This window comes from Pseudarthrobacter sp. S9, from assembly GCF_050156545.1.
In the GTDB taxonomy this organism is placed as follows: Bacteria; Actinomycetota; Actinomycetes; order Actinomycetales; family Micrococcaceae; genus Arthrobacter.
In genome coordinates, this window is the sequence record NZ_CP189576.1 from 1,365,233 (window position 1) to 1,476,427 (window position 111,195).

Sequence of the window (111,195 nt, forward strand, 5' to 3'; positions counted from 1 at the left end):
GTCCGCCCTGGTCCGGCTCCGGAACCAGCTCAAGCTGCCGGAGCTAATCCCCATGCACCGCCTGGACCGTATGACGGCCGGCATCCTGCTGCTCTCCACCAACCCCGACACCCGGGGCAAGTACCAAGTGCTCTTCGAGAAGCGCCAGGTCCAGAAGGAATACGAGTGCGTGGCCGCCGCCGTCCCTGCCCCCGGCCACCCCGCCGTCGACTTCCCCGTCGTGGTGCGCAACCGGATGACCAAGTCCCGCAGCTACCTGCTGGCCGAGGTGATCGACGGCGAACCCAACGCGGAAACCCGGATCGAGCTGCTGAGGACGTTCGACGCCGACCGGTCTGCCGACGCCGCAGCCGACGAAAGCGGCCAGTCCGACGCCGGGACCCGAGGCCGGGCGCTGTACCGGCTTGAGCCGCACTCGGGAAAGACCCACCAGCTCCGCGTTCACATGGCATCGCTGGGACTGGGGATCGTCAACGATGCGTTCTACCCGGACCTGCTGGACAAAGCCCCGGACGACTACACCAAACCGCTCCAGCTCCTGGCCCGCGGCATCCGCTTCGTCGATCCCATCACCGGCAGGCCTGTCGAGTACCGCAGCGGGCTGCAGCTCAGCGAAGCCCTCTGACCCAGCCGCGGCCCCGTCACCGGGAGTCCGGCGCCAGAGCAGAAGTGCGGTACCTTGTGGCCATGGACTTGGGCAATGCGGACAGCTGGGGCGCCGCGATCTATTTCTGGATCATCCCGATCGTCATAGGCGACGCCATCTTCCCGCCTATCCCCTCCGAGATGCTGGTCATCACCGGCGGCGCGCTCTCCGCCGACGGGCGCGCCAACGGCTTCCTGGTGGTGCTCCTTGCCGCCCTGGCCTCTTGGCTCGGCGACCTCATGGTCTTCCAGCTCTTCAAGCGGCGCCTGAGCCATGTGCTCGACCGCTGGAAATGGGGGCGGAGCTTCCACACGGGCGTGCACGCTGCAATCGCCCGGGCGGGCCGGTCCTCCACCTACGGGGCGATCATCGGTATCCGGTTCATCCCCGGCGGGCGGCTCGCGACAACGGCCGCGGCGGGCATCGCGAACGTCTCCACCCGCGGCTTCAGCCTCTGCGCGGCCATCGGCGGCATCCTCTGGGCCACCTGGTCAGTCGCCTTGGGATATTTCACTGGCTCCGCCACGGGGCTTCCATTCTGGGCCAGCTCGCTGATCGGCGTCGGCGTCGGGTTGGTGATCGGCGCCGTCGTGGGTGTGATCGTCACGAGGCGCCGTGGCAGCCGTTCCCCCGTGGAGTCCCCGGTGAATGACCCGGACGAGGAGTTGGATTTCTGAGGTCAGACGGGCGCCCAGCGGCCGCGGCTGCGGCGGAGCACCGTCAGCGTTCCGGTCAGTGCAACGCGTTCGACGGCGTCGCGCATCATCGCGGCCGACTCCCTCGCTTGGCTGTTCTCGCCGCTGTAGGAGGTGGGGTCGACCAGGAAGCGCAGGTTCAGCTGCGGCACCCCGCCGGCCAGCTCCAGCTGGTTCGATTCCACATGGTGCCGCGTCTCGAGCGCCTCGACGGCCGCCGCCATCACGGCGTCCGGCGGGTTGCCCGGCTTGATCCCGGTGATCTTGAGTCTGGTCTGGAACGACGGCATAGGCTCAAGCCTAGACGCATCGGGTACCGCGGGCGCCTGCTTAACCTTCGCGGCCGGCGTCCGGGTTCCTGACCGGAGCCGACCACCGTTCCTCAATGTGGCCGAACCTCCACACCCCCATGGCCAGCACCCAGGTACCCAGGAACAGCGCGACGACCGTGTACCCCACCGAGTCCAGGTCGATACCGCCGATGGCGGACAGCGGGCCTGTGCTGATCCCGGCCCGTTCCACGAGGATGGGGATCAGCTCGATGGAGCCGATCCCCAGCGCCACGGCCACCGACAGCCCCGTGATGACGATGTTGTAGTAGATCCGGCGGACGGGCCGGGACACCGCCCAGCCGTAGGCGAAGTTCATCAGGCAACCGTCCAGGGAGTCCAGCAGGCTCATCCCCGCGGCAAAGATAACGGGCAGCGTCATGATCGCGTACCAGGGCAGTGCCGAAGCTGCGCTGGCGCATCAACGTGCTCTCCCTGGGTGACGAGGACGCCGCAGCGCTGGGCGTCAGACCGCGTCCGCTGCGCTGGGTGGTGCTGATTGCGGTGGCACTGATTGTGGCCGGCGCAGTCGCAGTCAGCGGCGCGGTCAGCTGGGTGGGCCTGGTGGTACCGCACCTGGCGCGGATGTGGGTGGGCCCGGACCACCGGGTGCTCCTGCCGGTGTCCTTCCTCCTGGGAGGCGCCTACATCGTCCTGGTGGACACGGTGGCCCGCACCGCGACCGCCGGCGAGATACCGCTGGGCGTCCTCACCGCCCTCATCGGGGCCCCTGTTTTCTTCCTGCTCCTGCGCCGCAACCGGGAAAGGATCTGGGAAAGTGCTTGAGCTGGACGGCGTGGGATTCGGCTACGCGCGGCAGGACTGGGTTTTCCGGGACGTCAGTTTCCGGGTGCCGCCCGGCACCGCCACCGCGGTGCTGGGGCCCAACGGCAGCGGCAAGACCACTCTGGTGCGCTGCGCTGCCGGGCTGCTGGAGCCGGCAGAAGGAACGGTCCGCCGGGCCGACGGCGCGGGGTACGTGCCGCAGGCGCACGGCAGCGTGTTTGGCTACAGCGCCCTTGACATGGTCCTGATGGGGAGGGCCCGGCAGGTGGGGATCTTCCGGACCCCGGGAGCCACGGACCGGGCCGCGGCCCTGGAAGCGATGGAGAAGGTGGGCGTGGCCGGGCTGCGGAACCGCCGCTTCCCCACCCTGAGCGGGGGCGAGCAACAACTGATCCTGATAACCCGGGCCATTGCTGCGGGCTGTCCCGTGCTGGTGCTGGACGAGCCTGCCACTGGCCTCGATCTCAAGAACCAGGTGCGTGTCCTGTCGCTCCTGCGCGAACTGATGGCCGATGGCATGGCCATGCTGCTGAGCACCCACCATCCCGACCATGCAATGTACCTGGCCGATCGGGCCGTCCTCCTGGGCAGTGGCGGCGCGCGGACAGGGCGGGCCGCCGACCTGCTCACGGACACCGCGCTTTCGGCGCTCTACGGGGTTCCCGTCAGGACCCTCGCCTATTCCGATGGCGGCCGCGCCCGCCGCACCATCGTGGTGCCGTACGGAGAGCTCCGGAACCCAGCGCCTTAGCCCGTGTTGCGCAGGCCTGCGGCGACGCCGTTGACCGTGATCAGCATGGCGCGCTGGAGCCGTTCGTCGATCTCGGCACCGGACATGCTCTCTCCTGCGGCGGCTTCGGCCCGCACGCGGCGCAGCAGTTCCACCTGCAGGTAGCTGATCGGGTCCAGGTACTGGTCCCGGATTTCCAGCGAGCGCTTCAGTGTGGGCTGGGCATCGAGGAGCAGGTCCTCGCCGGTGAGGTTCTGGATCTCGGCGACGGTGAGCTCGTATTCGGCCCGGATGGCGCGGAACAGGTGGTGCAGCCCTTCCGGGACCAGGGTGGACACGTAATAGCCGGCAATGTCCATGTCCGTCTTGGCCAGTGTCATTTCCACGTTGGAGAGCACCGAGCGGAAGAAGTGCCAGCCCTCCATCATCTCCGCGAGCTGGGCCGAGTGGCCGTCCTCGCGGGCGGCCTTGAGGCCGGAGCCGACGCCGAACCAGCCCGGCACGATCTGCCGGGACTGGGTCCAGCCAAACACCCACGGGATCGCCCGCAGGCCCTCCAGCCCGGCACCGGAATCGGGCCGCTTGGACGGCCGGGAGCCGATGTTCAGGGAGCCCAGCTGCTCCACCGGGGTGGAGGCCATGAAGTACGCGGGCAGGTCCGGGTCATCGATCAGCGTCCGGTAGCGGGCAAACGCGGCGTCGGAGATGGTCTCCATGACGTGGCCGTAGCGCACGCGCTGGTCCTCAGAGGTGCGCGGCGTGCGGTGCAGCGCGGAACCCTGCATCACGGCGGCCAGGGACAGCTCGAGGTTCTCGCGGGCCAGCTCGGGCAGTGAGTACTTGTCAGAGATGACTTCGCCCTGCTCGGTGAACTTGATTTCGCCTTCCAGCACGCCGTTGGGCTGGGCCATGATGGCGTCGTAGGTCGGCCCGCCGCCGCGGCCCACGGAGCCGCCGCGGCCGTGGAAGAGGCGCACCCGGACGCCGTGCTTGGCCGCAATGTCCCGGAGTTTGCGCTGGGTCTTGTGGATTTCCCACTGGCTGGTCATCACGCCGGATTCCTTGTTGGAGTCCGAGTAACCCAGCATGATTTCCTGCACATCCCCGCGCAGCCGGACTAGCTCCCGGTAGGACGAATCGGAGAGCAGCCGGTCCATGATCTCGGCCGAGGCACGCAGCTCCTCCACGGTCTCGAGCAGCGGCGCGAAACCGATCTTGGCGTAGGGCGCCTCGCCGAAAAGGCTGACCAGTCCGGCCTCGCGGGCCAGCACCGCCGCAGCCAGGACATCGTCCGCTCCGCGGGTCATGGAGATGATGTACGTCTCGATCACGTCGGGGCCGTAGGTGCGCAGGGCACGCCGGATCTCACGGAATACGTCGTACGTGCCGTCGGCGACGCCGTCGAGCTTGATCGGGTGGCCGGAGAGCGGACGGCGGGAGGCGAGCTCCGAGCCCAGCACTTCGAGGCGCTCGGCGCGGCTCAGCTCCGCGTACCGGACGCCCGGGCCGCCGAGGCGGTCCATAAGCTGCCCGACGGCGTCGTGGTGGTGGTCGGCATGTTCGCGGATGTCCAGGGTGGCCAGGTGCAGGCCGAAGGAGGCGATGGCCCGGCGGACGCGAGCCAAGGCACCGTCGGCGGCGAGCTCCCCATGGTGGTGCCGCAGCGACCGTTCCAGCAGGCCGAGCTCGGCGAGAAGCTCAGCGGTGGCGGTGTAGTCACGGCCGGGCTCGTGCGGGGAACCGGCGGCCACGCGCCGGGCCGTGTTCAGGAGTTTGGCCTTGATGCAGGTGAGTTTGAGCCGGTACGGCTCCTGCGCATTCAGCTCAAGGACCCTGCGGTCCAGGCCCGGGAGGTTCTTGAGGTCGACGTCGATCGAGTCCAGGAGCTCCGGTTCCGCCCCGGCCAGAGCCGTCGAGTTGGACAGGATGGAGATGAGTCCGTCGATCAGGCCGATACTGATCCGCACCGCGTGCTGGTTCTGGATCTGCAGGATCTCGCGGGTGACTGCAGCGGTGACGTTCGGATTGCCGTCCCGGTCGCCGCCGATCCATGAGCCGAACCTGATGGGCGCCTTCTCGGCGGGGAGGGTCACACCGTGTTCGCCGAGCAGCTCGGAGAGGTCCGAGAGCATCTCCGGCATGGCGTCGCTGAGGATGCCGGTGAGGTAGTAGATGGCGTTCCGGGCCTCGTCCACCGGGGTGGGCCGGACCTGGCGGAGCTCGTCCGTCTGCCACATCTGGTCGATCACTTCAGAGAGCTGGCGGTCTTGGCGGCGGCGCGCGGAGGTGCCTTCCGCGGTGGATTCGGCGAGGACGTCGGAGAGCCGGCGGATCTTGTCCAGCACGGAGCGGCGGGAGGCCTCGGTGGGGTGGGCTGTGAAAATGGGCCGGACGTCGAGCTCGTTCACGACCTCCTGCAGCACGGAAGCGCCGGCCTGCGCGGCGATGTCCGTGACGGCCTTGGCGAGCCAGCCGTCCTTTTCCTGGCGGGTGCGCAGCCCGCGGACCCGGTGGACCTGCTCGGCGGCGTTGGCCAGGTGGAAGTAGAACGCGAAGGCGCGGACCAGGTCGGTGGCCTGGTCCAGGGGCAGGGAGCCTAGCAGTTCGCGGACCTGTGCAACGACATCGTACGAGCTCCACGGACCGGTCGCATCGGCGCCGCCCCGGGCGGCTTCCTTCGATTCCTTGGTCAGCAGGCGCACCTGCTCGACCAAGTCCAGAAGTTCGGGCCCGTGCTGGCGAACCAAGGACTCGCCGAGGAGGGTGGACACCCGACGGACGTCGGCCCGCAGTTCTGCGGCGAGATCGGTGTCGGAATGCATTGCAGTGTCAGCCATGGAAACTTTTCTTTCGAGGGTTCGACTTGGCTCGTACACTGCGCTGGATACTGTGAGCCCGGTTACTTCTTCCTATCGGATGTTACCCGCAGCCCGGGCAGGCTGGGAATCCGTCTCAGATAGTGTCCTGCCCGCGCAACACAGCCCCCTGCACCCCAGTAGCTCGCAGCTCATGCCGTTTCTGCACCCCAGAACGGCACCTGCTGCCAGCCAGTTGGGCGGCAGCGGCCGGCGGCCGGCGGCGTTCAGCGGGCGATCTTGAAGTTGAACTCCCCGGTGCCCAGCGAGCCCCAGATCCGCAGCCAGACCGGCAGGATCATTTCGGCGCCGCGGGCGCTAGTGATGTCGCCAAGGTCGATGACGTCCCGGTGACCGAACCCCTGGAGGATCTCCGTCACGGCTTTCTTGGCGTCCTCGTCGTTTCCGGAGACGAACACCGAGTGCTCTCCCCCGGCCACGCGGGCCGGATTTACCATCACGCTGGCCGTCATGGTGTTCAGGGTCTTGACCACCCGGGCTTCCGGAAATGTGCGCTGGATCTGCTCGCCCAGGCTGTCGGTGTTCACGGGGTTCAGCGACGGCGGCATTCCCTGGGAGAAGTCCAGGGGGTTCGCGACGTCCATGATCACCTTGCCGCTCAGGTTCCCGGGACCGGCGGCGGCCAGCGCTTTGAGGGAGCCGCCGCCGTTGGTGGCGTTGACGATGAGCTCGCCGCCTGCAGCGGCGTCGGCGAAGGTGGCGACGCCGACCTGCTTGTGCGCCGCATGCCACTGGGCGAACGGCGCGGTACCCATCGCGTCCGGTTCCGTCCGGGCCAGCGTCGCCTGCGGATCGCGGGTCCCGATGACGACGTCGTGGCCCAGGCCCGCCAGCGCGCCGGCGATCGTGCGGCCGACGGTGCCAGTTCCCAGCACAGCAATCTTCATGGCGTCCTCATTCTGATTCGTTGGGGATAGACAGGTTCGTCTACTGTTGGGCACGACGCTATCAGACAGGCCTGTCTACCGCAATCATAGACAGACTTGTCTGTGTACCATTGAGTTATGACGCCGCCAGCAGCCACCGCCCCGCCGGCTGCCCGCACCCCCGCCGGGCATGCCAGGGAGAAGATCCTGACCACCGCCTTCCGGCTCTTCTACGCCCAGGGGCTCCGCGCGGCTGGCGTCGATACGATCATCGCCGAATCCGGCGTCGCCAAGGCCACGTTCTACAAGTATTTTCCGGCCAAGGACGACCTCATCCTGGCCTACCTGGAGAAGGTCGACGGCATCTGGACCGGACAGCTCCACGCCGCCGCCGAAGCAGCCGGCCCGGCCCCGGCCGACCAGCTCGTGGGCCTCTTCGACGCCCTGGGAACGGCCTCCCGACGCGACGGCTACCGCGGTTGCGCCTTCATCAACGCCGCGGCCGAGTCTGCCGCCGGCACCCGCGTCCATGACCGGACCGTGGCCCACAAACAGCACATCCGGGCCTGGATCCGGGACCTGGCCGCCCGTGCGGGAGCGACGGACCCGGAACAGCTCGCCCGCAGCCTCACGCTGCTGCTCGACGGCGGCCTGGCCAGCGGGGTGCTCGACGGCGACCCTGGAGCCGCCGCTGCCGCCCGCGCCACCGCAGCCCAGCTGGTGCAAGCCAGCCTCGGCAGCCCAGCCGCACGCACCCCGGCCGCACAGACCACCGCCCTGGAGGAACCCATGAACACCGTTGAGCCCGCGACTGATCCGCAGCTTGCCCGCTGGCAGCGCTTCCGCAACAGCCGCAACACGGCCTTGGCCGCCGAGCACGGCTGGCTGACGCTGACCTCGTTCCAGTGGCTCGATGACCGGCCGGCCGCCGTCGACCTCACCCCGGGCCTCTGGTCCACGGACGGCACCACGGCGTTCCTCACCGCCGCCGCGTCCGACGGGCTGACCCTTGTGGAGACCGGCGAACCCGCGGACGGGACGATCAGTGCAGTGCTCTCCGACGAGGAGTCGCTGATGTGGGTACAGCACGGCGGCGACGACGGCCGGCAGGTAATGGTGGAGCTCGCCATGCGGGCCGGCAAGTACGCCATCCGGACCCGGGATTCGAAGTCGCCCCTGTTCACCGAGTTTGACGGCGTGCCCACCTTCGATTTCCGGCCCGAGCTGGCGGTCGAGGCCAGGTTCGTGCCCTATCCGGAGCCCGTGGATGTCCCGAACGGCACCGCCAACCCGCTCGTGGACGGGGTCCACCGCTCCGTCGGCGAGCTCGTCTTCCGGCTGCCCGGCAAGGACCACGAGTTCCACCTGCACGCGGAGGAGGAAAAACTCGGCGCGCTCACGGTCACGTTCCACGACGAGACCAATGGAGAGAGCACGGACGAATGGCGGAAGGTTTCCACGGCGCGGCCGCGCCCCGACAACACGGTGATCCTGGATTTCAACCGTGCCATCAACTACCCGAGCGCCTTCACCCCCTATGGCACCTGCCCCATGCCGGTGAAGAACAACAGCCTGGATTACCGGATCGAGGCCGGAGAGAAAGAGCCCGCGCTCTTCTAGACGGACTGCTACACGATCGCGGACACCCCGGTCACGGCACGGCCCACGATCAGCGTGTTGATCTCGTAGGAGCCTTCGTAGGTGTAGATCGCCTCGGCGTCGGAGAAGATCTTGGCCATCCGGTAATCGGTGACGATCCCGTTGCCGCCCAGCAGGGACCGTCCCATCGCCACGGTTTCGCGCATCCTGGCGCTGACGTAGGACTTCGCGAGTGCCACCTGGGGCATGTCCGCGGCGCCCTGCTCCTGCAGCTGCGCAATCCGGACCATCATCCCCATGCTCGCCACGGCGTTGCCCAGCATGGTCACCAGCTGCTGCTGGACGAGCTGGAACTTCGCCAGCGGCCGCCCGAACTGCTGGCGTTCGACGGCGTACTGGCGGGCGACGTCGAACGCGGCCAGCTGCTGACCGACACCCTGCCAGGCCACCATGATCCGCGAGCCGCGCAGCAGCTCGTTCGTGTCCTCGAAGCTGTTGATGCCGGCGAAGCGGTCCGCCTCGGCCACCCGGACATCCTTGAAGACGATGTCCGCGTTCTGCACCGTGCGCAGGGCGATCTTGTTCTCGATCCTGCTCCGGCTCACGCCGGGCAAGGCGGCGTCGACGATGAAGCCGCGGACGCCGCCGTCGGCCTCATCCCGGGCCCACACGAGCATGTAGTCGCAGAACGTCCCGTTGCCGATCCAGCGCTTGGCGCCGTTGAGCACCCAGCAGTCCCCGCCGTCGGCCGCTCCGCCGGGGACGCGCCGGGCCCGGGTTTCCATGCCGCCGGCGACGTCGGAGCCGTGCTCCGGCTCGGTGAGCGCGAAGGCGCCGGTGGTCCGGAGGTTCGCGGCGTCCTCGAGCAGGCGGGCCTTCTGTTCCTCGGAGCCGAAGCCGTACAGCGACTCCACGAAGAGGTCGTGGTGGACCAGGAAGAACGTCGCGATCGAGGTGTCCACCCGGGTCATTTCGGCGATGACCAGCCCGGCGAACAGGTTGCTGTAGCCTCGCTGGGCCGGCGCGCTGAGCTCAAGTGCGGCCAGCTTGGGCAGGATGTGCGCGGGGAATTCCGCCTTGTTCCACCATTCGCCGGCAAAGGGCGCGACCTCCCGGGCCAGGAACTCGCGCAGCTCCTTCAGCTTCTCCTGCTCCGGAGCACTGAGCAGGGATTCGAAGTCGAAGAAATCAGCGCCCGGCAGGCCGGCCGTGGAGAGAGCGGAGTCGGGGGCAAGCCCTGGCTGCGTCACTTGGGTCCCATCCGGATGGCCCCATCGAGCCGGATGGTTTCGCCGTTGAGCATGGCGTTGTCCACGATGTGCGCGGCCAGGTTGGCGTACTCGGCGGGGCGGCCCAGCCGGGAGGGGTGCGGCACCTGGTGGCCCAGGGAGTCCTGCGCCTCCTGCGGCAGGCCGGCCATCATGGGGGTCTCGAAAATTCCCGGCGCGATGGTGACGACGCGGACCAGCGAGCGGGCCAGTTCACGTGCCAGCGGCAGTGTCATGGCGGCCACGGCACCCTTGGAGGCGGCATAGGCGGGCTGGCCGATCTGGCCGTCGAAGGCGGCGACGGAGGCGGTGTTGATGATGACTCCCCGTTCCGGACCGCCCAGCTCCGTCACGGCCGGCTCGGTGGCCACCATCGCCGCGGCGGCCAGGCGGATCACGTTGAAAGTGCCCACGAGGTTGATCTGGATAACGCGGTTGAAGTTTTCCAGCGGGAGCACGCCGTCGCGGCCCAGGACCTTGCCGGGGGTGGCGATGCCGGCGCAGTTCACCACGATGCGCAGCGGGCCCAGGGCGACGGCGGCGTCGACGGCGGCCTGTACCTGGGCCTCGTTGGTGACGTCAGCGGGGACAAAGACGGCCCTGTTCGCCGGTCCCGCCGCGGCGTCCGAACCCGCCGTGCCCCCGGCGTTCAGCTCGGCGGCGAACGCGTCTCCGGCCGAGGCCGGCAGGTCCACCAGCACCACGGACGCGCCGGCGCCGAACAGCCGCCTGGCCGTCGCCGCCCCCAGACCCGAGGCCCCGCCCGTAATGAGCGCGACAGTACCTTTGACGTCCATGCATCCTCCTTGATGTGGAACCCGAACCCGGCTGTGAAGCCGCGCCGCGAATGCGCCGCAGTCACCGGCTCGCAGGGAACATTAGTTAGTGAATGTTAACTGGAATGCGGACATTCCGCACCTTCGCCCGGAGATCCGCTGCTGCCGGCACCGCCTTCCGTCACGGGCTGCCACGGGCGCCGTCACGATCGCGGTCCGATCGCCGTCCGGATGTACTGCCGCCGCTAGGCTGGATCCATGACCGCAGCAGACGCCTCCGCCGCCCCCAACTGGTCCTTCCGTGCCGACGAGGCGGCCCGCGCGGTGACCAGGCTTTTCGGGCAGCGGCTGTTCTTCCTGCCCGGGACCCACATTGCCGCGGTCGCGCGGCCCTCGGGCCGGCTGAAGAACCTGGCCCGGCCCTGGCACTACTGGTGGCAGGCGCACTATCTGGACTGCCTGGTGGATACCGGCCGCCGGGAACTGGGCAGTGACACCCGCCCGGGAGACCGTCCGGGGGCGGGGTTCGACGGCGAGAACCGGCCCAGCGCCGGCCAGCTCGCGTCCCGGCTGGTCACGGGCATCCGGCTCCGCAACTTCCTCACGGTCGTTAACAACTACTACGACGACATGGCGTGGCTGGCCCTAGCCACCCTGCGGCTGGACAAGCTTGCCGAGGACACCCGCAGGCCGGCCGGCCGGGGGCGCAACGCCAAGGTCCTGCGGAGCCTCACGCTGCAGTTCGATTCCGCGTCCACGGAAGATCTGGGCGGCGGCACCTTCTGGAGCAAGAAACGGGACTTCAAGAACACCCCCGCCACCGCGCCGGTGGCCCTCTACTACGCCCGGACCGGCAATCCGGCCAAGGCGCAGGCCCTCCTCGACTGGCTGGACGCCCGGCTCTACGACCCGGAACAGGGCATGTACCGCGACGGTCTCCGCATTTCCAGCACCGGGGAGGCGGTCCTGGAAGGCGCCATCTACACCTATAACCAGGGGCCCGTACTGGGCGCCCTGCTGGAGCTCGGGGGCGAGGCGAACCTGGCGCGGGCGGCGGAGCTCGTGGCCTCCGTGGCGCGCAGCCTCACCCTCCCGGCTCCGCTGATGGGCCGCAGCGCGACGGTGCTGCGCTGCGAGGGAACCGGCGACGGCGGCCTCTTCACCGGGATCCTCGTCCGGTACCTGGCGCTGGCGGCCCGCGACGAACGGCTCCCTGCCGAGACCCGCGCCACTGCTGGGATGCTCGTGAACGACACCGCCGAGGCCTTCTGGGAGGGCCAGCGCGTCGTCCCGGCCCAGGAAGCGCTGGCGCGTGCGGGCGGCCGGCTGGTCTTCTCCACCCGCCCCGAACTGCCGGCGCGCCGCAGTTACCCGGGGGGCGCCGCCGTCGAACTTTCCACCCAGCTCCAGGCCTGGATGGTGCTGGAAGCGGCCGCGTCAATCGCGGCGTCTACGGCCGCGGCGAACCTCGCGGCGAACCCGGCGGCACCCGAGGCGCAGCCTGCGGACCGGCCACAATCAGACGTGTCAACCCCTGATAATTAAGTCACGCAATAGTTTCGTAATTCATGTGATCCTGATCACTTAAGGGCCTTTCGGGTTGGTTGCTTAGGTTTGGCTAACCTACAGTTTTTCCTAGTGAGCATGCCCTAACTTCCCCGCTCACGGGGGCTAGGGTTCCTGAGACCTTTTCCTTGCAGAAAGTAGCCCCATGAAGATCCGCAACAACGCGCTGGCCGGCATCGCACTCGCCGCCACCGCCGCTCTCGGCCTGGCCGCCTGTGGCTCCGGCACCTCATCCTCGGCCAGCAGCAGCGCCGCCGCAGACGGCAAAGTCTCCGGTGAAATCACGGTCTACAACGCCCAGCACGAGTCGCTGACCCAGGAATGGGTTGACGCGTTCACCAAGGAGACCGGCGTCAAGGTCACCCTGCGCAACGGCGAAGACCCCGAAATGGCCAACCAGATCATTCAGGAAGGCGCGGCGTCTCCCGCAGACGTTTTCCTGACCGAGAACTCCCCGGCAATGACCCAGGTGGAGAACGCAGGCCTCTTCGCGGACGTGGACAAGGCCACCACGGACCAGGTGCCTGCGGCATACCGCCCCAGCACGAACAAGTGGACGGGCATTGCCGCCCGGTCCACGGTCCTTGTCTATGACAAGACCAAACTGACTGAAGACAAGCTGCCCAAGTCCATGCTGGATCTGGCCAAGCCGGAGTGGAAGGGCAGGTGGGGCGCCTCGCCGTCCGGCGCCGACTTCCAGGCGATCGTCTCCGCCCTGCTGGAACTCAAGGGTGACGCCGCCACCGAGGAATGGCTCAAGGGCATGAAGGAGAACTACAAGTCCTACAAGGGCAACAGCACCGCGATGAAAGCCGTCGATGCCGGCGAGGTCGATGCTGCCCTGATTTACCACTACTACTACTTCGGTGACCAGGCAAAGACCGGCGAGAACTCCAAGAACGTCGCCCAGCACTACTTCAAGAACCAGGATCCGGGCGCGTTCGTCTCGGTCTCCGGCGGCGGTGTGCTGAAGTCCGCCAAGAACGCCGCGGCAGCCCAGGCTTTCCTGAAGTTCATCACCGGCAAGAAGGGCCAGGAGGTCCTGCAGACGGGTGACTCTTTCGAGTACGCCATCGGCTCCGACGTTCCGTCCAATGACAAGCTCGTCCCGATCAAGGATCTCCAGGCACCCACCGTTGATCCGGCCAAGCTCAACTCCGCCAAGGTCACGGATCTGATGACCAAGACGGGACTGCTGTAGATCATTGGCCACTGACCTAGCGGATCCCGGGCCATCCGGTATCACGACGACGGCGGGCAGGGGCAAGCGTCCCCGCCCGCCTTTCGGCGTTTCTACGGTTGCCGTCCTCGCGGTACTGATTGCGGTCTTTTCCCTGATTCCGCTGGGCTACGTCATCTACATGACTGCCGCCACGGGCTGGGACACCGCCGTCGCCCTCATCTTCCGGGCCCGGGTGGGGGAACTGCTCCTCAACACCGTGCTGCTCATCATCATCACCGTTCCTCTGTGCCTTGTTCTCGGCGTGGGCGGCGCATGGCTGGTGGAGCGCACCACACTCCGGGGCCACAAATGGTGGGCTGTGCTGCTGGCGGCACCGTTGGCCGTTCCGGCCTTCGTCAACAGCTATGCCTGGGTCTCCGCCGTACCGTCCCTCCAGGGCCTCTTGTCCGGTGTCCTGATCTCCACGCTGTCGTACTTCCCGCTCGTGTACATCCCGGCCGCCGCGACGCTCAGCCGCCTGGACCCGGCGATTGAACAGTCCGCGGCCTCCCTGGGCCTCGGTGCCTGGCGGGCTTTCTTCCGCGTGGTGCTGCCACAGCTGCGCATCGCGATGACCGGCGGCACGTTGCTGGTTTCGCTGCATCTGCTGGCCGAGTACGGCGCCTTCGCGATGATCCGCTTCGATACCTTCACGACGGCGATCATGGTGCAGTACCGCTCAACGTTCAACGGGACCGCCGGAAACATGCTTGCCAGCGTGCTGGTCTTCTTCTGCCTGATCCTGCTCGTCATGGAGGTCCGCAGCCGTGGTACCGCGAGGTACGCCAAGGTCGGCTCCGGTGCGCAGGCAAGGGCGCTGCGATTGCCCCTGCACGTCTACCAGATTCCGGCACAGCTCTCGCTGCTGGCCCTCACCGTGCTCGCCTTCGGCCTTCCGCTGACGTTCGTGCTGCGCTGGATTGTCGCCGGCGGACCGGGGATCTGGACGGCGGATGAGTTCCTGCCGGCACTGCTGCAGACGCTCGCCTACGGCCTGGCCGCAGCCGTGGCCACCACCGTCGTCGCGTTCCCCATGGCCTACCTCGCCGTGCGGCATCCGGGCTGGTTCAGCAAGGCCCTGGAGCTGTCCAACTACGTCACCAGCTCCATGCCCGGAATCGTTGTGGGCCTGGCCTTCGTGACCGTGAGTATCCGGCTGGTCCCCAGCGTGTACCAGACCGCGGGGCTGCTGATCGCCGCCTACGTGCTGCTGTTCCTGCCGCGGGCCCTGGTCAATATCCGGTCCGGCCTGTCCCAGGCGCCCAAGGAACTCGACGAGGCCGCGCAGGCGCTGGGCAAGCCGCCCCTGCTGTCCTTCCTCCGGGTGACGCTGCGCCTCACGGCCCCGGCTGCCGCGGGCGGAGCCGCGCTGGTGTTCCTCGGGATCGTCAACGAGCTCACGGCCACCCTGCTGCTCTCCCCCAACGGGACGCGGACCCTCGCGACCGAGTTCTGGAGCAAGAGCAGTGAAATCGACTACGCCGGCGCCGCCCCGTACGCACTGCTGATGATCGTGATCTCGGCGCCCATGACCTATCTTCTTTTCCAGCAGTCCAAGAAAGTAGCGGGACAGTGACCGATTCTTACCCTTCTTCTTACCCTTCGGGTGGTGCCCCTTCCCGGCTTCCGGAACCCCGGATCTCTCCGTCCGTGGTCTCGAGTACGAACACCCACATGGAGATCGAAGCGGTCACCAAGAACTTCGGTTCCCAGGCCGTACTCAAGGGCGTCAACCTCTCTGTGGCCAAGGGCGGAACGACGGCTATCGTGGGTCCGTCCGGCTCCGGCAAGACCACGCTCCTGCGGCTGATTGCCGGCTTTGAGCATCCCAACACCGGCACTATCTCCCTCAACGGCAGCAAGGTAGCGGGCGACGGCGTCTGGGTCCCGGCCCACAAGCGCCACGTCGGCTATGTCGCGCAGGACGGCGCCCTGTTCCCGCATCTGACGGTCGGGCAGAACATCTCCTTCGGCCTCGACTCCGCCAAACTCCCCGCCAGGCACCGCGGCGTCAAGGCCCGTGTCAGCGAACTGCTGGAAATGGTCTCCCTGGACGCGTCAATGGCCAAACGCCGGCCCCACCAGCTCTCCGGCGGACAACAGCAGCGCGTCGCCCTGGCCCGCGCCCTGGCCCGCGAGCCGGAGCTCATGCTGCTGGACGAGCCGTTCTCCGCGCTTGACGCCGGCCTGCGGGTGGCTACCCGCCGGGCCGTGGGCAAGGTCCTCCACGACGCCGGCGTGACCACGATCCTAGTGACGCACGACCAGGGCGAGGCGCTGTCCTTCGCGGACCAGGTGGCGGTGATGCGCGGCGGGAAGCTGGCGCAGATCGGCAACCCGTTCGTGGTCTACACCCGGCCGGCGGACCGCGCCACCGCGGAATTCCTCGGTGACGCCGTCATCCTCGACGCCTGGATGGAAGGCTCCCTGGCCACCTGCTCGCTCGGCGGCATCCCCGTGCGCCGGCCTCCGGCCCAGGGCCGGGTCCAGCTCATGCTGCGTCCCGAGCAGATCCGTATTGCCGAGGACGGGCCCATCCGCGGCACAGTGGTGGACACCGACTACTTCGGTCCGGAGACCACCGTGCGGCTCAAGCTTGCCGTCCCGCCGGTCCTCGCTCAGGGAGCCGTGGCCGACCACCGCTACCCCGGCGGTGGCGAAGTCATCACCATCCGGCACTGGAACGCCTCGATCGCCCGCCCGGGCGCCGAGCTGTGCCTGCGCGTGGTGGGTGAGGCCGTGGCCTTCCCGATCGAGGACTAAACTCCCGCACCTTTCGGCGATTGAGCCACAAGAGACCGATTCCGGCCCACCCGGCTGGCTGCAGCACGGACGCGTCAGCTGTCTGCGCTCGGCCGGTTTTGGTGGCGGCTGGTTGCGCGGGGCTCCGGTTCTTAATTACTGGCTGCCGTTGGTGGCTGGCTCAGATCCGGGCTCCGATGCGGCCGGTTCTGCCGAATCTACCGGACGTGGTTCCGGAATATGCCGGAACGCGCGCCGGAGAACGACAGCTGCGACGACGGCGGCCGCCAGCATGCAGGCGACAAGAGTGGCGATTCTGGTGGCTTTGGAGCCGTGCCGGAGCTGGATCCGCGTGGCTGCCCGCTTCAGAGCCGCCTCCGCCGCGGGCGTTCCTGGATGCTTGGGTGCCGGTATTTTAGCCATAGCTGCCTCCAGGTCACGGGCGTCTGGGACCAGAGTACGCCTCGCGTTAAGGGCCCGGTACCCATTCCCGGAGGGTCGGCACCGGCGCACCGGCCAACAGCACCGTAACGGGAGCCTGACCCTGAGGCGAGGGGAACCACAAGGAGCAAGAAGGTGAGGACCCGTCTACGCACCGGCGCGGCTGGCGCCGAACATCCCAAAGGCCGGGCCCTGTTCTTCCGAAGAGCGGAGACGTATCCTGATCTGGCCGTGTGAATACCCGGATCCGAACCAGCTACTTGGGGTGCCGTCAATGGCGATTCCACCCGTATGGCTTCGGTGCAGGACCGGCGGGCCGGAATGCCGGACCGTTTGGCGTCTTCGTGCGATATCCCGGCAGTAGCCTTTTCTAAGGGGAAGCGATGACTGGTTGGAACGCCGATACTTCCGCCGGATCAATCGGGGCCGGTGCTGTAACCCTCGTGGAGGGCTCGTCTTTTTGCATTTCTGCCGGCAACGGCGACATGCATTCCGGGCGGCCGCACGGAGCTTTCTTTAGTGACACCCGGATCCTCTCCCAGTGGAACCTGACGGTCAACGGAGAGCCTGTTCAGCCACTCGGTGCCACGACCCCGGAACCCTATCGTGCTGTGTTCGTCGGCCGTGCAGCAGGCTCGGGCGGTGCTGCCGACAATCCTCTGGTCGTGGAGCGGGAACGCGTGATCGGCTCGGGGATCCGTGAACAGATCACGGTGAGAAATTTCTCCCGGGAACCGGCCGAGTGCACTCTGGAACTGATCGTGGGCACGGATTTCGCGGACCTGTTCGAGGTCAAGGACGGCCGGTCTCCGCACCACCGGGACCAGTCGCTCCGGCAGGACGGCGAGAGCCTAATCCTGGACTGTCAGTGGAAAGGCAGCCAGCGAGGCCTCATTGTTCAGGCTCCGGGCGCGACGATCGACGGCGGATCCCTTTCGTACCGGGTTGTACTCGAAGCACACGGTACGTGGACCCGGGCAGTAGTCGTCATTCCCACAGTGAACGGGTCCGAAGCGTCTGCCGCGTTCTCTGCCGACCGGGCGACACACGAATCATTGCCGGCGCTCCGATTCGGCAGTTGGGGCGCCAAGTCTCCGGTGGTGCAGCTCCAGAACGCTGCCATTGAGAAGGTCCTCAATCAAAGCCAGGGGGATCTGGGTTCGCTGCGGATCTTCAACCCGGACCATCCGGACCGCGCCGTGCTGGCTGCTGGAGCGCCATGGTTTATGGCGTTGTTCGGACGGGACTCTCTCCTGTCCTCCCTGATGGCCCTGCCCGTCGACCCGACCCTGGCCTTGGGGACTCTGCAGACACTTGCCGAGTTCCAAGGCAAAGAGGTGAACCCGCTCAGCGAGGAAGAACCTGGCCGGATACTGCATGAGGTCCGGCTCGGCGTCAGCGCAGGCTTGTCGCTTGGTGGGGGGAGCATCTACTACGGCACTGCGGACGCGACTCCGCTCTTCGTCTCGCTGTTGGGCGAGCTGAGCCGCTGGGGCCTGGCAGGCGAGGCAATCGATGCCCTCCTTCCGCATGCGGACCGGGCACTGGAGTGGATCAGGAACTATGGGGACCGCGACGGCGACGGCTTTGTAGAATACGCGCGGGCAAACAAGCACGGGCTCATCAACCAGGGCTGGAAAGATTCTTGGGACGGCATCAACTTCGCCAACGGCGACCTCGCCGAAGCCCCCATCGCGCTCTGTGAAGTGCAAGGCTATGTGTACAGCGCTTACATTGGCCGTGCGCTGATGGCGGTAGACGCCGGAGACGCCGGGCTTGCCAGAGACTGGGGCACGCGTGCGGCAGCGCTGAAGAAGGCGTTCAACGAACGTTTTTGGCTGCCGGATCTGGGTTACTTCGCCATTGCCCTCGATAAGGACAAGCAGCCGGTGGACGCTTGCGCCTCCAACATGGGTCACTGCCTCTGGAGCGGAATCATCGACGACGATAAGGCCGCGGCAGTGGCGCACCGGCTGATGTCACCGGAGATGTTCACCGGCTGGGGTGTGAGAACGCTCGGATCGGACATGGGCGCCTACAATCCGGTCAGTTACCACAATGGCTCCGTTTGGCCCCACGACAACGCACTCATCGCCGGAGGACTGATGCGGTATGGCTTCGTCGAGGAGGCACAGAAGATCGCCCTCGGGCTCTTTGAGGCTGCCGATTTCTTCGGGGGCCGGCTGCCGGAACTGTTCTGCGGTTTTGACCGGGACAGCTACCCGTCACCGGTGTCCTACCCCACCTCCTGTTCCCCCCAGGCGTGGGCCGCCGCCACACCCATCCATCTGATCCGCACCCTGCTCAGATTCGACCCTTTCCTTCCCTACGACGGGCTGTGGCTGTCACCGGTATTTCCGGACAGTTTCGGGAACTTCAGAGAAGAGAACATGCCGCTCGCCGGCTCCCGGCTCACGGTCGAGGTATCGGACAACACGACCTCTGTGACCGGCCTCCCCGACCGTGTCCGGTTGCACCGCGGGACCAGGCCGCCACTCGCAGAACTGCTGCAGCTGAACGAGCTGCAGCGCAGCTAGCCGGACTTCGCGGCGCTTGGAATGACCCGCCGCCTTGGCTGCTTCCAGAATGGCCCCTTGCGGCACGCGACTTGATCGCCGTAACGTTTATGGCAGGTTGGGGGCCGGCCGGTGGAAACGTTCTAGGGGTGGGCCATGGACAGGCACAGCGTGCGCGTTCGCCACCACCATGCCTTGGGGCGAGGCGACTGACATGCGCATCGGCCTCATTGCGCCGCCGTGGTTCCAGGTTCCGCCGCCCTCCTATGGCGGCACGGAATCCGTAATCGACACGCTGGCGCGGGGCCTGGCCGACGCCGGCCATGAAGTCCTGCTCGCGGCGTCCGGCGACAGCACCTGCCCAGTCCCACGGGTACCCGGTCTGCCGTCCGCTGATACAACGACTCTCGGTTCCAGCCGCGAAGAAATCCGTCACGTTGTCCGGTCATACGCGGCCATGACCGACGTCGATATCCTCCACGACCACACGCTCATTGGGCCCCTCTACCGGCACCGGCCGCTGGGCGTCCCTCTGGTCACGACCACCCACGGACCGTTTGCGCCCGATCTGCGTGACCTCTACCAGGCCATCAGCGCAGATGCCGCCGTCGTCGCAATATCCCACCATCAAGCATCCACCGCCAGGAATTTCAAGGTCGCTCGCGTCATCCACCACGGTATTGACGTAGGTTCAGTGCCTACCGGATCGGGGTCCGGGCAGTATGCCTGTTTCCTCGGCCGCATGAATCCTTCCAAAGGAATACGCGAAGCAATCATGATCGCCCGCCGCGCACAAATGCCCCTGCGGATCGCCGCGAAGATGCACGATAAAGCCGAACACGAATACTTCACAACCGTCATCCAGCCGCTGCTGGGACCCGACGTCGAATACCTCGGCGAGTTGGACGCCGAAGCCAAATACCGGCTTCTCGGCGAAGCGGCGGCACTGCTCAGCCCCCTGCAGTGGCCAGAGCCCTTCGGCCTGGTGATGATAGAGGCCCTGGCAACCGGAACGCCCGTGGTCTCAACCCGAAGAGGCGCCGCGCCCGAAATAGTCACGGACGGGCTGACGGGGTTCTTACGGACCGGTGAACACGAACTTGCCTCCGCATTGCAAAACGCAGCATCTCTGGACCGTGGTGGCTGCCGCCGAAGCGTGGAGGAGAGATTCAGCTCCCTGCGCATGGTCCAACGCCACCTTCAACTCTATTCCGAGCTGACGGGGATCCCACTTACGAACCGGCCTGCCGTTACGGCGCACCGGAGGGGCATGGAGTCCGTGCTGCCGCCTGCCCTGACCGCTCACCTCGGCGTCAGCGGTGGTCATCGCTTCGGCGCCGGGCCGTGATCTCTGAGGCCGGCTGACCGGTTGAGACCCTCAAACCGTCCACCAGAATCACCACGCCCGTCACGGCGAAAGCCAGGCCCATCGAGGCGAGCACGTCCGTCAGCCAGTGATAGCCCAGGTAGAGCCGGCTGAGGGCGACCACCACGGCCCCGGCTGCCGCCGCCGCGAAGGCGAGCGCCGCCGTCGTCCGCTTCGCCCGGCCCGCCACCAGCAGATAGACGAGCACGGTCAGGAAGACGCCGGCGCCGAAGGTATGCCCCGAGGGGAATGAAAGGGCGTCGTCCGGGCCCAGCATGAAATCGCTGGCGGACGGCCTGGCCCGGTCCACCTGGTGTTTGATCAGGGTGGACACCGCGAAGGTTGCCGCCATGGCGCCGATCAGCAGGGCCGGCCGCCAGATTTCCCGCTTCCATGCCGCCCAGCCCAGGGCGAGCGCGAACCCGATCACGGTCATCCACAGCGGCGATGTCACGGTGGTCACGGCCGTCAGGACAGCGGTGGCCAGCGGGTTCCGGGACGCCACGAGGCCGTCATGCACCGGCCCGTCCAGGGCAGCCAGTCCGGTGTCCGACTGTACGGCTGCCAGCATGGTCCAGAAGATCGCGTCCCCTGCCACCAGCAGGCCTGCGGCGCCGAAGAAAATGCTGCGCTGGGATCGCAGCGGCGGACGGGCAGAGGTGCGCGGATCGCGCTGGGCAGAAAGCATCGCCCAAGTCTGCCATCCGCAGCTGCCGGTTGCCCGGACGGACGCTGGGAATCCGCTGGGACCTGCGGCGAGGCCCGCCGGCCGGGAGCGCGGGCTGAAACAGCCGGCGCGCGGCCGGCGGCCCACTACGGCTCCTGGGGCCTTTTGGCCTGCGCGTACGGCGTTTCGTACCGGGCCAGCATGTCCACGAATCCGGCGATCTTCCTTTCCCGGGTCGAGGCCTGCTTGACCGCGTTGGTCCGGTAGATCAAGGCGTACCGGTTCACGGAGCTCAGGACCTCGAACATCGCCTGCGCCCGCGGCTCGGCGGCAATCGCTGCGGCGAGATCCTCGGGAACTTCCGCCGTCGCCGCCCCGGAATAGGCCGCTTCCCAGCGGCCGTCCGTCTTGGCGCTCTCGACGGCGGCACGGCCGGCCGTAGTCATCTTACCGGCAGCCTCGAGGCGTTCTATGTGCCCCACGTTCCTTGCGGACCACGGGCTCCTGGGTCCGCGGCGGGTCATCCGCTGGAACGAACTTTCCTCGTCCCGGCGCCGGCCCTGGCCGTCGATCCAGCCGAAGCACAGCGCCTCGTCCAGGGCGGCGGCGTAGTCCAGTTCCGTCACCGAACCGCCTTTCTTATGCAGCACCAGCCACACGCCGGGGCTCTCCGCGTGATGCGCCTCCAGCCATGCGCGCCACGCAACGGCGTCCTTCACCAGGAGTTCCTCAAGTTCAGCTGCCATGGCACCATTCTGCTATGGGAGCCCGCATAATCAAGGCGTGGCATCATGGCCATGTCACGATCGATTCCATGTCACCGTCGATTCCAGGTCAGGGAGAAGCCAATGCTGCGTGTCCGTCCCATCCACTTCACTTCCCGCATGGATCAGTGGGAACGTCTCCTCACCGACCTGGGGCTGGTGAAAACCGTAGACGGGACCGAATGGCAGGAGTTCGACGCCGGCGCGGGCCGCCTGGCACTCCACCGCACCGCGGCTGGTTCCGCCGAGGACGGCACCACGTCCTTCGGCGTCGAGGTCGGCGACCTGGCGGAGTTCGCCCGCCGCACCAACCAGGCCGGTGCGGAAACGGGAAACACCCCGGCCGAGCTCATCCAGGCGGACCATGGCGATTCCTGCCGCATCACCGGCGAGGACGGCTTCAGCTTCCTGGCCGACAAGGCCGCCCACGGTGCGGGCGGTCAGCGGAAAGACTTCGCGGGCGCTGATCCGTCGCTCGCCGTCGTCGAAGTCTGGTTCACCGAGGATGCTGTCGCTGCCGCGGAAACGCTGCGGAGCATCGGCGCCCGGTTCCGTCCCGTCCCTGATGACGACGAGACGGCTGATTTCACCGTCAAGAATGGCGGGGTGCTCATGGTGCGCGCCGGTTCCGGCCCGGCCCGGTCCGGCCTGGGCTTTGAGTACGACGGCGACCTCGACGCCTTGCGGGACCGGCTGACCGCCGCGGGACACGCCGTGAGCCTGACCGAAGAGGCGTTCGGCCGTTCCCTGCACGTGGCCAACCCGGATGCGGCCGCCGGCGTCGAGGGACACCACCCGGCGCTATGGGTTTCAGCCCGGCGTCCGGCGTAAGCCGCGTCAGTCCTCCAGGGCGCCGTCGCACAGCCGGTTGACTACCTCGGTGAGCATGGTGAGGCCGGCCACGATGTCTTCATCCGTGGTGTATTCATGTTCGTTGTGGGAGATGCCGTCCACGCTCGGCACGAACAGCATCACGGTGGGCACGATGTCCTTCATGTTGGTGGAATCGTGCCCGGCCAAGGTCATCACGGGCTTGTTCGCCAGCCCAAGGTCGGCCGCCACCTTGGCCGCCAGTTCCACGCCCTCGGGCTGGTAGGGCGTGACCGGCCAGGAGTGGGACTGGTTGCGTTCCACTTGGACATTCGCCAGCCGCTCGATCCCGGGGATGCGGCGGTGCAGCAAGGCGTCGGCTTCGGCCAGGACGGACTCGTCGGCGCTGCGAAGGTCCAGCAGCAGGCTGACTCGGGACGCCACCACGACGGGCGAATTCGGGTAGACGGTCAGTTGCCCTACGGAAGTGTGGAGGACCCCCGGGAAGTGATCGGCCAGTTCGCGGGCCGCGACCACCATCATGGAGGCACCCAGCAGCGCGTCCTTCCGGTCCGCGATGACGGTGGATCCGGTGTGCGCCTGCCCGCCGTGGACCACGAACTCGTACTTGTTGGCCGCCCAGTTGGAGTGGACCAGACCGATGGTGATGCCTTCGCGCTCCATGCTGCGGCCCTGCTCAATGTGGATTTCCGCGCAATAGGCGGCCTCCGGGCCCCCGTAGTCGCCGCGGCAGCCGATCGCGTCCAAGGCGTCCCGGACGGATACGCCGGCAGCGTCTGTGGTGTCCAGGGCTGTCTCCAGCTCAAGCTTTCCCGTGTAGACGGATGATCCCATCATGGACGGCTTGAAGCGGGAGCCTTCTTCGTTGAACCAGTTGACCACCGCGATGTTGAATTTGGGCCGGCCGGCGGGTCCGGCGGCGGTCCATTTCTCCACGACGCGGAAGGCCGCATGGGCAGCGGCCAGAACGCCGTAGGCGCCGTCGTAGCGCCCCGCCGTCGGCTGTGAATCCATGTGGGAGCCCACCACGACATAGGGTGCACCCGCAACCGCCTCGTAGAGTCCCCATTGATTGCCGGCGCCGTCGAATTTCACCGTGAAGCCCTTAGCCACGAGCAGACCCGTGAGCCAGCGGCGCTGCTCGCCGTCGGGCGCGCTGGCCGCCTGGCGGTCCACGCCGCCGTTTTCCGTAGCGCCGAACTGGCTCATGACGTGCAAATCCCGGACGAACGCTGCATCGTGGGTGCTGAGGGTGGTTGTTGTAGTCACGGTGTGCCCCTATGAACGGTTTGCTGAGCTGTGCTGCAGAACGGTTGGGTGGCTGTTTAATGTCTGGTGTATGAATCGGCCTCCGACAGCGGTGGCCAGGACCTGGAGGTCCGCAATGCTTACCGCGGTGAGAGGGGAACCGGACAGGACCGTGAAGTCCGCCAGCTTCCCTGCGGTCAGGAGCCTTTCGTGTCGGCCGCCCCGGTGGCCGCGGCGGCTCCGGTGGTGTAGGCCGCAAGGGCTGCCAGCGGGCTCAACCGCTCGTCCGGGTTGCCGAAGACGCTGCCGGAGGAAGTCAGCCGGTCAACAAAGGCCTGCATGCCACGGAGCACATTGCCGTTCGCCACCGGACGGTCCGAACTTCCGGCAAGCGTCACGCCCGCAGCCAGGAACGATGCCGCACGGTAGGCCCAGTCGAGCCGTTCCGCGCCCAGCGAGGCAGTCATGCCGTCTCCGCCGTCGGCGAAAAAGCTGGCCTGCGGGGTGACGGCGATGCCCGCGGCTGCCAGCCGGTCAAGCTGCTCGGGCCGCGTCATCGAGGCGTGCTCGATCCGGTCGGGAACCGCGCGCGGTCCGTACTTCGCGGCGCAATCGGAAATGATGTCGATCGCCAGGTCCACCGCGCGGTCGCCGATGGCATGCGCGGCGATTGACCAGCCGGCCGCATAGGCCGTCTCGATCCCGCAGGGACTCGGGCTCGGCCTGGAAGTACCCGGTGTTGCCGGTGTTGTCAGTGCGCGGCACCTCGTGCCTGACCACAAAACGGATTTACGGAGACGGCTCCGCCGTCAACGTGCCCGTCGAGTGCGGCGGTGTCCGGGTCCATCCGGGCGACTGGGTGCTGGGGGACGCGAACGGGGTTATCGTCCTTGCACCGGCGGCAGCGGCCGAAGTACTGGAGCAGGCCCTGGCCTCCGACGCCGCCGAACCGGCGCTCCTGGCACGGATCGCGGCGGGAGAGCCACTGGAATCCATCCTGGCCCTTTGACTTTCCGGCGACGTTCCAGCGACGATCCAGCATCGTTCCGGCGAAGTTCCGGCACGGGGTTCGGGCAGGGATGGGGTAGAACTTAACCATGAACGTACGCACTCCTGACCCGAATCCCGGCTGGCTCTCCGACGACGACCTGTTTGAGGCGCGCGGCCGGCTGCCGATGGTCTATGTCGAGGCCGTTCCGGTCCGGCTGGATCCGCTCGGGTTCGTGAACGAGGTCGGCACCCTGCTGCAGGCCGACGAAGACGGCACCATGGTCCGCTCCCTGGTTTCCGGCCGGGTTCTCTACCGCGAGACCATCCGCGCCGCGCTGCTCCGCCACATGGAGAAGGACCTCGGCCCGCTGGCGTTCCCGCAGCTGCCCATCAGCCCGGTGCCGTTCACCGTGGCCGAATACTTCCCCGCCCCGTCCCAGACGGGCTTCACCGATGACCGCCAGCACGCCGTGGCCCTGGCCTACATCATCCCCGTCACCGGCGAATGCACCCCGCGGCAGGACGCCCTCGAGCTGACCTGGATGACGCCGCAGGAAGTCATGAGCTCGGACGTGCAGCTTGAATTCAGCGGAGGCCGCGGCGCCCTGATCCGGCAGGCGCTGGCCTTCGCGGGCGTCGGCAACTAGGTCCCGCCGGGGCGCCCGGGCCGCCACCGGCGAAGCCCCGGGCGAGGCCCCGGGACGCTCGAGGGTTCCGCTGCCTCCCCGACTTCGCGCGCCCGCCTTTGTAGACTGTTGGGCGGACAGCAAGAGAATTTAAGGACTCCAGATGACCCACCCCCCAGCCTCCCGGAACTACAGCGAACAGCAGGCTGGAACTCTGCAGGCCGGCGACCACCTGCTCCTGCCCGACGGAAACCGCTCCGCCGAAATCCAGCGGGTGGACGTCGAAACCGACGATTTCGGCACCCCCGCCATGGTCCTGGCGACCCTCACCGGCGGCGGCGTGCTCCGGATTGCCGCCGGCTCCACGGTCAGGATCACGGCGGCTGAGCCAGTCAGCGCTCCGTCCGATCCTGCCGCCCTTCCCGGCAACGCCCCCTCAGATGTCACCCCCGACGACGGCGAGGAGCCCGCACCGTCCGCTCCCGCCGTCGTCGTTCCTCCCCTGCCCGCTTCGCCGCCCGCCGCAAGCGGCCCCAGCGAAGAAGACCTGGCGCTCATCCCCTCCCCCGAAGGCACGCCGGAATCCGTGGTGGAAGCGGTGGCCGAGGCGCACCCGGGCGCCGTCGGTGTGCTGCTGCTCAGCGAGCGGCTGGCTAAGGGCATCAACACCAAATCCGGCAGCTGCCTCAAGGACCTCAGCGATCTGGCGCATGAGCTGTTCATCATCCTCAAGGACGCCGAGAACGCCCTCGCCGTCGCGGACCTGCTCAACGTCCTGCCTTTCGACGGCAACCCCGGCCGCTGGGCCTCGGTGGAGGCGTCCCTGGCGCTGTCCAGCTACATCTGCCGCCAGCTGGGGCAGGACGAACGCGCCGCCCTCTACGAGAAGTTCCTCCGCACGCCAGACGCCATGGAAACCGACCCGTTTAAGGCCAGGATCAACGCCAAGGTGCGCCAGCGTTCGCTCAACGAGCCGAACCTGTACGACAAGGAAATCTTCCGTTCGATCGACAACTCGAACCCGGACGCGGAACGCGATTGGCGGCTCCTGCGGCTCGAGGCGCTGCTGTTCCTGCGCGCCCACGGCGGCTCCGAAACCATCGGCGCGCTTGAGCTCGATCGCAGGATCGGCAACGAACTGGAATCCGTCCGCGCCTGAGAGTCCTCCGGGCCTACCCCGTCGCCGCCGGGCGTTGTAGATTCAGCCCATGACGAACAATCTGAGCGTTGTGATCAACTCCGACGCGCAGCAAGTTTGGACCATGCTGCGCGAACCCTCCAAAGTGGCCGAGTGGCACGGCTGGCAAGCCGATGACCAGGCGGCCGAGATCAATGAGATCTACTTCAGCCCCAATGTGGTCGAAGGCGCGGACCATACCTCGCTGGTGGTCGACGGCGGGGACGTCTTCAGCCTGAAACCGGTCCCCACGGGCACGGAAGTCAGCGTCACCCGGGCCGCCATCGACCACAATTCCGAGTGGGCCGCCTGGGACGAGGACATCACCCAGGGCTGGCTGACCTTCCTCCAGCAGCTCCGCTTCGCTCTGGAACGGCACCCCCACGGAAAGCGGCGGACCTACTTTTTCTCGGTGCCCGGCACCGACGGATCCGCGATCGAGAAGCTCGGGCTCAGCAGTATGCCGGCCCCCGGCGAACCGTACTCGCTCACCCTGGCCACCGGCGAGGAAATCTCCGGCAAGGTGTGGTTCCGCAGCAACCACCAGGTGGGCCTGACCGTCCACAGCTACGCCGAGCACGGGGAGGGCCTCGTGATCGTGGCCGACCAGCCCGCCATCCCGGACATCCGGCCCGAAGGCGGCTCCCTCGCCATCGTTTCCACCTACGATCTGGGCGCCCACACGCTGGAGTCGGTCCGCAGCTACTGGGACAAGTGGCGGGCTGAGAACTACCCCACATCGGATCCCCTGTACTAAGGCCCGGGCGGTGTTAGCTGGCACACTTGAACGGTGCCAGCCAATCCTGAACCACCAGCCTCACCCCGCCAGCCAGCCCTGCAGTCCGAGTTCTCCTTCCGTGTGGGCAAACGCCTGAGCGAAAGCTGCTCTCCGTCGGCCGGGCAGCTCGCCGCCAACGGCGGGGAGTTCCTGGGCCGCACCGGCACCATCACCACCCCGCACGGCGAGATCCAGACGCCGGCGTTCATCGCTGTCGGCACCAAGGCCACGGTCAAGTCCGTGCTGCCCGAATCCATCGCCGAGCTCGGCGCGCAGGCCGTACTGGCCAACGCCTACCACCTGTACCTGCAGCCCGGCGCGGAGATCCTGGACGAGGCCGGCGGCCTGGGCGCCTTCATGAACTGGCGCGGCCCCACCTTCACCGACTCCGGCGGATTCCAGGTGATGAGCCTGGGCTCAGGCTTCAAGAAGGTCATCGACATGAAATCCGTGGATCATTCCGGGCCGGATGACGCCGTCGCCCCCGGCAAGGAACGCCTGGCCCATGTGGACGAGGAAGGCGTGTGGTTCAAGAGCCACCTCAACGGCGACCGGCACCGGTTCAGCCCCGAGATCTCCATGAACGTCCAGCACCGGATCGGCGCGGACATCATGTTCGCCTTCGACGAGCTGACCACGCTGCAGAACTCCCGCGGCTACCAGGAGGAGGCCTTGGAACGCACCCGGCGCTGGGCCGAACGCTGCATCACCGAGCACTTCCGGCTGACGTCGGAGCGCGTCGGCAAGCCGTATCAGGCGCTGTTCGGGGTCATCCAGGGCGCCCAGTATGAGGACCTGCGCCGCAAGGCCTGCCGCGACCTCGGCGCCATGAACTTCGACGGCTTCGGGATCGGCGGGGCGCTGGAAAAGGAGAACCTGGGCACGATCGTGCGCTGGTGCAACGAGGAACTTCCGGAGAACAAGCCCCGGCACCTGCTGGGCATTTCCGAGCCGGACGACATCTTCACGGCGATCGAGAACGGCGCCGACACCTTCGACTGTGTCTCCCCCACCAGGGTGGCCCGCAACTCGGCGTTCTACACGCCCACCGGCCGTTACAACCTCTCCGGCGCCAAGTACAAGCGCGACTTCGGCCCGCTGCAGGAAGGCTGCGACTGCTACGCCTGCACCAACTACTCGCGGGCGTACATCCACCACCTGTTCAAGGCCAAGGAGATGGTCTCCGCCACACTGATCTCCATCCACAACGAGCGCTTTGTGGTGAAAATGGTGGACGATGCCCGGCTGGCCATCGAGGCCGGAAACTTCTTCGACTTCAAGGCCGAGACCCTGGCACAGTACTACTCCTAAGCCGGCTGCCGCCGATTCGATGGTTCACTGCGCCCTCGACGCTCAGCATCGTCTAGCGGGCCCGGAACCGTCGAAACGGCGTTGTCCACATGGGCGCGCGGGTCTCTGTGCGGCGGTGAGTGCGCGCCCAATGCTGGGGGCATGAACCCCCACGCCACTGAACTCCCCGCGTCCACTGATTTCTGGCGCACGGATCAGCTCCTGGAATCCGGGCTGAACCCACGGGCCATTCAACAGTTGGTGCAGGCCGGGACGCTCATCCGTCTGCGCCGTGGCTGCTACGCCCGCGGAAGCTGGTGGTCGGGCTTGAGCGCTGCCGCCCGCCATCGGCAGCTGATCTTCGCGCACGCCCTCGGAACGCTTACGACGTCGACAGGCGGCTCTGCCTACAGCCACACCTCGGGTGCCAGCCTGCATCGTCTCCACCTGTGGAACGTCGACGACCGTATCCATCTGACGCAAGTCAGCTGTCCGTCCCCGATCTCCCACGGGCGCGACGTCGTCGCCCACACCCGACGCTTGGGCAGCCGGGAGGTGTGTTTCGTGGAAGGCCTGCCCTGCACCTCACTGGAACGGACGGTGGTGGACTGCTGCCTGATGTTCACGATCCGGCAAGCCGTAATCCTGGTGGACCATGCATGCCGTTTGGGCGCCGACCTATCCGTTCTTCGGAACCGCTGCTCCACCTTGACAGGACGCAACGGTGTGGTGGCCCTGCGCCGCGCCTTGGAACTGGCGGATCCGCGCTCCGAGTCGGCCGGGGAGAGCCTAACGCGGGAGCTGTTGCACAGGCTCAAGATCGAGCCGCCCGAGCTCCAGTACGTCGTGCGCACCCCTCTGGGCGATCACCGGCTGGACTTTGCGTGGCCCGCGAGAAAGGTGGCCCTTGAGTTCGATGGCAAGACCAAGTACTTCGACTACCGGCCCACCAACGAGGTCCTGTTCGCCGAAAGGCGCCGCGAGAAGGCACTGATGGAGCAGGGTTGGACGTTCATCAGGATCGAGTGGAAGGACCTGTTCAACGAGGTCGACTTCAAGTACCGGGTCCTCCGAGCTCTAGGCCGCGGCTCCGGTGGCTGACGACTTGCGCCATTTCGACGGTTCCCTGCCGGCTCGACGCTGCGTAGCGTCGAGTGGGCACGGAACCGTCGAAACGGCGGGGGTCGACGTACTGGCCAGGAACCCTAGGCGTCGATGAGGTCCTTGTCGCCGTCCTTGCCGGATCCAGTCGCGGACGGCTCCCAGGCGTGGCCCTGTTCGTGGTCCAGGTGGGTGGACTTCTTGTTCTTCAGCGCGAAGATGTAGACCAGCAGCGAGACGCCAATGGCCGCTGTGACGTAGGTGAAGAACAGCTCCTCCTGGCCGGCCTTCTGCAGCGCCGCGCCGATCAGCGGAACGGTGCCGCCGAACAGCGAGTTGCCGATCGCGTAGCCGAGTCCGACGCCGAGGGCGCGGATGGAGGCCGGGAACAGCTCCGCCTTCACGAGGGCGTTGATGGAGGTGTAGCCGCCGACGATCAGGAGCCCGCCCATCATGAGCAGGAAGGCGGTGAACGGATCCTTGGTACCCGACAGGGTGGAGAGCAGCGGCCAGGTGAACAGGACACCGGTGATGCCGAACCAGAGCAGCAGCGGCTTGCGGCCCACCTTGTCCGAGATGATCCCGTAGACCGGCTGGAGCAGCATGAAGATGAACAGTGCCCAGAAGTTGATCACCGAGGTGTCCGTCTTGGCGATGCCGGACGTATCGTTCATGAACTTCAGGATGAAGTTGGTGTACGTGTAGAAGGCGACCGTGCCGCCGAGCGTGACGCCGATGCACATCATGAGGGCCTTGAAGTGTCTGGTGAACAGCAGCTTCATGGTGCCCGGCTGAGCTTCGCCGGCCACGGCCGCGGCAACGGCACCGTACCGCGCAACGATCTGGCTGGCTCTACACGCCGGTGAGACTGACTGGGAGCGACAGGCTGCTGCGATCGTTGGAACTTCTCTGATCCATTGGTTGATTCTTCTTCTCGCGGGGCCCACAGGTACTTTTTTCGGACTTCAAGGAATTCAAAGGAAATGGCAGCTCGCCGAGGTCATTTACCAAGCTGGGCGTCTTGAACAAGCATGGAGACACCGCTGGGGGCAACCGATTCACAGCCCAGCAGCGAACCGCTTTCTGCCTCTGCGAATCGCAGGCCACTGGTCATCGATCGTCGCCCTCGCCACGCTTTTTACGGTTTTCGCGACGCTGGTGGTGAATCCCGGTTACGAGTTCTGGTCCGATCCCCGATACGCTCGTTTCGCAATCGGATTGGGACTCTATGTTTTTGTTGTGGGACTGACCGGATTGGCCGCATCTGTCGGCTTGGCCCTGCTGGCCTTGAAAGTAGAGAACCAAGGACGCAAGGGAACATCACACGCATCCAAATCGCTAGCCCTCAGCGTTCCAATCCTGTTTGTAGCCGGCACTGCAGCGACACTCCGGACGCCTTACGTGCCGGCCTTGGTTACGGTTTTTCTTGTAGGCGGGGTTCAGTATGCTTGCGCGCGGGGAATTCTCCAGAAGCGCACCCTACTCCCCCAGGCTTGGAATCCGGTACGCCGACTTGTCCTGAATCTTAGACAGCTAAATCACGACCAAGCACACACACGCTGGGTGCTACTGCAGTCATCCTGGTCTTCCGGCGTAGAGAAATTACCGCGTCGTGAAGCCAAAAAGGCGATCAAAGAGGCCCGAGAATGGCGAACAAACCACGGGCTTGCCCTGGAATTCCTGAAATGACCTTGCCCGCCGCCGTGGAGCCGAACCCTCAGCTGCCCGAGTGCGCCTGCAGGAACGAGTAGACCTCGGTTTCGTCAACTCCGGGGAATGCGCCCGGCGGCATGGCGGCCAGCAGGTGCGAGTGCGCCCGGGCGGAGGGCCAGGCGTTGCCGGCCCACTCCGAGGCCAGGGCCGCCGGGGGCCGCTTGCAGCAGCTTTCGTCCGGACAGGTGGACTTGGACCGCTCCGTGGTGTCCCGGCCGCGGAACCACTTCACCTGCGCATAGGGGACGCCCACGGAGAGTGAAAATTCGCCGTTGGCCGATCGCTCCGTCCGGGCCGTGCACCAGTACGTCCCGGCCGGGGTGTCGGTGTACTGGTTGTACGCGCTGAACTTGTCCGCCACATCGAACACCACCCTGGATGTCCAGTTCCGGCACGAGAACTGGCCCTCGATGGCGCCCGTGTGGTCCTGGGGAAAGGTCACGCCGTCGTTCTCATAGGCCTTGTAGATGATGCCGCTCTTGTGCGTCTTCTGGAAGTGCGTGCGGATGTCCAGATGCTGGGTGGCCAGGTTGGTGAAGCGGTGCGCGGCGGTTTCATAGGACACGGCAAAGGCGTCCCGGATGTCCTCCACGGCGATTTCCTTCGCCTGCTTGGCCTTCTGCAGGAACTCCACGGTGGCCTGCTCCGGAAGCATGAGAGCTGCGGCGAAGTAGTTCGTGGCCACGCGCTGCATCAGGAAGTCCCCGTAGTTATGGGGAGTCTGGTGGCCCAGGACATAGTGCCCCAGAGCCTGCAGCAACACCGAGCGGGGGTCATGGTCGCTCCGCACATTCTGGGTGAGATAAATTCGGCGGTTCTTAAGATCGGTCACGGAGCGGGTGGAATGCGGCAGATCGCCAACGTGGTGCAGGCTGAAACCAAGGTGCCCGGCGATGTCCGAGATGACGTGATGGGACAGCGGCCCGCTGGTGTGCCCCACGGACGCGAGGACCTTCTGCGCCTCGGCCTCGTACTCCGGGAAGTAGTTGTTCCGCTCACGCATCATGGCACGCAGTTCGCCGTTGGCCCGCCGGGCCTCCTCCGGCGTCGCGATCTGCTCGTTCAGCCTTCGCTCCAGCTCATGCTGAAGGCCCACCATGGACTCCAGCACGTCCATCGGCAGCCGCGAGCTGATGCGGATCTTGGGAAGCTTGAGCGACTCATAGATGGGGCTGCGCTGGTAGCGTTCCAGCTCGATCTCCAGCGCCGCGCGACGGTTGGGCGGCTCCGCCCCCAACAGCTCGTCGATGCTGACTCCGAGCGCCCCCGCGAGCTGCTGGAGCAGTCCCAGTTTCGGCTCGCGCTTGCCGTTTTCGATCAGGCTCAGCTGACTCGGGGCCGTCCCGACGGCGGCACTCAGGCCATCGAGCGTGAGCCCGGCCGCCTTGCGCAGGTGGCGCACACGGCGCCCCATGCTGATGACGTCCACTTCCGGTGCGGCGGGCGAGGACGACGGGGACGATGCTTGGCGGTTCCAACTGGCGGAGTGCATTTCTTGAGCATACGCGAAGAAGTGCATTTCTTTCTACGGTTTTGGCCTAGTAACCCTCTTGAAAGTGCAGAAAAGTAGATCTTACGGAAAGAAGCACCGCTCCGGATCGGCCGGCCCCAACTGCAGAGTCGCAGACAAGGCCGGCCCCGGGCACAACCAAGGAGACAAAGATGACTGCAGCATTTGAGCCCACCCAGCAGACGCCCGAAGAGCAGGCCGCCGCCCTGGAGCTCGAGTGGGCATCCAACCCGCGTTGGGAAGGTGTCACCCGGGACTACAAAGCGTCCGACGTCGTCCGCCTCCGCGGCCGCGTCTCCGAGGAACACACGCTGGCCCGCCGCGGCTCCGAGAAGCTGTGGAAGCAGCTCACCGAAGAGCACAAGGAAGGCAAGTACACCAACGCCCTCGGCGCCCTGACCGGCAACCAGGCCGTGCAGCAGGTCAAGGCCGGCCTGCGCGCCATCTACCTCTCCGGCTGGCAGGTTGCCGCCGACGCCAACAACTCCGGCCACACCTACCCGGACCAGTCCCTCTACCCGGCGAACTCCGTTCCGACCGTCGTCCGCCGCATCAACAACGCCCTCCTCCGCGCCGACCAGATCGAATTCTCCGAAGGCATCCAGACCGTCGAGGACTGGATGGTGCCGATCATTGCCGACGCCGAGGCCGGCTTCGGCGGACCGCTGAACGCCTACGAGCTGATGAAGTCCATGATCCAGGCCGGCGCCGCCGGTGTGCACTGGGAGGACCAGCTCGCTTCGGAGAAGAAGTGCGGCCACCTCGGCGGCAAGGTCCTGATCCCCACCCAGCAGCACGTCCGCACGCTGAACGCGGCCCGCCTGGCCGCCGACGTCGCCGGCACGCCGTCCGTCATCATCGCCCGCACCGATGCCGAGGCGGCCACCCTCATCACCTCCGACGTCGACGAGCGGGACCAGGAGTTCGTCACCGGCGAGCGCACCCCTGAAGGCTTCTACAAGGTCCGCAACGGGATCGAACCCTGCATTGCCCGTGCCAAGGCCTACGCCCCGTACTCCGACCTCATCTGGATGGAGACCGGCACCCCGGACCTGGAACTGGCCCGCAAGTTCGCCGAGTCCGTAAAGGCCGAGTTCCCCGACCAGATGCTCTCGTACAACTGCTCGCCGTCGTTCAACTGGCGCAAGCACCTGGACGACGCCACGATCGCCAAGTTCCAGCGTGAACTCGGCGCCATGGGCTTCACCTTCCAGTTCATCACCCTGGCCGGCTTCCACGCCCTGAACTACTCGATGTTCGACCTCGCCCACGGCTACGCCCGTGAAGGCATGAGCGCCTACGTCGAGCTGCAGGAGAAGGAATTCGCCTCCGAGTCCCGCGGCTACACCGCGACCAAGCACCAGCGCGAAGTCGGCACCGGCTACTTCGACGACATCGCTACCGCGCTCAACCCGAACGCATCCACGCTGGCCCTGGTGGGATCCACCGAAGCAGGCCAGTTCCACTAAACTTCCCTCCCTGTTGCCCTATCACTTTTGGTCGTCATTGGCCGCCTTTGGGGACCAAAAGTGATAGGTCAACGGAGGATTTTCTAGGAGACACTCCCATGAACAGCTTCACTGACAACTTCACCATCAACGGGATCACGCTGACCGCCCAGCCCATCTGCCGGCAGAACGAGGTCCTGACCCCGGATGCGCTGCAGTTCATCGCCCAGCTGCACAAGGCCACCGCAGGCCGCCGGCTGGAATTGCTGCAGGCCCGCCAGGAGCGCCGCAACCAGATCAGCAAGGGCCAGGATCCGCGTTTCCTCCGCGAGACCGAGTCCGTCCGCAACGATCCGAGCTGGCACGTCGCTCCCCCGGCCCCGGGCCTGGAGGACCGCCGCGTCGAAATCACCGGCCCGGTGGACCGCAAGATGACCATCAATGCGCTGAACTCCGGCGCCAAGGTGTGGCTGGCGGACATGGAAGACTCCTCCACCCCTTCGTGGCGCAACGTCATCCAGGGACAGCTGAACCTGACGGACGCGCTGGAGCGGCGCATCGACTTCACCTCCCCGGAGGGCAAGGAGTACAAGCTGCGCGCGGCCGAGGACCTGCCCACGATCGTGGTCCGGCCCCGCGGCTGGCACCTGCCGGAGAAGCACATGCTCATCGACGGCACGCCGATTGCCGGCGGGATCGTGGACTTCGGACTGTACTTCTTCCACAACGCCCGCCGCCTGATCGCCCAGGGCAAGGGGCCGTACTTCTACCTGCCGAAAATCGAGAACCACCTCGAGGCCCGGCTGTGGAACGACATCTTCATCCTGGCCCAGGACCTGCTCGGCATCCCGCAGGGCACCATCCGCGCCACCGTGCTGATCGAGACCATCACGGCCGCGTTCGAGATGGAGGAGATCCTCTACGAGCTGCGCGACCACGCCGCGGGCCTGAACGCCGGCCGCTGGGACTACATCTTCTCCCTGATCAAGAACTTCCGCACCCGCGGCCCCCGGTTCGTCCTCCCGGACCGCAGCCAGGTCACCATGACGCAGCCGTTCATGCGCGCCTACACCGAACAGCTGGTGCGGGCCTGCCACAAGCGCGGCGCCATGGCGATCGGCGGGATGGCCGCGGCCGTCCCCAACCGCAAGGACCAGGACGCCAACGCGATCGCCTTCGAGAAGGTCCGTGCGGACAAGACCCGCGAGGCCGGCGACGGCTTTGACGGCTCCTGGGTGGCCCACCCGGACCTGGTTCCGGTGTGCCGCGAGGTGTTCGACGGCGTCCTCGGCGACCGCCCGAACCAGCTGGACCGCCTCCGCGAGGACGTCACCCCCGACGACCGCGCGCTGCTCGACATCTCCTCCACCACCGGCACGATCACCGAACAGGGCATCCGGAACAACATCGAAGTGGGCATCCGCTACATCGAGTCCTGGCTGCGCGGCAACGGCGCCGTGGCCATCCACAACCTGATGGAGGACGCCGCCACCGCGGAGATCTCCCGCTCGCAGCTGTGGCAGTGGATCTTCGCCCGGGCCATCACGGACCACGGCGACGTCATCACCCGCGAATGGGTGGAGGACATGCTCGATGAGGAGTTCGCCAAGCTGGAACGCTTCGAAGGGGACCGTTTCGCCGACGCGCGGGACATCTTCGAGGAAGTCACGCTCAGCACCGGGTTCCCGGCATTCCTGACACTGCCCGCCTACGACCGCTTCCTCCATGAGGCGCGCGACGGCGGCGACGTCGCCACCGAGGACCCCGCACTCGTGCCGGCGTAGCCACGCAAGAATTCCGTCAGCTGGGCTGCCATGCCCTTCGCAACAGGCACCCCGAGATCCGGGGCGGCAGCCCGGCGGCGGAACACCCTCCATCGACAACGGCGTCGAGGTGACAGTTAAGGCCCATGTTCTTCTAGAACATGGGCCTTAACTGTCACCTCGACGTGCGAAGGATGAGCAGGGACAAGACGGCCCCGAAGCGGCTACCCCTTACCCCTCCCGCCGGCCATCCACGAGGCGCGGCACACCGAGCGGGTTCTCCTCGCGCAGGGCCTCGGGCAGCAAGTGCTGCGGGAAGCCCTGGTAGGCGACGGGCCGCAGGAAGCGCTCGATCGCGGCGGTGCCCACGGAGGTGCTTCCGGCGGCCGTCGTCGCCGGGTAGGGACCGCCGTGCTGCTGCGCGTAGGTGACCGAGACACCGGTGGGCCACTGGTTCCAGAGCACCCGCCCGGCCTTGCGCGCGAGGATCTCCACGAGGCCGGCCGCCTGGCAGGAGTCGGTGCCGTGGAGGGTCGCAGTCAGCTGCCCCTCGAAGCTCTCTGCGATTCCCTCGAGCTGGGACTCGTCGTCGTACGCCACCACCACGGCGGTGGGGCCGAAGCACTCGGCCTGGAGCGCATGCGGCTCGGCGAGCATGTCCGCGGCGGTGGTGAGCAGGAGGGTGGGGCTGGGCGGGTCGGCCAGCGGCTCGGCGCCCTGTGCCAGCACCTCGAGGCGAGGGTTGCCCTGCAGGCTCTGCAGGACCTCGGCGTAGCCGGACTGGATCCGTTCATTGAGCAGGGGCGCGGCGGGCGGCAGTGCGGCGGCGCGCAGCGCCTCCACGATGCCGGATCCGGCCGGGACGAGCAGCGTGCCGGGCTTGGTGCAGAACTGGCCGGCACCGAGGGTGAACGATGAGACGAAGCCTTCGGCGATCTCCGCACCGCGCTCCGCGGCCGCGGCCTTCGTGACGAAGACCGGGTTGTTGCTGCCCAGCTCGCCATAAAAGGGGATCGGCTCGGGCCGCGAGCTCGCGATGTCGAACAGGGCGCGGCCGCCGGGGATGGAGCCGGTGAACGCGCCGGCCTTGATCCGCGGGTCGCGCAGGGCGGCGGCCCCGGCGGCGGTGCCGGCGATGAGCGCGAACGTCCCTTCGGGAGCGCCGGCCGCGGCGAGCGCCGAGACTACAACCTCGGCTGTGAGCCGCGAAAGCTCGGGGTGCCCTGAATGGGCCTTGAGCAGCACGGGGCTGCCCGCGGCGAGGGCCGAGGCCGTGTCGCCGCCGGCCACGGAGAACGCGAAGGGGAAGTTGCTGGCGGCGAACACCACCACCGGTCCCACGGGAATCAGTACGCGGCGCAGCTCGGGCCGTGGCGCCCCCATGGGCCAGTCGGCATCGGCGTGGTCGATGCGGGCGTCGAGATAGCCGCCGTCGCGCAGCGCCTCGCCAAAGAGCCGCAGCTGGAAGGTTGTGCGGGCCAGCTCGCCCCGCAACCGCGCCTCGGCCAGCCGGGTCTCGCGCTGGGCCGCGGGGAGCAGCTGGTCGGCGGAGCCGTCGAGGGCGTCGGCGACGGCGTCGAGCAGCAGGGCGCGCCGGGCGGGCTGCAGGGCCGCAAGCGGCCGCGCAGCTGCATGGGCGGCGGCGAGGAGCCGCCCAAGCTCGGCGTCGGTGGTGGGCGGCAGGGTGCCGGGGGTGGTCTGGGCGATCGCACTCATGCGCGGTCTCCTTCCGGGAGAGGGTTTAGTGGTCTGAGGCTTTGAGCGACACAGTGGGTTCGAGCGTGACAGGCGTTTCGAGGTCTTCGAGGCTGGCGAGCTCGCCGATGCTGACGGGGCCGGCGAGGGGACGCTTGGCGGCACCGGACAGGGACTCGACGCCGGGCGAGGCACCGGGCCCGGCCCCGAGGCAGGCCGCCGCGAAGCCGCACACGCGGCCCTGGCACCAGCCCATCCCGGCGCGGGTGAAGGACTTGAGGCTCCGGGCGTCTCGGCCGCCGAGGCTCTCCCGGGCATCCGTGATCTGGCCGGCCGTGACCTCCTCGCAGCGGCACACGGTGGTTTCCGGGGCGAGCCATTCCTGCCAGGCGGCGGGCACCGGATGGGCCCGGTGCATGGCCTCGGCGAAGCGCCGGTGCCGGGCGGCGGTGCGTGCCTGGGACGGCGCGGCGGTGTTCCCTGTTCCAGGCTCCCGGGCCGCCGCAGCGCCCGCAGCAAGGCCCTCGAGCACGCCAAGGGTGGCGCCGCCGACGCCGGTGACCTCGCCTGCAAGGAACAGGCCGGGGACACTGGACTCCTGGCGCTCATCGACGACGCCGACAAGGGAGCCGTCGGCGTCAAGGCGGGTCTCGACCCCAAGGGCCACGGGCAGCTCCATCTGCGGCGTGAATCCCCAGCCGAAGCCGACCACGTCCACGTCCTCATAGACCCGTTCCGTGCCGGGCCGGACCCGGCCGTCGGCGTCGACCTTGGCCGTGCGCACGCCGGAGGCCCGGTCCGCGCCGAGGACTTCTGTGACGACGCTGCGAGTGCGGTACGGGATGCGCTGCCGGACGAATACGACGCCGTATTCCGCGCCCTCGAGAGCCTTCTCCGGCACGCCCGCGGCCGCGCGCAAGTGCGGCAGCCAGGCCGCCGGGGAGGACGATTCAAGCACGGCGAGGACCTGCCCGCCGGCTTCGGCGATGCCGGCCGCCACCGGCAGCAGGAACGGGCCCGTGCCGGCGACGACGAAGCGCCGCCCGGGCAGCGCCCCGTTGCCTTTGATGAACGCCTGGATGCCGCCGGCCGCCATGACGCCGGGAAGCTCCCAACCGGGAACCGGCAACTGGCGGTCGTAGCCGCCGGGGCAAAGCACGAGACGGCGTGCGACGACGGTGCGTGCGCGGTTGTCGTCGTTCCCGGACACGGCCCCCGCAACGGCGGGCGTCGTGCGCAGGATGAAGCCGGCCTCGTCCCGCTGCGGCATCCACACCTGGAGCCCGGGAAGGTAGGTGATCCGCCCGCGGCGGAGCTCGGCGTCGAAGCGGGCGCGGAGGTCGAGGTAGCTGTGCCAGCCGTGGTGCCCGCGGCCGTCGGGCTGGGGCACCACGGTCTCCGGCCGGTGCCGCCAGAACTGGCCGCCCGGCTGGGCACCGGCGTCCACGAGGGCGACGGCTGCCCCGGCCTCGGCGGCCGCCACCGCGGCGGCCAGCCCTGCGGGTCCGGCGCCCACGACGGCGACGTCGGCGCTGATCGGCTCGGCGCTGACGCTCCCGGCGCGGCTCATGCCCGGCCTCCCTGCTCCTGCGGGCACGAGCCCTCGATCTGCATGCCCCCGCGCACTTCGACGAGGCATGCGCGCTGATTGGGCGCGCCGTCGACCGTGACGAGGCAGTCGAAGCACACCCCGATGCCGCAGAAGAGCCCCCGCGGCCGCGCTCCCTTGCGCGTGCTGCGCCAGGCCGTGATGCCCTGGGTTACCAACGCCGCGCCGACGCTCTGGCCCGGGGCCGCCTCGAGAAGGCGGCCGTCGAAGCTCACGGTGACGACGTCGGGCTGGCTGGCGCGCTTGGCGGCGCCTGCTGGCGCGTTGGCGGTGTCTCGTGCCGGGGTACTCATGCGGTGGCCTCCTCGCGGTGCTCCAGAGTGGGGTGGGTTGGGGTGTGGTCCGCCGGCTCGCCGAAGCGGACCGGGGCGAACGGGGAGAGGTCGAGTTCCGGGGACAGGCCGGCCAGCGCCTGTGCCAGGAGTTTGCCGGTCCCGGCGGAGAGGCCGATCCCGGCGCCCTCGTGGCCGGCGGCGTGCCACAGTCCGGGCGCGCGCTCGTCGTGGCCGATCACCGGCAGGTGGTCCGGACAGTACGGGCGGAAGCCGTGGTAATGCCGGATGGCCTTGACGTGCTCCAGGAAAGGGAACAGTGCGGTGGCGTTGCGGGCCAGCAGGCGCAGCGCGTTGGTGCTCACGGTGCGGTCGAAGCCCACCCGTTCGCGCGTCGAGCCGATGAGAATGGTGCCGCTGGGGGTGCCCTCGACCACGGGCGAGGCCTGCAGCCCGGCGTCGGAGCTGCCGACGTTGTCGATGTACTCGGCCGCGTAGACCTTGTGGTGGACCATGGGCGGGAGCGGCTCGGTGACCATGACGAAGCCGCGCCGGGGCAGGACCGGGACGCTGACCCCGGCAAGGGCGGCGAGCTCGCCCGCCCAGGTGCCGGTGCAGTTCACGACTGCCCCTGCGGAGAAGTCTCCGCGGGGGGTCCGGACGCCGGTGACCCGGTCGCCGCTGCGCAGGAAACCGGTCACCGGGGTGTCGGCGATGAAGCGGGCCCCGGCCTCGGCGGCGAGCCGGACAAGGTGGGCCGCGACGAGCATGGGCTGGACCTGGCAGTCCTCGGGGTAAATCGCGCCGCCAAGTGCCTCGGGAGAAATGTTCGGCTCGGCATCCCGTAGCGCTTCGCGGTCCAGCTCCTCGACCGTGACGCCGAAACCGGCCTGGACGGCCATGACGCGGTTCAGGGAGGCAAGGCTGCTCTCGCGCGATGCCACGATGATCCCGCCCTTGGACTCGAACTCCCAGAGCCGCTTATGCTCGCCGAGGTCCCCGTGCCAGACCCCCAGGGAGAAGCGCATGAGCTCGAGCTCGGGGCCGAGCTCCTTGTCCGAGACAAGGATGTTCCCCTCGCATGCGGACGACGTGCCGCTGGCCGGCAGGCCCTTGTCGAGGACGGTCACGTTCAAGCCCTGCTGCGCGGCGAAGTAGGCCGCGGCCGCGCCGATGACCCCGGCACCGATGACGAGGACGTCGCTGGGTGCGTTCATGGCTGTTGCTCCTGGGGTGGTGTTTCGTGCTCGCCGGTGGCCCAGAGGCCGCGGGCGTGGCCGATGTGGCGGCGCATGAGCTCGCGGGCGGCGTCCGCGTCGCCGGATTCCACGAGGTCGAGGAGCTCGTGGTGCTCCTGGGCCGAGTCGGCAAGACGGTTGCTCTCGCTGAGGGTCTTGAGGCCGTACATCCGGGTGCGCGTGCGCAGCCCGGTGGCGAGTTCGACGAGCTGGTTGTTGCCGGAGTAGCGAAGCAGCTCGGCGTGGAAGTCACGGTCTGCGGCAAGGTAGGCGGCCAGGTCCCCCTCGCGTGCTGCCTCGACGATGCCGTCCGCCAGCGAGCGCAGCCCGGCGATGCCCGCGCTCGGGATGGCGCCGGCGACGGCGGCCACAACGGGCGGCTCGATGAGCAGCCGGATCTCGGTGATCTCGTCGAGCTCGCGGTCGCTCATGCTCGTGACCCGGAAGCCCTTGTTCTTCACGGTCTCGACCAGGCCCTCGCGGGTCAGATCCATCATCGCCTCGCGCACGGGCGTGGCGGAGACTCCGAAGGCCGCACCAAGGGCGGGAGCCGAGTAGAGGGTGCCCTCCTCGAGCGTGCCGGCGATGATCGCGGCGCGCAGAAATTCGGTGACGGACTCGCGGAGGCTGCGCTGGCGGCCGAGCGGGGCGATCGGAAGCTTGTTGTTGGCTGGCAAGGTGAGCACTCCTAGTGCGGGCGTCATGGTCTGGTGCCTCCTTCATACACCACGGCCGCCGTCACGAGGTCCTCCCATGCCATGCCCACACCTGCGTACAGGCACGGCCGGCCGGGCGTGCGCTTGAGCCCGCCGCCGACGAGCTCACGCAGATTGGCCGGACGGATGTCCTCCCACTCCTCGACGCTGCGGGCCGGGATGAGGTCCCCGGCTTCGCGCCAGGCCGAGGAACGGCCCTCCACCACGACGTCGCTGCGCAGCACGAGGGCGTCGTCGACTTCGCGTGCGTCCAGCCCGTGCTGGCCCACCGCGGCGATCACGCCGCCCGGGGCGACGAGGCCGCCGTCGAAGAGCGGCGTGCGCGAGGAGGTCGTGCAGAGAACGACGTCCGCGTCAGGCACCTCGGCGGCGCCTCCGGGACGGACCTGGATGCCCTCGGAGGCCAGCTGTGCGACGAGCGCCTTCACGCGCTCGGGGCGCTGGCCGACGACGGCGAAGCTGGCGCCCGGGAGCATGGCGTGGGCCGCCCGGAGGTGGTTCAGCGCCTGAACGCCCGCGCCGAACACGAGCACGCGGGGGGCCTCCGGGGCGCCGCCGGGCGCTGCCGCCAGGATGTGCTGGACGGCCAGGAGCGTCGTGGCCGGCGTGCGGACAGCGGTGAGTTCGTTGCCGTCCATCGTGGCAAGCGGGGACAGGGTGTCGGAGTCGACGAGCAGGTAGACGCCTTGGATCTTCTCGAGCCCGCGCGCCGGGTTGCCGGGTTGCCGGGGGCCACGGTGAGCGCCTTGACGCCGCTGTAGCTGCGGCCCACCGCGGGCATGAGCAGGAACTCGCCTCCCGGGGCCGGGCTGAAGAGCCGCGGGCTGTCCTCCTCAGGGTCCACGCCGTCCAGAAGCGCGCGCTCGAGGGCCGCGACCGCCGTCATCCACGGGGCGGCCGCGCGCACGGCCGCCGCATCGAAGTAGGGAAGGTTCACAGCAGGAACCCCGCGGGGAAGGGGTCGGTGGGGTCGAGGAAGTACTGCGCGGTGCCGGTCAGCCACGCCCGCCCAGTCACGGTGGGGACGACGGCCGGACGGCCAGCCACCTCGGTCTCCTCGACAAGCCGGCCGATGAAGCGCGAACCGATGTAGGACTCGTTGACGAAATCGGCGCCCAGGGCCAGCTCGCCGCGCGCGTGGAGCTGCGCCATCCGGGCGCTTGTGCCGGTGCCGCAGGGGGAACGGTCGAACCAACCGGGATGGATGGCCATGGCGTGGCGCGAGAGCTCGGCCGTGGAGCCGGGGGCCTTGAGGTAGACGTGGTGACAGCCGCGAATGTCCGCACGCTCGGGGTGCACTGGTTCGTCGGCGGCGTTGATCGCGTCCATGATGGCGAGGCCGGCCTTGAGCAGCTCGTCCTTGCGCGAACGCTCGAACGGCAGGCCGAGGCTGTCCAGGTCCACGATCGCATAGAAGTTCCCGCCGAAGGCGAGGTCGTAGGCCACGGTGCCCCAGCCGGGCACCTCGACGGTCGCGTCGAGGCGGTCGGCAAAGGACGCAACGTTGCGCAGGGTGACCGAGGCGGCCCGGCCGTCCTCGACGGCCACCTCGGCAATCACGAGGCCGGCCGGTGTGTCGAGCCGTACGGTCGTGACCGGCTCGACGACCTCAACCATGCCGGTCTCGACCAGGACCGTCGCGACGCCGATGGTTCCGTGGCCGCACATAGGCAGCAGCCCGGAGACCTCGATGAAGAGGACGCCGAAGTCCGCGTCCGGGCGGGTTGGCGGCTGGAGGATGGCCCCGCTCATGGACGCGTGGCCGCGCGGCTCGGTCATGAGCAGGGTGCGGATCCAGTCGCTGTGCTCCATGAACCACAGGCGGCGCTCCGCCATCGTGGCGCCGGGGATCGTCCCGATCCCGCCCGTGATGACGCGCGTGGGCATGCCCTCGGTGTGCGATTCCACGGCGTGGAAGATGCGGTTGGTTCTCATCGAGTGCTCCTGTGGTTCCGGTGGTGTCGGGGTCCCGGTGCGGCGTGCAGCGCCGCACCGGGACCCCGGGCTTGGAGTTGAGGTTACTTGTAGCCCTTGGCGAGGGCCGCCTCGGTGTCGCGGACGACGGCGTCGCGCACCGCGGGGGCGAGTGGTCCGCGAGGCGGCCGGCAGGCGCCACCGCGCAGGCCCACGACGTCCATGGACAGCTTGATCGCCTGGACGAACTCGGTCTTGCTGTCCCAGCGCAGCAGCGAGTGCAGGTCCCGGTAGATCTCGCGTGCGCGCTCGAGGTCCGCGACGTCGCCGGAAGTGGAGAGCCGGTAGAGCTCGAGGGTGGACTCCGGAATCGCGTTCGGGTAGCCGGCCACCCAGCCGACGGCACCGGCCAGGCCCATCTCGACGACGGTGTCGTCCGTGCCGATGAGCAGGTCCACCTCGGGAGCAAGCTCCTTGATCTCGTAGGCGCGGCGCACATCCCCGGTGAATTCCTTGACGCCTACAATGAGGCCCTCGCCGTGGAGACGGGCGATGAGCTGCGGGGTCAGGTCCACTTTGGTGTCGATGGGGTTGTTGTAGGCCACGATGGGCAGGCCGACTGCGGCGGCCCGGCGGTAATGGTCCACCACCTCGTCATCGTTGGCCCGGTAGGCGTTCGGGGGGAGCAGCATGAGTGCGCCGGCGCCGGCCTCGGCGGCCTGCTCGGCCCACTTCTGTGTCTGCAGACCGCCGTACGCGCCAACGCCGGCCATGACGGTAAAGCCCTCGGGGGCCGCCTCGACCGCCGTCGTGATGACGCGGGCGCGTTCCTCCTCGCTGAGGGTCTGGTACTCACCCAGTGAGCCGTTGGGGGCAACGCCGTGGCAGCCGGCATTGGCCAGGAACCGGATATCCTCGGCGTAGGCGTCGTAGTCAATGCTCAGGTCGTCCTTGAACGGCAGGGCCGTTGCGACGAGCACTCCATGCCAGGGCTTGCGGGTTTCGGTCATGATCGGGTCCTTTCGGTCGGGCACGCGTGGCGCCCTCGTTGTGCTGCCGTGAGGTGCCTCACAGCCAGTTTACCATGTGACATTGCACAGATCGCTTAAGGGGTGCCGGGCCGAAGCCCGGCACCAGAGAGTCAGCTAGCGGGAACCACGTACTGCTTCGGGGCGACGTTCCCAAGCCCCTCGGACAGTCCCGCGTCGGTCAGGAGCTTGGTGATTGTCCCGTCCGCGCGCTGTGCGGTGATGCCGGCGTCGAGGGCCTCGCGGAGGCTCGTGTTGCCCTTGGTCATCGGGAAGGCAGCCTCGGGGGCGTTGGCGATTGCGCGAACGCGCGGGTCCGGCTTTTCGTTCGAGAGAGCCACAGTGATGCCGGCAGCACCCTTGAACTGGAGCACCTGGACGCCGTAGGCGTCGACGTCCGCGTCGAGGCGGCCGGCGTCGAAGTCGGCCTTGAGCTCGACACTGCTCGGGTAGGTGACGAGGCGGTCGCCCAGGATCTTCTTGAGGTCCTCGACCCACAGGTAGCCGTCGATCGTGCCGACCTTGCCCATCTTCTCGAGGTCCGTGACGGTGGTGGCCCCGGTCTTGGACACGATGCCCATGCCGTCCAAGTACGTGGAGGCGGAGAAGTCCACGGCCTTAAGGCGTTTCTCGGTCGCATCGATCGTGCCGACTGCCAGGTCGATGTTGCCGCCGGAGATGGACTGGACAGCATCCGCATAGGTGGCTTGCTGATAGGCCGGCTCGAGACACTCGTCCTTGGCGATCTTGTTCGCAATCGCGATGTCGATGCCGTTGGGCTTGCCGCTGTTGTAGCTGCTGAACGGCGGGATGTCGATGACGCCGACAGTGAGCTTGCCCGGGGCGACGGTCTGGATCCCGGGATGCTTCGGCGTGCACGACGTTGTGCTCGCGTCCGACGATCCGCCGCAGGCCGTCAGGCCGAGGCCGAGGGCGATCGCGGTGGCCGTCAGCATGCCTGCGCCCTTGAGTCGGTGAATGTTCATGGTGCCTCCTAGTTGGGGTGGGGTGTGGTGGGATGGGATGGTGCGGGAGATGGGGGTGGAACGGTCAGGTGTGGCGGGCCATCCGCTTCTCGAAGAAGACGGTGATCCACGTGGCCGGCATCGAGATGACGGCGTAGCAGATGCCCGCGAGGGTGAAGATCTGCAAGTAGTTGAAGTCCTGGCTGCCGATGTTGTACGCCGTCTTCATCAGCTCGGGGACGGCGATGCCGTAAGCCAGCGAAGTGCCTTGGAACACCTGGATCGCGACTCCCATGAGCCCGGGGATCGCGGACCGCATGCCCTGCGGCATGATGACCCGGAAGAAGGCATCGCGCTGTGACAAGCCCAGGGCGCTGGAGGCCTCGTGCTGTCCGCGGGCCACCGACTGCAGGCCCGCCCGCATGATCTCGCTCGAGTATGCGGCCGCGTTCCAGATGAGGGCGAGGCACGCGGCCGTGATGCTCTCGAACGCGATCCCGAACTTCGGCAGGCCGTAATAGAAGAGGTAGAGAATCACCAGGGCCGGCGCCCCGCGCCCCACCTCGACGACTGCGAGTCCGAGCGTGCGGACCGCCAGATTCTTCGCTGTCACCATGAGGCTGAGACCCAGCCCCAGCGGATATCCGACGACGATCGAGACGGCGGCGATCAGGAGGCTGACGCCCAGGCCGGACATCATCTGCGGGAGGTAGCCCACCCAGTCTGTAAGCCAAGTCATACGTAGATGGCCTTCCTCATGCGGGAGTCGAGTCGACGGGACAGGTAGGCGACCGGGAGGCTCAGCACGATGTAGAGCACACCCACGATGATGTAGGGCAGGATCCCTTCGGCCGTGGGGTGCTGGCGGGCGAAGGCCTGCGACTGGAACACCATCTCGGTGACGATGATCGTCGAGGCGATCGAGGAATCCTTGAGCAGGCCCGTCAGGTAGGTCGCGATGGACGGGGACACGATGCGGAAGGCCTGCGGGACCATCACGCGGTAGAAGATGGCCCGCTTGGCGAGGCCGAGGGCGTCCGCAGCCTCGCTCTGGCCGCGCGGTACGGCCTGCAGCCCGCCGCGATAGATCTCAGCGAGGTAGGCCACGGAGACGACGCCGAGGCCAACAATGGCGGCGCTCACCGGGTTGAACTTGAAGGTGCCGATTTGGATGCCGAACTTGAGCAGGAACAGCCAGACGATGATCGGCACGCCGCGGACGAGGTCCACGAATAGCCGCGAGGCCAGCCTCACGGGCATGTTCGACGACGACAGGCCCACTGCGAGGGGCACGGCGCCGACGATGCCGATGGCGAACGCCGATAGCGTCAGCGCGACGGTCATGGGCAGCCCCTGGAGGACTGCGGAGAGCGCGTCCATGTCAGCGCTCCAGCACTGCACGCAGGAAGCGGCGCGTCCGGGCCTCCTGCGGGTCGCTCATGACGGCCTTCGGGTCGCCCTGCTCGATGATCTTGCAGTCGGCCATGACGACGAGCGTGTCCGAGACGTCGCGGGCGAACTGCATCTCGTGGGTGACCACGATCATCGTCATGCCGTCCGCCGCCAGCTCACGCATCACGGCCAGGACCTCAAGACCCACCTCAGGGTCGAGGGCAGAAGTCGGCTCGTCGAAGAGCATGATGCTCGGATCCAGGGCCAGGGCCCGTGCAATGGCAATGCGCTGCTGCTGGCCACCGGAGCAGCGCCCGGGGTGCTGGTTCGCTTTTTCCTTGAGGCCCACGCGCTCGAGCAGCTGCATCGAGCGCTCGTCCGCCTGCTCCTTGCTGCGTCCGAGAACCTTCTGCTGCGGGAAGCTGATGTTCTTCAGCGCGGACATGTGCGGGAACAGGTTGAAGGACTGGAACACCATGCCGACGGTCTGCCGCAGGGCGGCGAGGTCCCGGCTATTGACATCCTTGCCCGGCTCGATGGTGTGCTGATCCACCTGGATGGTCCCGGAGTCGGGCCGTTCGAGGAGGTTGATGCACCGCAGGAACGTGCTCTTGCCCGCACCGGAGGGACCGATGAGGGCCGTAACCGTCCCTGGATCCACGTGCAGGGAGACATCATCAAGGACGATGTGGTCGCCGTAGCGCTTCGAGATGTTGTCTAGCTTGATGCCGAGACGGGGCGCGAGCTTGCCGTCCGCAATTTCTGAAAGGGTCATAGTGATCTTTCATGTGTCGACCAAGTGAATAATCGATCTGTATGATCGATGTCACATCATATGTGCCATGGTACATGACACTATCGGGTGAGGAAAGACCTTTTTCAGAGGGCCGCCCAGCACCTGCCATGGCGACCCGAAATGGCTATTGGACGTGGACTGGATCGGCCTTACGGAGTCTCTGGCGTGGAAGAAGCCCTCTGCGCCAGAACGCCGGCGTTCGCGCCAACGATCAGGGCAATTCCCACCCATTCCCAAGCCCCAAAGGGCTTGGCGCAGCGCGATTGCACCGATGATGGCTGCGAAAATCGGGTTGACGCTCGTAAGTATTCCGCAAAGGCTGGCGGGGACCCGCCGGAGGGCTACTAGGTCAGCGACGTGTGGCACGACCGACGCAAGGATTCCTGCTCCCGCTGCGTAGAAGACTGCCGACGTGTCCGGAGGATTCTGGATGAATATTGCGGTCCCGACCGGTGGGTAAAGTGTCGCAGCGATGCCGGTCGTGGCAGCTGTTCCCTCGAATCCAGGTATGCGACGCCCGACGGTGCGGGGCATCCCTCATTGAGTTGATCTCCGGCCTATACCGGTGACGCTATCCTCACCGCGCCCTCCTTCGCCCCATTTCGCGGACAGCCCGAGCCGTCACGCCGGCCACTATGGACAGGCAGTCAGCCCGTGGCTTGCAGGGTCGCCTCGATAACGGCCGGCGACAGCACATGCTGCGTGACCATCTGGCTGGCACCCAGGATGGCGGCCTGGTCCCCCGCAATGGAGAGGCCGATCCGCAGATGCGTTGTGGCCAGCGGCAGCGAGCGCCGGTAGACCACTTCGCGGACCCCGGCCATGAGGTGTTCGCCGGCCTGGCCGAGGCTTCCGCCGATCACGATCGTGGAGGGGTTGAGCAGGTTCACCACCGTGGCCAGCACATCACCGAGGTCCCGGCCGGCCTGGCGCAGCGCCTGGATCGCCTGCAGCTTTCCGGCCGCCACGAGGCGCAGCACGTCGCCGCCGTTGTCAGCTTTCAGTCCCTGCAGCGTCAGCGCCCGGGCCACGGCGGGGCCGGAGGCGAGCGCCTCGAGGCAGCCGTAGTTGCCGCAGCGGCACAGCACGTCATCGCCGCGCGGAACCCGCACGTGGCCGAGGTCTCCGGCGGTGCCGTTGGCTCCGCGCTGGAGCTGGCCGCTGCTGATGATGCCGGCGCCGATGCCGGTGGCCACCTTGATGAAGAGGAAGTTCTCGTCCTCGGGCCAATGCGCGGTGCGTTCGCCCAGCGCCATGATGTTCACGTCGTTGTCCACCAGCACGGGAACCGGCAGGGAGCGCTGGACGTGGCGGACGACGTCGAACCCGTCCCAGCCGGGCATGATGGGCGGCTTCACCGGCATGCCGGTGGCGTGTTCCACGGGCCCGGGAAGTCCGATTCCGACTCCTGCCAGGTCCGGCTTGCCTCGTCCGGCCTGGCCCAACAGCTTCAGCCCTTCCTCGACCACCCGGTCCAGGACGGCCTCCGGGCCGTCCGCCACGTCCTGCGCCAGCCGGCATTCGGCCAGCACATTTCCGCCGAGGTCCGTGACGGCGATGATCACGTGGGTGGCGCCGACGTCGACGGCGAGGACGGAGCGCGCGGCCGGGTTGAAGGCGAAGCGCGACGGCGGCCTGCCGCCGCTGGAACTTGCCTCACCGGCGGGTCCGACGAGCCCGGAGAGCATCAGCGCATCGATGCGTGAGGCGACAGTGGAGCGCGCGAGTCCGGTGGTGAGGGCGAGCTCGGCGCGCGTCCGGGCCTTGCCGTCGCGCAGGAGCTGGAAAAGATCCCCGGCACGGGACAGGATGCCGGCGGCCTCGTGGCCGGCCGGCTCGGTACCGGCTCCTTCAGTATGGCCGGTCTCTGTGCCGGTGGGCGAACTCATGAGTAAGTGATAGCACGAAGTTCTTATGCATGTCACGTTCCAAAAAGAATGGAGCAAAGTTTGCAACTTTTGCTTGACGATCGACAAAAGTCGTTCTAGCTTGGGGTGTGAGGCAGCCCACTCACCTGCGCATGAACCGCACTCGATCTGCACATGAGCGTTCATACGAAACCAGGCGCCGCGACTGCAGCTCACACCCCAACGACGAGGAGAGACAGTGTCATACTCGATCCAGCTCTACACGGTCCGTAAGGCCCTTGAAGAGGATCTTGCTGGAACCATCCAGCGCCTGGCGGAAATCGGTTTCACCATGGTTGAGCCCTACCGGTTCGTCGCCAAAGCCGCCGAACTGAAGCAGGCCATGGCGGAGAACAACCTCACCGCCCCTTCCGGCCACGCTCCCCTGCTCAGCGACGACCAGGACGCCATCTTCACCGCCGCCCAGCAGCTCGGGATCGGCACCGTCATTGACCCGCACGTCCCGATCGAACGCTGGAACACCCTGGCCGACATCAAGGAAACCGCGGAGCAGCTCAACGCCGCCGCGGCGAAGGGCGCCGGCTACGGCGTCCGCGTGGGCTACCACAACCACTGGTGGGAAGTTGAGTCCGTCATCGACGGCAAGACGGCGCTGGAGCACCTCGCCAACCACCTGGATCCCGAGGTCGTCCTGGAACTGGACACCTACTGGGCAGCCGTGGGCGGCCAGAACCCGGCGGAGCTGCTCGCCCGTCTTGGCGACCGAGTGAAGTTCATCCACATCAAGGACGGCCCTGTCACCCCGGATCCGTCCAGCCAGGTCGCCGTCGGCGACGGCAAAATGCCGATCTGGGATGTCCTGGCCGCGGCCGGCTCCCTCGAGGCCGGCGTGATCGAGCTCGACGACTTCCAGGGCGACATGTTTGAGGCCGTCCGGGACAGCTTCAACTACCTCAGCGCCGGAAGGGTCTCCGCATGAGCGGCACGGCGGGATCGGGAACAACAGGCTCGGGCACAACAAGAACCGGGCCCGTCGGCGTCGGCATCATCGGCGCCGGCGTCATCAGCAAGCAGTACCTGGACAATCTCACCAACTTCCCGGACCTCAGGGTGGTGGCGATCGGCGACCTCTTCGAGGACGCCGCCGCGGCCCGCGCCGCGGAGTACGGGATCGAGAACCACGGCGGCGTCGACGCTGTGCTGGACAACCCCGACGTCGAGATTGTCATCAACCTGACCATCCCGGCGGCCCACGTCGAGGTGGCCACCCAGGCCGTCAACGCTGGCAAGCACGTCTGGAGCGAGAAGCCCTTCTCGCTGGACCGGGAAAGCGGCCTGGGCCTGCTCAAGGTAGCCGACGCCGCCGGCGTCCGGCTGGGCTGCGCCCCGGACACCTTCCTCGGCGCCGGCCTGCAGACGGCCCGCCGGATGATCGAGCGCGGCGATATCGGCACCCCGCTGACCGCCCTGACCCTGATGCAGTCGCCCGGCCCGGAATCCTGGCACCCGAACCCCGCATTCCTGTTCCAGGACGGCGCCGGGCCGCTGTTCGACATCGGACCCTACTACCTGACGACGCTCGTCCAGACCTTCGGCAGCGTGCGCCGGGTGGCCGCATTCGGCTCGAAGTCCAGGGAAACCCGCGTGATCGGTTCCGGCCCCAAGGCCGGCGAGGAATTCGCCGTCACCGTCCCCACCCACGTCAGCTCCATCCTGGAGTTCGAAGACGGCGAATCGGCCCAGAGCATCTTCAGCTTCGATTCGCCGTTCAAGCGCGCCGGCTTCGTGGAAATCACGGGATCCGACGCCACGATCGCCCTGCCGGATCCGAACAATTTCGACGGCGACATCCGGATCTGCGCGCTCGGCTCCGAGGACTGGACCACGGTCCCGTCCGTCGGCTCCACGGCCAGCCGCGGCACCGGTGTCCTGGAAATGGCACGCGCCCTCCGCGAAGGCCGGCCCCACCGGGCGCAGGGCGAGCTCGCGTTCCACATCCTCGACACGATGGCCGCGATTTCCGAGTCGATCGACACCCGGGCCTTCGTGGAGGTCGAAAGTTCCGCCACCAAGGTCCCGGCGCTGCCCGAGGACTGGGATCCCACCGCGGCGACGCTGTCCGCGTAGCAAGAGCTGTTCCTGCCGGCCAGCGCGGCCGGCGGGCACCCGCCCGACCCCTCCCACACCCAGCCCCAGCTCGACGACGAGAAACCCGGAGCAAGCATGAAGAATCCCTTGAAAGTCCTCTCGGCAGTAGCCGCCACAACGGCCATGGCCCTCGGCCTCAGCGCGTGCGGCGGCAGCAGCCAGGCCTCCAGCAGCGACACCATCACCTACTGGGCCTCCAACCAGGGCAACAGCCTTGAGGACACCGCGGCCAAGCTCAAGCCCAGCCTGGACCGTTTCACCGAGAAGACCGGCGTGAAGGTCAAGCTTGAGGTGATCGGCTGGAACGATCTCTACAACCGCATCCTCACCGCCGTCACGAGCGGCGACGGCCCCGACGTCCTGAACATCGGCAACACCTGGGCCGTCACGCTGCAGGAGACCGGCGCGTTCGAGCCGGTGGAGGGCGCCCTGCTCGACGCCGTCGGCGGCAAGGACCGCTTCCTCAAGACCAGCTGGTCCACGGGCGGCGCCGACGGCAAGACCCCGACGTCCGTCCCGCTGTACGGGCTGGCCTACAACATGTACTACAACCCGACGATGTTCAAGGAGGCCGGCATCGAGAAGCCGCCGGCCACCTGGGAGGAATTCGTCGCGGATGCGAAGAAGCTCACCAAGGACACCAACGGCGACGGCAAGCCCGACCAGTGGGGCTTCACGGCGGCCGGCGCATCGGTCTCCGCCAACTCCCACCAGGCCTTCGTGCGCGGCCTGCAGAACGGCGGCGCCCTCTTCGATAAGGACGGCAAGCCGACCTTCGACAGCGCCGCCCAGGTCAAAGGCGTCAAGCAGTGGGTTGACCTGATGGCCGTCGACAAGGTGATGTCGCCGTCGGACGCTGAGATCTCGGACGGCAGCCAGAAGGTCGACAACCTGATCAACGGCAAGGCCGCCATGCTGTTTGACCAGAGCCCGGTCAAGAACTTCGAGGCCCGCGGCTTCACCGACTGGGCCGTCGCGCCGGTGCCGATGATGGGCGCAGGCGCCAGCGGCGCCGAGGGAACGCAGAGCCACGTCGCCGGCATCAACCTCAGCGTGTTCAAGAACAGCAAGAACAAGGAGAACGCGATCAAGCTGGCGGGCTGGCTCACCAACGACGCCGAACAGCTCGCCCTGAACAAGGCCTTCCGCTCCCTGCCCGTGGTTTCCGGCGTCTCCTCGGACGCGGCGTTCCAGACGGCAGAGGTGAAACTCAAGAACGACGCGCTGGCCAACCACGCCTTGCCGATGCCGCTGATCGCCAAGGAGGGCCAGATGGAAACCCTGACGGGTACGGCCATCAAGAACCTCTTCGCAAAGGCAGCAACCGGAACTGTCTCCGAGGCTGACGTCCAGGCGGCCCTCAAGGACGCCAACAACCAGATGGCTGCGGCCCAGTAACAATGCCTGAAGGGTGCGGGGGCCACACCCCCGCACCCCTGGCCAAGGAGCTTCCATGACCCACTCAGCATTGGACAGCGGCCCCGCCGCTGCCGGCGGCGATCCCGCCCCGAAACCCGCACCCGTCCCGCCGGTCAACGCAGTCCCGCCGGCCAACGCAGGCCCGCCGGTCCGGAAGAAGAAGCGTTCCTTCCTCCCCTACGGGCTCATTCTTCCGGCGGCCGTGCTGGAAGTGCTGATCCACATCGGCCCGATGCTGTTGGGGATCTGGATTGCCTTTATCTCCCTCACGCAGCTCAACCTCACGAACTGGCTCAACGCCCCGTTCGTGGGCCTGCAGAACTTCATCAACGGTCTGAACCCCGAAAGCACCATCGGCCAGGCGTTTTTCAGCACCGTAGGCCGGACCCTGCTCTACACCGTCGCCGTGGTCGGCTTCTCCTGGGTCCTGGGCATGGCGGGGGCCGTGTTCCTGTCCTCCAATTTCAAGGGCCGCGCCATCCTGCGGACCTTCTTTCTGGTTCCCTACGCCCTGCCCGCCTATGTGGGCACCATCGCCTGGGCGTTCATGTTCAACCAGCGCGACGGCGCCGTGAACCAGATCCTCGTGGACACCTTCCACTTGTTCGGCGATGACCGTCCTTTCTGGCTCCTGGGTCAGAACTCCTTCGGGGCGATGATCGTGGTGAACATCTGGCAGCTGTGGCCCTTCGCGTTCCTGATGCTGATGGCTGCCCTGCAGAACGTCCCCACCGATGTCTACGAGGCCGCGGCGATCGACGGCGCCTCGCTCTGGCAGCAGTTCCGCACCATCACCCTCCCGATGGTCCGCCCCGCCAACGGTGTGCTGCTGCTGGTGATGTCCCTCTGGACCTTCAACCAGTTCAATATCCCGTTTGTGCTCTTCGGCGCAGCCTCCCCGAAGGAAGCCACCCTGGTCTCGCCGCTGATCTACCAGAACTCCTTCGGCAGCTGGAACTTCGGCCTGGGCGGCGCCATGAGCGTGCTGCTCCTGATCGCCTTGTTCATCGCGTCCTTCTTCTACATCCGTATGGTGCTGCCCAAGGGGGCCGACAATGATTGAGACCCGCAACTTCCGCATTCTGCGGAACATCGTCCTGACCATCCTGTCCCTCTGGGTGGCCGTCCCGCTCTATGTCGTGGTGTCCACCTCGCTCAAACCGCTCAAGGACGTCTCCGGATTGTTCCAGTGGATCCCGGACGAGATCACTGCCGCACCGTACTTTGAGATCTGGACCACGGTGCCGCTTGCCAAGTATTTCCAGAACAGCCTCATCATCACCGTGGCCGCCACCATCTGTTCCGTGACCGTCGCCGTCCTGGCCGCGTACGCCGTCGCCCGGCTCCAGTTCCGCGGCCGGCGTGCCTTCAGCCTGACGGTGCTGTCCACCCAGATGTTCCCGGGCATCCTGTTCCTGCTGCCGCTGTACCTGATCTTCACCCAGATCCGCAACATCACCGGGCTGCAGCTCCAGGGTTCCTACCTCGGCCTGATCATCACCTACATGACGTTCACGCTGCCGTTCGCGATCTGGATGCTGACCGGGTACTTCGCCTCCATCCCCAAGGAACTCGAGGAGGCCTCGATGATCGACGGCACCGGCCGGATGGGCGCGCTGTTCCGGGTGATCCTGCCGGTAGCGAAGCCGGGCATCATCGCGGTGGCGGTGTACTCCTTCATCTCCGCCTGGGGAGAGGTCCTGTTCGCCTCGGTCCTGACCAACGAGGCCACCAAGACCCTCTCCCTGGGGCTCAAGTCCTATGCCAGCGAATCGGACGTGTTCTGGAACCAGCTGATGGCCGCCTCTGTGGTGGTGAGCCTGCCCGTGCTGATCGGCTTCATCCTGGTCCAGAAACACCTCGTCGCGGGACTGTCCGCCGGCGCTGTTAAGTGACAGCCTAAATAAGCCACCCCCAGCTTTTGAGGAGCACCACACCATGACGACGGCGCACACGCCACCGCTGGAGCAAGCCGGCAACACAGTCGGCCACATCGACGGCGACACCCCCGGCACCCCAGACGGCGGCACGCCCGACACCCCTCTGGGGGTGGCAATGATCGGGTACGCGTTCATGGGCAAGGCCCACTCGAACGCCTGGCGCAACGTGGCCAGCTACTTTGACGTGCCGGCCTTTGAACAGCGGGTCCTCGTGGGCCGTGACCCGGCCGGGGTCGCCGCGGGCGCAGAACGATACGGCTGGGCGGAGTCCTCCACGGACTGGCGCCAGGTGATCACCCGCGAGGACATCCAGATCGTGGATATCTGCGCCCCGGGCTTCATGCACGCCGAGATCGCCATCGCGGCCCTGGCCGCCGGCAAGCATGTGCTGGTGGAGAAACCGCTGGCCAACACCCTGGCCGAGGCCGAGGCCATGGCCGCGGCAGCCCGGACCGCCCGGACCGAAGGCGTGCAGTCCATGATCGGCTTCAACTACCGCCGCGTCCCGGCCCTGGCCCTCGCCCGGGAACTGATCGCCGAAGGACGCCTCGGCACCGTCCGGCACGTCCGCGCCGCGTACCTGCAGGACTGGCTCGTGGACCCGGAATCCCCCATGACCTGGCGGCTGAACAAGGAGACCGCCGGATCCGGCGCCCTCGGCGACATCGCCTCACATGCGATCGACCAGGTGCTCTTCCTCCTCGGCGACCAGGTCACCGAGGTCTCCGGCCGGCTGCACACCTTCACCACCTACCGACCCGGGCGGAACGGTCCGGAGGAAGTGACGGTCGACGACGCCGCCTGGGCCACGCTGACGCTCGCCTCCGGGGCCATCGCCTCGGTTGAGGTCTCCCGGGTGGCCACCGGCCAGAAGAACTCCCTCAGGCTCGAGATCTATGGGGACAAGGGCTCCATCCTCTTCGATCTCGAGGCCCTGAACGAGCTCGGCTTCCTCGACGCCACCGTCCCGGTCCGCGAGCAGGGCTTCCGCCGCATCCTGGTCAACGAGCCGGAGCACCCCTACGCGGCGGCGTGGTGGCCGCAAGGCCACGTGATCGGCTGGGAACACACCTTCACGCACGAGGTCCGCGACTTCCTCCTGGCAATTGCAAGCGGAACCCAGCCCTCGCCGTCGTTCGAGGACGGCCTGACCGTCCAGCGCGTCCTGGCCGCGGTGGAGGAAAGCGCCGCGTCAAAGAGCTCCATCATCCAGCTGACAACGCCCCCTGAAACGTCCCCCCGACCCGAAGGAGCCTGACATGCCCCGCCCGTACACCCTCTTCACCGGCCAGTGGGCCGACCTCCCGTTCGAGGAAGTCGCCAGGCTCGCCTCCGGCTGGGGCTACGACGGCCTGGAAATCGCCGTGTCCGGCGACCACCTGGACGCCTGGCGCTGGGACGAGCCCGGCTACGTCGAATCCAAACTCGCGGTGCTGGAGAAGTACAACCTCAGGGTCTGGGCCATCTCCAACCACCTCAAGGGCCAGGCCGTGTGCGATGACCCGATCGACTTCCGCCACGAAGCGATCGTCGGGTCCAAGGTCTGGGGCGACGGCGACCCCGAAGGAGTCCGCACCCGCGCCGCCGAGGAAATGAAGCACACCGCCCGGCTCGCCAGGGCCCTCGGCGTGGACACCGTAGTGGGGTTCACCGGCTCCTCCATCTGGCAGTACGTGGCCATGTTCCCGCCCGTCCCGGAAAAGGTCATCGAGGCCGGGTACCAGGACTTCGCGGACCGTTGGAACCCCATCCTGGACGTCTTCGACGAGCACGGCGTCCGTTTCGCCCACGAGGTCCACCCGAGCGAGATCGCCTACGACTACTGGACCACCGTCAGCGCCCTGGAGGCGATCGGCCACCGCGAGGCGTTCGGGCTGAACTGGGACCCGTCCCACTTCATGTGGCAGGGCATCGACCCGGTCTCCTTCATCTGGGACTTCAAGGACCGGATCTACCACGTGGACTGCAAGGACACCAAGCTCCGCCCCACCGGCAGGAACACGGTGCTGGGCTCGCACCTGCCCTGGGGCGATCCGCGGCGCGGCTGGGACTTCGTCTCGGCCGGCCGCGGGGACGTGCCCTGGGAATCGTCCTTCCGCGCCCTGACCGCGATCGGCTACGACGGCCCCATCAGCATCGAATGGGAAGACGCCGGCATGGACCGCCTGCACGGCGCCCCGGAAGCTCTCGCCGCGCTGAAGAAGTTCGACTTCCCGGCCTCGCGGACCTCCTTCGACGCCGCGTTCAAACAGTAGGCGCACGGGGACGCGGAGCTGGGCCGGATCGAGGGACTCCAGTCGGCCGCAACACCGCTTCACGAAGCCAGGGCGGCGCTGTCCACGGATTAGGGTTTCTGGCATGACGCACGTGATCCTGAAGGCAGACGCGGACGACGCCGCCAAGCTGGCAGAGCTCGCCGCCATCACCTTTCCGCTGGCCTGCCCGCCCGGTTCCCCGCCGGAGGACATCGCGGCGCACTTGGCGGACACCCTCAGCGAGGATAACTTCCGCGTCTACCTGGCCGATCCGGACATCACGGTCCTGGTGATCGACGCCGGCGGCGAGCTCCGCGGCTACAGCCTGCTGGTGGACCGGCCCGCAAAGGATCCCCACGTTGCCGCGGCACTGACCGTGCTGCCCGCCGTCGAGCTCAGCAAATGCTACGTCCACCCGGACCACCACGGGCTCGGCGTCGCGGCCGAACTGATGCACGCCAGCATCGGCGCGGCCGCCGCCACCGGCGCCGGGGGGCTCTGGTTGGGCGTGAACAGCCAGAACGCCAGGGCCATTCGGTTCTATGAAAAGTCGGGCTTCCGCACGGTCGGCACCAAGTCCTTCCGGATGGGAAACACGGTGGAACACGACTTCGTCATGGAGCGCCCGATCGCGCCCTAGGCAACCGGCACAGCCCGCCGAGTGACGAACTCAACACCCGGCAGGGGAATGGAGCCGCCGAAGGCGGGGTTGTTGCCAGCATGAAGATTGAGATCTGGTCCGACGTCGCCTGCCCCTGGTGCTACATCGGCAAACGCCGCTTTGAAACCGCCCTCGCCGCCTTCCCCCACCGCGATTCCGTGGAGGTGCAGTGGCGCAGCTACCAGCTGGACCCGTCCCTGCCGGAGCACTTCGACGGCACGGAACTGGAGTACCTGAGCACCCGCAAGGGCATGGCTCCGGCGCAGGTCTCGCAGATGTTCGAGCACGTGGCGGCCCAGGCCACGGGCGAGGGCCTCAACTACCGCTTCGACGACGTCGTGGTGGCCAACAGCTTCACCGCCCACCGGCTGATCCACCTCGCCGCCGCCCGCGGGCGGCAGGACGCCGCGAAGGAACGGCTGCTCAGCGACCACTTCGAGCACGGCAAGGACATCGGCAACCGGGAGTACCTGACGTCCCTGGGCCTGGACCTCGGGCTCGACGCCGGCGAGCTGTCGGAGCTGTTCACTACCGACAAGTATGCCGACGACGTCCGCCGCGACACCACCGAGGCCCGTGACCTCGGCATCAGCGGCGTCCCGTTCTTCGTGATCGACCGGAAGTTCGGGCTCTCCGGGGCCCAGCCCGCCGAAACCTTCAGCGAGGCCCTCGAACAGGCGTGGCAGGAAAGCCATCCGCTCGTGCTGGTCAACGCGGCCGGCGGCGGGACCGCCGGAGACTCGGACACTGTCAACGCGGCCGATGCCAACGCCTGCGGCCCGGACGGGTGCGCCGTCTAGCGCCGCTGCGCCCGACCGCACCGCGGCGACCCTGAGCTTTGCTGACAGATCGCGCTAAAGTGTCCGTATGCCCAGGATTTCGGCCGCGAGCAACGCCGCCCAACGTGCCGAGACCCAGCGCCGCATCCTGACTGCCTTCGGGGAGTTGCTGTTCACGCACGGGCTGCCCGGCCTGACCATGACCGACGTGGCCCGCCACGCCGGGATCGGCCGCACCGCCGTCTACAACTATTACGCGGACATCGAAGAGCTCCTCATCGCCTACGCCCTGGACGAGACCGAGCGGTTCCTCCTGGACCTGCGGGAATCGCTGGACTCGCTGGAGAACCCGGTGGAGCGGCTGGCCCTGTATGTCCGGGCCCAGGTGGAGGACCTGAGCCGCCGGCACCTGCCTCCGGGACCTGCCATGGGCGCTGTCCTCTCGCCCGCGTCCTTCGCGAAGCTGGCGGACCATGTGGGCGAACTCAGCGTGCTTCTGCGGGGCATCCTGCGCGACGGCATGGCCCAGGGCTACCTTCCCCAGGCGGACATCTCACAGCTGGCGCAGCTCATCCATGGCACGCTCTCCTCGAGCGCAGCCAAAGGCGACGGTGCGGGCCAGGACTCGGAGGCCGAGGCACGGATCGCCCGGACCGTGCGGTTCATCCAGCTGGGGGCCGGTGCCAGGTTCGACGACGCCGGACGGCCCGTCCGCGCCAGTGCCTAGCCCGTCCGCACCTAGCCCGTGGAAGGCTGCGCGGTCGGCACGACGGGCGACGTGGAGTCATCAACGATGCGCCGGTCCTCGCGCGGGCAGCTGAGCTTGCCCGGCGTCTGGTCCACGAGCTCCGGCTTCGCCAGCTCTTTGTAGTCGTTGGCGAGGATCACGTCCACGCTGGTGTCCGTGCGGCCATCCTGGAAGTAGTCCGAGCCGGGCAGGTTGCGCTGGACGCTGAAGGCCGCCGACTGACCCGCGGCGCCGGAGACGACCAGCGCCACGCCGCGGTAGCTGGACGTTGTGTTGGCCACGGTACCCACGATGAACTTGCGCGCGACGAACTCGTCGGCCACGCTCCGGGCCAGGCCGGGGCGGCTCGTGGAGTTGTAGACGTTGAGGTTGATCTTCTCCGGCGGCGTGTAGTCGTAGGTGGCTGCCGGGCACACCGACGCTGCCGCGTGGCTCCGCTCCGCCGTCGGAAGCTTGATCTGGCCGTTCATGATGGCCAACGCGACCACGATCGCTGCGGCGATCATGCCGACGAGCAGCACCAGGACGACGACGTGCAGGATCCGCCGGCGCACGCGGACGGGATTGTCACCCGTGCCGTCCTGCTCCACGAACGTGGCCCGCAGCTCGGAGCCGGTGATGACGCGGCGCCCGTGCAGGACGGTGACATTCTTCGGCTTTTTAGCCATTGATCACCAGGACCCGCGCGTGGATGGCTGTGCGCTGGTGCAGCGCGGTGCGGACCGCACGGTGCAGCCCGTCCTCCAGGTAGAAGACGCCGCGGAACTCCACGACGTGCGGAAACAGGTCGCCGAAGAACGTGGAATCCTCGGCCAGCAGCGCCTCAAGGTCCAGGGTGCGCTTGGTGGTCACCAGTTCATCCAGGCGGACCGGGCGCGGCGGCAGTGCCGCCCAGTCCTTGGGCGTGTTGTAACCATGGTCGGGGTACGGGCGTCCCTCGCCCACAGCTTTGAATATCACCATGCCAGCCTAAGGAACTTGGACGCCCAAGGGAATCAAAGTCCCCGGCAGGCGTGAGGTTGTAGCCAAACGGTAACCATTTGTCACACCCCACGTCCGCCCCTGTCACAGCCAACACCGGGCCGCCACCTGCTCCGCACTCCACGCAAAGCGACACCGCGGCTGACAGAATGGTGACATGACTTTCCCCGAGACCTCAGCTCTCCCGTCGCCGTCGGCTCCCCCGCTGGCCCTCCTGCTCGACGTCGACGGTCCCGTGGCGAGCCCCGTCACCCGCGATGTGCAACCGGGAATCATCGCCGACCTGCTGGCCCTGGCCGGCGCAGGGGTTCCCGTCATCTTCAACACCGGACGCTCGGACGCCTTCATTCGGGAGCAGGTCATGGAACCGATGATCGCGGCCGGCATGCCGGCCGGAACCGTCATCCACGCCATCTGCGAGAAAGGCGCCGTCTGGTTCAGCTACACGGCGGAAGGCCCCGGCGCCGTCCATGTGGATCACGAGCTCGCCATCCCGCGCACCTTCGGCGACGATGTCCGCCGCCTCGTGGCCGAGGACTACTCCGCCCACATGTTCTACGACGAAACCAAGCGGGCCATGGTCTCGGTGGAGGCGCACATCGCCGTCGCCAACTCCGACTACCGTGCCGAGCAGGAACTCTTCGACACGGACGCCATGGAGCTGATGGCGCGGCACGGCCTCGGCGTCGTGCGACTGGACCACCACGCCCCCGATTCGGACGACCGGATCGATTACCGCGTGGACCCCACCATCATCTCCACCGACATTGAATCTGTCCGGCTGGGCAAGGATCTGGGCGCAAGCCGGGCCGTGGAGCTGCTGGCCGCCCAGGGCATCACCCCGCAGGCCTGGCGTACGGTAGGCGACTCCCGCACGGATTACGCCATGGCCGACTGGCTGCACCACAACGACCACGCGGTGAAGCACGTGGACGTCCGGCCCGCCGACGGCATTCCGGTGAAACCGTACGAGGTCCTCACCGCAGCCGATCTGGGGCTCGGCGAGGACGTGATCCACGACGACGCCGGCGCAGCCTTCCTGCGCCACTGGCTGGCCGTCGTCACCGGCTGAGGGAAGGGCTTTCCGCCGTCACACGGGCTGTGCAGACGGTACCTTCCGCGGCGCCTTCCGCGTGACCTTCCAAGGCGATTTTGAGCGTCGCGTTATCATGCAAGTAGAGAGCAAAACACGCAGAGAAGCCCGGAGAAACGACATCGCAGACGCAGCAATCCAAGACGAGATTTACTATGGCAGCCAGGCTTCCGAGGACGCCCACGCCGAAGTAACGTCGGCGGCCGCCGTCGCCAGGTTCCGGACTCGCCCCGACGTAGTGCGCCGGCGCGGCCGGTATGCGCTGATCAATGAAAACCGAACGCCGTATCAGGCCATGGTCGAAGACCTGCTGTTCCTGCGCTCCGTGCTGGCCGGCGCCGGCCTTGACTATCTTTTGGTCCGCGGCAACAACCACCGGCCGGTCATCGCCGTGGACTGGAAGTACCGCAAGGAACTCCGAGATGCGCTCGTGGAGGCCTGCCGCGACGAGCCCTTCTATTCCATGAGCGTGGACGCGAAGAAGAAGTCATCGGTGCTGGTGGCCGACGGGGAGCTGTCCCCGAACCGCCAGTCAAGGATTTTCCGGCTGTACCGGCCCCGCGTCGAACCGGAGGGCGGGTTTGAATTCGGCGCCTCGGCAGGCGTCCAGCTCGAACTCTGGAGCTTCGAGGGGGACCAGCTGATCCTCCCGATCGAAAACTCGCTGACCCGCCGCACCATGCTCGCGCAGGACGCCGTCCGCGGCACCGTCGAGCGCTACGGCCACACCTGGCCGACCATCGAGAACATGTTCGCGGACCACGCCAGCGATATCAGCTTCGACATTGATCTGGTGTTCTCCTGGGTGGACGGCAGCTCCCCCGAGTACATCGCAGCCCGCCGCGCCCGCATGGCCGGCGTCGTCGTCGGGGAAGGCGATGACCACGAGGCACGCTTCCGCCAGATCAACGAGCTCAAGTACGCCCTGCGCTCTGTTTACATGTTTGCGCCCTGGATCCGCCGGATCTTCATCGCCACGGACTCCCCCGTGCCGGCGTGGCTGGCGGACCACCCGAGCGTGACGATCGTCCGCAGCGAGGAGTTCTTCGCCGACCCGTCCGTGCTGCCGACGCACAATTCGCAGGCGGTCGAGTGCCAGCTCCACCACATCAAAGGGCTCTCCGAGCACTTCCTGTACTCCAATGACGACATGTTCTTCGGCCGGGCGGTCGGACCGGACATGTTCTTCACCCCGGGCGGAATCACCAAGTTCATCGAGGCGGAGACGCGGATCGGGCTCGGAGACAACGACGCCGAACGCAGCGGTTTTGAGAACGCCGCACGCGTGAACCGCAAGCTGCTCTGGAACCGCTTCGGCCGGATTACCACCCGGCACCTGGAACATACCGCCGCGCCCCTGCGGTGCAGCGTCGTGGCCCAGATGGAGCAGGAGTTCCCGGCCGAGTTCGCCAAGACCGCGGCCAGCACCTTCCGGGCGGCGGATAACATCTCGGTGACGAACTCGTTCTACCACTACTACGCGCTGCTCACCGGTCGCGCGGTCACCCAGACGGCGGCCAGGGTGCGGTATGTGGACACGACGGCACGGGCCGGCCTCAATTACCTGCCCAAGCTGCTCACCAAGCGGAACATGGATTTCTTCTGCCTGAACGACGGCAGCTTCCCGGAGGTGCCGGCGGAGGAACGGGCCGAGCTCGTGACCGACTTCCTGGAGAAGTACTACCCCATCAAGGCACCCTGGGAGAAATGAGGCGGCCGGCGCCGCCGGATACCGGCGGGCCGTGTGTTGGCTTCGGGTGCCGGACTTGGGTCGTTCCGGCGAGGCGCCCTAGTTGCCGGTGGTGATCCGGCGATGGCCGGGCGTCTTTGCCGGATCCTCGGGCCTGGCTTTCTGCGGGATCCGGATTCCGGCGGCTGCAATCCGCTGCTGGGCTTCCTCGGCGGAGACAAGCTCGCCCACTGCAGGGGTGTCGCCCAGCAGGACCACGGAGTGAACAATCGTGTGCTCGTAGACGTGCACCAGGTTGAAGGCCTGGCCGCCGTCGCGTCCGCGTGTCCCGCCCACAGGAACATTCAGGTCCTGGGTGTAGCAGGTGGCTGATGCCACGGAGACGGGAATGCCAGCGAACGTCGCCGTCGTCGAATAGTGCAGGTGGCCGCCCAGGATCGTGCGGACGTCGGAATTCCGCAGCACTCCGGCGAGCGCAGCCTGTCCGCGGAGTTCAACGAGCACCGCGAGGTCCAGCACCGAGGGAACCGGCGGGTGGTGCAGGGCCAGGATGGTCCCGTCCGGGGCCGGCGTGGCCAGTTCTGCGGCCAGCCAGTCCAGCTGGCCGGCACTCAACTCGCCATGGTGGAATCCGGGCACGGAGGTGTCCAAAGTGATGATGCGCAGGCCGTTGATGAAATAGCTGCGGTCCACCGGTGAGTCATCGGCCGGCTGATCCAGGAGCCCGGCCCGGAAATTGGCGCGGTCATCATGATTTCCCATCGCCCAAATGACCTTGGCGCCCATGGCCTTGCAGGCGGGCTCGACGATGGCGCGAAGTTTGGCATAGGCCTCCGCTTCGCCGAGGTCGGCCAGGTCTCCGGTGAAGATCACTGCTTCGGGGCGCGCGCCTGAAGCGCGGACTTCATCGAAGAGTTGCTTGAGTCGGGCATCGCTGTCTACTACACCGTGCAGGGGTTGTGGACCGCCCAACAGGTGGGGATCGCTCAGGTGAAGTAGGAAATGACGCGGCCGGGGGTGCTCGGCCTCGATGAGCTCCATTGCTACCTTCTTGGTTGGGTGGAAGCGGTGCCTCCAGTGTCCCTCTCAGTAAGGACTATCCAACCAGACATTGGGCAAACAATGTGCAAACTTCGGCAGGCATGTTTGAAAAATCACAATTAAGCGTATGCCTGGCTTCATATGCCCCCGCTGGCATATGCGGCATTCCGGCCCGGGCGGACGGTCTGGCCTCCCGGCCCGGCGACACCGCCCCGCCCCGCCCCGCGCCGAAGCGGAGGCCGGACAGTTCCGCCGGGACCAGGGACCCTCCCGCTAGCTCAGGTATCCGTTCGGGTTGAGGACAAACTTCGTCGCCGCGCCGGCGTCGAATTCGGCATAGCCCTTCGGCGCATCCTCCAGGGGGATGGCCTTGGCGTTGACGTTCTTGGCGATGTGCACCCTGTCGTGCAGGATCGCCAGCATCAGCCCCCGGTTGTATTTCATCACCGGACACTGGCCGGTGGTGAAGCTCAGCGACTTCGCCCAGCCCGTGCCGAGGCTGAGCGAGAGCGAGCCCATCTTGGCCGCCTCGTCCACGCCGCCCGGGTCCCCAGTGACGTAGAGCCCGGGAATGCCGAGCGCGCCGCCCGCGGCAGTCAGTTCCATGAGGGAGTTCAGTACCGTGGCCGGTGCCTCACGGGCTCCGGACCCGTGGCCCTTGGCTTCGAATCCGACCGCGTCCACCCCGCAATCGACTTCGGGGACACCGAGCAGCTGCTCGATTTGCTCGGCCGGGCCGCCCTTGCTCAAGTCAACCGTTTCGCAGCCGAAGCTGCGCGCCTGCGCCAGCCGGTCCTCATTCATGTCGCCGACGATAACGACGGCGGCGCCCAGGAGCTGCGCGCTCGTGGCCGCGGCCAGGCCCACCGGTCCGGCCCCGGCGATGTAGACGGTGGAGCCGACGCCCACGCCGGCGGTGACCGCACCGTGGAAGCCGGTCGGGAAGATGTCGGAGAGCATGGCCAGGTCCATCATCTTCTCCAGCGCCTGGTCCCGGTCCGGGAACTTCAGCAGGTTCCAGTCCGCATAGGGCACCAGGACGTAGTTGGCCTGCCCGCCGACCCAACCGCCCATATCCACGTAGCCGTAGGCGCTGCCCGGGCGGTCAGGATTGACGTTGAGGCAGATGCCGGTCTTGCGTTCCTTGCAGTTGCGGCACCGGCCGCAGGCGATGTTGAACGGGACGGAGCAGATGTCCCCCACCTTGATGAATTCAACGTCCGGTCCCACTTCCACCACCTCGCCGGTGATTTCGTGGCCGAGCACGAGGTCCGTCGGAGCGGTGGTGCGTCCCCGGACCATGTGCTGGTCGGAGCCGCAGATGTTGGTGGCAACGGTTTTGAGGACTACGCCGTGGCGCACCGAACGGCCCACGTTGGCGGGGTTGACCCCCGGACCGTCTTTGAGTTCGAAGCCGGGGTAGTCAATGTCGATGAGTTCGACCTTGCCAGGCCCCTTGTAGGCAACGGCTTTGTTCCCTGTCATCTCTTTCCTCCTGGTTTCACGGACCCCCAAGATGGGTGCCCAGTTGTGATTCACGAAGCTTTCTGATGCGCCCTCCGTAGGAATACGTCCTCAGGAATACGTCGGCCGCACTGCCGACAGACGGATGTGACGGCGCCGCGGGTATGCCCGGAATGTTGGAGGGTCCGCCCAGTCTAGGCGGTAAGCGTACTTAGGGATAGGGGCAGTCGCCCCTCAGTCAAGGGCCGCCTGGACAGCGTCCATGACCTCGGGCGCGTCCTGCTCGACGGTGGGGGCAAACCGGGCCACGACGTCGCCGTCGCGGTTCACCAGGAACTTCTCGAAGTTCCACTTGACCAGGCCAGGAAGCACGCCGGGGCTAAGGTCTGGGTGTCGCGGTGGGCTCCGGCGTCGCCGTCGTCGCCGCCGGCCGGGTGGCGGTTTTGGTGGCGGCTGTTGCGGCCGGCACAGGGTGTCCGGTGGGCGCAGGAGGTCTAGCCGGCGCCGGAACTACAGCTTGGGCCGGCGGTGCGATGGCTGGCGCGGCGGTAGCCGACTGTGTCTGCGCGCCCGGTGCGGGCGGCGGCGTCCCGCCCGCGGTGACAGGCGGCGCGGCGCCCTGCGTTGCCGTCGAAGCAGGCACGGACGGTGCCGGCGTCGGAGTCGGAGGGGGCGTGGCACGCGGCGTGCCAGTGGCCGTGGCCGGCGGTGACGCGGACTGCGTCGAAGCCGACGGAGACGGCGACGGGGACTGCGTCCCGGTCGGAGTAGCGGACGGCGTCGAAGCCGACGGAGAGGGCGACGGGGACGGGGACGGCGTCCCGGTCGGAGTAGCGGACGGTGTCGAAGCCGACGGAGAGGGCGACGGGGACGGCGTCCCGGTCGGAGAACCCGACGGTGACGCCGATGGAGAGGCCGACGGCGACGCGGACGGTGAGGCGGCTGCTACCTCTGTTGCTGCGGCCGACGCAGCAGCCGACGGCGTTGCCGCGACAGCGGTGGGCTGTTCCTGGACGCCGCCGGCCACCACATGCGTGAGGTCCTCCCGAACGGGGATGGCCCAGCCGATGCCGGTATTGGATGCCTTTCCGGCGTCGGGTGCGTAACTTGTCATCTCGATGGGGCCGAGCGGGTCCACCTGCGTCGTGGGCAGCATCAACCAGTGCAGGGGGTCGACGTGTGCGCCGTTGAGGATCGTCTCGAAGTGGAGGTGGCACCCTGTGGAGGAACCGGTGGTTCCCACCCTGGCGATGATTTCGCCCACCCGCACGGAGTCGCCCTTCTTGACGGCGATTGCCTCAAGGTGGTTGTAGGTGGTGATGAGTCCATTCCCGTGGTCGATTTCCACCCGGTTGCCGCCGCCCCAAGGGTGCCAGCCGACGGCCCGCACCACCCCGGCGTCGGCCGCGTAGACGCGGGTGCCGCAGGCCGCGGCATAGTCCTGTCCCCAGTGGAATTCGCCCGCGGATCCCGTCAACGGGCTGGTGCGCAGCCCGAACGGGGACGTCGGCACCAGAGTTTCAAGCGGGGCCATGAGCGAGCCGGCCGGGGGCCGCTGCAGTCCTGCCGAGGCGACATTGAGCTCGCCGCCGACCCCCTCCTTGGACGCCGTCTCCACCGTGGACCGGCTGAAAGCCACGAGCGCCAGGGCATCCGCGGTAAACGTGCTGGGCGCAGCTGACGCGCTCGGCGCGGTGGTGGACGGGCCGTCCGGGTCCAGTGTTCCCGGCCCCACGGCACCGCTGGCCGGCATGGCGCCGGGCACGGTGGAGGACACGGTGCCGGCCAGCCCCTGAAACCCGAAGGTCAGGACGGCCAGGGACAGGCAAACGGCCCCGGACAAACACCGCACGGCAATAGTCCGTGCCCTGATTGACTGCTCACTCGATGAGTTTCCCCAGTGTTTTCCCACGATGTGACTCCCGCAATATGCCCGCCAGACCCCAATCTCGACGGACTCACCTATCTATGTGAACACAGTCGGCCGGGTCTGTGAACCGTAAGAGCCACCCTTTTGCGGACCCAATCCGGGTTCTTCGTGTGCCCCGCGTAGCGCCCCAGTGGCGGCCCAGTAGTCCCCGCTGCATAAGCAGGTGTTGGGCACCCCGGCACTGGGTAAGAATGGAGTATGCGCAACCTCCCCAGGGAATGGCAGGCCGAACTCAAACGGACGTTCACGGGGACGCGCGACGCCGTGCCCGAGTGGGTGCCCCGTCTGGCGGACGGTGACGACGCCGGCTATCACCTGCCCGGCTCGGCAGTCTGGGCCGTTCACGGGGACATGCCCACGATCGTGGCCGGCATCAGGGCACTGCTGATGCAGGCGCTCCATCCCGGCGCCCTGGCCGGGGTGCACGACCACTCGCGTTTCCGCGAAGACCCCCTGGGACGGCTGGCCGGCACGATCCGCTGGATCTTCACTGTCTCCTACGGCTCGACGGCCGCGGCCCGGGCAGCCTCCGACTGGGTACTCCGGCTGCACGGAAGAGTACGCGGGGACTACGTGGACGGCCACGGCGCCGCCCGGAGCTACGCGGCGAACGATCCCGAGCTGCTCCGCTGGGTCCACATTGCCTTCACCGACGCTTTCCTCGCCGCCCACAAACTGTGGGGCAGGCCCATTCCGGGCGGGCCGGACGCCTATGTCCGCGAGTGGGCACAGGCCGGCCGGCTGATGGGCGTGGACGCTCCGCCGCTCAGCGAGGCAGAAATGCGCCAACAGCTGGACCGCTGGTACGACGACGGCGAGCTCCGCTGCGATGAACGGGTCGCCGAGGCGGTGGCGTTCATCCGCGATCCGCCCCTCCACCCGGTGCTCAGGCCGGGCTACCGGATCCTGTTCGCCGCCGCCGTGAGCAGCCTCGAACCCAAGTACCGGGAGCTGCTGGGCCTCCGGACCGCGCGGCTAGGTCCCATCCCGCTGCCGGTGGCACTGGCCACGCGGGTGACGCTCGCCGTCGTCCGCCTTGCCTTGGGCCGGGTGGGCCCGAGCGAGCAGGCTGCACGGGAACGCCTCCGCCGTCTGGGCTATCCGGCCTGACCGGGGTGCCGGCCGCGAGGCTGGCGGCGGAACAGAACGGGTCCGAAGACGCAAAAAGGCCCCGGTCCAAGGGACCGGGGCCAAACGCGGAGAATGGGGGATTTGAACCCCCGAGGGCGTTAACCCAACACGCGTTCCAGGCGTGCGCCATAGGCCGCTAGGCGAATTCTCCAGTAGCTTCTGAATCAAAAGCAGATACTAGAATACCTGAACTTTTCGGCATCGCCCAATTGAACCTTCCCGCCCTTGCCCCACGCTCCTCCCACGCTCCTCCCACGGGCCATGCCCCACCCTGCCCGCAAAGGCTGGACATAGTCCCATTCCGCCCGGTCCCGTCCCCGAAAAATGGGCATGTCCCACCGGGAAGGCGGGGTGAAAGCGGGCGGATTCGAGGCACACTCAAACGTCGGGTAAACTTGCTGACGGCCCCTCATGTGGCGTCATCCTGTTGAACTCCCCCAGGACCGGAAGGTAGCAAGGGTAAATGGGCTCTGGCGGGTGCATGGGGGGTCTTTTATGTCTGTGCCGATTGGTAGGGTTTATCTGTGACTGTTACTACCGCCCTTTACCGTAGATACCGCCCCGATTCATTCGCGGACGTTATCGGGCAGGAACACGTCACCGAGCCGCTGATGACGGCCCTACGCAAGAACCGCGTCAACCACGCCTACCTCTTTTCGGGCCCCCGCGGCTGCGGAAAAACCACTTCGGCGCGCATCCTCGCCCGCTGCCTGAACTGCGCCGAAGGCCCCACCGATACCCCCTGCGGCAAGTGCCCCAGCTGCATCGAACTCGCCCGCGGCGGTTCCGGCTCGCTGGATGTCATCGAGATCGACGCCGCCAGCCACGGCGGTGTGGACGACGCCCGCGACCTGCGCGAACGGGCCACCTACGCCCCGGTCCGCGACCGGTACAAAATCTTCATCATCGACGAAGCCCACATGGTCACCTCCGCCGGCTTCAACGCCCTGCTCAAGATCGTCGAAGAGCCGCCGGAACACATCAAGTTCATCTTCGCCACCACGGAGCCGGACAAGGTCATCGGCACCATCCGCTCCCGGACCCACCACTACCCCTTCCGGCTCGTGCCGCCTGAGCCGCTCATGGCCTACCTTGAGCTGCTCTGCAACCAGGAAAACGTCGCCGTGGCGCCCGGCGTGCTGTCGCTGGTCATCCGCGCCGGCGGCGGCTCCGTGCGCGACTCGCTGTCCGTGCTGGACCAGCTCATGGCCGGTGCCGGACCGGCAGGCCTTGACTATGAACTGGCAGTCGCCCTGCTGGGCTACACCCACGCCTCGCTCCTGGACGATGTTGTCGAGGCCGTCGCAGCCTCGGACGCCGCCACCGTGTTCCGTGCGGTGGACCGCGTCATCCAGACCGGCCACGACCCCCGCCGCTTCGTCGAGGACCTGCTCGAACGCTTCCGCGACCTGATCATCGTCCAGGCCATGCCCGAAAGCGCCCAGTCCATCCTCCGCGGCATGCCCGCAGACCAGATCGCGCGCATGCAGAACCAGGCGCACAATCTGGGGGCTGCCGAGCTCTCCCGCGCGGCGGACGTCACCAACACCGCACTCACGGAAATGACCGGCGCCACTTCGCCGCGCCTGCATCTGGAACTCCTGTGCGCCCGGATCCTGCTGCCGAGCTCGGAGCAGACCGAGCGCGGCATCGCCGCCCGGATCGACCGTGTGGAGCGCCGGCTGAATTACGCCGGGAACGACGTCGGGGCTCCCGCACCCGTTGCTGTTCCCGTTTCCGCCCCCGTTGCACAGGCGCGGAGCTCACAGGCACCAGCAGTCGCCGCACCCTCGGCAGCTTCCGCAAATGCCGCCCCGGCAGCGCCCGTTGTCGAGCACGCGCCGGCCGCGGCGCCGGCACCTGCAGCGTCTACGTCACGTGCAGCGGCCCCCGCCTCGGCGCAGCGCGGCGAACCGGCCCGGGAACCGCTGACCGCACCGCGCGTCAGCACCAGTGACTGGCCCGTAGACGAGCCCGCGGCTGCGAGCCAGCCCGCGTCGGTCCAGACTGCCCCGCCGGCGCATTCAGGGCCGTCCGGTCCCGTGCGGCCCGAGCCGGCACAGCCCAATCCGGCCCAGTCCCGGCCTGCACCTGCCGCCGCCACCCCCGCAGCGGCTCCAACCCCTGTATCCGGGTCCGGGCCCGACGTCGAAGTGCTTCGCCGCGCCTGGCCCGAAATTCTGCAGACACTGACCAAGATCAAGCGCAGCACCTGGGCCTTAGTGGAACCCAACGCCCAGGTCGGCCACTTCGAAGACCAGGTTCTGACGCTCGCGTTCACCACCTCGGGACTGGCGGGCGCCTTCGGCCGCGCCGACCACGCCGAGAACCTCCGGCAGGCCATCCACAAGACGATCGGCATCGATTGCCAGATCAAGGCCGTGGCCGGCGGCACCAACGGCGCAGCGAGCTCTGAGCCAAACCCAAAAGCACCCGCTAACCGGGACCTCCCGGCGACGTCCACTGACGCTGACTGGGGCCTGGCGGCTGACGCCCGGCAGGACGCACCCCCCGCCGGCGCTCCCGCTGAGTCCGCGCCGGCCGGCACGTCCGGCCAAGTGCCGGCGCCCGTCGCCCAGGCATCCGTTTCTCAGCGAACGGTGTCCGAGCCTGATTTGTCTTCCCAGCCGCCCGTAGTCGCCTCGGCGGCAACGGCACCGCGGGTCTCCGTGCCGCCGGTGCCTGTCGCGGTGAAGCCGGCTCAGCCCGCTGAACCGGCTGGACCGTCTGAGCCCTCGGGCTCCTATGCCTATCCTGATGACGACTGGGGTCCGCCGCGGGATGAGGACGCTCCGCCTCTTGATGAGGAACCCCCCATGGACTGGGATCCCTCAGCCCCCGTGGCGGCGCCGCACCGTGCCGAACCGGCGGTCGCACCCAAGCCCGCACGGAAGAAATCAGCGGAACCGGCGCGTGCCGGCGTCGCCGCCTCCCCCAACGGGACTTCACCCCAGGCGTCGGATACGTCGGTTGATCCGTGGGCCCGCGCGGCTGAGCAGTCGCCTGGGATCTGGACACTGGGCGCCGAAACCAACGTGGGTCAATACGCCCCGGCTAGTCCACTGGCGGCCTCTCCCGGGAGCACGCCCGAGCCGGAACCTCCACATTATGAGCCCGCGGCAGCCCAGGTCCCGCAATATGTTGGCGCCACGGCGCCCTCCGCCGTGGCGCCGGACATTTCGTCGAACGGCTGGGGCGCCCCGCAGCTGGTGCCGGCTGCTGTGGCCGCACCCGCAGTCAGTGCCGCAGCAGCCGCACCGGCTGTTGCCCGGACCGCGGCACCGTCTACGCCCGCTGCCGCTCCCCCGGTTCCGGACGCGCCAAGCTCCACGGGCCGGCAAAGCCTGTACCAGCGGCTTTCCAACAGCCCGGAGGCGGAGGCCGGACGCGCCAAGGCTCCGGCCCGCACCGCTGCCGCCACCACCGCTGTCGTCCAGGACGTCCCGAGCGCGGATGACGAAACGATCGAGGAATCGGGCGTCTTTGGCCGCGCCGCCGTCGAGCGTATTCTGGGCGGGAAGCTGGTCGAAGAGCGCTCCCTGGACGGAAGCCCGCTGCCGCCGCGCTTCTAGCCGGCCCACCGCCGGATCGCCCCGGCCCTATCCCAAGCGAACGAGGACATTGTGTACGAAGGTGCAGTTCAAGAGCTGATCGACGAGCTCGGACGCCTTCCCGGAGTGGGGCCCAAGTCTGCCCAGCGGCTGGCCTTCCACATCCTCGAGGCCGATCCGCAGGACATGAAACGGCTCGTCGACGCCATCACCTCGGTGAAGGAGCGGGTCAAGTTCTGCACGGCCTGCGGCAACGTCACGGAGCAGGAACTGTGCAATATCTGCCGCGACCCGCGCCGGGATCCGTCGGTGATCTGCGTTGTGGAGGAATCCAAGGACGTCCTGGCAGTGGAACGCACCCGGTCATTCCGGGGCAGGTATCACGTCCTAGGCGGCGCGATTAACCCGATTGCAGGCGTCGGCCCGGAACAGCTCCGGATCCGCGAACTCCTCACGCGGCTCAACGACGGCGCCATCCAGGAAATCATCATTGCGACCGACCCCAATCTGGAGGGTGAGGCCACGGCGACCTATCTGGCGCGGATGCTCAAGTCGATCGGGATCGCCGTCACCCGCCTGGCATCGGGTCTGCCCGTGGGCGGGGATCTCGAATACGCCGACGAAGTCACGCTGGGCCGCGCCTTCGAGGGCCGCCGCAACGCGCTGAGCTGACCTTCCGCACCGGCCGCAGCCATGAACATCCACGCTCCCATAGTTACCGAACGCCTGCTGCTGCGTCCGCTGACAAGCGACGACGCCGGTGCGCTCCTTCGGTTCCGGGGCCATCCCTACGCAACGCGCTACCTCTCCCACGAACCACTCGGTCCCGAGGAGAACAACGCCCGGCTCCTGCAACTAGTCGAAGCTGCGGAAGCCTCCACCGCCGAATGGTTTCGCGTCGGGTGGGCCCTCGAACTCAAGGCTAGTGGCGAAGTCATCGGCGACGCGCGGATCTGGAACACGGCGGAACCGCCGTCGCCCGGCAGAATCCCCGCCGACTGCGCCAGCATGGGCTACATCCTCCACCCGGACCACCACGGGATGGGTCTGGGCCGCGAGGCCGCCGGGGCACTGGTTGATTGGCTGTTCACCGAACGCGGTACGCACACGGTGTTCGCAGGAGTCTATGAACCTAATCTCGCGTCGCGGAAACTGCTGGAGGCCCTGGGTTTCAGGCCTGACCACTACTTCATCGCGGCCCAGGACAGTGCAGGTAAGAGAATGCCGTCCTGGCGGTACAAGCTCGACAGGGTCTAATACGCATCCCGTGCTGCAACCGGGCGGTCCGGATGACCGACCGGGCTGAGGGACATGCCCAGCGCCGGCGCCCACGGATGGACATAGTGGCAATATGCCCATCCCTCATCCCCAGGGGAGGGCATGTCCCGTGGAGGAGGAGCCGGGCTGTCTCGCATTCGGTCACAATTCAACGCCACGGGACTCCCGGCGATAAACTGGGCTGAGAAGTTACGCCGTCGCGCCGTTTGGTTGCCTGGCCCAGAACCCCGATGATCCAGTAAGGGTGCGCGCATGAGTTTGCCCACTACCGAAGTCCAGCCCGGATCGCAGCCGCAGGTGCTGCCCGACTCGGCCGCCGTCACCAAGCACCTTGTGGTGAAGAAGTTCGGCGGTTCCTCGGTGGCGGACGCGGAGGGCATCAAACGCGTCGCCCGGCGGGTCGTGGACGCCCACAATGCCGGCGACGAAGTCGTCGTCGTGGTTTCCGCCATGGGCGACACCACCGATGAACTCCTCGATCTCGCGGCCCAGGTGACCGATTCCGCCCCCGCCCGTGAAATGGACATGCTCCTTTCCGCCGGCGAACGCATCTCCATGGCGCTGCTGGCCATGGCCATCAACAAGTTCGGCGCCTCGGCCCAGTCCTTTACCGGCTCGCAGGCCGGCATGATCACTGATGGCATCCACGGCAAGGCCCGGATCATCGACGTCGACCCGCACCGCATCCGCACCGCCCTGGATAAGGGGCACATCGCGATTGTGGCCGGTTTCCAGGGCATGAGCCGCACCACCAACGAGATCACCACGCTGGGGCGCGGCGGCTCGGACACGACGGCGGTGGCGCTGGCGGCCGCACTCGACGCCGACGTCTGCGAGATCTTCACCGACGTCGACGGCATCTACACCGCCGATCCGCGTGTGGTGCCGTCCGCCCGCAAAATCGACCGTATCTCCAGCGAGGAGATGCTGGAACTGGCCGCCTCCGGGGCCAAGATCCTGCACCTGCGCTGCGTCGAATACGCGCGCCGCTTCGGCGTGCCCCTGCACGTCCGTTCCTCATTCAGCCAGAACGAAGGCACCTGGGTCCTGCCCGGCGTCGACGACAAGATCACGATCCAAGAGGGAGTTGCCTTGGAGCAGCCAATCATCTCCGGCGTTGCACACGACCGTTCCGAAGCCAAGGTCACTGTTGTCGGAGTGCCGGACATCCCCGGCAAGGCTGCGGCGATCTTCCAGGTGATCGCGGACGCGCACTCCAACATCGACATGATCGTGCAGAACGTCTCTACCCACGGCACCGGAAAGACGGACATCTCCTTCACCCTGCCGATGGTTGAGGGCGCGGACGCGCTGGACGCCCTCCGCGCCGCCCAGGGCGAGATCGGCTTCGAAAACATCGAGTACAACGAGAAGATCGGAAAGCTGTCCCTGATCGGTGCCGGCATGCGCTCGCACCCGGGCGTCTCGGCACGGTTCTTCGCTGCACTGTCCGCTGCGGGGATCAATATCAACATGATCTCCACCTCCGAGATCCGCATCTCCGTGGTGACACACGCTGACCTCCTCGACGACGCCGTCCGCGCCATCCACAAGGCCTTCGACCTGGACAGCGAGGACGAGGCGACCGTCTACGGCGGCACCGGCCGCTAGCGCCGTCACGCGCACACAATTCGCCTACGATAAGCACGAAAAGGGAGCGGCCGTGCCGCTCCCTTTTTCACACCCGGATCCTCCCGGGGCGTCAGACCTCTTCCTTCCAGAGATCTGACTTACGGACTGCGTAGTGATGCCCCTGCGAGTCTGTCTCGACTTCAAAGGTTGCCAGGTCTTCTTCCGAGGCGTGCTCGAAGTCATCGTGCCGGTGCATCACGGGTGCTGCGGTGTCGCCCCGGTTTGCGGGTCCGAAAAGGAACCTCAGCTTGTCGGTCGCGTCCATGAAGGATTTGACTGTACGTGCCACATTCCCACCCCCTTCCCTGTTCACGACTGGATCACGAATGCTGCACTTCGGTGTGTCAGTGCCCTCATTTTACGCCCGACGGCGGGAAAAGGCCCATGCGGGAAGGGGCCGAAACGCGGCTTAGCGCAGGGACTTGTCGTCGGGGTTGCGGGGCACGACATAGGTGCTGCCGTCGGGCCGGTGCAGGGTCTCCCACTGCCGGGTCTCGGCCTGCCGCTGCGCCAACAACTGCCTGTTCTGCTCCGTCATCTCGTGGCCGACCGAACTGCGGTTGGCCGGGCCGAAGATGGCACGGAGTTTCCCGGTCGCCCGCATGAACCTCTGGGCGGAATTTTCCTTGACCATCGCTATCCTCTCCTAGTGAACAAGACAATGCCTGAACAAGACAATGAACCCAGAGTACGCTAATCATTAGTGCACTAACTATTGGAAGGAGTCGATGTGACCGAAGGAACCCGAGGAATCCAGGCAGCCGAGGACGACCTCCTGCTGGAACAGCAGCTCTGCTTCGCCCTGACCGTTGCGTCCCGGAGTGTGGTGGGCGCCTACAAACCCGTCCTGGACAAGCTCGGCCTGACCCACCCCCAGTACCTCGTCATGCTGTGCCTCTGGGAATCCAGCCCCCGCTCCGTCCGGGACATCAGCGAGGCCCTCGCCCAGGAGCCGGCGACCATCTCCCCGCTCCTGCGCCGCCTCGAAGCGGCCGGCTTCATCACCCGCCAGCGAATGGAAGGCAACGAGCGCACCCTTGACGTGCGGCTGACACCCGGCGGCGCCGCCCTCCGGCAGCAGGCGACGGCGGTCCCCGGCACCATGATGGCCCGGTTGGGCCTGACCCGCGAACAGGTAGGCCAGCTGCATGCGTCCATGATGGACCTGATCGACGCCACGAGGGCCACCTCCGAGGACGCGCCCCGGCGGTAGACTGTGCAAAACGGAGGAGGACTGCTGATGCGCAAGCAACTGAGCCACGCGGCGCTGGTTCTGGCGGCCGCGCTGCTGGCCGTGGCAGGATTGGCCGCCTGCACCCCGGGCGGCGGGCCCACACCCTCGCCGTCCCCCACCGTCACCACACCGACCGCCGGCCCATCTTCCAGCTCCCCCTCCCCGGACACCGAAACGACGTCGCCTGCCCCCTCGCCATCCGCGGCCCCGCTGACGCCCGGACCGGGGCAAGGCAACGCCGAACTTGCCATCATGATCAAACCCTCCGAGACCGGGGCCCCGACCAACTTCACCCTCGCCTGTCAAAACGGCGTCCCGACCGCCGAAAGCCAGCATCCCAACGCCGCCACGGCCTGCACGGCCCTGAAAGACAACCCTGCCATCCTCAGTCCCGGGCCTCGGGCAAAGGACCAAGTCTGCACCCAGCAGTACGGCGGCCCGCAGCAGGCGACCGTCACCGGCGTCGTGGACGGCCGGTCCGTCGAGGGGAGCTTCAGCCTCCGCGACGGCTGCGATATCGCCGCCTGGAATGCCGCCAAGGATGTCCTGGGCTCAACCGGCGGAGCTGTCTAAGCTGTTGCACCTCCCGCAGGAAGACTGGCTGCCGCGCCAAGCCGCCTACCAGCAACGCGTCCGGCGTTACGCGGATCCCTACCTCGCACGCCGGTCCGCCGGCCGGAAGCACCCGGTGGAGGACTTCCTCTTCACCTACTACACCCAGAAACCCGGCCAGCTGCTGCGCTGGCACCCGGGCGCCGGCGTCGTGCTCTCCGGCCCCGAGGCGGCAGGGCGGACCGGCTGGAAGTATTACCGCGCCCCGGACGACGGCGAGCTCGCCGCCGCCGGTCTGCCGGCCGGTACGCCGGCGGTGACGGTCGACGTCGGCGCCTTCCTGCTGGACCGCCGGGAGGCGCTGCGGTTCGCCGGCATTATTCTCTCCGGGACCGCTGCGCGGCCCGCCCAGTTCGGGTGCTTCGGGCTGCACGAGTGGGCCATGGTCTACCGGCAGGACAGGTTCGAGCTCCGGCACGAATACCTCCGGCTGCGGCTCGGCCCCGACCGCACGGACCAGGTGGTGGAGGAGAACCGGATCCGCTGCTCCCACTTCGACGCCTTCCGCTTCTACACCCCGGATGCAGTTCCGCTGAACAGCCTCGAGCCCAGCCGCGAGAACCAGCGGACCATGGAGCAGCCCGGCTGCCTCCACGCCAACATGGACCTGTACAAGTGGGCCTACAAGCTGGCGCCGCTGCTGCCCAGCGAGCTCGTCATGGACTGCTTCGAGCTGTCCTGGCGGATCCGGGCCATGGACATGCAGGCCTCCCCCTATGACCTGGGTGAATGGGGTTATCGGGCCATCAGGATCGAGACGCCGGACGGCAAGGCGGCGTACGTTGAATACCAGCGGGCCTTCGCCGCCGAATCGCAGGAGCTGCGGCACCGGCTGCTGCAGGAGCTGACGCGGTTGCCGCAGGCAATGGACACCGCCATGGGCAGTGAATCCCCCGCGACGAGCGCCCCGCAGCCCCGCAAGAGCTCGGAAGGACAGCCATGACAGAGAGCCAGCCCCGCCACGACGTCGACCTCACCATCGTCCTGACCGAGGCTCCGGGAGCCCCGGAGTACACCTTTCGGCTGGAGGCCAGCGACGGCACCGTTTCCGGCGCGACCAGCCTGCCGGATCCCGCCGCAGCCCTCGAGGCCGTTCAGCGGTACGGGGAAGACACGTTCTTCCCCGAGCCCGGGCCGCCGAAGCTGTGCACGCAGCAGTACGGCGGTCCGCAGATAGCCGTCGTGACCGGCTGGTTCCTGGGGCGCAAAGTCCACAGCCGGTTCAGCCGCACCGACGGCTGCGAGATCGCCCGCTGGCGCGCCATGGCGCCGCTGCTCGGCGGTGTTGCCGGCTCCACCGGCGCGATCTGAACGCCGAATCGCGGTCTTAAACGGTAACGGCCGGCGGTGAAAACCGCCGGCCGTTACCGTTACATGGGTCCGGAGTTGCGCTTAGACGGCGTTGTCCGGGGCGTCGGACCGATCCCCGTTCTGGATCTTGCCCTTCTCCTTCTTCACCTTCTGGCCCTTATCCTTCTTATCCTTATGGCCCTGGTCGTTGCCGTTGCCGTTGTCAGCGTTGTCGCCCGGACCGTCGTTGCTGTCCTGGTCCTCCGACGTCGGCGGGACCACGACGGCGCCGGCCGGCGTCACCAGGACGTTGACGAACGTCGGATCACTGGCGCCGGCGAACGTGACGCGGCCGACGTAGGAACCGACGGCCAGTCCCTTCCAGTTCAGGGTTACCTTGCCGGACTTGCCGTTGGCGAGCCGCAGCGGGTTCGGCGTGAGTGTCGCATTGCCGACGTTCGCTCCGAGCACGGCCGCATCCACGGATGCCTTGGTGGCCTGGCCGTTCGGGCTGGCCGACAGGTTCGCATAGACCGTGTAGGTGCCCGCGGCCGGGTTGGGGATGGATACCGACTCGCTGGCCGAGGACGTTGCCGACGAGACCGGACCGTCGGGGGTCATGACATACAAATCGAAGTCGGCGTTCGGATCGGACGAAATCACCGAGAACTTGGCCAGCGGGCTGCCGGCCGGAACCTCGACGGACTTGACAAGGTTCGAGGCATCCGTGACGAACGCGAGCGGACCTGGAACCAGTTCCACGGCGGTGGAGTCCGCCTTGGACAGACCGTCGAGGGTCATGTTGACGGGCGAGTTGGTGCCGGAAACCACCTTGATATCGCCGGAGCCGGTGCCGCCCTCGGAGGTGAAGGCAACATCCTGGGACGTCACGACAGACTGCGGGCGGACGGCGATCGGTGAAGCGACATTCTTGTTGGCGCCCTGCCAGGTCAGCGAACCCGTCGCGAACTTGCCCAGCGGTGCGCCCTGGATCTCAAACGAGACCTTGAAGGTGCGCTTCTCGCCGGCGGCATTAAAGTTCAGGACTGCGGGAGTCACGCTGACCTTCACTCCCGGTACATCCACCTTGGCCTTGTAGACGCCGGGGGTCAGCGCGGTCACCGTGCGGGTGACCTCAATCTTCCCGACCAGGTTGCCCAGGGCGAAGGACGGGAGGTTCATGTCGCGCGGCTTGGTGGTGCCGATCCCCGGGATGCCCAGGTCCATGCCGGTGCCCTGGATGAACGCCAGGTAGTCGTCCGTGTTGGCGTCGTACACCAGGCCCGGCTCCAGCACGCGGGCCGGGTCCACCTGGCCGGCGCCAGTGGCGAAGACGTCGGTGTTCTTGGCACCGTCAGCGAGCCTGACGTCGCCTGCGGTGGTCATCATGGCGGATTTGACCGCCGCCGGGGACCAGCCCGGGTTCTTGCCGAGGATCAGCGCGCCGAAGCCGGCAACGTGGGGCGAGGCCATGGAGGTGCCGGACAGGAATCCGAACTTGTCCCCGCCCGTGCCGATCGGGGAAACGCCCGCCAGCACTGCAACTCCGGGGGCGGTGACGTCCGGTTTCAGCAGGTCGGATCCGGCGGCCAGCAGCGGGCCGCGGGAGGAGAAGCCGGCGATCTGCGGCTGCGCCTCGAGGGGCAGGCCGGTGGTGTCCTTGTTGACGAGAGAAACCGTGATGGCAGGATTCGCGGTGACCTTGGCCTTGATGGCCTCGGTGGCCGGCGGGTTCACGTGCACGGTGGGGACGGCGTGCTTGTCCGTGTCCAGCGAGGAGTTGCTCAGGTTCACCAGGACCATGCCGACGCCGCCACCGCGCTTGACTTCGGCGCTCTTGGCCACACGGTCAAAGACACCGCGGTCGCAGACCACGACTTTCCCTGCGATCTTGGCCGGATCCAACGTATCCGGGCCGCACAGCGCCGCGTTCGGGTCCGCAGCGGACGCTGCCGCGTTGACGGCCAGCACGACGCCGGCGTTCGCGACCTGGCTGGTCATGATGCTGGCACCGCGGAACTTGCTGCCGTCAGAGAACTCAACGGTGCCCTGCAGTTCCTGGGAGAAACTGCTGGCTGCAACCGTCGTGACCCACGGTGCGCCGTGGTTGACGGTGCTGGCGGTCGGACCTGAGTTGCCGGCAGAGACGGCGACGAAGATGCCGGCCGAAGCGGCAGAAAGGAACGCCATGGACACCGGATCGGTGGTGGTCGTGGTGGAGCCGGAGATGGAGTAGTTGAGCACGTCTACGCCATCGTGGATGGCCTGGTCCACGGCGGCCACCGCAGCGGAGGAGAAGCAGCCTCCGGTGTTAGGATCGGTGTCCTCCCAGCAGACCTTGTAGATGGAGAGCTTTGCAGCCGGAGCGACGCCGCTCGTCAGGCCGAAGCTTCGGCCGTCAACAACCGCCTCGACGTTAGCGTTGCCGGCGGCCGTGCTTGCCGTGTGCGTTCCGTGGCTTGCGACGTCCACCGGGGAAATCAGCTCCTCGGGCGCCGGGATTGCGGTGTCCTGGAAGTCTTTGGCGAAGTAACGGGCGCCCAGCACCTTGGAGTTGCACTCGGTGCCGTCGAAGCCCTGGCCGGCCTGGCATTCACCCTTGAAGAGGTCGCCGTCGGACTTGAGCATGGCAATCTTGCCGTCTGCGGTGCGGTACGGCACCCCGACGACGGGGTCGCCGACGAGGGGCTTGACCTGCTCGCCCGCGAAGAACGCGCTGGACGGGGTGTAGCCGGTGTCGATGACGCCGACGACGACGCCCTTGCCGGCGGCATCCAGGCCGCCGAATTTGGTGTTCCAGGTGCCGTTGGCGCCGCTGAGCTTCAGGAAGTCTGTGCTGGAATAGTCCGGAGCGTTTTCCGTGTCCGGCGCAACCACGAGGACGCCGGGGTCTTTCGCCAGCTTGATGGCCTGGTCCGCCGTCAGCTTGGCGCTGAAGCCGTTGACGGCTGCGGTGAACTGGCGCTGGATGTGTACGTTCTGCTGCCCTGCGACTTCGGCCTGCTTCTGTTCGAGGTGCGCCTGGTACTGCTTGACTTCAGCCTTGTCGGCGTCCAGCTTGCGGCCGGACTCCGGCTTGGTGGCCGGCAGGCCCGCCGTGCTGCCATCGTAGGTAGCCGCCGGCTTCTCCGCCAGGACCACAATGTAGCGGCCGTCCTTGAAGTTGTTCTTCTGCGCCACTCCGGCCACGGGCGGGCCCTGCACGGGGGCCGCATTGGCGGGTGTGATGGCGGCTGTTGACAGGAGAACCGGCAAGCCCAGGGTCAGTGCCGCGGCCCTCCGGAGTCCCCCGCTTCGAAGGAAGCTCTTTCCTGGTGATTTCACGAGTGGTTGAACCTTTCGTAAGGAACGGTCCCAGCGGCAATACCGGGCCCAACGGACTGGCGGGGCTGCACGAGCGTTCGCTCCTGCAGCCCCGACGGATACCAGCCGTTTCATACAGTACAGACTGATAGCGAGATATGACATACAACACAAAGGGCGATTCAAAAATTGTCACGCAATTCGACACGTCGCGACTTGCTGGCGGGGAGGGGCTGCGGAAGCCCGCGCTTCCGGCCCGCCCAGGTCGCGGGATCGCCCTACTGCCTCGGGGTCCTGACAACCTCGCTGATCCAGGCGCGGGTTTTCTCGTCCAGAGGCCCGGCCATATTGCTTGCCCTGGCCGCGCGGTCCGCCTTGATCTTCTGCAGGACCATCCGTCCAAGGCCCGCGAACACCGCGGCAGCGAGGAAGGGCAACAGCACAGATTTCGGTTTCTCAGCCATGGGCACATCCTACTGACGGCGCTATGCGGAGACCATAGCCGCCGTCGCCGTTCAGCGCAGGTGCACACCGCCGGTCACACTGCCCGACGGGCCGCCGGTTCACAGTCGGCGCGCGAATGCGGCCGGACACACCGCGGCCGGTAGAATGGGCTTGCAAGCTCGCGGAGCGCCCCTTCATGTTGTCCTCATCACACAGCGGATCGGCGTGAGACGGCACCACTGAGCTGCGCCCTTACCCAATGCTCACGCACAGGAGTTGCCGGATGCCCCGGATCGTTGTCGACGTCATGCCCAAGCCCGAGATTCTGGACCCGCAGGGGAAGGCCATCGTGGGTGCACTCCCCCGGCTGGGCTTCACCGCTTTCAGCTCTGTCCGCCAGGGAAAGCGCTTTGAACTCACGGTTGACGGCGAGGTGACCGAGGAGATCCTGGCCCAGGCCCGGAACGCCGCGGAGACCCTGCTGTCCAACCCGGTTATCGAGGACGTCGTCAACGTCGAGGTCGTTGAGGCCTGACATGACTGAACTCCCCCTGATCGGCGAGGCCGTTGCTGTCGCGGCGGGCGCTCCCGCAGAGCGCAGCCTCGCCGGCGCCAAGATCGGCGTCGTCACTTTCCCCGGTACCCTGGATGACCGCGACGCCGCCCGTGCGGTCCGTCTGGCAGGCGCCACCCCGGTGGCGCTCTGGCACGCCGACACCACGCTGGGTGACGTCGACGCCGTCGTGATTCCCGGCGGTTTCTCCTACGGTGATTACCTCCGTGCCGGCGCCATCTCGCGGTTCGCGCCGCTCATGGCCAAGGTCATCGACGCTGCCAACTCGAACGCCAGGTTGCCGGTGCTCGGCATTTGCAACGGCTTCCAGATCCTGACGGAGTCGCACCTTTTGCCCGGCTCCATGATCAAGAACGACCACCTGAAGTTCATGTGCCGCGACCAGATCCTTCGCGTGGAGAACAACACCACGGCCTGGACCGGCGACTACGCCGCCGGCCAGGAGATCACCGTCCCGCTGAAGAACCAGGACGGCCAGTACATCGCCGATGAGAAGACCCTCGACGCCCTCGAGGCGGAGGGCCGTGTGGTGTTCCGCTACGTCGGCTTCAACCCGAACGGGTCCCGCCGCGACATCGCCGGCATCTCAAACGCCGCCGGCAATGTGGTGGGCCTCATGCCGCACCCGGAGCACGCAGTGGAGACCGGGTTCGGTCCGGAAAACGGCTCCGGCACCGAGGGCCTCGGCTTCTTCACCTCTGTCCTGAACAAAATCGTGGGAGCAAACAAATGACGGAGACACCCTCGGTGGTCGAGCCTGTCGAGACCGCCAAGAAGTTCAATATCGACACCGTCGAGAACGCGGCCAAGACACCGGACACCGAACTCCCCTGGGCCGAACTGGGCCTGAAGCGGAACGAGTTCGATGAGGTCGTCAAGGTCCTGGGCCGCCGCCCGACCGGCGCCGAGCTCGCCATGTACTCCGTGATGTGGAGCGAGCACTGCTCCTACAAGTCCTCCAAGAACCACCTTCGCCAGTTTGGTGAAAAGGTGACCGAGGAGATGAAGAAAGACATGCTGGTGGGCATCGGCGAAAACGCCGGTGTCACCAACCTGGGCGACGGCTGGGCCGTGACGTTCAAAATCGAGTCCCACAATTCGCCGTCCTTCGTGGAGCCCTACCAAGGTGCCGCAACCGGCATTGGCGGCATTGTCCGCGACATCATCTCCATGGGCGCCCGCCCGGTGGCTGTGATGGATCCGCTGCGTTTCGGCGCCATTGACCACCCAGACACGGCCCGCGTCATGCACGGCGCCGTTGCCGGCATTGGCGGCTACGGAAACTCCCTGGGCCTGCCAAACATCGGCGGCGAGATGGTCTTCGATTCCGTTTACCAGGGCAACCCGCTGGTCAACGCGCTGGCCGTCGGCGTGATGCGCCACGAGGACATCCGCCTCGCCAACGCCTCCGGCAAGGGCAACAAGGTGGTGCTGTTCGGAGCCCGCACCGGCGGCGACGGAATCGGCGGCGCCTCGGTGCTGGCATCCGAGTCCTTCGACGACACCAAGCCCTCCAAGCGCCCCGCCGTCCAGGTGGGCGACCCCTTCGCCGAGAAGGTCCTGATCGAGTGCTGCCTGGAGCTGTTCAAGGGTTCACTGGTTGAAGGTATCCAGGACCTGGGCGCCGCAGGCATTTCCTGCGCCACGTCCGAGCTCGCCTCCAACGGCGACGGCGGCATGGAAGTTGAACTGACCTCCGTCCTGCTGCGGGACCCCACCCTGACTCCGGGCGAAATCCTGATGTCCGAGTCGCAGGAACGCATGATGGCCGTGGTCACCCCAGAGAACATCGCTGCTTTTGAAGCGGTCATGGACAAGTGGGCTGTGGAGTACTCCTGGCTGGGCGAGGTCACTGATACCGGCCGCCTGATCATCACGTGGGAAGGCGTGGTCATTGTCGACGTGGACCCGCGCACCGTGGCCCACGACGGTCCGGTCTACGACCGCCCGTATGCCCGCCCCGAATGGCAGGACGCCGTACAGGCAGATGCTTTCACCGGGTCCGTGCAGGATGCCGGCCGCCCTTCCGCCCCCGCGGAACTGGCCGCCGCTGTTACCGAGCTCATTGCCTCGCCGAACATGTGCGACAAGTCCTGGATCACCAAGCAGTACGACCGCTACGTCGGCGGCAACACCGCCATGGCGTTCCCTGACGATGCCGGAGTGGTCCGGGTGGACGAGGAAACCGGTTTGGGCGTGGCCCTGGCCACCGATGCCAACGGCCGCTACACCTACCTCGATCCCTACCACGGCGCGCAGCTGGCGCTGGCCGAGGCGTACCGCAACGTCGCCACCTCCGGCGCCGTGCCCATGGCCGTCAGCGATTGCCTGAACTTCGGCTCTCCCGAGGACCCCGACGTCATGTGGCAGCTGGCCGAGGCCATTCGGGGCCTGTCCGACGCCTGCATGGTGCTGGGCATCCCGGTCACCGGCGGCAACGTCTCGCTGTACAACCAGACCGGCACCGTCCCCATCCACCCCTCCCCGGTGGTGGCCGTGCTGGGCAAGTTCGACGACGTCGCCCGCCGTACCCCGTCGGGGTGGAAGGAAGACGGCCAGGCCATCTACCTGCTGGGCACGACGGCGGCAGAACTGGACGGTTCGGAATGGTCCAACATGCGCGGACACCTCGGCGGACTGCCGCCCAAGGTTGACCTCGCCGCCGAACGCGCGCTGGGTGAAATCCTGATCAACGCCTCCCGAGACGGCATGGTGGACTCCGCGCACGACCTCTCCGAAGGCGGCCTCGCGGCGGCCCTCGTGGAATCCTCGCTGCGCTACGGCGTGGGCGCACGGATCGCGCTGCAGGATGTCCTGGACCGCGACGGCGTGGACCTGTTCACGGCGCTGTTCTCCGAATCCCAGGGCCGCGCCATCGTGGGGGTGCCGCGCTCGGAGGAGATCCGTTTCAAGGACATGTGCACCGCCCGCGGCTTCGCGCACATCCGGATCGGCGTGGTGGATGCCGCCAGCGGCCAGCTGGAGGTCACCGGGGTCGAGACCCTGTCCCTTGAGTCGCTCCGCGAAGCCCACGAGGCCACCCTGCCGAAGTACTTCGGCTAGCCCCCACCGCCGCCCTGGCTGCGTGGGCCCAACCTCCATCGACCGCTCCGCAACCGCCCTTCTGGACCCCCGGAAGGGCAGTTGCGAAGCAGTCGCTTAATCTCCTGCGCTTGAGTCACCTGCCGGGACGCCAGCCCGCCTGCGCGAGCGCAGAGCGGACCTTGGCCACCGCGGCTTTCGACTCGTCGTGCATGTGCCGCTTGGAAATCCGGACCTCCGCCCAGCCCAGGGCCGCATACCGTTCGGACCGTGCTATGTCCCGGACGATCTGGCCCTCGTCACCGTGCTGTTCCCCCTCATACTCGATTCCGATCAGGTACTTCCGGTAGGACAGGTCGGGCTCGTGATGCCGCGTCCCGTCGGCACCGATGATCGGGACGTTCAGCTCCGGCTCCGGCAGGCCAGCCCGGACGATCGCCAACCGCAGCAGGGATTACTGCGGAGAATCGGAACCCACCCGGATGAGCTTGATGGCCTCCTTCGCCTTCCGGAGCCCACGTTTTCCCTTGGCCGGTCGATCATTCTCTGCAGGTCCGCGAGGCTGAACAGTGGCATGTCCCGGTCCTCGAAGTCAGGTCGAGGCACCCTCACGCAACTGTCGCCGGCAACAACGAGTTCGTCTACGGTCAGCATTTCGGCCAGGTCCAGCCAAGTGCGTTCGGGCGTGGTGATGGGAATACCGTCCAGAATGGTGATCTCGTCCTCATAGAGCTTCATCCGGTGGACAATCACATGGGGACGGTTCAGGTGGGCCGCACCCTCCGGCCTGATGACGTGATACATCTGTGGTGCCTCCTTCTGCCGGCGCCGCGGCAGCGACAAGAGCTCCGCGGCGGTTGAGGTGCGACGCGGCGCATCGCTCATTGACCTCAATGAAGGGCCGCACACTCACGCTCAAGGAGACCTCCGCCGTCGGGCCCGGGGAGCGGATCCCCTTACCGAGTTTCCTTAGCGAGCCGTGACGCAGCCGTTTCGGGCTGAGGCCTGCCCGGGTCGCTTCCACCACGGTGAAGGGGCGGGTCCGGAACTCAACAGGCAGCGGTTGTGCGATCTTCATGGCATCATCAGACCAGAACCACGGGCAGGCTGCAGGAGTTATCCACAACCCCCATCCGCTGCTCCGGGAATGCCCTTCTGGCCCGCCAAAACGGCGGCTATGGAGCAATCGATGGTCAGTCGTCGCTGCGGAGCTCCCGCTGGCGCGCGCTGAGCAGCTCCAGTTCGGGGCGCGCGGCCACGAAGCGTTCGACGGCGGCGAGGACCTCCACGAGGTGGGCCCGGTCGGCGGAGACCAGCCCGACGCCGATGACGGTGCGTCGGTGCTGGTCCTGCAGGCCGGCCTCGGTCACGGAGACGTCGAAGCGGCGCTTGAGCTCGGCGAGCACCGGCCGCACCACGGACCTCTTCTCCTTCAGGCTGTGTACATCGCCGAGGAGGAGGTCGAATTCAATCCAGCCGATCCACATGCCCGCATTTTCCCATCGATTGTTCCGTAACCGCCGTTTTGGGCGCTCAAAAGGGCCGTTACGGAGCAATCGGCGGTAGTAGGTTAGGCGATGGTGAGCTCGCCCATCCGGTCCCAGCCCTCGCCATCGAGCCGGCGGCTGATGATCCGGGGCGTCTCCAGCAGCGCCTGCGGCATGTCCGCCATGGCCTGCTTGAAGTGTTCGCTGTCGACATGGACCCCGGCGGCGTCGTCCTTGAAGGCCTCGACCAGAGTGAATTCGTGGGGGTCCTTCACGCTGCGGGACCAGTCGAACCACAGGTTGCCGGGCTCCTTGCGGGTGGCCTGCGTGAAGTCCTCCACGAGGCCGAGCCAACGCTCGGACCATTCGGGCTTGACCTTGAATTTGACGACGATGAAGATCACGGCGGGCCTTTCAGCGGGGTAAGTCGGCTTTCCATTCTGTCAGAGGCGGAAGAGGCAGACGGAGCCCTCAGCAGGCGTTGATGGCCTCCCGGGCGAGTTCCTGCTGCCGCGGCGTGCCCACCCGTTCCGCCCATTGCTCGGCGAGCTGGAACTCCACCATGGCCTCGGTGCAGCGGCCGGCGTCGTGCAGTGTCCACCCCAGGTTGTTGTGCAGCGCCACCATCCACCGCTTGGTCCTGGGATCGTGCACCGTGGAGGCGTATTCCAGGGCGCTGCGCCTCCAGGTCTCGGCGTGGGCGGAGTCGGCAATGGCCAGCATATGCAGTGCATCCACCGCCAGGAATTCCTCGCCCAGATGGTCCGCGAGTTCCGCGGCCTGTTCAAAGAGCGGCACGGCCATGGCGGCTTGGCCGCTGGAATTCAGCAGCCGGCCGCGTTCCAGCAGGACCCGGACGGCCACGGTGGGTTCGTCGCCGTCGATCGAGTCCAGCAGCGCGTCGGCCTCCTCAAAACGGCCCTGCAGGCCGATGGCCCGGCCCAGCTGCGTGGTGAGCTCGGCCCGCTCGTCGGCGTCGAACCCCTCCTCTGCGATCGCCGCCCGGAAGCGGGCTTCTGAGAGTTCAGGGTTGTCGGAGTCCCACAACCGGTCAAGGGTCTGTTGATCAAGCATCTGCGTGCTCCTGCTCAGCTCACACCTGCAGCCAGTTCTTGCGCACTCCTAATGTAGCGGGACGTGATGCGTCGCCGTGCCCGCTTCGCCACGGTGCCACCGGCCGCGTAGAACCGGTTGGACGGAACCCCGAAGGCCGTGATTTTGATGGTCACCATATCCTTCTCATCGATGAAGATCTCAAACGCCTCCTCACCGCGGACCGGGTGGCCCGGCAGCGTGCCGAAGCCGAATCCTGCCGACTGGGGTCCGTCTCCCGGGACCGGGCGCCGGACCCAGACGACCTCGCAGGGCGCGTCGATCCGGAACGGCCCGACGCCGAAGCCGCTCACGACGCGCGTGCCCGGGACCACGACGTCGGACTCCGCACGGACCCGGAGCCCGGCCCGCTTCTGGAGTTGCCATGTCAGCATGCCCTGGACGGCGCGCCGGTACGCCGCGAGGCCGTCGCCCACGTAGGCCTGCGAAATGAGGCACTCGACATCCGCCGGCGCAGGCCCGTGCTCTGTGGTGCCGATGCCCTCGTAGTTCAGCTCGCCGGCGGCGATCCGCTGGCCGCTCATGGCTGCACCTTCCCCGCGGCGCCTTGCGCAAGCCTGGCCCATCCGAGCTGTTCCTGCTGGCGCCGGCTGAGGGTGGCGACGACGAGGTCGTAGGAGTCCTCCACCATGTCCCGGATCATCGAGTCGGGTAGGGACCCGTCCAGCCGCACACCGTTCCAGTGGGTCTTGTTCATGTGCCAGGCCCCCGTAATCTCCGGGTGGGCGGCGCGCAACTGCTCGGCCAGCGCCGGCTCGCACTTCAGGCTGACGGAAAAGTCGGCCTCGTCCATCGCCGAAAGCGCGAACATCTTGGCTTCGTGCCGGGCACCGCCGGAGACCGGGGCCCGCACTTTGAACACGGACGTCTCAGGTCCGAAGGGAAAGTCCTCAAAAGCGCCGGGAAAGCCGAGGCACAGTCCCCGGAGTGCGGCTGCGTCCATGGTTCGAGCCTACTTCCCTCCGCCGACATTCGGGCCAGGCTCAGGCGACGCCGAGGAAGTTCTCCAGCAGCACCACTTCGAGTCCGGCAGCGAGCTGCGCTGCACGGAACGCGGCAAGGTCCGCGGCGAACTCCGGCCGGAAATGCATCAGCACAATGTCGCCGGGCCGCAACGAATTCCCGTACTGGTAGTCCATGCGGCCGGCGTTCGCCTTGGCCTCCCACGTGACGACGGCTTTCATGCCGGCCGCGGCAACCGCCTGCCGCATGGCATTGGAGTAGTCCCCTCCGGGAGGCCGGAACAGCGTGGGCCGGCGGCCGAACTGCTGCTGGGCGTAGTCCTGCATGCCGGTGATCTCGGCTAGCTGCTGCTGGTAGCCGAGTTGGCGGGACATGTTCACGTTGTGGCTTATCGTATGGTTTTCCACCAGGCTTCCCTGGGCTTCGAACTGTTTGAAGAAGCCCGGATCATCCTGCACGAAGTTCCGCGTGAGGAAGATCGTCGCGGGGTAGTCGTACTCGGCCAGCAGCCGGCCCATCTCCGGAGTCTTCGTCACTCCGTCGTCGATCGTCAGGAACACCACCGGCTGCTTCGTGATGACTCTGGTGAGGACAGGCGCCATCCCGTTTTGGACCGGCGGCAGGGTGAAATCGGGGATGAAGGTCCGCCGAATGCGCTTTCCCGGGCGGCGCAGGGCTCCCGGGACCGCGGCGTTCCGCTCGCCGCCCGTCAACACCGACAACAGCGGCTGCCCCGGACCCGAGCCGGAACCGGGCGCCCGCGAGGGGTCCGGCGCCGCGCTTCCAGGAGCCGCGCACGCCCCCAAGGCAGCCACCAGCGAGGCCCCCAACAGGCCCACGGCGGCCCTCCTTCCAAGGGTCGCCGGGAGCATTGACGGGTAGTGCTCACACATGGCTGATCCTGGCATCCGGGGAACGATTCAGCAGAAGACTAACAGACGAATATGTCTGATTTGGACGGCGGAGGCCGCGCCGGCTGTTACAGGCCGAAGCGACTGGCGTCCTGCGCCGGGCAGGCGTTCATGATCACGTCCAGGCCTGCGGCTTTGGCGCGTTCGGCTGCCGCTTCGTCGATGACTCCCAGCTGCAGCCAGACGGCCCTGGCGCCGACGGCGATCGCCTGGTCAACGACGTCGCCCACTTTCTGCGAATTCACGAAGCAATCAACGACGTCGATGGGCTGCTTGCTGGCCGGAATGTCCGCCAGCCTGGAGTACCCCGTTTCGCCGTGGACGGGATCGCCCGGCAGGTTCACCGGGATGATCTCCATGCCCAGGCGGTCCCTGATGAACAGGGAGGTGTCGTAGGCGGCGCGCCATTCGTTGGTGGTGAGGCCGACGATGGCCCACCGTCCCTTGGTGCGCATCAGCCGTTCGAGGACTGCCGGGGCGTTAACGTGGGCCATGAGCACAGCCTACTCGCCGCGCCGGGGGCGGCCGACGCGGCCGCCGGCAAGCGAGCCCGCTCCGAACGAATGACTGGCTGGCGGGCCGCCCGGGAATGACGGACGGCCGAACATGCCTTCGATCTGTACGGCCTGGAGTTTGTTCGGGTCCAGGCCGAGCGTTTCGACGTCGGCGGCGCCGGGGTGGGCGACGATGGGAGGCTCGGGCCGCGCCCGTCGCGGAAGCCGCCGGATGCTGCGCCACTGCAGGCCTCGAGCTACAACCCAACCAGATGTCGCTAGGGCGAAGCCAACGCAAGGCTGGGGGCGTAATATCTCTGATAACCTAGCCGTATCCACGGACCTCCCGGCCTATTCTTTGGCCGGTCGCAGATAACGGGTGGAGACTTATTTTTCATTGTGAACTGAGGAGTTCCCTATGCATTTGTCGCCCCGTGAGCACGAGAAACTCATGATTGTTGTGGCTGCCGATCTGGCGCGAAGGCGCCAGCACCGCGGCCTCAAACTGAACCATCCGGAGGCCATCGCCATCCTCAGCTACGAGCTGGCCGAGGGCGCCCGCGACGGCCGCACGGTGGCCGAGCTGATGAGCTACGGGGCCACCATCCTCCGCCGCGAGGACGTGATGGAGGGCGTTGCCGACATGATCGCCGATGTCCAGGTGGAAGCCACCTTTCCCGACGGCACCAAACTGGTCACCGTCCACAACCCGATCCGCTAAGCGCAGGAGGACAACCATGAAACCCGGTGAATATCTGCTGCTCGAGGCAGGCGTCAGCTGCAATGCGGGGCTGATCCCGCTCTCCCTGACCGTGACCAACCGCGGCGACCGCCCCATCCAGGTGGGCTCCCACTACCACTTTGCCGAGGTCAACGATGCCCTGGAATTCGACCGGAAGGCCGCCTACGGCCGCCGGCTGGACATCCCGGCCGGCACCGCCGTCCGCTTTGAGCCCGGCGACGCCAAGACCGTCAACCTGGTGACGCTGGGGGGCAGCCGCGAGGTCTACGGCCTCCGCGACACCGTCAACGGCCCCCTGTACCCCTCGCACGGCCTGGTTTCCCGCGTCCCCGGTTCCCTCGAGGAGGACACCAAATGAGCTTTGAACTGAGCCGCAAGCAGTACTCGGACCTGTACGGGCCCACCACGGGCGACGCCGTCCGGCTGGCCGACACTGAATTGTTCGCCGAGATCGAATACGACCACACCAATTACGGGGAGGAAGTGGTGTTCGGCGGGGGCAAGGTGATCCGCGACGGCATGGGCCAGAACGGCCAGCTGGTCCGCGAGGAGGACATCCCGGACACCGTGATCACCAATGTGGTCGTGCTGGACTACACCGGCATCTACAAGGCGGACGTGGCGCTGCGCGACGGCCACATCTTCAAGATCGGCAAGGCCGGCAACCCGCAAATCTCCTCCGGCGTCAACATCACCATCGGCGTGGCCACGGACATCATCGCCGGCGAGGGCAAGATCCTCACGGCCGGCGGCATTGACACGCACGTGCACTTTGTCAGCCCGGACCAGGTGCCTGTGGCGCTGGCCTCCGGCGTCACCACGATGATCGGCGGCGGGACCGGGCCGTCCGATGCCAGCAAGGCCACCACCGTCACGCCCGGGCCGTGGCACATTTCGCGCATGCTCCAGGCCGTGGACAACCTGCCCATCAACATCGGCCTTCTCGGCAAGGGCCACGCCAGCGCCGTCGAGCCTCTGGCCGAGCAGATCCGCGCCGGCGCCATCGGCCTGAAGGTGCACGAGGACTGGGGCGCCACCACGTCCTCGATCGACATGTCCCTGCGCGTGGCGGACGAGTACGACGTCCAGGTGGCCATCCACTCGGACACGCTCAATGAGTGCGGCTTTGTGGAGGACACCATCGCGGCCATCGCCGGGAGGGTCATCCACACCTTCCACACGGAGGGTGCCGGCGGCGGGCACGCCCCCGACATCATCAAGATTGCCGGCATGCCCAATGTGCTCCCGGCCTCGACCAACCCCACGCTGCCGTATACGGTCAACACCGTGGACGAGCACCTGGACATGCTCATGGTCTGCCACCACCTCAGCCCGGACATCCCGGAGGACGTGGCGTTCGCGGACTCGCGCATCCGCAAGGAGACCATCGCCGCGGAGGACGTGCTGCACGACCTGGGGGTCTTCTCCATCACCAGCTCCGATTCCCAGGCCATGGGCCGGGTGGGCGAGGTGGTGCTGCGCACCTGGCAGGTGGCCGACGCCATGAAGCGCCAGCGCGGAAAGTTCGACGACGATCCGAGCGTGGGCGACAACGCGCGGATCAAGCGCTACGTGGCCAAATACACGATCAACCCCGCCATCGCACACGGCATCGATGACTACGTGGGCAGCGTGGAGGAAGGCAAGTTTGCCGACCTGGTGCTCTGGCACCCGGCGTTCTTTGGCGTGAAGCCGGAGATGGTGCTCAAGGGCGGCCAGATGGTCATGAGCGTGATGGGCGATCCCAACGCCTCCATCCCCACGCCGCAGCCACGGACCCTGCGCGGGAACTTTGCCGCCCTCGGCCGCGCCGTGCACTCGAGCTCCATCACGTTTCTCTCCCAGGCCGCCGTCGACGCCGGTGTGCCCGGGCAGCTGGGCCTGAACCACGAGATCCGGGCCGTGCACGGCATCCGGAACCTCACCAAGGCGGACATGAAGCTGAACGGCGAGACCCCCGACATCCAGGTGGATCCGGAGACTTACACCGTCACCGTGGACGGCGTCGCGGCGACGGCGGAGCCCTCCACCGTGCTGCCGATGGCCCAGCGCTTCTTTCTGTTCTAAGACGCAGACTGTTCTAAGACGCAGACTGTTCTAGACCCAAGATGCATTCCGAAAGCGGTACCCCATGATTGTTGAAAACGTCCTGGCCAACGTCCACGAGCTGCCCGACGGCGAGCTGGACGGCCTGCACCTGGAGAAGGTGGTGCTGCCCAGCGCCGCCCTCGTCATGCGCATCCAGCGCGTCACCACGGACCACGGTCGAGAGCTGGGCCTGCGCCTTAACGCCCCGGCCGGATCCGCCGGGGACCTGCGCGACGGCGACGTCCTGTTCCGCGACGGGCAGAACGCCATCGTCGTGTCGGTGGAATCCACGGACGTGCTGGTCATTGCCCCGCGCTCCATCACGGAGATGGGCACGGTGGCCCACAACCTGGGCAACCGGCACCTGCAGGCGCAGTTCTTCGACGCCGGCCCCGAGTTCGGCGCCGAGGTGATGGTGGTGCAGTTCGACCATACGGTGGAGGACCACCTGCTGCACGTGGGCGTTCCGTACTCCCGCCAGGACCGCGTGATGCCGGTGCCGTTCCGGCACGCCGGCCACACCCACTAGCGCCATGGGATCCGCCAGCGCACCGCCGCCGTACCTGCTGGCCCTGCTGCAGCTGAGCGATTCCGCCCTGCCCACCGGCGCCTTCAGCCACTCCTTTGGCATGGAGATGTACCTGGAGCGCGGGCTGATCAACGACGAGGCCGGATTTGCGCAGTGGCTGGCGGAGTTCATCCGGATCCAGCTGGTGCACAACGACGGCCTGGCGATCCGGCTGGCGCTGGAGGCGGACTCCGTGGCGGAGGTCTTCGCGCTGGACACCATGCTGGCCGCGGCCGCGCTGCCGCGGGAGATCCGCGAGGCCGGCACCAAGATGGGGCTGCGCATGCTGGACATTTCCCGGCAGGTGGCCCCCGGCGGCGAGCTGGATTCCTATGCCGCCCGCGTGGCGGACGGGCGCTGCGCCGGGCACCCGGCCATCGCCGTCGCGCTGGTGGGCCGGGCCCTGTCCATCCCCGCCGCGGAGCTGCTGGCCGCCTACCTGTTTTCCACGGTCACATCCCTGACCCAGAACGCCATCAGGGCCATCCCGATTGGCCAGAACGCCGGCCAGCGCGTGCTCCGCGGGGCACACGCCGTCGTCGTGGAAGCCGTGGCCACCATCCACTCGCTCGATGCGGACGATTTTGGCGCCGCCGCGCCCGGGCTGGAAATTGCCCAGATGCGGCACGAACGCCAGCGCGCCCGCATCTTCATGTCTTAGAGAATCCGCCCCACGGGGCCAGAGCACCCAGGAGAGAACCAATGGAACCGATCAAGATTGGCATCGGCGGACCCGTCGGCGCCGGCAAGACCCAGCTGGTGGAGCGCATCACGCGCCACATGAGCGGGACAGTCTCCATGGCGGCCATCACCAACGACATCTACACCATTGAGGACGCCAAGATCCTGGCCGCCAATGGCATCCTGCCGCTGGACAGGATCATCGGCATCGAAACCGGCGGCTGCCCGCACACGGCCATCCGCGAGGACACCTCGATGAACTCGGCCGCCGTTCAGGAGCTCAAGGACCGCCACCCGGACCTCCAGATCATCTTCATCGAAAGCGGCGGCGACAACCTTTCCGCCACGTTCAGCCCGGAACTGGTGGACTTCTCCATCTACATCATCGACGTGGCCCAGGGGGAGAAGATCCCGCGCAAGGCCGGGCAGGGCATGATCAAGAGCGATCTCTTCATCATCAACAAGACGGATCTGGCCCCGTATGTGGGCGCCGACCTGAACGTGATGGCCGCCGATTCCAAGGAATTCCGCGGCAACAAGCCGTTCTGCATGACCAACCTCAAGACCGATGAGGGCCTGGACGCGGTGATCGATTGGATCAAGCACGATGTGCTGATGCTGGACCTGGCCCAGTGACCTCGGTGGCCGTTGCTCCTCCCGCGGCAGGGCTCGTGGGCGAGCTGCGCATGAGCGTGGGCCTGCGCGGGGAGCGCTGCATTGCCACCGAGCAGTACCACCGCGGGGCGCTGCGGATCCTGCGCCCGCACTATCTGGACGGCACCGCCCAGGTTTGCTACGTCGTCGTCAATCCCGGCGGGGCCTTCCTGGGCGGGGACCGCTACAGCATCGACGTCGAGGTCCAGCCCGGCGCGCGCCTGCTGCTCACCACCCAGTCCGCCACCAAGATCTACCGCACGCCCGGCAACCGCGCCGAACAGGCGACCCGGATCCGGCTCGGTGCCGGGGCCAGCCTGGAATCCGTCCCGGACCAGCTCATCGCCTACCGCGGCGCCTCCTACCGCCAGCACACCGTGGTGGAGATGCACCCGACGGCGTCGCTGGTGATCGCGGAGGTGGTGACCCCGGGCTGGTCCCCGGACGGGGCCCTGTTCCGCTACGACAGCATCCGGCTCCGGACGGACATCCACATCGATGGCAGGCTGGCGGTGCTGGACAACCTGCAGATCACCCCCGGCGGCGGCTCCCCCGTGGACGGCATGGCGTTTATGGAGCACTACACGCATCTGGGGTCCCTGCTGGTGGTGGACCCGCGCGTGGACACGGCGCTGGTGGACGAGCTCCATGCGCTGCTGGCCCCGATGGACCCGGACGGGCAGCTGGGCATCTCGCTGCTGGCCGGGCCCGGCCTGGTGGTCCGCGCCCTGTCCTCCTCCACCGAAGCCCTCGACGCCCTGATCGCCGCCGCCGTGGACCTGCTCCGCGCCCGCTGGCACGGACAGGGCCCGCTGAATCTAAGGAAGTACTGATGGCACTGTTGGCCCGCACCAGCTACCTGGAGCGCGAAAAGCTCCCCGCCGCCCGGCGCATCGGCGCCACCTTTGCCGCCGTCGCCGTGCTGCATCTGGCGGTGCTGGCCCTGCTGGGCTATTCGCTGCTCTCCGACGCGCACCCGCTGGCGCTGGGCCTGCTGGTCACCGCCTATCTGGCGGGCATGAAGCACAGCTACGACTGGGACCACATTGCCGCCATTGACAATGCCAGCCGCAAGTTTGCCGGCCAGGGCCGCGCCCCGGTCAGCGTGGGCTTTGCCTTCAGCCTGGGGCACAGCTCCGTGGTGGTGCTGACGGGCATCCTGGTGGTGGCCGGGGCCGGGATCATGGCCGATGTGCTCCAGGACGGTTCGGCCGCCAGCACCGTGCTGGCCGTTTTTGGCGCCTCGGTCTCGGCCCTGTTTCTGCTTGCCATCGGCCTGTTCAACGGCACCGCCTTTGGCCGCGCCACGGCGCTCTACCGCCGGGTGCGCAGCGGCGGCACCGCCAGCGAGGAGGAGCTCGCCCCCACCGGCGCCGTCGCCCGACTGTTGAACAAGCCGCTCTCGAAAGTCAAGCGGCCGCGGGACATCTACGTGCTGGGCTTCCTCTTCGGCCTGGGCTTTGACACCGCCTCCACCATCGCGTTCCTGCTGCTCACGGCTTCCGCGGCGCTGGCCGGGATCTCGCCGCCGGCCCTGATGGCGCTGCCGCTGGGTTTCACCGCGGCGATGACCCTCTGCGACACCGCCAACGGGGTGGCCATGATGAAAATGTATCGTTCGGCCGTGGTGGACCCCGTGCGCCGGATCGGCTTCAACATGGTGATCACGGGCATGTCCGCCACCTCGGCCCTGTTCATCTCCCTCATCACCATCGGCGGACTCCTGCACACGGTGCTGAGCCTGGACGACCCCGTCACCATCTGGCTGGCCGAGCTGGACCTCGGCCATGCCGGCCTTGCCCTGGTGGCGCTGTTTCTGGGCGTCTGGGGCATTGCGGCACTGCGCTGGCGCCGCAGCGCCGACCGGTGAGCCGCATCGGGTGAGCGCCCGTTGGGACGGCCGGCCGGCCGCTCAGGGTCAGGCCACCTAAGACTGGCCGGGGAACTTCGAGGGCAGCGAGCCGGGAAGCGTGGGCGAGACGGGTGCGGGGCTGTAGGGCAGGCTCCCGCCGTGTGCGTCGCCGAGGTCCGGCAAGTCAGGTGCCGCAGGCATCCCGGGCATCACAGGACGATGTCCCGGCGTCGGGACCACTCCGCCACCGCCGACGGCGGGGGGTGTGGCGTGTGGCGCGGACGGCGTCTGCGCTGACCGCGAGCCCGGGACCCGGGTCGCGGGCGTCGGCGTGGTACCGACCGGGGTGGTGGCCGTGGGCGCTGGGGAAGCGGGAACGGCCGGGTCGGAAGCCGGCGACGGCCGGGCCTGCTCCGGAGCCGGGGACGGGCCGTGGCCGGATGGCTGGAAAATGACGCCGACGGTCCGGCTGACATTGTGGCGGAAGTCCTCGCTGGAGGCTGCCACGGCGCCCGCTCCCAGGCTCATCGCGCCGATGACGGCGCCGCCGACTATGGCCAGGCGGCGGTTCCGGCCCCGGCGGCGGTCCGCGAGGCTGGCGACGCCGGCAGGCAGCGATCCTTCGGGCACACCTCCGACGGAGGGGGCGCCGGGTGAGGGGTTGGCAGCGGCTGAGCCGACCGTTCCGGTGGCGAGCAACGCCGCGAGGTCGGCGCGGGGCGCGGGAGCCTGGTCCGGGACCAGCGCGCGGAGCTGTTCCAGGGAGGCGCGGAGCTCGGTGGCAGCTTCAAGGCCGGAATCGCGGAGCATCGCCTGGATGCTGCCATCCTGCTGGGGGTCGCGTGTGCCGGTCATGATGCTGCGGGGTCCTTTTCGGTTACGAGTTCGCGCAGGGCACTGAGCCCGCGTCGCTGAAGCTGCTTGATGGCACCGGGCGTCTTGTCCATGATGCCGGCCACCTGTTCGATGGAAAGGTCCGCGATTATCCGCAGGACCAGGACCTCCCGTTGCTCCTCATTGAGCCGGGACAATGTGTCAGACATACCGCCCAAGGAGCCAAGTGCCTCATCCTCGGCGGAAGCTGAATACCGCGCGTCAACCAAGGGATCGTATTCAGCCAGATACGGCGTGCGCTCCGCCCGCCGCCGGTAGTCGACCAACCGCGCGTGGGCGACAGAGAAAATGAAGGTCCGCAGACCCGTGTGGCCGCCGGTGACGTTGGCCAGTTTCGGCAGGACGTCCACGAAGACGTCCTGGGTGAGCGCCTCGGCGTCGTCCACGCCTCGGGCGCGGAAGTAGCCGAGCACGGCGGGAGAAATGGCCGCGTAGACGGCGCTAAAGCCTGATGGGTCACCAGCTAAGGCGGCTGACAGTTCGTCATCGCTTAGCTGTTCTGCCAAGAGGCTTTCCTTCCGTTACGGCTGGGGTGCGGCCTCAGCAAGTCTAGCGGCCGCACCCCCGAGGCCTCCGTGGGAGGCGATCCGTGCTTACTTGCCGAGGCTTACTTGTCGACCGTCGGCAGCTCGGCGGACGGCGTGGCCGGAACGGCCGGGGTAGCCGGTACAGCCGGCACGCCCTTGGCGCCCGGAACAGCCGGAACAGCAGGGACAGCGGCGTTCACGTTGGCGTCGGCATCGGCGTTGGCGTGTGCCTTGCCCGCAGCACCCTTGACGCTGGCCTCGCCGTTGACGTTGGCACCGTCCTTATCTGCGGCGATGGAGCCGTCGACGGAGCCTTCGCCGGCGCCTTCGGTGCCGTCGACGTCGGCGTCGCCCTTGGCGGAGCCGTCAGCCGACGGGGAAGCCGGAACGGCGGGTACGGCCGGCTTCGCGGGGAGTTTGGGAGTGGCCGGAACCGCGGGGGTAGCCGGGATGGCGGGCGTAGCGTGGGTCACTTCAGCCTGCTGCGTGCTGGACTGGGTGCTGGACTCCTGGGCCGCGTTGGCCAGTCCGATGCCGGAGAAACCTCCGACTGCCAGGATGGCGGCGCCGACAGCAATCTTGGTGGTCTTGCTAACACTCTTCATAACAGACATACATCCTTTGGTTGGTTGAAGGCTGGCCGGCGCCCGATGGGGGCAGGCGCCGGCCGGCACTTACAGTGAGGGCCAGCCGGATGCCTGATGGGGGTTCAGGCTCCGGTGGCGCTTACAAAGGAGTAATCGCTGGGGCACCCCGAAAGGTTACGCACCAGTCGGAAATTCTTTTTTCTTTGTCGGGGCGGCCGGGGGCGGCGTCGCCTGATGCGCGGCTTAACCACGACGGCGCCGGGTCACCTTTCCGGGTGACCCGCCGCCGTCGAACTCCTGTCAGTTACGAGAGTCAGCTACGAGACAGTCAGTCAGTGTCAGTCATGGATCAGGTCGTTGATCACGATCGTCTGGTCACGGTCCGGGCCGACACCGATCGCGGAGAAGCGCGTGCCGGAGAGCTTCTCGAGGGCCAGCACGTAGTTCCGGGCGTTCTCCGGGAGGTCCTCCAGGGTGCGCGCGCCGGTGATGTCCTCGGTCCAGCCTTCGAAGTACTCGAAGATCGGCTTGGCGTGATGGAACTCGGTCTGGGTCATCGGCATTTCGTCGTGCCGGACGCCGTCGACGTCGTAGGCCACGCAGACCGGGATCTGCTCGATGCCCGTCAGGACGTCCAGCTTGGTGACGAAGTAGTCCGTGAAGCCGTTGACCCGGGACGCCTGGCGCGCCAGCACGGCGTCGTACCAGCCGCAGCGGCGCGGCCGGCCTGTGTTGACACCAAATTCGCCGCCGGTCTTCTGCAGGTACAGGCCCATCTCATCGAACAGTTCCGTGGGGAACGGCCCGGCGCCCACGCGGGTTGTGTACGCCTTGATGATGCCGATGGAGCGCGAGATCCGCGTCGGGCCGATGCCCGAGCCCACGGACGCGCCGCCGGCGGTCGGGTTCGAAGAGGTGACAAACGGGTAGGTGCCGTGGTCGACGTCGAGGAACGTGGCCTGGCCGCCCTCCATGAGAACCACCTTGCCCTCGTCCAGGGCCGTGTTCAGGACAAAGGTGCTGTCGATGACCAGCGGGCGGAGGCGCTCGGCGAAGGAGAGGAAATAATCCACGATCTCGTCCACCTCAATGTCGCGGCGGTTGTAGACCTTGACCAGGAGCTCGTTCTTCTGCCGCAGCGAGCCTTCGACCTTCTGTCGCAGGATGGAGGCGTCGAAGACGTCCTGGACGCGGATGCCCAGGCGGGCCACCTTGTCCATGTAGGCCGGGCCGATGCCGCGGCCGGTGGTGCCGATGGCGCGGCTGCCGAGGAACCGCTCGGTGACCTTGTCCAGGACCTGGTGGTAGGGCGCAACCAGGTGGGCGTTGGCGGAGACGCGCAGCTTGGAGGTGTCCGCGCCGCGGGCTTCGAGGCCGTCGATCTCCTGGAACAGGGCCTCAAGGTTCACCACGCAGCCGTTGCCGATGATCGGAACCGCGTTCGGGCTCAGGATGCCGGCCGGAAGGAGCTTGAGCTCATACTTCTCACCGCCTACGACGACGGTGTGCCCCGCGTTGTTGCCGCCGTTCGGCTTGACGACATAGTCAACACGGTGGCCAAGCAGGTCAGTGGCCTTACCTTTGCCTTCGTCGCCCCATTGGGCTCCGACGATCACGATTGCTGGCATGGGATCCTCCCCCATTCGTTCGGGCCGAACCACAGTTGTTCCCGCAGCTCAGCGCCGTTCATGAGAATGCCCCGAATCTACCGCTGTGCTCTTACCCAACGCCAGAGTTCCGGGGCTCTTACCACCCAAGTTTAGCCGAAAACGGTGACCGGCATCGCTTTGGGCACTTACGGGCCGGCCGGGAGGCTCCCGGCGAACGCCAGGGCGGCTTCGGCCAGGGCCGGCCACGCCTCCGCGGACCCGGCCGGTACTTCCACCCAGTCCTTGAACGGGCGCTCCATCCCCGAGGGGTCAAAGAGCTGCGCGCCCGGGTACTGGAGCGCACGGGCGTGTGCGGGCGAGTCCCGGCCCAGCTTGAAGGCCATCGCGTCACAGCTCAGGCAGGCCAGCGCCTTGCGGTTGATCATCAGGGCGCGGGCGCCAAACGTCTGGCCCAGGGCGACTCCCGCCCCCGCAAGGTCGGCGGCTACCCCCTCGAAGGCCTCGATGGCGGCATCGGAGGAATCTCTGTTCTTCATAGCTGCATCATCCACCAGGACACCCCCTACGACACATAGCGGGAATGACTTGCGGACCGTCCTGCCGTGGAATTGAGTGAGAGTGACCATCAAGGACCGATGGAAGGAACCTCCCCATGTCCCGGAACACCGATCACATCCGCGTCACCCACGCCGGCTCGTTGCCCCGCACGCCGGAGCTGATCGCCGCCAACGAGGCCAAGGAAACCGACGGCATCACGCCCGAATTCCTGGACCTGCTGGAAAGCTCGGTGGTGGACATCGTCCGGCGCCAGAAGGACCTCGGCATCGACATCCCCAACGACGGCGAGTACGGGCACACCATGTCCAGCTCCGTTGACTACGGGGCCTGGTGGAACTACTCCTTCTCCCGGCTCGGCGGCCTGGAACCGACCGACCTGGACCGCTGGGCCGACGCGGAGGTGCACCGCTCCACGCCGGGCAACATCGTCCTGACCTCCTTCCCGGACCGCCGGGACCGGCAGCAGTTCAACGAGGCCTACGACGATCCCTCCTCCGGGATCCTGGCCCACCGCAAGTCCGTCTCGCAGCCCAAGATCGCCGGGCCGCTGAGCTACACAGGTCAGGCGCTCGTGGGCTCGGACATTGCCAACCTGAAGACCGGCCTCACCGCGGCCGGCCTGGCCGAGGGCTTCGTGGCCTCCCTGTCCCCCGGCTCCTGCGCCCGGGTCGCCAATGAGTACTACAAAACGGATGAGGAGCTCCTCTACGCCTGCGCCGACGCGATGCGTGAGGAATACAAAGCCATCATCGACGCCGGCCTGACTGTCCAGCTCGATGACCCGTCCCTCGCCGAGAGCTGGGACCAGATCAACCCCGAGCCGAGCCTGGCGGACTATCTGAAGTTCATCCAGCTCCGGGTCGAAGCTACGAACTGGGCCCTCCGCGACCTGCCGCAGGAACTGATCCGGCTGCACGTCTGTTGGGGTTCCTGGCACGGCCCGCACACCACGGACATCCCCTTCGCGGACATCCTGGGTTCGGTCCTGCAGATCAACGCCGGCGGCTACTCGTTCGAGGCAGCCAACGTCCGCCACGAACACGAATGGCGGGTGTGGGAAGACGCCAAGCTCCCCGAGGGCAAGGTCATCATGCCCGGTGTGGTCTCGCACGCCACCAACGTCGTGGAGCATCCGGACCTGGTGGCGGACCGGATCGTGCGCTTCGCGGGGCTCGTGGGGCGTGAAAACGTGATTGCGTCCACAGATTGCGGCCTTGGCGGCAGGGTTCATCCGCAGATTGCCTTCGCCAAGCTGGCGGCCCTCGGGGAGGGCGCACGCCGCGCCAGCAAGCAGCTTTGGTAGCGGATTCCGGAGCGCCGGCGGCACCCTGGGCGGGGCCGGGCTGCCGGCCCTGCCCCGCATTTCGCAGGGCTTGATAGACTGGTAAAGATCGATCAGGACATCGGTCCACACCACATTTTCAAACCACACCGTCTTTGGTATGCCCTGTATTTGGCGTGCCCGCGCACGGTCTGGCAGCTTGACCAATCCCGCAGGAGACCCAGCAATATATGACAGCCCTGGCCACTGAAAATTTCCGCGAACAGCTCCTGAGCCGCCGCTACGAACCCAACGTCGCGGCCGTCAACGAACTCTGCGACACCCTGCAGGCCGCCAAAGCTGGCACCTACGTCCCCTATGTGGATCCGATGCACGACGTCGACGAGTGCAGGATCATCAGCCTGTACTCCAACATCGGCACCGAAGATGAGTCCGGCTTCATCACCGCCGGCGACCACGAGGCGGCCACCCGCATGCTCGGCGTCCAGTGGAAGCTGGGCCTGCGCCCTGAATTCGTCATGCCCTGGAACGTCCACCCGTGGCATGTGCCCGGTGAGCCCAACGGCAAGTTCACGCCGGACCAGATTTCCGCCGGCCTGAAGCCGCTGCTGAAGTTCCTGGCCGTCGTGCCCCGCGCCTCCGTGATCGTGGCCCACGGCACCGAGGCCAACCGCCTCGCCAACCTGCTGCTCAAGACCGAGGTCCCGCTGCTGTGGCGCCGCGGCCTGAAGACCTACAAGGTCCGCTCGCTCAGCGGCCGCGCCTTCGCCGGCACCCCAGCCCGCCAGGAGCAGTACCTTGAAGAAATGCACACCGCCTACGCGGATGCCATGGCCCGCACGGGCCTGGCCAAGGCCAGCTAGCATTTCCGCTGATTAGCAACAACGACGGCGGGCGCTCACCCAAAGGTGGGCGCCCGCCGTCGTACTGCCCTAAGCCAACGCGGGGTCGCATACAGCCCGTCCCACAGTGTGGAGTGGGCCGTAAGTGACCGCGCGTCGCTGTGTGGTGCTCCGGTTAGCTCCCGGCTTCGATGGCAGCCTTGGCGGTCGGATCGGAGTCCTTGAGGAACTTCTCGATCCGCTCCGGCTCCTCTGCCTCGCTGATCGCCGCGGAGGCGCGGCCCAGCGAGTACAGGGCGCGCAGGAAGCCGCGGTTGGGCTCGTGCTCCCACGGGATGGGTCCGACACCGCGCCAGCCGTTGCGGCGCAGCGAATCCAGGCCGCGGTGGTAGCCGACGCGGGAGTAGGCGTAGGAGTCGATGGTCCGGCCCTCTTTCCACGCCTCCTCGGCCAGGACGGCCCAGAGCAGCGAGGACGTCGGGTGGTTCTCCACCAGGTCCAGCGCTTCCTGGCCCGCGTCCAGCGCCGCGTAGACCTCGGTCTCGGCAGGCAGGAGCGTGGGCTCAGGACCCATCAGGTTCTTGCGGAACTCGTCGGACATGCTCAGAACGTCTTGCCGGTGGAGCCGAGCTGCTGGGCTGCCTCGACGACGCGTGCCGCGAGGCCGGCCTCGGCGGAGGCGCCCCAGACGCGGGGGTCGTAGAGCTTCTTGTTGCCGACCTCGCCGTCAACCTTCAGCACGCCGTCGTAGTGCTTGAACATGTGGTCCACCACGGGGCGCGTGTAGGCGTACTGGGTGTCGGTGTCGATGTTCATCTTGATGACACCGTAGGAGACGGCGTCGGCGATTTCCTTCTCGGAGGAGCCGGAGCCGCCGTGGAAGACGAGGTCGAACGGGCTGGTCTTGCCGATCTTGGCGCCGACCTGCTCCTGAATGTCCTTGAGGATCTCCGGGCGGAGCTTCACTCCGCCCGGCTTGTACACGCCGTGCACGTTGCCGAAGGTCAGAGCCGTGATGTAGCGGCCGTTTTCGCCGGAGCCGAGGGCCTCGATGGTGGCCAAGGCATCCTCGACGGTGGTGTAGAGCTTGTCGTTGATGGCGTTCTCGACGCCGTCTTCCTCGCCGCCGACCGTGCCGATCTCAACCTCGAGGATGATCTTGGCAGCCGCGGCGCGTTCCAGCAGTTCGCGGCCGATGCGCAGGTTCTCGGTGAGGGTTTCAGCGGAGCCGTCCCACATGTGCGAGTTGAAGATGGGGTCCTTGCCGGCCTTGACGGCTTCCTCGGAAGCGGCCAGCAGCGGCAGGACGAAGCCCTCGAGCTTGTCCTTGGGGCAGTGGTCCGTGTGCAGGGCGATGTTGACGCCGTAGTTCTTGGCAACTTCGCGGGCGAACGCGGCGAAGCCCAGCGAACCGGCCACCATGTCCTTGGTGGACGCGCCGGACCAGTACGCGGCGCCGCCGGTGGAGACCTGGACGATGCCGTCAGACTCGGCCTCGGCAAAGCCGCGGAGGGCGGCGTTGAGGGTCTGGGACGACGTGACGTTGACCGCCGGGAACGCGAAGCCGCCCGTTTTTGCGCGGTCGATCATCTCGGAGTAGATCTCTGGGGTTGCAATGGGCATGCTGACTCCTAAAGTGAATTTGGTCTGCGGGCTGTGTTGACCCTGGAGTGGACCTCGTCGGCTAGGAACCATCCTAGCCATTCCTGCGCCGGGGCAGTGTCTCCTGTCACTCGGGCCTGTAATACTCGCAGTCCCGTTGCTCCCCGCCCCGCCCGCCACCTCGCCAGATGGCACTTCGCGGCAGTGTCCGGGAAATCATTGCCGCGAAGCGCCATCTGGCGAGGAAGGGGTGCGGGGAGGGACGGGGCCGGGTGCGCCGCGGGACCTAGACCGGAAGCTGGCCGAACACGTGCCGGCGGATCCAGGCGTGCATCGCGATGGCCGCGGCCGAGGCGGCGTTGATGGAACGGGTGGAGCCGAACTGCTCGATCGACAGCGTCGCGAGCGCGGCTTCGTGGACCTCCGGTGTCAGGCCCGGACCCTCCTGGCCGAAGACCAGCACGCAGTCCTTGGGCAGCTCGTAGGTCTCCAGCGGGACGGAATCCGGGAAGATGTCGATGCCGATGATCGCCAGCCCCTCCCCCTGCGCCCAGGCCACGAAGTCCTCGACGGTGGGGTGGTGGCGGACGTGCTGGTAGCGGTCGGTGACCATGGCCCCGCGGCGGTTCCACCGGCGTCGGCCGATGATGTGGACTTCCTTGGCCAGGAACGCATTCGCGGTGCGGACCATGGTGCCGATATTGAGGTCGTGCTGCCAGTTTTCGATGGCGATGTGGAAGTTGTGGCGCCGGGTATCCAGGTCCGCGACGATCGCGTCGTGCTTCCAGTAGCGGTACTTGTCCACCACATTGCGGCGGTCACCGTCCGCCAGCAGATCCGGGTCCCAGTGCCCGCCCTGCGGCAGCTCGCCCTCCCAGGGACCGACGCCGATCTCCGCCTTGGGCTCCGCTTCGTCCTCTTCGACGGGACCCTTGGCGGGACGGGGTTCACTGGGGGTCTCGGGTTCAGTCACGACTCAACATTAGACTGGGACGCAGGAAGCGGCACATTATCGGCGGAGGACACCATGGCGGACCAGCGCGAAGACCAGAGGACAGATTCAGACGAAGTACGTTCATCGGCGTCGGTTTACCGCAGCGGCCAGGAAATCGAGTGCTGGCTGACGGACATGGACGGCGTCCTGGTCCACGAGAACCAGCCCATCCCGGGAGCGTCGGAACTGATCCAGCGCTGGGTGGACACGTCCAAACGGTTCCTGGTCCTGACCAACAATTCCATCTTCACCCCCCGGGACCTCGCTGCCCGGCTCAGCTCCTCCGGCCTGGAAATCCCGGAGGAGAACATCTGGACCTCGGCCCTGGCCACGGCCCAGTTCCTCAAGGACCAGGTCCGCGGCTCGGACTCCGGCAACCGCGCCTACACGATCGGGGAAGCAGGGCTCACGACGGCGCTGCACGAGGCGGGCTTCATCCTGACCGACCAGAACCCCGACTTTGTGGTGCTCGGCGAGACCCGCACGTACTCGTTCGAAGCCATCACCATGGCCATCCGCCTGATCCTCGCTGGCGCCCGTTTCATCGCCACCAACCCGGACGCCACCGGCCCGTCGAAGGACGGCCCCATGCCGGCCACCGGCGCCATCGCGGCGCTCATCACCAAGGCAACCGGCCGCGAGCCGTACATTGTGGGCAAACCGAACCCGATGATGTTCCGCTCGGCGATGAACCAGATCGATGCCCACTCGGAGACCACCGCCATGATCGGCGACCGCATGGACACCGACATCATTGCCGGCATGGAAGCCGGGCTGCACACGGTGCTGGTGCTCAGCGGCATCACGCACCGGGACGACATCGCCGCGTACCCGTTCCGGCCCAACCAGGTCCTGAACTCCGTGGCGGACCTGAAGAACCAGATCTGACAGGTCAGATTTAACGGGGGGAGCCGCCTGCTCAGTATGCGGTCTTCTTGCCGCCGCCGGAGGGTAGCGGCAGGATCTCGTCCTGCAGTTTCTCAATGATCGGACGGTAGACGAACGGGCTCCAGCCGGGGCTGGCATGCTCGGGCCGGGCCCCGTCGGTGCGCAGCTCAGCGGAGGCCATGTTGGCCTTGAAGGTCAAAGTCCAGGCGTCCCGGGCGGTCTCGTAGTCGACGGTCTTGTCCCGGGGATTGCCGATGAAGGCCATCCGTGTTGAGCCGAGCTTGCCCACGAACCGGCTCGCGTCAAAGTGGTAGATGTAGGCGGATTCGGACTGGATCAGCACGCTGGAGGGCGCGATCGGCGACAGCTGTTCGAGGGTCTGGTCCAGGATCTGGCCCCAGCTGCGCTCATCCTTGTGCAGCATCCGCTCGCCGAGCTCGTAGCCGCCACGCAGCACCGTGGGGAAACGGAACCCGCTCTCGTAGAGGAGCACCACGCCCTCGAACCAGCTCTGGTCCAGCACGTCATACCTGCTGGCGGGGCTGGAGTCGAGCAGGATAAACACCACCTCGACGCCGTGCAGCTCACGCAGACGGGCGGCCACCTGGGTTGCCACCATGCCGCCGAAGCTGTGGCCGTAGAAATAGAGCCTGGTCACCTGGTGGGCACGCACATGCTCGATCACGGCGATCACGATCTCGTCGATGTCCAGACCAAGGTTGGAATACCCGACGGCGGCAAGCTGGCCCCGCTTGTTCAGCGACCCGCGCAGGACGTTCAGGATCCATCGCGCTTCTTCCCAGCTCGTCTTGTAGCCGGGAAATAGGATCCAGCTGGAGTTGGGGAAATACCGTTCGGCGACGTCGTCCTGGACCGTGAGGATCTTGTTCACACGGCGCTCGGCCTGCACCCTCCGGGTGAAGAGCATGTCGGCCGACAGCAGCGAGGCGGACCCTGCGCCGATCAGGAAGCTCCGACGGGAAAACCTCTCGAGATCGACGGCGTGCCGAAGCACGCGGGCCTCGGCAGAACCGGGTCCGCGCACATCGTCTGCTTCCGTCTCACTCGGCACAGGTCTACCGTATCCACTGCCGGGCAACGATCAGAAACGCGGTCAGGAATCGGGTCGAAACCCGGCCGACTACAGACATGGGGACAGGTACGGAGAAAGGTACGGGGACTACCCGGGTTCCGGCTCGCGGCCGAGCTCACGGCGTGTGATCTCCAGGCCGATCTCCTCGTAGCTCGCCAGGAGTTCCGAGCGGGCCATGTCCTCGGGGTTGTCGAGCATGCCGAATACGGAGTCGCTCGCGGCCAGCAGTTCGTCGTCGGAGTAGCGGGTCAGCGGCCGCGTACCTGTTGCGTCGACGGACGCCAGGAAGTCACCGAAGAGATCGAGCGTCTGCAGCACGGCGCCGGAATCATCGCCGTACGGGTTCAAGTCCAGGGAGACACCCGCTCCGACCGCCGGGCCGCCGGCGGTATCGGCCTGCGCGGACCCGCCGTCGATCGCGTTGAGGTCATTGCGCAAACCGGCCAGGGCCGATGATTCCACGACCGCGGCACCGCCGAGGTCGACGCGGATGTGGGAGGTGATGCCCATGCGGCGGACGCGCTGGATGACTTGCATCAGGGAGGGTCTGGAGCTCTGCGTGAGGCTCCCCAGGACGTCGATCCGGACAACATCCGAGGCGATGTCGAGTTTTACGTGGGCTTGCAGTGACTGGTCCATAGGTACTCCAAAAGAGGGTGTCTATGGCCGACGGCTCAACCTCGTTCAGCGTAACGTCGGTACAGCATGTTCACAAGTCAGCTGCGCATAAGTCATAGTCCGCTTCCGGTCTAGCCAAGCGGTTCAGACTACCTCTTTCCGGACCGGCTCTTCGAAGTACGTCCGTGTCCCGGCACCGCCAACAGACTGCACAAGCGACGCGGCGATATCCCGCAGCTTCACGTTGCCGTTGCTGGACGCGTCAGTGAGGATCCGGACGGCGGTCTCCTGATTGCAGCGGTTCTGCGCCATGACGATCCCGATCGCCATGTCGATGATGGTGCGGGATTCGAGCGTGGCCCGCAGATTCGTGGCGCTGTCCGTGTGCAGCGAGAACCGGATGGCCAGCCGCAGCGCCTGGGAGATTTCGCGGGTGTAGCCCCGGGCCCGGACGGCGACGTCGCCGTCGAACTTATGCGGCACGTCGGAATAGAGGTTCAGGGCGGCCTGGGCTTCACCTTGGAGGTGGAACGGCACGGACAAGACCGAGCGAAGCCCGTGCGAAGCCACGGCGTTGGCATAGTCGGGGCCCCAGCGGTCTTCATCGAAGAGGTCCGGGACGTGGACTTCGCGTTCCTCCTTGGCGGCAGTCAGGCAGGGGCCCTGCGACAGCGAGTACTGGATCTCGTCGACTTCGCGCGCGGAATCGCTGCTCCAGCCGATCGTGACGGCCTTGCGGTCCCTCAACAGCGTGATCCCGCACAGTGCGTCGTCGCCGGTACCCGCCACCTGGTGCGCGGAGAACTGCGCGAGTTCGTTCAGGAACTCTTCGAAATCCGCGCTGTCCAGGATCAGGTTCTGGATCTGGTCGACAGTGCTCAGTGACGCTTCAGCGCTCAGGATGTCTTCTGCGCTCAGGGGCTGTTCGGACGGGAGCATGGCGCGTGTTCTCCAGGTGCAGGTTTTGATGGGTGTAGGACACAGGATAGGTCACCTGCCTACCCCCGTCCACACGCGGAAGATGCCTAGTTCAGGCCGAGTTCATCCTTGCCGAACGCGAAGAGGTACGGAACACCGGCTTCGGCTTCGATCTTTTCCTTGGCTCCCGTATCGCGGTCCACGATCACGGCGACGGCGACGACGTTGCCGCCGGCCTTGCGGACGCCCTCGACGGCGGTCAGCGCGGAACCTCCCGTGGTGGACGTGTCCTCCAGGACCAGGACGTTGCGGCCCTCGACCGCGGGGCCCTCCACCTGGCGGCCCATGCCGTAGGACTTCTGCGCCTTACGGACCACGAAGGCATCCACGGGGCGGCCGGCGTCCACGGCGGCATGCATGACGGCGGTGCCCACCGGGTCTGCCCCCATGGTGAGCCCGCCGGCGCACTCAAAGCCGATCCCGGCGTCGTCCATCATCGCGAGCATGACCTGGCCCACGAGCTTGGACGCCTCATGGTGCAGGGTGATGCGGCGCAGGTCGATGTAGTAGTCGGCCTCGGCGCCGCTGGAGAGGATGACCTTGCCGCGGACGACGGCCAGTTCCTTGATCAGTTCCAGGAGGCGGGCACGGGCAGGGGCGGTGTCAGAGGCGGAGTCAGAGGCAGAGTCAAGGGGGGCAGTCATGGGTCCCAGTTTAGTGGCTGGTCAGCATCGGATTCCTAGCAGGATCCGCAGATGTCGGCGCCATGAGCCTTTCTGCTCCTGGCGGTCTATGCGTGCGGCTGAGCGCGCGGCTCAGCGCGACGGGCAAACGCGGGGGCATGTTCGGGCCGCGGCCCGAACGCGATGAACCGCGGGACAATGCTGCGGACCGCCGGGACACGCCGCGCAACGTACAGCAGGGCTGCCGGAATTCCGGATCGCTTCCCGGTCATGATCGGCGCGAACAGCACGTGGTGCAGGACTCGCTGGACGGTCTGCACGACGACGGTGGGCATCCGCCGCCGTCGTTCAACTTTCGCCAGGTCCTCAACGCTCACCCGGCCGCGGAGGAGCGCGGGGGCGAGGCACTCCGCCGCGGCAACGGCGTCCTGGATGGCGAGGTTGATCCCGACTCCGCCGGCCGGGGACATGGCGTGGGCGGCG

General features: G+C 67.2%; 113 protein-coding genes, 1 tRNA gene, 1 other RNA gene and 2 pseudogenes (2 of these 117 only partly in view). 58 read left to right on the top strand and 59 right to left on the bottom strand.

Annotated features, from left to right (window positions below):
- On the top strand, positions 1-625 hold the 3' portion of the coding sequence (locus ACQCSY_RS06355; protein WP_427135709.1) for an RluA family pseudouridine synthase. It extends 350 nt beyond the left edge of the window; the window shows 625 of its 975 coding nt (coding positions 351-975); the start codon falls outside the window, past its left edge; the stop codon is at positions 623-625.
- A 62-nt stretch (positions 626-687) separates the two neighbouring features.
- Entirely contained in the window at positions 688-1,323 is a 636-nt protein-coding gene (locus ACQCSY_RS06360) for a DedA family protein (protein WP_427134128.1), read from the top strand.
- A 2-nt stretch (positions 1,324-1,325) separates the two neighbouring features.
- On the opposite strand, the gene ACQCSY_RS06365 is transcribed toward ACQCSY_RS06360, so the two are convergent.
- Complete coding sequence (locus ACQCSY_RS06365) at positions 1,326-1,631, bottom strand: hypothetical protein (protein ID WP_427134130.1); 306 nt, start codon at positions 1,629-1,631, stop codon at positions 1,326-1,328.
- A 40-nt stretch (positions 1,632-1,671) separates the two neighbouring features.
- Positions 1,672-2,052 (bottom strand): hypothetical protein, encoded by a 381-nt coding sequence (locus ACQCSY_RS06370; protein ID WP_427134131.1) that lies wholly within the window; start codon positions 2,050-2,052, stop codon positions 1,672-1,674.
- Positions 2,053-2,069: 17 nt separating this feature from the next.
- Between ACQCSY_RS06370 and ACQCSY_RS06375 the strand changes: the two genes are divergently transcribed.
- Both ACQCSY_RS06375 and ACQCSY_RS06380 read left to right on the top strand, forming a co-directional pair.
- Complete coding sequence (locus tag ACQCSY_RS06375; protein ID WP_427134133.1) at positions 2,070-2,456, top strand: FecCD family ABC transporter permease; 387 nt, start codon at positions 2,070-2,072, stop codon at positions 2,454-2,456.
- Positions 2,449-3,207 (top strand): ABC transporter ATP-binding protein, encoded by a 759-nt coding sequence (locus ACQCSY_RS06380; RefSeq protein WP_427134135.1) that lies wholly within the window; start codon positions 2,449-2,451, stop codon positions 3,205-3,207. Before ACQCSY_RS06375 ends, ACQCSY_RS06380 begins: the two co-directional genes overlap by 8 nt.
- Here the strand turns inward: ACQCSY_RS06380 and ppc are convergent.
- A complete protein-coding gene (gene ppc / locus ACQCSY_RS06385) occupies positions 3,204-6,023 on the bottom strand; it encodes a phosphoenolpyruvate carboxylase (protein WP_427134137.1) in 2,820 nt (939 codons plus the stop codon). The genes ACQCSY_RS06380 and ppc overlap by 4 nt on opposite strands.
- Positions 6,024-6,268: 245 nt before the next feature.
- A complete protein-coding gene (locus ACQCSY_RS06390) occupies positions 6,269-6,949 on the bottom strand; it encodes an NADPH-dependent F420 reductase (RefSeq protein WP_427134138.1) in 681 nt (226 codons plus the stop codon).
- 117 nt (positions 6,950-7,066) lie between these two features.
- Between ACQCSY_RS06390 and ACQCSY_RS06395 the strand changes: the two are divergent.
- Together ACQCSY_RS06395 and ACQCSY_RS06400 are read left to right on the top strand one after the other, a co-directional pair.
- Positions 7,067-7,258, top strand: a pseudogene (locus tag ACQCSY_RS06395) (TetR/AcrR family transcriptional regulator); the annotation flags it as partial.
- 459 nt (positions 7,259-7,717) lie between these two features.
- Positions 7,718-8,548, top strand: a complete 831-nt coding sequence (locus tag ACQCSY_RS06400) for a DUF1684 domain-containing protein (RefSeq protein WP_427135711.1) — start codon at positions 7,718-7,720, stop codon at positions 8,546-8,548.
- Positions 8,549-8,556: 8 nt separating this feature from the next.
- Here the strand turns inward: ACQCSY_RS06400 and ACQCSY_RS06405 are convergent, their stop codons facing one another.
- Complete coding sequence (locus tag ACQCSY_RS06405; RefSeq protein WP_427134139.1) at positions 8,557-9,777, bottom strand: acyl-CoA dehydrogenase family protein; 1,221 nt, start codon at positions 9,775-9,777, stop codon at positions 8,557-8,559.
- The gene (locus ACQCSY_RS06410) at positions 9,774-10,592 is read right to left on the bottom strand and encodes an SDR family NAD(P)-dependent oxidoreductase (protein ID WP_427134141.1); all 819 of its coding nucleotides are present in this window, start codon (positions 10,590-10,592) and stop codon (positions 9,774-9,776) included. The genes ACQCSY_RS06405 and ACQCSY_RS06410 overlap by 4 nt, the downstream gene beginning before the upstream one ends.
- Positions 10,593-10,829: 237 nt before the next feature.
- Here ACQCSY_RS06410 and ACQCSY_RS06415 point away from each other — a divergent pair, with 237 nt between their 5' ends.
- The 4 genes from ACQCSY_RS06415 (at position 10,830) to ACQCSY_RS06430 (ending at position 16,122) form a co-directional block, all read left to right on the top strand.
- A complete protein-coding gene (locus tag ACQCSY_RS06415; protein ID WP_427134143.1) occupies positions 10,830-12,116 on the top strand; it encodes a glycoside hydrolase family 76 protein in 1,287 nt (428 codons plus the stop codon).
- 166 nt (positions 12,117-12,282) lie between these two features.
- Positions 12,283-13,338: an iron ABC transporter substrate-binding protein gene (locus tag ACQCSY_RS06420; protein ID WP_427134145.1), complete on the top strand. Its 1,056-nt coding sequence runs from the start codon at positions 12,283-12,285 to the stop codon at positions 13,336-13,338.
- Between the two features lie 4 nt (positions 13,339-13,342).
- Positions 13,343-14,935, top strand: coding sequence for an ABC transporter permease (locus ACQCSY_RS06425; RefSeq protein ID WP_427134146.1), 1,593 nt, complete (start codon positions 13,343-13,345; stop codon positions 14,933-14,935).
- A gap of 98 nt (positions 14,936-15,033) precedes the next feature.
- Positions 15,034-16,122 carry an ABC transporter ATP-binding protein gene (locus tag ACQCSY_RS06430; RefSeq protein WP_427134148.1) on the top strand — a complete coding sequence of 363 codons (1,089 nt, stop codon included), beginning with the start codon at positions 15,034-15,036 and terminating at the stop codon, positions 16,120-16,122.
- Positions 16,123-16,257: 135 nt separating this feature from the next.
- Here the strand turns inward: ACQCSY_RS06430 and ACQCSY_RS06435 are convergent, their stop codons facing one another.
- The gene (locus ACQCSY_RS06435; protein ID WP_427134150.1) at positions 16,258-16,524 is read right to left on the bottom strand and encodes a hypothetical protein; all 267 of its coding nucleotides are present in this window, start codon (positions 16,522-16,524) and stop codon (positions 16,258-16,260) included.
- Positions 16,525-16,925: 401 nt separating this feature from the next.
- On the opposite strand from ACQCSY_RS06435, the gene ACQCSY_RS06440 reads away from it, so the two are divergent.
- Positions 16,926-19,079: a glycogen debranching N-terminal domain-containing protein gene (locus tag ACQCSY_RS06440; protein WP_427134152.1), complete on the top strand. Its 2,154-nt coding sequence runs from the start codon at positions 16,926-16,928 to the stop codon at positions 19,077-19,079.
- 193 nt (positions 19,080-19,272) lie between these two features.
- Entirely contained in the window at positions 19,273-20,406 is a 1,134-nt protein-coding gene (locus ACQCSY_RS06445) for a glycosyltransferase family 4 protein (protein ID WP_427134154.1), read from the top strand.
- Here the strand turns inward: ACQCSY_RS06445 and ACQCSY_RS06450 are convergent.
- Complete coding sequence (locus tag ACQCSY_RS06450; protein WP_427134156.1) at positions 20,372-21,112, bottom strand: phosphatase PAP2 family protein; 741 nt, start codon at positions 21,110-21,112, stop codon at positions 20,372-20,374. The genes ACQCSY_RS06445 and ACQCSY_RS06450 overlap by 35 nt on opposite strands.
- Before the next feature lie 125 nt (positions 21,113-21,237).
- Positions 21,238-21,837, bottom strand: a complete 600-nt coding sequence (locus tag ACQCSY_RS06455; RefSeq protein WP_427134158.1) for a YdeI/OmpD-associated family protein — start codon at positions 21,835-21,837, stop codon at positions 21,238-21,240.
- 102 nt (positions 21,838-21,939) lie between these two features.
- On the opposite strand from ACQCSY_RS06455, the gene ACQCSY_RS06460 reads away from it, so the two are divergent.
- Positions 21,940-22,686 (top strand): VOC family protein, encoded by a 747-nt coding sequence (locus ACQCSY_RS06460; RefSeq protein WP_427134160.1) that lies wholly within the window; start codon positions 21,940-21,942, stop codon positions 22,684-22,686.
- A gap of 6 nt (positions 22,687-22,692) precedes the next feature.
- Here ACQCSY_RS06460 and ACQCSY_RS06465 read toward each other — a convergent pair whose 3' ends face one another.
- Both ACQCSY_RS06465 and ACQCSY_RS06470 read right to left on the bottom strand, forming a co-directional pair.
- Entirely contained in the window at positions 22,693-23,955 is a 1,263-nt protein-coding gene (locus ACQCSY_RS06465) for a M20 family metallo-hydrolase (RefSeq protein ID WP_427134162.1), read from the bottom strand.
- 176 nt (positions 23,956-24,131) lie between these two features.
- Positions 24,132-24,575: an amidohydrolase family protein gene (locus ACQCSY_RS06470; protein WP_427134164.1), complete on the bottom strand. Its 444-nt coding sequence runs from the start codon at positions 24,573-24,575 to the stop codon at positions 24,132-24,134.
- A gap of 113 nt (positions 24,576-24,688) precedes the next feature.
- Between ACQCSY_RS06470 and ACQCSY_RS06475 the strand changes: the two genes are divergently transcribed.
- The 6 genes from ACQCSY_RS06475 to ACQCSY_RS06500 all read left to right on the top strand — a co-directional run bounded on the left by ACQCSY_RS06475 (position 24,689) and on the right by ACQCSY_RS06500 (position 29,896).
- The gene (locus ACQCSY_RS06475) at positions 24,689-24,943 is read left to right on the top strand and encodes a hypothetical protein (RefSeq protein WP_427134166.1); all 255 of its coding nucleotides are present in this window, start codon (positions 24,689-24,691) and stop codon (positions 24,941-24,943) included.
- An 88-nt stretch (positions 24,944-25,031) separates the two neighbouring features.
- On the top strand, positions 25,032-25,571 hold the full coding sequence (locus ACQCSY_RS06480; RefSeq protein WP_427134168.1) for an NUDIX hydrolase family protein: 540 nt from the start codon (positions 25,032-25,034) through the stop codon (positions 25,569-25,571).
- A gap of 142 nt (positions 25,572-25,713) precedes the next feature.
- Positions 25,714-26,709, top strand: coding sequence for a DUF6707 family protein (locus tag ACQCSY_RS06485; protein WP_427134170.1), 996 nt, complete (start codon positions 25,714-25,716; stop codon positions 26,707-26,709).
- A gap of 49 nt (positions 26,710-26,758) precedes the next feature.
- Positions 26,759-27,484, top strand: a complete 726-nt coding sequence (locus ACQCSY_RS06490) for an SRPBCC domain-containing protein (protein WP_427134172.1) — start codon at positions 26,759-26,761, stop codon at positions 27,482-27,484.
- Positions 27,485-27,517: 33 nt separating this feature from the next.
- Positions 27,518-28,816, top strand: a complete 1,299-nt coding sequence (gene tgt / locus ACQCSY_RS06495; protein ID WP_427134173.1) for a tRNA guanosine(34) transglycosylase Tgt — start codon at positions 27,518-27,520, stop codon at positions 28,814-28,816.
- Positions 28,817-28,957: 141 nt separating this feature from the next.
- Positions 28,958-29,896 (top strand): type IV toxin-antitoxin system AbiEi family antitoxin domain-containing protein, encoded by a 939-nt coding sequence (locus tag ACQCSY_RS06500; protein WP_427134175.1) that lies wholly within the window; start codon positions 28,958-28,960, stop codon positions 29,894-29,896.
- A gap of 104 nt (positions 29,897-30,000) precedes the next feature.
- On the opposite strand, the pseudogene ACQCSY_RS06505 reads toward ACQCSY_RS06500, so the two are convergent.
- Positions 30,001-30,720: pseudogene (locus tag ACQCSY_RS06505) on the bottom strand (MFS transporter); the annotation flags it as partial.
- 97 nt (positions 30,721-30,817) lie between these two features.
- On the opposite strand from ACQCSY_RS06505, the gene ACQCSY_RS06510 reads away from it, so the two are divergent.
- Positions 30,818-31,585 (top strand): hypothetical protein, encoded by a 768-nt coding sequence (locus tag ACQCSY_RS06510; RefSeq protein WP_427134177.1) that lies wholly within the window; start codon positions 30,818-30,820, stop codon positions 31,583-31,585.
- 28 nt (positions 31,586-31,613) lie between these two features.
- Here ACQCSY_RS06510 and ACQCSY_RS06515 read toward each other — a convergent pair whose 3' ends face one another.
- Complete coding sequence (locus ACQCSY_RS06515) at positions 31,614-33,128, bottom strand: helix-turn-helix domain-containing protein (protein ID WP_427134179.1); 1,515 nt, start codon at positions 33,126-33,128, stop codon at positions 31,614-31,616.
- Between the two features lie 143 nt (positions 33,129-33,271).
- Between ACQCSY_RS06515 and aceA the strand changes: the two genes are divergently transcribed.
- Complete coding sequence (gene aceA, locus ACQCSY_RS06520) at positions 33,272-34,588, top strand: isocitrate lyase (RefSeq protein WP_427134181.1); 1,317 nt, start codon at positions 33,272-33,274, stop codon at positions 34,586-34,588.
- A gap of 98 nt (positions 34,589-34,686) precedes the next feature.
- Positions 34,687-36,351, top strand: a complete 1,665-nt coding sequence (gene aceB, locus ACQCSY_RS06525) for a malate synthase A (protein WP_427134182.1) — start codon at positions 34,687-34,689, stop codon at positions 36,349-36,351.
- Between the two features lie 210 nt (positions 36,352-36,561).
- On the opposite strand, the gene ACQCSY_RS06530 is transcribed toward aceB, so the two are convergent.
- The 14 genes from ACQCSY_RS06530 to ACQCSY_RS06595 form a co-directional block, all read right to left on the bottom strand.
- On the bottom strand, positions 36,562-38,046 hold the full coding sequence (locus tag ACQCSY_RS06530; protein WP_427134184.1) for an aldehyde dehydrogenase (NADP(+)): 1,485 nt from the start codon (positions 38,044-38,046) through the stop codon (positions 36,562-36,564).
- 25 nt (positions 38,047-38,071) lie between these two features.
- Positions 38,072-39,595 carry an NAD(P)/FAD-dependent oxidoreductase gene (locus ACQCSY_RS06535; protein WP_427134186.1) on the bottom strand — a complete coding sequence of 508 codons (1,524 nt, stop codon included), beginning with the start codon at positions 39,593-39,595 and terminating at the stop codon, positions 38,072-38,074.
- Positions 39,592-39,927: a (2Fe-2S)-binding protein gene (locus ACQCSY_RS06540; RefSeq protein WP_427134188.1), complete on the bottom strand. Its 336-nt coding sequence runs from the start codon at positions 39,925-39,927 to the stop codon at positions 39,592-39,594. The genes ACQCSY_RS06535 and ACQCSY_RS06540 overlap by 4 nt, the downstream gene beginning before the upstream one ends.
- Positions 39,924-41,123: an NAD(P)/FAD-dependent oxidoreductase gene (locus ACQCSY_RS06545; RefSeq protein WP_427134190.1), complete on the bottom strand. Its 1,200-nt coding sequence runs from the start codon at positions 41,121-41,123 to the stop codon at positions 39,924-39,926. Before ACQCSY_RS06545 ends, ACQCSY_RS06540 begins: the two co-directional genes overlap by 4 nt.
- Entirely contained in the window at positions 41,120-41,848 is a 729-nt protein-coding gene (locus ACQCSY_RS06550; RefSeq protein WP_427134192.1) for a GntR family transcriptional regulator, read from the bottom strand. The genes ACQCSY_RS06545 and ACQCSY_RS06550 overlap by 4 nt, the downstream gene beginning before the upstream one ends.
- Complete coding sequence (locus tag ACQCSY_RS06555) at positions 41,845-42,552, bottom strand: ornithine cyclodeaminase family protein (protein WP_427135713.1); 708 nt, start codon at positions 42,550-42,552, stop codon at positions 41,845-41,847. Before ACQCSY_RS06555 ends, ACQCSY_RS06550 begins: the two co-directional genes overlap by 4 nt.
- Before the next feature lie 241 nt (positions 42,553-42,793).
- Positions 42,794-43,795 (bottom strand): proline racemase family protein, encoded by a 1,002-nt coding sequence (locus tag ACQCSY_RS06560; RefSeq protein ID WP_427134194.1) that lies wholly within the window; start codon positions 43,793-43,795, stop codon positions 42,794-42,796.
- A gap of 83 nt (positions 43,796-43,878) precedes the next feature.
- Entirely contained in the window at positions 43,879-44,784 is a 906-nt protein-coding gene (locus ACQCSY_RS06565; RefSeq protein ID WP_427134196.1) for a dihydrodipicolinate synthase family protein, read from the bottom strand.
- Between the two features lie 131 nt (positions 44,785-44,915).
- Positions 44,916-45,788, bottom strand: a complete 873-nt coding sequence (locus ACQCSY_RS06570; RefSeq protein ID WP_427134198.1) for a substrate-binding periplasmic protein — start codon at positions 45,786-45,788, stop codon at positions 44,916-44,918.
- A gap of 64 nt (positions 45,789-45,852) precedes the next feature.
- On the bottom strand, positions 45,853-46,506 hold the full coding sequence (locus ACQCSY_RS06575; protein WP_427134200.1) for an amino acid ABC transporter permease: 654 nt from the start codon (positions 46,504-46,506) through the stop codon (positions 45,853-45,855).
- Positions 46,503-47,147: an amino acid ABC transporter permease gene (locus ACQCSY_RS06580; RefSeq protein ID WP_427134202.1), complete on the bottom strand. Its 645-nt coding sequence runs from the start codon at positions 47,145-47,147 to the stop codon at positions 46,503-46,505. Before ACQCSY_RS06580 ends, ACQCSY_RS06575 begins: the two co-directional genes overlap by 4 nt.
- A 1-nt stretch (position 47,148) precedes the next feature.
- Positions 47,149-47,934 (bottom strand): amino acid ABC transporter ATP-binding protein, encoded by a 786-nt coding sequence (locus ACQCSY_RS06585; protein ID WP_427134204.1) that lies wholly within the window; start codon positions 47,932-47,934, stop codon positions 47,149-47,151.
- 51 nt (positions 47,935-47,985) lie between these two features.
- Positions 47,986-48,489, bottom strand: a complete 504-nt coding sequence (locus ACQCSY_RS06590) for an EamA family transporter (RefSeq protein ID WP_427134206.1) — start codon at positions 48,487-48,489, stop codon at positions 47,986-47,988.
- A 113-nt stretch (positions 48,490-48,602) separates the two neighbouring features.
- The gene (locus ACQCSY_RS06595; RefSeq protein WP_427134208.1) at positions 48,603-49,844 is read right to left on the bottom strand and encodes an ROK family transcriptional regulator; all 1,242 of its coding nucleotides are present in this window, start codon (positions 49,842-49,844) and stop codon (positions 48,603-48,605) included.
- Positions 49,845-50,061: 217 nt separating this feature from the next.
- Here ACQCSY_RS06595 and ACQCSY_RS06600 point away from each other — a divergent pair, with 217 nt between their 5' ends.
- The 10 genes from ACQCSY_RS06600 to ACQCSY_RS06645 all read left to right on the top strand — a co-directional run bounded on the left by ACQCSY_RS06600 (position 50,062) and on the right by ACQCSY_RS06645 (position 59,752).
- Entirely contained in the window at positions 50,062-50,802 is a 741-nt protein-coding gene (locus ACQCSY_RS06600) for a sugar phosphate isomerase/epimerase family protein (protein WP_427134210.1), read from the top strand.
- On the top strand, positions 50,799-51,950 hold the full coding sequence (locus tag ACQCSY_RS06605) for a Gfo/Idh/MocA family protein (protein ID WP_427134212.1): 1,152 nt from the start codon (positions 50,799-50,801) through the stop codon (positions 51,948-51,950). The genes ACQCSY_RS06600 and ACQCSY_RS06605 overlap by 4 nt, the downstream gene beginning before the upstream one ends.
- A gap of 96 nt (positions 51,951-52,046) precedes the next feature.
- Positions 52,047-53,369, top strand: coding sequence for an ABC transporter substrate-binding protein (locus ACQCSY_RS06610; protein WP_427134214.1), 1,323 nt, complete (start codon positions 52,047-52,049; stop codon positions 53,367-53,369).
- Positions 53,370-53,424: 55 nt separating this feature from the next.
- Positions 53,425-54,453 (top strand): carbohydrate ABC transporter permease, encoded by a 1,029-nt coding sequence (locus ACQCSY_RS06615; protein ID WP_427134216.1) that lies wholly within the window; start codon positions 53,425-53,427, stop codon positions 54,451-54,453.
- On the top strand, positions 54,446-55,285 hold the full coding sequence (locus tag ACQCSY_RS06620; RefSeq protein ID WP_427134218.1) for a carbohydrate ABC transporter permease: 840 nt from the start codon (positions 54,446-54,448) through the stop codon (positions 55,283-55,285). Before ACQCSY_RS06615 ends, ACQCSY_RS06620 begins: the two co-directional genes overlap by 8 nt.
- A 160-nt stretch (positions 55,286-55,445) precedes the next feature.
- Positions 55,446-56,588, top strand: coding sequence for a Gfo/Idh/MocA family protein (locus ACQCSY_RS06625; protein WP_427135715.1), 1,143 nt, complete (start codon positions 55,446-55,448; stop codon positions 56,586-56,588).
- A 1-nt stretch (position 56,589) separates the two neighbouring features.
- Positions 56,590-57,585, top strand: a complete 996-nt coding sequence (locus ACQCSY_RS06630; RefSeq protein WP_427134220.1) for a sugar phosphate isomerase/epimerase family protein — start codon at positions 56,590-56,592, stop codon at positions 57,583-57,585.
- 103 nt (positions 57,586-57,688) lie between these two features.
- A complete protein-coding gene (locus ACQCSY_RS06635; protein ID WP_427134222.1) occupies positions 57,689-58,225 on the top strand; it encodes a GNAT family N-acetyltransferase in 537 nt (178 codons plus the stop codon).
- An 80-nt stretch (positions 58,226-58,305) separates the two neighbouring features.
- Complete coding sequence (locus ACQCSY_RS06640) at positions 58,306-59,046, top strand: DsbA family oxidoreductase (RefSeq protein ID WP_427134224.1); 741 nt, start codon at positions 58,306-58,308, stop codon at positions 59,044-59,046.
- 67 nt (positions 59,047-59,113) lie between these two features.
- A complete protein-coding gene (locus ACQCSY_RS06645) occupies positions 59,114-59,752 on the top strand; it encodes a TetR/AcrR family transcriptional regulator (protein ID WP_427134226.1) in 639 nt (212 codons plus the stop codon).
- Between the two features lie 11 nt (positions 59,753-59,763).
- Here the strand turns inward: ACQCSY_RS06645 and ACQCSY_RS06650 are convergent, their stop codons facing one another.
- Positions 59,764-60,441, bottom strand: a complete 678-nt coding sequence (locus ACQCSY_RS06650) for a LytR C-terminal domain-containing protein (RefSeq protein WP_427134228.1) — start codon at positions 60,439-60,441, stop codon at positions 59,764-59,766.
- On the bottom strand, positions 60,434-60,733 hold the full coding sequence (locus ACQCSY_RS06655) for a type II toxin-antitoxin system VapB family antitoxin (protein ID WP_427135717.1): 300 nt from the start codon (positions 60,731-60,733) through the stop codon (positions 60,434-60,436). Before ACQCSY_RS06655 ends, ACQCSY_RS06650 begins: the two co-directional genes overlap by 8 nt.
- Positions 60,734-60,911: 178 nt before the next feature.
- Here ACQCSY_RS06655 and ACQCSY_RS06660 point away from each other — a divergent pair, with 178 nt between their 5' ends.
- Together ACQCSY_RS06660 and ACQCSY_RS06665 are read left to right on the top strand one after the other, a co-directional pair.
- Positions 60,912-61,826, top strand: coding sequence for a hypothetical protein (locus tag ACQCSY_RS06660; protein ID WP_427134230.1), 915 nt, complete (start codon positions 60,912-60,914; stop codon positions 61,824-61,826).
- 97 nt (positions 61,827-61,923) lie between these two features.
- Positions 61,924-63,558 carry a stealth family protein gene (locus tag ACQCSY_RS06665; RefSeq protein WP_427134232.1) on the top strand — a complete coding sequence of 545 codons (1,635 nt, stop codon included), beginning with the start codon at positions 61,924-61,926 and terminating at the stop codon, positions 63,556-63,558.
- A 78-nt stretch (positions 63,559-63,636) separates the two neighbouring features.
- On the opposite strand, the gene ACQCSY_RS06670 is transcribed toward ACQCSY_RS06665, so the two are convergent.
- The 4 genes from ACQCSY_RS06670 to ACQCSY_RS06685 all read right to left on the bottom strand — a co-directional run bounded on the left by ACQCSY_RS06670 (position 63,637) and on the right by ACQCSY_RS06685 (position 67,885).
- Positions 63,637-64,578: a phosphodiesterase gene (locus ACQCSY_RS06670; protein ID WP_427134234.1), complete on the bottom strand. Its 942-nt coding sequence runs from the start codon at positions 64,576-64,578 to the stop codon at positions 63,637-63,639.
- A 273-nt stretch (positions 64,579-64,851) separates the two neighbouring features.
- Complete coding sequence (gene fdhA, locus ACQCSY_RS06675; protein WP_427134236.1) at positions 64,852-66,063, bottom strand: formaldehyde dehydrogenase, glutathione-independent; 1,212 nt, start codon at positions 66,061-66,063, stop codon at positions 64,852-64,854.
- 213 nt (positions 66,064-66,276) lie between these two features.
- Positions 66,277-66,414, bottom strand: coding sequence for a hypothetical protein (locus ACQCSY_RS06680; RefSeq protein WP_427134238.1), 138 nt, complete (start codon positions 66,412-66,414; stop codon positions 66,277-66,279).
- Positions 66,415-66,421: 7 nt separating this feature from the next.
- The gene (locus tag ACQCSY_RS06685) at positions 66,422-67,885 is read right to left on the bottom strand and encodes a M23 family metallopeptidase (RefSeq protein WP_427134239.1); all 1,464 of its coding nucleotides are present in this window, start codon (positions 67,883-67,885) and stop codon (positions 66,422-66,424) included.
- Positions 67,886-68,170: 285 nt separating this feature from the next.
- Here ACQCSY_RS06685 and ACQCSY_RS06690 point away from each other — a divergent pair, with 285 nt between their 5' ends.
- Positions 68,171-69,082, top strand: a complete 912-nt coding sequence (locus ACQCSY_RS06690; protein WP_427134241.1) for an oxygenase MpaB family protein — start codon at positions 68,171-68,173, stop codon at positions 69,080-69,082.
- An 87-nt stretch (positions 69,083-69,169) separates the two neighbouring features.
- On the opposite strand, the gene ACQCSY_RS06695 is transcribed toward ACQCSY_RS06690, so the two are convergent.
- Positions 69,170-69,254: transfer RNA gene (locus ACQCSY_RS06695), tRNA-Ser, on the bottom strand.
- A gap of 249 nt (positions 69,255-69,503) precedes the next feature.
- Between ACQCSY_RS06695 and ffs the strand changes: the two genes are divergently transcribed.
- The 5 genes from ffs (at position 69,504) to ACQCSY_RS06720 (ending at position 75,543) form a co-directional block, all read left to right on the top strand.
- An RNA gene (ffs, locus tag ACQCSY_RS06700) (signal recognition particle sRNA small type) lies at positions 69,504-69,600 on the top strand.
- 27 nt (positions 69,601-69,627) lie between these two features.
- Positions 69,628-72,675 (top strand): DNA polymerase III subunit gamma and tau, encoded by a 3,048-nt coding sequence (locus ACQCSY_RS06705; RefSeq protein ID WP_427134243.1) that lies wholly within the window; start codon positions 69,628-69,630, stop codon positions 72,673-72,675.
- 51 nt (positions 72,676-72,726) lie between these two features.
- Positions 72,727-73,326 carry a recombination mediator RecR gene (gene recR, locus ACQCSY_RS06710; protein ID WP_427134245.1) on the top strand — a complete coding sequence of 200 codons (600 nt, stop codon included), beginning with the start codon at positions 72,727-72,729 and terminating at the stop codon, positions 73,324-73,326.
- A gap of 21 nt (positions 73,327-73,347) precedes the next feature.
- Complete coding sequence (locus ACQCSY_RS06715; RefSeq protein ID WP_427134247.1) at positions 73,348-73,911, top strand: GNAT family N-acetyltransferase; 564 nt, start codon at positions 73,348-73,350, stop codon at positions 73,909-73,911.
- 273 nt (positions 73,912-74,184) lie between these two features.
- Positions 74,185-75,543, top strand: a complete 1,359-nt coding sequence (locus ACQCSY_RS06720) for an aspartate kinase (protein ID WP_427134249.1) — start codon at positions 74,185-74,187, stop codon at positions 75,541-75,543.
- Positions 75,544-75,634: 91 nt separating this feature from the next.
- Here the strand turns inward: ACQCSY_RS06720 and ACQCSY_RS06725 are convergent, their stop codons facing one another.
- Together ACQCSY_RS06725 and ACQCSY_RS06730 are read right to left on the bottom strand one after the other, a co-directional pair.
- Entirely contained in the window at positions 75,635-75,829 is a 195-nt protein-coding gene (locus ACQCSY_RS06725; RefSeq protein ID WP_427134251.1) for a hypothetical protein, read from the bottom strand.
- A 144-nt stretch (positions 75,830-75,973) separates the two neighbouring features.
- Complete coding sequence (locus ACQCSY_RS06730; protein ID WP_427134253.1) at positions 75,974-76,198, bottom strand: hypothetical protein; 225 nt, start codon at positions 76,196-76,198, stop codon at positions 75,974-75,976.
- A gap of 96 nt (positions 76,199-76,294) precedes the next feature.
- Here ACQCSY_RS06730 and ACQCSY_RS06735 point away from each other — a divergent pair, with 96 nt between their 5' ends.
- From ACQCSY_RS06735 to ACQCSY_RS06750, 4 genes are read left to right on the top strand one after another with little or no spacing between them, the layout of a single operon-like run.
- Entirely contained in the window at positions 76,295-76,777 is a 483-nt protein-coding gene (locus tag ACQCSY_RS06735) for a MarR family winged helix-turn-helix transcriptional regulator (protein ID WP_427134255.1), read from the top strand.
- A 27-nt stretch (positions 76,778-76,804) separates the two neighbouring features.
- Positions 76,805-77,371 (top strand): SSI family serine proteinase inhibitor, encoded by a 567-nt coding sequence (locus tag ACQCSY_RS06740; RefSeq protein WP_427134257.1) that lies wholly within the window; start codon positions 76,805-76,807, stop codon positions 77,369-77,371.
- The gene (locus ACQCSY_RS06745; RefSeq protein WP_427134259.1) at positions 77,340-78,353 is read left to right on the top strand and encodes a 3-methyladenine DNA glycosylase; all 1,014 of its coding nucleotides are present in this window, start codon (positions 77,340-77,342) and stop codon (positions 78,351-78,353) included. The genes ACQCSY_RS06740 and ACQCSY_RS06745 overlap by 32 nt, the downstream gene beginning before the upstream one ends.
- On the top strand, positions 78,350-78,721 hold the full coding sequence (locus ACQCSY_RS06750; protein ID WP_427134261.1) for a serine protease inhibitor: 372 nt from the start codon (positions 78,350-78,352) through the stop codon (positions 78,719-78,721). Before ACQCSY_RS06745 ends, ACQCSY_RS06750 begins: the two co-directional genes overlap by 4 nt.
- Positions 78,722-78,802: 81 nt before the next feature.
- On the opposite strand, the gene ACQCSY_RS06755 is transcribed toward ACQCSY_RS06750, so the two are convergent.
- Both ACQCSY_RS06755 and ACQCSY_RS06760 read right to left on the bottom strand, forming a co-directional pair.
- Positions 78,803-82,024: a S8 family peptidase gene (locus ACQCSY_RS06755; protein WP_427134262.1), complete on the bottom strand. Its 3,222-nt coding sequence runs from the start codon at positions 82,022-82,024 to the stop codon at positions 78,803-78,805.
- Positions 82,025-82,281: 257 nt separating this feature from the next.
- Positions 82,282-82,467 carry a hypothetical protein gene (locus ACQCSY_RS06760; protein WP_427134264.1) on the bottom strand — a complete coding sequence of 62 codons (186 nt, stop codon included), beginning with the start codon at positions 82,465-82,467 and terminating at the stop codon, positions 82,282-82,284.
- Positions 82,468-82,730: 263 nt separating this feature from the next.
- Between ACQCSY_RS06760 and purS the strand changes: the two genes are divergently transcribed.
- The 3 genes from purS to purL are packed head-to-tail and all read left to right on the top strand — an operon-like array spanning position 82,731 to position 86,084.
- Positions 82,731-82,982 (top strand): phosphoribosylformylglycinamidine synthase subunit PurS, encoded by a 252-nt coding sequence (gene purS, locus ACQCSY_RS06765; protein WP_011690410.1) that lies wholly within the window; start codon positions 82,731-82,733, stop codon positions 82,980-82,982.
- Between the two features lies 1 nt (position 82,983).
- Positions 82,984-83,754, top strand: coding sequence for a phosphoribosylformylglycinamidine synthase subunit PurQ (purQ, locus tag ACQCSY_RS06770; protein WP_427134266.1), 771 nt, complete (start codon positions 82,984-82,986; stop codon positions 83,752-83,754).
- Positions 83,751-86,084 (top strand): phosphoribosylformylglycinamidine synthase subunit PurL, encoded by a 2,334-nt coding sequence (gene purL, locus ACQCSY_RS06775; protein WP_427134268.1) that lies wholly within the window; start codon positions 83,751-83,753, stop codon positions 86,082-86,084. The genes purQ and purL overlap by 4 nt, the downstream gene beginning before the upstream one ends.
- 115 nt (positions 86,085-86,199) lie before the next feature.
- Here the strand turns inward: purL and ACQCSY_RS06780 are convergent, their stop codons facing one another.
- The 8 genes from ACQCSY_RS06780 to ACQCSY_RS06815 form a co-directional block, all read right to left on the bottom strand.
- Positions 86,200-86,505, bottom strand: coding sequence for a hypothetical protein (locus ACQCSY_RS06780; protein WP_427134270.1), 306 nt, complete (start codon positions 86,503-86,505; stop codon positions 86,200-86,202).
- A gap of 751 nt (positions 86,506-87,256) precedes the next feature.
- A complete protein-coding gene (locus ACQCSY_RS06785; protein ID WP_427134271.1) occupies positions 87,257-87,550 on the bottom strand; it encodes a DUF503 domain-containing protein in 294 nt (97 codons plus the stop codon).
- 83 nt (positions 87,551-87,633) lie between these two features.
- Positions 87,634-87,954 (bottom strand): putative quinol monooxygenase, encoded by a 321-nt coding sequence (locus ACQCSY_RS06790; RefSeq protein WP_427134273.1) that lies wholly within the window; start codon positions 87,952-87,954, stop codon positions 87,634-87,636.
- A 67-nt stretch (positions 87,955-88,021) separates the two neighbouring features.
- The gene (locus ACQCSY_RS06795; protein ID WP_427134275.1) at positions 88,022-88,624 is read right to left on the bottom strand and encodes a hypothetical protein; all 603 of its coding nucleotides are present in this window, start codon (positions 88,622-88,624) and stop codon (positions 88,022-88,024) included.
- Between the two features lie 14 nt (positions 88,625-88,638).
- Complete coding sequence (locus ACQCSY_RS06800; RefSeq protein WP_427134277.1) at positions 88,639-89,187, bottom strand: DUF1990 family protein; 549 nt, start codon at positions 89,185-89,187, stop codon at positions 88,639-88,641.
- Positions 89,184-89,606: an MmcQ/YjbR family DNA-binding protein gene (locus ACQCSY_RS06805; protein ID WP_427134278.1), complete on the bottom strand. Its 423-nt coding sequence runs from the start codon at positions 89,604-89,606 to the stop codon at positions 89,184-89,186. Before ACQCSY_RS06805 ends, ACQCSY_RS06800 begins: the two co-directional genes overlap by 4 nt.
- Before the next feature lie 40 nt (positions 89,607-89,646).
- Positions 89,647-90,519: a polysaccharide deacetylase family protein gene (locus ACQCSY_RS06810; protein ID WP_427134280.1), complete on the bottom strand. Its 873-nt coding sequence runs from the start codon at positions 90,517-90,519 to the stop codon at positions 89,647-89,649.
- 86 nt (positions 90,520-90,605) lie between these two features.
- A complete protein-coding gene (locus ACQCSY_RS06815; protein ID WP_427134282.1) occupies positions 90,606-91,031 on the bottom strand; it encodes a CoA-binding protein in 426 nt (141 codons plus the stop codon).
- Between the two features lie 418 nt (positions 91,032-91,449).
- On the opposite strand from ACQCSY_RS06815, the gene ACQCSY_RS06820 reads away from it, so the two are divergent.
- The 8 genes from ACQCSY_RS06820 to ACQCSY_RS06855 all read left to right on the top strand — a co-directional run bounded on the left by ACQCSY_RS06820 (position 91,450) and on the right by ACQCSY_RS06855 (position 97,634).
- Entirely contained in the window at positions 91,450-91,752 is a 303-nt protein-coding gene (locus ACQCSY_RS06820) for an urease subunit gamma (RefSeq protein WP_427134284.1), read from the top strand.
- A 16-nt stretch (positions 91,753-91,768) separates the two neighbouring features.
- Entirely contained in the window at positions 91,769-92,131 is a 363-nt protein-coding gene (locus tag ACQCSY_RS06825; protein WP_427134286.1) for an urease subunit beta, read from the top strand.
- Positions 92,128-93,840 carry an urease subunit alpha gene (gene ureC, locus ACQCSY_RS06830; RefSeq protein ID WP_427134288.1) on the top strand — a complete coding sequence of 571 codons (1,713 nt, stop codon included), beginning with the start codon at positions 92,128-92,130 and terminating at the stop codon, positions 93,838-93,840. Before ACQCSY_RS06825 ends, ureC begins: the two co-directional genes overlap by 4 nt.
- A gap of 64 nt (positions 93,841-93,904) precedes the next feature.
- Positions 93,905-94,390: an urease accessory protein UreE gene (ureE, locus tag ACQCSY_RS06835; protein ID WP_427134289.1), complete on the top strand. Its 486-nt coding sequence runs from the start codon at positions 93,905-93,907 to the stop codon at positions 94,388-94,390.
- 4 nt (positions 94,391-94,394) lie between these two features.
- Positions 94,395-95,090 carry an urease accessory protein UreF gene (locus ACQCSY_RS06840; protein WP_427134291.1) on the top strand — a complete coding sequence of 232 codons (696 nt, stop codon included), beginning with the start codon at positions 94,395-94,397 and terminating at the stop codon, positions 95,088-95,090.
- A gap of 41 nt (positions 95,091-95,131) precedes the next feature.
- Positions 95,132-95,746 carry an urease accessory protein UreG gene (gene ureG / locus ACQCSY_RS06845; RefSeq protein ID WP_427134292.1) on the top strand — a complete coding sequence of 205 codons (615 nt, stop codon included), beginning with the start codon at positions 95,132-95,134 and terminating at the stop codon, positions 95,744-95,746.
- Positions 95,743-96,597: an urease accessory protein UreD gene (locus ACQCSY_RS06850; protein ID WP_427134294.1), complete on the top strand. Its 855-nt coding sequence runs from the start codon at positions 95,743-95,745 to the stop codon at positions 96,595-96,597. Before ureG ends, ACQCSY_RS06850 begins: the two co-directional genes overlap by 4 nt.
- On the top strand, positions 96,597-97,634 hold the full coding sequence (locus ACQCSY_RS06855; RefSeq protein WP_427134296.1) for a HoxN/HupN/NixA family nickel/cobalt transporter: 1,038 nt from the start codon (positions 96,597-96,599) through the stop codon (positions 97,632-97,634). The genes ACQCSY_RS06850 and ACQCSY_RS06855 overlap by 1 nt, the downstream gene beginning before the upstream one ends.
- A gap of 57 nt (positions 97,635-97,691) precedes the next feature.
- On the opposite strand, the gene ACQCSY_RS06860 is transcribed toward ACQCSY_RS06855, so the two are convergent.
- The 5 genes from ACQCSY_RS06860 to ACQCSY_RS06880 all read right to left on the bottom strand — a co-directional run bounded on the left by ACQCSY_RS06860 (position 97,692) and on the right by ACQCSY_RS06880 (position 101,770).
- A complete protein-coding gene (locus tag ACQCSY_RS06860; protein ID WP_427134298.1) occupies positions 97,692-98,471 on the bottom strand; it encodes a hypothetical protein in 780 nt (259 codons plus the stop codon).
- Positions 98,468-99,016, bottom strand: coding sequence for an RNA polymerase sigma factor (locus ACQCSY_RS06865; RefSeq protein ID WP_427134300.1), 549 nt, complete (start codon positions 99,014-99,016; stop codon positions 98,468-98,470). Before ACQCSY_RS06865 ends, ACQCSY_RS06860 begins: the two co-directional genes overlap by 4 nt.
- A 101-nt stretch (positions 99,017-99,117) precedes the next feature.
- Positions 99,118-99,642, bottom strand: a complete 525-nt coding sequence (locus tag ACQCSY_RS06870; RefSeq protein ID WP_427134302.1) for a hypothetical protein — start codon at positions 99,640-99,642, stop codon at positions 99,118-99,120.
- 320 nt (positions 99,643-99,962) lie between these two features.
- On the bottom strand, positions 99,963-101,252 hold the full coding sequence (locus tag ACQCSY_RS06875; protein WP_427134304.1) for an adenylosuccinate synthase: 1,290 nt from the start codon (positions 101,250-101,252) through the stop codon (positions 99,963-99,965).
- 167 nt (positions 101,253-101,419) lie between these two features.
- On the bottom strand, positions 101,420-101,770 hold the full coding sequence (locus ACQCSY_RS06880; protein WP_427134306.1) for a hypothetical protein: 351 nt from the start codon (positions 101,768-101,770) through the stop codon (positions 101,420-101,422).
- A gap of 116 nt (positions 101,771-101,886) precedes the next feature.
- Here ACQCSY_RS06880 and ACQCSY_RS06885 point away from each other — a divergent pair, with 116 nt between their 5' ends.
- Positions 101,887-103,095: a cobalamin-independent methionine synthase II family protein gene (locus ACQCSY_RS06885; RefSeq protein WP_427134307.1), complete on the top strand. Its 1,209-nt coding sequence runs from the start codon at positions 101,887-101,889 to the stop codon at positions 103,093-103,095.
- Positions 103,096-103,304: 209 nt separating this feature from the next.
- On the top strand, positions 103,305-103,937 hold the full coding sequence (locus ACQCSY_RS06890; RefSeq protein ID WP_427134309.1) for a uracil-DNA glycosylase: 633 nt from the start codon (positions 103,305-103,307) through the stop codon (positions 103,935-103,937).
- A 154-nt stretch (positions 103,938-104,091) separates the two neighbouring features.
- Here ACQCSY_RS06890 and ACQCSY_RS06895 read toward each other — a convergent pair whose 3' ends face one another.
- The 3 genes from ACQCSY_RS06895 to ACQCSY_RS06905 all read right to left on the bottom strand — a co-directional run bounded on the left by ACQCSY_RS06895 (position 104,092) and on the right by ACQCSY_RS06905 (position 106,491).
- Positions 104,092-104,517, bottom strand: a complete 426-nt coding sequence (locus ACQCSY_RS06895) for a DUF3151 domain-containing protein (protein WP_427134310.1) — start codon at positions 104,515-104,517, stop codon at positions 104,092-104,094.
- Between the two features lie 2 nt (positions 104,518-104,519).
- Positions 104,520-105,539 carry a class II fructose-bisphosphate aldolase gene (fbaA, locus tag ACQCSY_RS06900; RefSeq protein ID WP_427134312.1) on the bottom strand — a complete coding sequence of 340 codons (1,020 nt, stop codon included), beginning with the start codon at positions 105,537-105,539 and terminating at the stop codon, positions 104,520-104,522.
- A 265-nt stretch (positions 105,540-105,804) separates the two neighbouring features.
- Entirely contained in the window at positions 105,805-106,491 is a 687-nt protein-coding gene (locus ACQCSY_RS06905) for a TrmH family RNA methyltransferase (RefSeq protein ID WP_427134314.1), read from the bottom strand.
- Positions 106,492-106,545: 54 nt separating this feature from the next.
- Between ACQCSY_RS06905 and ACQCSY_RS06910 the strand changes: the two genes are divergently transcribed.
- Entirely contained in the window at positions 106,546-107,400 is an 855-nt protein-coding gene (locus ACQCSY_RS06910) for an HAD-IIA family hydrolase (RefSeq protein ID WP_427134316.1), read from the top strand.
- Positions 107,401-107,431: 31 nt separating this feature from the next.
- Here ACQCSY_RS06910 and ACQCSY_RS06915 read toward each other — a convergent pair whose 3' ends face one another.
- The 5 genes from ACQCSY_RS06915 to ACQCSY_RS06935 all read right to left on the bottom strand — a co-directional run.
- Positions 107,432-108,472 carry an alpha/beta fold hydrolase gene (locus ACQCSY_RS06915; RefSeq protein WP_427134318.1) on the bottom strand — a complete coding sequence of 347 codons (1,041 nt, stop codon included), beginning with the start codon at positions 108,470-108,472 and terminating at the stop codon, positions 107,432-107,434.
- A gap of 108 nt (positions 108,473-108,580) precedes the next feature.
- On the bottom strand, positions 108,581-109,132 hold the full coding sequence (locus tag ACQCSY_RS06920) for a hypothetical protein (RefSeq protein WP_427134319.1): 552 nt from the start codon (positions 109,130-109,132) through the stop codon (positions 108,581-108,583).
- A 123-nt stretch (positions 109,133-109,255) separates the two neighbouring features.
- Entirely contained in the window at positions 109,256-110,050 is a 795-nt protein-coding gene (locus ACQCSY_RS06925) for a GAF and ANTAR domain-containing protein (protein WP_427134321.1), read from the bottom strand.
- Between the two features lie 86 nt (positions 110,051-110,136).
- The gene (gene pyrE, locus ACQCSY_RS06930; RefSeq protein ID WP_427134323.1) at positions 110,137-110,733 is read right to left on the bottom strand and encodes an orotate phosphoribosyltransferase; all 597 of its coding nucleotides are present in this window, start codon (positions 110,731-110,733) and stop codon (positions 110,137-110,139) included.
- Positions 110,734-110,819: 86 nt separating this feature from the next.
- Positions 110,820-111,195: the end of an FAD-dependent oxidoreductase gene (locus tag ACQCSY_RS06935; RefSeq protein ID WP_427134325.1), read on the bottom strand. It continues 878 nt past the right edge of the window; the window shows 376 of its 1,254 coding nt (coding positions 879-1,254); its start codon lies off the right edge, out of view; it ends in the stop codon at positions 110,820-110,822.

Bases quoted from the DNA above. Each gene is read 5' to 3' on its own strand.
- purS (WP_011690410.1), top strand. From the start codon at position 82,731: ATGCCCCGGATCGTTGTCGACGTCATGCCCAAGCCCGAGATTCTGGAC.
- ACQCSY_RS06610 (WP_427134214.1), top strand. From the start codon at position 52,047: ATGAAGAATCCCTTGAAAGTCCTCTCGGCAGTAGCCGCCACAACGGCC.
- ACQCSY_RS06605 (WP_427134212.1), top strand. From the start codon at position 50,799: ATGAGCGGCACGGCGGGATCGGGAACAACAGGCTCGGGCACAACAAGA.
- ACQCSY_RS06630 (WP_427134220.1), top strand. From the start codon at position 56,590: ATGCCCCGCCCGTACACCCTCTTCACCGGCCAGTGGGCCGACCTCCCG.
- ACQCSY_RS06545 (WP_427134190.1), bottom strand. From the start codon at position 41,123: ATGAACGCACCCAGCGACGTCCTCGTCATCGGTGCCGGGGTCATCGGC.
- ACQCSY_RS06410 (WP_427134141.1), bottom strand. From the start codon at position 10,592: ATGGACGTCAAAGGTACTGTCGCGCTCATTACGGGCGGGGCCTCGGGT.
- ureG (WP_427134292.1), top strand. From the start codon at position 95,132: ATGGAACCGATCAAGATTGGCATCGGCGGACCCGTCGGCGCCGGCAAG.
- ACQCSY_RS06615 (WP_427134216.1), top strand. From the start codon at position 53,425: ATGACCCACTCAGCATTGGACAGCGGCCCCGCCGCTGCCGGCGGCGAT.
- ACQCSY_RS06585 (WP_427134204.1), bottom strand. From the start codon at position 47,934: ATGACCCTTTCAGAAATTGCGGACGGCAAGCTCGCGCCCCGTCTCGGC.
- ACQCSY_RS06430 (WP_427134148.1), top strand. From the start codon at position 15,034: ATGGAGATCGAAGCGGTCACCAAGAACTTCGGTTCCCAGGCCGTACTC.
- ppc (WP_427134137.1), bottom strand. From the start codon at position 6,023: ATGGCTGACACTGCAATGCATTCCGACACCGATCTCGCCGCAGAACTG.
- ACQCSY_RS06570 (WP_427134198.1), bottom strand. From the start codon at position 45,788: ATGAACATTCACCGACTCAAGGGCGCAGGCATGCTGACGGCCACCGCG.
- ACQCSY_RS06890 (WP_427134309.1), top strand. From the start codon at position 103,305: ATGACAGCCCTGGCCACTGAAAATTTCCGCGAACAGCTCCTGAGCCGC.
- ACQCSY_RS06855 (WP_427134296.1), top strand. From the start codon at position 96,597: ATGGCACTGTTGGCCCGCACCAGCTACCTGGAGCGCGAAAAGCTCCCC.
- ACQCSY_RS06895 (WP_427134310.1), bottom strand. From the start codon at position 104,517: ATGTCCGACGAGTTCCGCAAGAACCTGATGGGTCCTGAGCCCACGCTC.
- ureC (WP_427134288.1), top strand. From the start codon at position 92,128: ATGAGCTTTGAACTGAGCCGCAAGCAGTACTCGGACCTGTACGGGCCC.
- ACQCSY_RS06645 (WP_427134226.1), top strand. From the start codon at position 59,114: ATGCCCAGGATTTCGGCCGCGAGCAACGCCGCCCAACGTGCCGAGACC.
- ACQCSY_RS06660 (WP_427134230.1), top strand. From the start codon at position 60,912: ATGACTTTCCCCGAGACCTCAGCTCTCCCGTCGCCGTCGGCTCCCCCG.
- ACQCSY_RS06485 (WP_427134170.1), top strand. From the start codon at position 25,714: ATGACCCACCCCCCAGCCTCCCGGAACTACAGCGAACAGCAGGCTGGA.
- ACQCSY_RS06730 (WP_427134253.1), bottom strand. From the start codon at position 76,198: ATGGTCAAGGAAAATTCCGCCCAGAGGTTCATGCGGGCGACCGGGAAA.
- ACQCSY_RS06580 (WP_427134202.1), bottom strand. From the start codon at position 47,147: ATGGACGCGCTCTCCGCAGTCCTCCAGGGGCTGCCCATGACCGTCGCG.
- ACQCSY_RS06745 (WP_427134259.1), top strand. From the start codon at position 77,340: ATGTCCTGGGCTCAACCGGCGGAGCTGTCTAAGCTGTTGCACCTCCCG.
- ACQCSY_RS06840 (WP_427134291.1), top strand. From the start codon at position 94,395: ATGGGATCCGCCAGCGCACCGCCGCCGTACCTGCTGGCCCTGCTGCAG.
- purL (WP_427134268.1), top strand. From the start codon at position 83,751: ATGACGGAGACACCCTCGGTGGTCGAGCCTGTCGAGACCGCCAAGAAG.
- ACQCSY_RS06595 (WP_427134208.1), bottom strand. From the start codon at position 49,844: ATGAGTTCGCCCACCGGCACAGAGACCGGCCATACTGAAGGAGCCGGT.
- ACQCSY_RS06725 (WP_427134251.1), bottom strand. From the start codon at position 75,829: ATGGACGCGACCGACAAGCTGAGGTTCCTTTTCGGACCCGCAAACCGG.
- ACQCSY_RS06565 (WP_427134196.1), bottom strand. From the start codon at position 44,784: ATGACCGAAACCCGCAAGCCCTGGCATGGAGTGCTCGTCGCAACGGCC.
- ACQCSY_RS06880 (WP_427134306.1), bottom strand. From the start codon at position 101,770: ATGAAGAACAGAGATTCCTCCGATGCCGCCATCGAGGCCTTCGAGGGG.
- ACQCSY_RS06625 (WP_427135715.1), top strand. From the start codon at position 55,446: ATGATCGGGTACGCGTTCATGGGCAAGGCCCACTCGAACGCCTGGCGC.
- ACQCSY_RS06785 (WP_427134271.1), bottom strand. From the start codon at position 87,550: ATGTGGATCGGCTGGATTGAATTCGACCTCCTCCTCGGCGATGTACAC.
- ACQCSY_RS06445 (WP_427134154.1), top strand. From the start codon at position 19,273: ATGCGCATCGGCCTCATTGCGCCGCCGTGGTTCCAGGTTCCGCCGCCC.
- ACQCSY_RS06635 (WP_427134222.1), top strand. From the start codon at position 57,689: ATGACGCACGTGATCCTGAAGGCAGACGCGGACGACGCCGCCAAGCTG.
- ACQCSY_RS06925 (WP_427134321.1), bottom strand. From the start codon at position 110,050: ATGCTCCCGTCCGAACAGCCCCTGAGCGCAGAAGACATCCTGAGCGCT.
- ACQCSY_RS06805 (WP_427134278.1), bottom strand. From the start codon at position 89,606: ATGGACGCAGCCGCACTCCGGGGACTGTGCCTCGGCTTTCCCGGCGCT.
- ACQCSY_RS06370 (WP_427134131.1), bottom strand. From the start codon at position 2,052: ATGACGCTGCCCGTTATCTTTGCCGCGGGGATGAGCCTGCTGGACTCC.
- purQ (WP_427134266.1), top strand. From the start codon at position 82,984: ATGACTGAACTCCCCCTGATCGGCGAGGCCGTTGCTGTCGCGGCGGGC.
- ACQCSY_RS06800 (WP_427134277.1), bottom strand. From the start codon at position 89,187: ATGAGCGGCCAGCGGATCGCCGCCGGCGAGCTGAACTACGAGGGCATC.
- ACQCSY_RS06440 (WP_427134152.1), top strand. From the start codon at position 16,926: ATGACTGGTTGGAACGCCGATACTTCCGCCGGATCAATCGGGGCCGGT.
- ACQCSY_RS06455 (WP_427134158.1), bottom strand. From the start codon at position 21,837: ATGGCAGCTGAACTTGAGGAACTCCTGGTGAAGGACGCCGTTGCGTGG.
- ACQCSY_RS06390 (WP_427134138.1), bottom strand. From the start codon at position 6,949: ATGAAGATTGCTGTGCTGGGAACTGGCACCGTCGGCCGCACGATCGCC.
- ACQCSY_RS06740 (WP_427134257.1), top strand. From the start codon at position 76,805: ATGCGCAAGCAACTGAGCCACGCGGCGCTGGTTCTGGCGGCCGCGCTG.
- ACQCSY_RS06760 (WP_427134264.1), bottom strand. From the start codon at position 82,467: ATGGCTGAGAAACCGAAATCTGTGCTGTTGCCCTTCCTCGCTGCCGCG.
- ACQCSY_RS06415 (WP_427134143.1), top strand. From the start codon at position 10,830: ATGACCGCAGCAGACGCCTCCGCCGCCCCCAACTGGTCCTTCCGTGCC.
- ACQCSY_RS06875 (WP_427134304.1), bottom strand. From the start codon at position 101,252: ATGCCAGCAATCGTGATCGTCGGAGCCCAATGGGGCGACGAAGGCAAA.
- fbaA (WP_427134312.1), bottom strand. From the start codon at position 105,539: ATGCCCATTGCAACCCCAGAGATCTACTCCGAGATGATCGACCGCGCA.
- ACQCSY_RS06535 (WP_427134186.1), bottom strand. From the start codon at position 39,595: ATGAGCCGCGCCGGGAGCGTCAGCGCCGAGCCGATCAGCGCCGACGTC.
- ACQCSY_RS06420 (WP_427134145.1), top strand. From the start codon at position 12,283: ATGAAGATCCGCAACAACGCGCTGGCCGGCATCGCACTCGCCGCCACC.
- ACQCSY_RS06550 (WP_427134192.1), bottom strand. From the start codon at position 41,848: ATGACGCCCGCACTAGGAGTGCTCACCTTGCCAGCCAACAACAAGCTT.
- ACQCSY_RS06450 (WP_427134156.1), bottom strand. From the start codon at position 21,112: ATGCTTTCTGCCCAGCGCGATCCGCGCACCTCTGCCCGTCCGCCGCTG.
- ACQCSY_RS06690 (WP_427134241.1), top strand. From the start codon at position 68,171: ATGCGCAACCTCCCCAGGGAATGGCAGGCCGAACTCAAACGGACGTTC.
- ACQCSY_RS06820 (WP_427134284.1), top strand. From the start codon at position 91,450: ATGCATTTGTCGCCCCGTGAGCACGAGAAACTCATGATTGTTGTGGCT.
- aceA (WP_427134181.1), top strand. From the start codon at position 33,272: ATGACTGCAGCATTTGAGCCCACCCAGCAGACGCCCGAAGAGCAGGCC.
- pyrE (WP_427134323.1), bottom strand. From the start codon at position 110,733: ATGACTGCCCCCCTTGACTCTGCCTCTGACTCCGCCTCTGACACCGCC.
- ACQCSY_RS06490 (WP_427134172.1), top strand. From the start codon at position 26,759: ATGACGAACAATCTGAGCGTTGTGATCAACTCCGACGCGCAGCAAGTT.
- ACQCSY_RS06400 (WP_427135711.1), top strand. From the start codon at position 7,718: ATGAACACCGTTGAGCCCGCGACTGATCCGCAGCTTGCCCGCTGGCAG.
- ACQCSY_RS06500 (WP_427134175.1), top strand. From the start codon at position 28,958: ATGAACCCCCACGCCACTGAACTCCCCGCGTCCACTGATTTCTGGCGC.
- ACQCSY_RS06910 (WP_427134316.1), top strand. From the start codon at position 106,546: ATGGCGGACCAGCGCGAAGACCAGAGGACAGATTCAGACGAAGTACGT.
- fdhA (WP_427134236.1), bottom strand. From the start codon at position 66,063: ATGACAGGGAACAAAGCCGTTGCCTACAAGGGGCCTGGCAAGGTCGAA.
- ACQCSY_RS06360 (WP_427134128.1), top strand. From the start codon at position 688: ATGGACTTGGGCAATGCGGACAGCTGGGGCGCCGCGATCTATTTCTGG.
- ACQCSY_RS06365 (WP_427134130.1), bottom strand. From the start codon at position 1,631: ATGCCGTCGTTCCAGACCAGACTCAAGATCACCGGGATCAAGCCGGGC.
- ACQCSY_RS06715 (WP_427134247.1), top strand. From the start codon at position 73,348: ATGAACATCCACGCTCCCATAGTTACCGAACGCCTGCTGCTGCGTCCG.
- ACQCSY_RS06860 (WP_427134298.1), bottom strand. From the start codon at position 98,471: ATGACCGGCACACGCGACCCCCAGCAGGATGGCAGCATCCAGGCGATG.
- ACQCSY_RS06870 (WP_427134302.1), bottom strand. From the start codon at position 99,642: ATGAAGAGTGTTAGCAAGACCACCAAGATTGCTGTCGGCGCCGCCATC.
- ACQCSY_RS06795 (WP_427134275.1), bottom strand. From the start codon at position 88,624: ATGCTTGATCAACAGACCCTTGACCGGTTGTGGGACTCCGACAACCCT.
- ureE (WP_427134289.1), top strand. From the start codon at position 93,905: ATGATTGTTGAAAACGTCCTGGCCAACGTCCACGAGCTGCCCGACGGC.
- ACQCSY_RS06810 (WP_427134280.1), bottom strand. From the start codon at position 90,519: ATGTGTGAGCACTACCCGTCAATGCTCCCGGCGACCCTTGGAAGGAGG.
- ACQCSY_RS06460 (WP_427134160.1), top strand. From the start codon at position 21,940: ATGCTGCGTGTCCGTCCCATCCACTTCACTTCCCGCATGGATCAGTGG.
- ACQCSY_RS06530 (WP_427134184.1), bottom strand. From the start codon at position 38,046: ATGAGTGCGATCGCCCAGACCACCCCCGGCACCCTGCCGCCCACCACC.
- ACQCSY_RS06575 (WP_427134200.1), bottom strand. From the start codon at position 46,506: ATGACTTGGCTTACAGACTGGGTGGGCTACCTCCCGCAGATGATGTCC.
- ACQCSY_RS06540 (WP_427134188.1), bottom strand. From the start codon at position 39,927: ATGAGTACCCCGGCACGAGACACCGCCAACGCGCCAGCAGGCGCCGCC.
- ACQCSY_RS06435 (WP_427134150.1), bottom strand. From the start codon at position 16,524: ATGGCTAAAATACCGGCACCCAAGCATCCAGGAACGCCCGCGGCGGAG.
- ACQCSY_RS06480 (WP_427134168.1), top strand. From the start codon at position 25,032: ATGAACGTACGCACTCCTGACCCGAATCCCGGCTGGCTCTCCGACGAC.
- ACQCSY_RS06560 (WP_427134194.1), bottom strand. From the start codon at position 43,795: ATGAGAACCAACCGCATCTTCCACGCCGTGGAATCGCACACCGAGGGC.
- ACQCSY_RS06590 (WP_427134206.1), bottom strand. From the start codon at position 48,489: ATGCCCCGCACCGTCGGGCGTCGCATACCTGGATTCGAGGGAACAGCT.
- ACQCSY_RS06720 (WP_427134249.1), top strand. From the start codon at position 74,185: ATGAGTTTGCCCACTACCGAAGTCCAGCCCGGATCGCAGCCGCAGGTG.
- ACQCSY_RS06665 (WP_427134232.1), top strand. From the start codon at position 61,924: ATGCAAGTAGAGAGCAAAACACGCAGAGAAGCCCGGAGAAACGACATC.
- ACQCSY_RS06825 (WP_427134286.1), top strand. From the start codon at position 91,769: ATGAAACCCGGTGAATATCTGCTGCTCGAGGCAGGCGTCAGCTGCAAT.
- ACQCSY_RS06920 (WP_427134319.1), bottom strand. From the start codon at position 109,132: ATGGACCAGTCACTGCAAGCCCACGTAAAACTCGACATCGCCTCGGAT.
- ACQCSY_RS06750 (WP_427134261.1), top strand. From the start codon at position 78,350: ATGACAGAGAGCCAGCCCCGCCACGACGTCGACCTCACCATCGTCCTG.
- aceB (WP_427134182.1), top strand. From the start codon at position 34,687: ATGAACAGCTTCACTGACAACTTCACCATCAACGGGATCACGCTGACC.
- ACQCSY_RS06515 (WP_427134179.1), bottom strand. From the start codon at position 33,128: ATGCACTTCTTCGCGTATGCTCAAGAAATGCACTCCGCCAGTTGGAAC.
- ACQCSY_RS06815 (WP_427134282.1), bottom strand. From the start codon at position 91,031: ATGGCCCACGTTAACGCCCCGGCAGTCCTCGAACGGCTGATGCGCACC.
- ACQCSY_RS06650 (WP_427134228.1), bottom strand. From the start codon at position 60,441: ATGGCTAAAAAGCCGAAGAATGTCACCGTCCTGCACGGGCGCCGCGTC.
- ACQCSY_RS06885 (WP_427134307.1), top strand. From the start codon at position 101,887: ATGTCCCGGAACACCGATCACATCCGCGTCACCCACGCCGGCTCGTTG.
- ACQCSY_RS06670 (WP_427134234.1), bottom strand. From the start codon at position 64,578: ATGGAGCTCATCGAGGCCGAGCACCCCCGGCCGCGTCATTTCCTACTT.
- ACQCSY_RS06620 (WP_427134218.1), top strand. From the start codon at position 54,446: ATGATTGAGACCCGCAACTTCCGCATTCTGCGGAACATCGTCCTGACC.
- ACQCSY_RS06640 (WP_427134224.1), top strand. From the start codon at position 58,306: ATGAAGATTGAGATCTGGTCCGACGTCGCCTGCCCCTGGTGCTACATC.